Raw genomic sequence first — 115343 nt, forward strand, 5'->3', positions numbered from 1 at the left:
CAGATAACTTCATTGTTAAGCGCCACAGGGGTAGAGGTATTTATAAATGTAAGGACCGATTCCTTTCTGCTTGGTTTACCAAACGCACTGGAAGACGCTTTGACCCGTACTAAACTTTACCAGGGTGCAGGTGTGCATGGTTTGTTTTTTCCGTGCATTACCCAAATAGCAGATATTGAAAAAATAACGGCCTTATCGCGCCTCCCGGTTAGCGTAATGTGTATGCCCGGCCTTCCGGATTTTAAAGCGTTGCAAAATGCGGGCATTAAAAGGATTAGCGCAGGCCCATTTTTGAATATGAGCATCTACCGGTCACTGGAAAATTTGATTGAAAAAATAACAACCGAAAATAGCTTTGCAGCCCTTTTTAACGGGACTGCCAGTTAACAGGCGAATAAAAGTGCTAAATAATTAAAAACCTAATTGCCTTGTTTTACCTTATTATAAGGTAGTTTAATAATCTGCAAAATAAGTTTAGGTTAAAGTCCCGGCAGCGAACGTTAGGGACTTTTGTTGTTATGGAATTTATCTTCAAAAAGTTTCAGCTAATCCAATCAGTAAACAAATTGCTGGAAGCAAGCCTGCACAATTTGAATAACTTAATTCATTTTATTGCAATAATTATACAAAGTCTATAGTTTTAATAGAATATGTATATATTTGCGGCATCAAATAGGTTCTTTGAATATTTTATTATCAAGAAAGACTGAGGGAAAGGCCCTGTGATGTCTTAGCAACCTGTAAGCCCATTGTTATAAAGGTGCTAATTCCTGTCTGCCCAAATAGGGTGGAAAAGATAATGTAATAAGCTATTGCCTTGCATAGTGCAGGCAGTACATACTTTCTTTTCTCTCGTCTGTTTTCTTGCTAATAAATTTCACTGGTTGATATCACAATTTTAATGTGTATAGCAATGAATATTAAATATTTACTTATTACCAGCCTGCTTTCTATAACAACATTGTTTGCCGCTGCGCAAACAACAAATGTTGCTAATCCTAATATTGATCGTGGTTATATCGTAAAAACAGGCGATATCGCCCCTGCAGATTTTGAACTTGTATTAAACGACGGTACTAAAACGTCATTAAAGCAATTACGTGGTAAAGTAGTTGTCCTGCAGTTTACTGCAAGCTGGTGCAGCGTTTGCCGCGAGGAAATGCCGCATCTGGAAAAGGAGATCTGGCAGGCTTACAAAGATAAAGGCCTGGTTTTGATAGGTGTTGACCGTGACGAACCGCTTGAAAAAGTACAAGGCTTTCACCAGGTTATGAACATTAATTATCCGCTGGCACTTGATCCGGGGGCTGATATCTTCGGGCGGTTTGCCAACAAAAAGAGCGGCGTAACGCGTAATGTAGTTATCGACCGTGATGGGAAAATGGTTTACCTCACCCGTTTATATGATAAACAGGAATTTGCATCCATGGTAAAAGCTGTCGACGCTTTGGTTAACAATAAAACAGCATCTATCAATTAATAAAATACTGAAGGCAGCCCTGTTTGCTGTCATCAATAAACAAAGAATCTATCCGCACTTATTTAATACCCGTTTTTATGAAAACAAAAACTACCCTCTTACACAAAAATGCTTTCGTTTCGATACGTCAGCTAACCTGTAAATCTATCTATTCAGGTATGCAAAATATGCGTTGCTGCTGTTAGTTCTTTACAGTACGCATGGTATTTAAATGCGGACTTGCTGCAGCTTGTCTTAGCTTAATAATTACCATCCCCTAATCAAATCTTTACAGTTACGATAGGCTTATGAGCCGGGCAAATTATGCCCGCTAGGGCGATAGCCATGTCTTTTGTACCGGTAAAAGCATCAAAAATTAATCTCAATTATTAATTATCATGTTAAAAATTTACAAGCTATTACTGGCAATTATATTGCCTTTTATTCTCGTCCAGACGGTTGCGGGGCAATCCGTTAAAATTAGCGGAGTGGTAACCGCCAAGTCGGACGGCCTACCGTTGCCGGGCGTTAGCGTATCTGTTAAAGGTAAAACCACGGGCGCACAAACCAATGTTGATGGTAAGTTTATCATCAACGCCAATGTTAATGATGTGATCAGGGTTAGCTACATTGGCTTTACAACCCAGGAAATCGCCGTTACGCAAGGTACAACTACCTTAAACGTAGTTTTGGTTGAAGCACCAAATTCGCTGAATGAGGTAGTGATAACGGCCCTCAATATCTCAAAGGATAAAAAATCGCTGGGTTACGCGGTACAAGGGCTTAAATCGAAAGATATCTCTGAAGCTAAAGAAACCAACTTTGTAAACGCGCTGGCGGGTAAAATTGCCGGTGTGCAGGTTACCAACAGCCAGGGCGATATGGGTTCATCGCGGATCGTTATCCGTGGCGAAACTTCTATCTCGGGCAATAACCAACCTTTATTTGTGGTTGATGGTGTTATAGTTGATAACAGCCAGTTTTTAGGGAATAACGGCTCAAGGGATTTTGCTAATGCTATTTCGGATTTAAATTCTGAAGACATTGAATCGGTAAGTGTATTGAAAGGCCCGAATGCAGCTGCGCTTTATGGTTCACGTGCAGCCGCGGGCGTTATCCTCATCCGCACTAAAACAGGCAAAGGGGCAAAAGGATTAGGTGTTACTATAAACTCCAATACCAGCTTTTCAAACGTACAGGTATTGCCCGAATATCAAAATCAATATGGTCAAGGCTCAAATGGGAAATTCAGCTATGTAGATGGTAAAGGCGGCGGCGTTAACGATGGTGTTGACGAAAGCTGGGGCCCTGCTTTGGATGGTTCACTGATTCCACAGTTTTATTCAAATGGGCAGGCCGTACCTTTCGTGGCACACCCCGACAACATAAAAGATTTTTTTAAAACCGGTGTAACACTCAATAATGGCATTGCTATTGCGAGCAGTAGCGATAAAAGCGATTTCAGGTTATCCTATAATAACCTGCACCAAACCGGTATTGTACCCAATACCTCACAAGGCCGTAACTCTTTTGCTTTAAACTCAAGCTATCGTGTCAACAATAAATTAACCGTTAATACAATTGTTGATTACAGTAAAGATGATGCTGATAACCTGCCTGGTGCATATGGAAAACGTGCAACCAGCACCATGCTGCAGTTTACCTGGTTTGGCCGCCAGGTTGATATCAACAGGCTTAAAAATTACAAGGATGCCAATGGTAATACCTTTAACTGGAATAATAGTTACTATAGCAACCCATACTGGCTGGCTTATGAAAACACAGTAGGCCAACACAAAAATCACCTGATAGGTAGTATCGAGCTGAATTACAAAATCATTGACGGTCTATCAGCAAACTTCCGTACCGGTACCGATTATTATAATGACCGGCGTAAGATTAAAGTAGCCTACGGCACCAATGGAACACCGTTTGGCTCATACGAAGAGGATGCTTACAGCGTAAACGAAAATAACACCGAAGCCAGGTTGCAATACACTAAAAAGCTGAATAACGATTTTTCGCTTGATGTATTTGGTGGTGGTAACATAGCTGTGAGGACAACCGAAAATAATGATCAGTTGGCTCCGAAACTTGCAGTTGCCGGCTTGTACACGCTGAGCAACTCCCGCGATCCATTGGTCTCTACAAATTACTATGGGAAACTTAAAACCTATAGCTATTTTGGTTCGGCACAGCTTGGTTTCAGAAATTACGCGTTCATCAACTTCACAACCCGTAATGATTGGTCGTCAAGTTTACCGGCAGATGCCTTGTCATATTTCTATCCCTCCGTAAATGGCAGTTTAATATTATCTGAAGCATTAGGCATTAAAAGCGATGTACTTAGTTATGCTAAATTAAGAGGTGGATGGTCAAAAGTAGGTAAGGCGACAGATCCATTTCAATTAATTAACGTTTATACATCTTCAAATCTCTTTGGCTCAAATCCGCAACAGAGTATATCCAATATTGATCTGAACGATCATCTTAAGCCTGAAACCACTACATCGGCAGAGGCCGGTTTTGAATTAGGCTTTTTCCATGATCGCGTACATTTAGATGTAAGTGCTTATAACACCAACAGTATTAACCAGATCCTAACCGTACAGGTAAGTTCATCAACCGGTTTCAGCCAAAAAGTAATAAACGGTGGCCGTCTTAATAACAAAGGTATCGAGGTTCAGTTAGGTGTTACGCCAATTAAATCAAATGGATTTACCTGGGACATAACTACAAATTACTCGTTAAACCGTAGTAAGGTAGCTTCGCTTGATGCCGATGGCCGCTTACAGAGTGTGGTATTAGGCACTGATCGTACAGTGCAGGTTTTAGCATCGCTTGGTCAGCCTTATGGTGCTTTGTATGGTACCGCATACACACGTAATGCTTCAGGTCAGATTATTATCGACGCTAATGGTACACCTGTATTTAATACCACCAAACGTTATTTAGGTAAATTCACTCCAAATTGGTTGGGAAGCATCAATAACAGCTTCTCCTACAAAGGGATTAACCTGAGCTTTTTGGTTGATGCACGTTTTGGCGGATCCATTTATTCAAACACCAACCGTACAGGTACTTATACCGGCGTGTTGGCTTCTACCTTACCGGGCCGTGGCGCTGCTAACGGAGGCTTAAGTTACTATTACCCGGGCAACAATACTTCGGCTGCTGCTGTGCAGGTTACCGGTGCCGCCCCTGCGGGTGTAACCGTTTATAATGATGGTATGATATTTAAAGGCGTTAAGGCCGATGGTTCGCCAAATACCACTATTATCCCTGCGCAATCATATTACAAAGGCTTTACCAATATTGACGAAGCATTTGTTTACGATGCCTCATACATCAAGCTTCGCGAAGTAAAACTGGGATACTCTTTACCTGCTAAATGGGTGAATAAGATTGGTTTCCAGGGAGCTACATTTTCGGTAGTTGGCCGTAACTTGTGGATCATCCATAAAAACGCACCGAATATTGATCCGGAAACAGCCTTTAATGCAGGAAACGGACAGGGCCTCGAAGATCTTACCCTGCCTACCGTGCGTAACATCGGTTTCAACGTAAACCTTAAATTTTAAAACATCATGAAACTTAAATATATCAGCATATTATCTGCCGCGGTTTTATTATCGGTAACATCGTGCAAAAAGGATCTGTTAAAGATCAATCAAAACCCTAACGGCTCACAAACAGCACAGCCCGACTATTTATTAACTGCAGCCACCAAAGCAACGGCAGATACCTATTGGGGTGTAGCCAATAACATGGATGCCAGTCTGCTTTTTGCGCAGTATTGGTCTAAAATTCAATACACCGACCCCGACAGGTATATTTACGCCAGTAGTGCGTTTGAGGAGCTGTGGAGCACGGGCTATTCAAAAAGCATTGTAAACCTTAACCAGATCATCAAACTTGCCGATGCCCAGGGTAATACCAATTATAAAGGCGTTGCACTGGTACTTCGTTCATGGGTATTTAGCTTATTAACAGAGGCTTATGGGGGTATTCCTTACAGGCAGGCCACCAATATTGATCAGTACCTTACCCCGGCTTATGACACCCAAAAGGATGTTTATTTTGCTTTGCTGGATGACCTTAAAGCAGCTCAAACGGCGCTTGATCCATCAGGCAAAGCTATAGCAGGAGATGTGATCTATAGCAACAATATTGCTTCATGGAAAAAGTTTGCCAACTCGTTAAGGCTTCGCATCGCCTTGCGCATTGCAGATAGGGAACCTGCAAAAGCTAAGCAAGTATTAGATGATATTAAGACCGAAGGCGGTTCATACATCAGTTCGAATGTCGAAACCGCGCAGTTGGTTTATTTAGATTCGCCTAACCAAAATCCGGTAAGCAACCTGTTTGATACCCGTGACGATTACCGTATCAGCAAAACTATAGTGGATAAGCTGTTTGCACTTAATGATCCCCGCTTATCAATATATGCCGCTAAAACACAAGATGTAACGCCTCAAACCTATGTTGGCTTGCCAAACGGTTTGTTGGTGGGCGATGCCAGCAATTACGGCTTCACCAAAACTTCTAAACCAGGCACTTATTTTCGTGCACCACATGCCCCTGCTGTAATATTAAGCTATGCAGAGAGCTTGTTTGACAGGGCAGAGGCTGCCGCTCGCAGTTTTGCTACCGAAGATGCCGCTTCATTATACAGTCAGGCGGTTGCTGCTGCGTTGGCTCAGTACAGTATTGCTTCGGCTGATATCGCTACTTATATAGCGCAGCCGGCAGTGCAATATGATGCCTCTAATTATAAAAAATCAATTGGCGAGCAAAAGTGGTTAGCGCTGTTTGGCCAGGGATTAGAAGGCTGGACCGAATGGCGCAGGCTTGATTATCCGCAATTACAGCCGGCAGTTGCAGGTACACTTAATGGTAAAATACCGGTAAGGTTTATATATCCGGGAACAGAGCAATCGCTGAACAAAACTAATTACCAGTCGGCAGTAGCAGCACAGGGAGCCGATGCGCTTACTACCAAGCTTTGGTTTGATGTAAACTAAACAAGTGTCACTTCGTAAAATAAAACGGGTTTCTCCAAAAGGAAATCCGTTTTTTTTTGAAAATAAAGCTGAAATTTGCGGTATGGCTTTGGCCCTGTTTTTAGGATTAACAAAAAATAACAAGAAATTCCGGAGATCTGCGTGTCTCATCAGGAAGATTACAACAAATTATAGCGAGTGAAGATAGAAGAAACCGTGATTTTGGTTGATCGCGATGATCAGGAAATTGGCACTATGGAAAAAATGGAGGCGCATCTTCAGGGGAAGCTACACCGTGCGTTTTCAGTTTTTATTTTTAATAAAAAAGGAGAGCTCCTGTTACAGCGACGCGCCGAAGGCAAATATCACTCGGGTGGTAAATGGACAAACACCTGCTGCAGCCATCCAAGGCCCGGCGAACCCACATTTACAGCAGCCCATCGCAGGTTACAGGAGGAGATGGGAATGGCCGCCGAACTTAACTTTGTATTTTCTTTTGTTTACTGTGCAGCTATCCAGGACGATCTGGTTGAAAATGAATACGATCATGTGTTTTTTGGCATCACCGATGCTTTGCCGATCCCTGACCATGGCGAGGTCTCCTCATTTAAATACATAACCATGGCCCGGCTGGCAATCGACCTGAAAGAAAACCCGGGCGATTATACCAGGTGGCTCGCCATATGTTTCGACGAGGTAATGGATCATTATCAGCAATTACAGATCGCCGATATGCAGTAATCGTTGCTGTAAATAATGCTGTCCTTACAATTTTTCTATATGATAGGGGTGAGCCATTACTTCTTATTGTAACGGGTATTTTACATTTTGCAATATTATTGTTTACTTTACAATTAATTAGGTAGCTTTAATCTTCCAATTATTTGTGTAATTCACAGCCTGCAACGTGTTAATGAAAAAGAGATCCTTCTGCTGCATTGTTCTTTGTTTGATCATTTCCTCGGCCTATGCCCAGTCGCCCATCAAAAATAAGATCCTCAATTATTCTTTAAAAAATGGTCTTTCTTTTGGTATTGTAAATAGCATTACACAGGATGATAAGGGTTTTATGTGGTTTGCCACCAATGATGGCCTCAATCGTTTTGACGGTACAACTTTTAAGATTTTTAAGTCGCGCCTGGGCGATTCAACTGCGCTGGCCAGTAACTATGTACAAAAGGTTTTGTGCGATGTTCATGGCAGCATCTGGGTATCGTCAAGAAACGGCCTCAGCAAATTTGATAGCCGTACAGAAAAGTTTATCCATTATAAATTCACCTCTAACAGGGCCGTCAAAAACGATATCAGTAATATCATTCAAAGCCATGATGGTAATTTATGGATCACATCTTATGGGCAGGGCTTTTCTTATTTCAATACCAAATCGGCAAAGGTTGTTAATTACACCCAAGCCAATTTATCCCGGTTGTCAAGTAACAGGGTGCTCTGTTTGTACGAAGATTCAAGGGGCCTGGTATGGGTGGGTACACAGGAAGGCAGCATCAATGTTTTTAGTCATAAGGATGGTGTAATAGCCAACCTTGCGGGCATAGGCCCTCCAATAGCCAACCTGCCGGGTACCCGGATCAATGACATTTTTGAAGATCATTTTCACAACATGTGGATAGCAACCGGAGGCGGGCTCGGCTACTACAACAGGCAATCAAATAAATTTACCTTACTGCAAACCAGTCAGCAGGGTATTAAAAGTAAACGATACATATCAGTTATTGAGGATAGTGATAAGCAATTGCTTGTAGGCCTGCAGGATGGCGGTTTGTTTAAAGTTAACATTGGCACAAGTCCCAACTACAACATTAATAACTTTTTTCTTCAGCCGGTAACCGGCGATGACGGATATTACCTTACACAGCGCTCTGTTCAAACGCTTTATATAGATAAGGATAAAAATGTTTGGGTAGGTACCTATGGCGATGGCATTTATATGGTAAGCAGCATCAAGGAGAAATTTTCAAAGATTGCTAAAAAGCGTTATGGGGCCAGTGGCGAAAGCTTGGTAAGGTTTTATGGCCTATGCCAGGATAGCGACGGCTTTTTATGGCTGGGCACTGATGGCGAGGGGATTTACAAAACCAGCCACAACGGCACCCTGATAAAACAATACAAAGCAGATGGGCAACCCGGCAGTATTACCGATAATGCCATTTTATTCGGCTATACCGATCAAGATGGTAATTTATGGTTTGGTACTTATGCAAAGGGGCTTTTGCAGTATAACAAGAAAACGGATTCGTTTGTCAACTACGTACACAGCCAGGCAAATAACAAAAGCCTGGGGGGTAACGACGTACGGGTTATCTACCAGGACAAGTATAAAAATTTATGGATTGGCACCAATGGCGGTGGCTTGTGCCTGTTTAATGCCGTTACAAAAACTTTCACCAACTATACACCTGCCAATAGCGGCCTTACTTCATACGATGTAAGATCAATTGCCGAAGACGATAAAGGTAATTTATGGGTTGGTACTTATGGCGGGGGACTTGATTTTTATAACGCCGGGCAAAAGAAATTCAGCAGGTATTTTAAACCCGCCGATGAAAAAAGCAATTTACCAGGTCAGGTGATATTTTCACTCCATCCCGACAAACAACACAGGTTATGGATAGGAACTGAAGGCGATGGACTAATTTCATACGATCTTCAAAACCGGGTTTTTAAAAAGTTTAATGAAACTAATGGTCTCGCTAACAATACAGTATCGGCCATTAAGGAATCATCTGATGGTTCATTATGGCTAAGTACCAATAAAGGCTTATCAAATCTTGATGTACGGAATAACAAGATCTTAAATTATGATCAGTCGGACGGGTTACAGGCCGGGCAGTTTAACGCGGGGTCTGTTTTGTTTGATTCTGCTAATGGATTGATGTATTTTGGGGGAACAGAAGGGCTTAACTTTTTTGACCCGGGAAAAGTAAATCAAAGCGACTATAAACCAAAAGTTATTATAACCGGATTACAAATTTTTGGTAAGCAGGTTGAAGTTGGCGGGCTTGACAAGGACCGTACAGTATTGCCCGAAGCCATTAACCAGGCAAGGCAGATCACATTACAGCCCGATCAGTCGGTATTTTCTATCCAGTATGCCTCATTAAATTATACCTATCCGGATAAAGGCGGGTTTGCTTATAAACTGGATGGCCTTGATAAAACCTGGAACTATGTTGGCGATCAGCGGCTTGCAACTTACCGCTACCTTGAACCCGGAGAATATACGTTCAGGGTAAAAGCATCCAACCAGGATGGCTTGTGGTTTGATAATTATGCCACCTTACAGGTTAAGATCCTGCCGCCCTGGTATAAAACATGGTGGGCTTATTTAATTTATATAGCAGCAGCAGGGGTTGTAACTTATTACTATATACTTTACAGAAACCGCCAAACCAGGCTTAAATACGAGGTTAAAGTAGCCCAGCTTTCGGCCGAAAAAGATAAGGAGCTTAACGAGCGTAAACTTTCTTTTTTTACCAATATCTCGCATGAATTCCGTACCCCGTTAACACTCATCATCAACCCGGTAAAGGATATGTTGTTCGGGAAGGGCGAGGTTACTGATGACGCTGGCAATTTGCATATCATTTATCGCAACGCACGGCGTCTTTTGAGTTTGGTTGATCAGCTTTTACTGTTCAGGAAAGCCGAAAGCGACACCGATAAGCTTAAAATAGTAAGGCTCAATATCGTATCCCTTTGTCATGAGGTGTTTTTATGTTTTAGTCACCAGGCACGTACCAAGCATATTCAGTTTGATTTTGTAAGTCAAAGGGATGCGATGGAGATTTATGCCGACAGGGAAAAAATGGAAATAGCTCTGTTTAACCTCATCTCGAATGCGTTGAAGTTTACACCGGAGTATGGCATAGTAACTTGTACAATAGCCGATTTTAACGATAAAATTACCATTGAGATCAAGGATAGCGGCTGTGGAATAGCCGAGGGGACCGGCGATCAGTTATTCGGCAAGTTTTACCAGTTGCAAAATTCGGCGCCAATGGCAGGCGGTTTTGGTATCGGGCTATATTTGGTTAAAGCATTTATTGAAAATCATAAAGGCAGCATCGGTTATAGCAGCCAGCAGGGGCAGGGTACGGCGTTTCATGTATCGCTGTTAAAAGGCCGGGAGCATTTTGGGCAGCAATTTGTGTTTGAAGACATTGCCGAAACTTCGGTGTTCCTGGATGAGCTGATGGAGAATAAAGGTGAATTAGTCGCCGTTGAAGCTGAAAACGCCGTCGCTGCCAAAAGTTCTGAGGCTTTAAGCTCCGACACCAAAACCATGCTGCTGATTGATGATAACCAGCAGATCCGTACTTACCTTAAACAAATTTTTAGCGGTGAGTTTGAGATTTTTGAGGCTGATAATGGTACAGATGGGCTTGACCTCGTTTATCACCTGGTACCCGATATTGTGATAAGCGACGTAATGATGCAGGGGTTAAGCGGTATTGAGGTATGTAGCCGTATTAAGGAAGATCCTGTGCTGAACCATATCCCTGTGATATTGCTTACCGCCAGTTCCTCGCCCGAAATAAAGCTCAAAGGTATTGAAGGAGGGGCGGATGATTATATTAGCAAGCCTTTTGAAAAAGAGATCCTGGTGGCCCGTGTTAACGGGATCCTGAAAAGCAGAAACAACCTGCAGAAGTATTTCTATAATGAAATAACCCTTAACAAATCAAACGATCTGAAGATCTCGCAGGAGTACAAGGAGTTTTTGGAAAAATGCCTCCAGATAGTTGAACAGCACTTAACCGACCCGGATTTCAGCATTAAAACACTGGCTGCCGAAATAGGCATGAGTCACTCTAATTTGTACAAGCGGATCAAATCTATTTCCGGGCAATCGGCAAACAGTTTTATCCGTTTTATCCGCTTGCGTAAGGCTGCCGAAATATTGCTTACAACCGATAGCACCGTGTACGAAACAGCTTATAAGGTGGGCTTGAATGATTTGAAATACTTCAGGGAACAGTTTAATAAGTTGTTCGGGATAAACCCTTCTGATTATATCAAGAAATATCGTAAGCCATTTCACAACAATTACAACGTGAACCGGGATGTGATTAAAGAGAATTAATCTTGTTTATCGGTTGGTTGATTCACCTGGTTCATGCTTCGTCGGACCAACTTCCCTTCGCCTTCATTTTCACAGCAAATAGCTAAGAGTGGTTTTTGTGGCCCTTCTTTACAAAGTAACGAGGTGACGACAAGCGCAGCAATGTTTGGGAGCTAAATACTACAACTTATTTTTGTCCCCCTGCCAGTATTGATTTACCCCCTCTTTAAAAAGTGCCCCAAACGCTGTTTTTAAGCGCTTTTTTATGAAATACCCCCTGTCTTATTCAGAATTTACCCCTCACTCATTTTTGCTTTAAAACGCAATTTAGCCCTACCAATAACCAAGGTTTAAACCAAACTTTTGTACTGTGTATAAATAATAAGGTCAAAATGGGGCGGTAATTTATCTATGCCGAATCCACTTCCTTGTTTTTATGCGCCTCGCTTTGCAAGGTTTAAGCCGATTAAAAAACCAATTTTTTAAAACCATATGAAACCAAATTTACTCGAAAAGGATTCTCCCCATCGGAAAAGATCACCCCGCTTTTTCGTAGTTGCGGCCAGCATGGCCGTTGCTTGTTTCGCTACAGTCCAAATGCCGGTAATGGCTTTTGCGGGTACCATTAATGAGCAGCGCTTACCTGATGCCAGAATTAGCGGTAAAGTAACCGACGAAAAAGGTGAAACATTACCAGGTGTAAGTGTATCCTTAAAAGGGACTTCAACCGGCGTGGTGACCGATATTAAAGGTAACTTTAGCCTTAATGTTCCAAACGCTTCATCGGGCACACTGGTGTTTAGCTACATTGGCTACACATCTCAGGAGGTTGTTCTTAACGGACAAACTACAATCAATGTACAATTAACAGCCGACTCAAAATCATTGAATGAGGTGGTAGTTGTAGGTTACGGTACTCAGAAAAAGGCAACCTTAACAGGCTCCATTTCGCAGGTAAAAGGTTCCGAGCTGGTAAAAAGTCCGCAGCCCAACCTTTCAAATGGTATTGCCGGTCGTTTTTCAGGTGTAATTGTTAACAATCGCAGTGGTGAGCCAGGATATGACGGTTCAGGTATTACCGTGCGTGGTTTGGCCACTACAGGCAATAACGATGTGCTCGTCGTTGTTGACGGGGTGCCGGCCCAGATAGGTGGTTTAGAGCGTCTCGATCCTAACGATATCGAAAACATGTCGGTATTAAAGGATGCGTCTGCTGCTATTTACGGTAACAGGGCCGCAAACGGTGTTATCCTCATTACTACAAAACGTGGCAAATCAGGCAAGCCAACCATCAATTACAGCTTTAATCAGGGCTTTAGTTCGCCAACCCGTTTACCAAAAATGGCTGATGCGGCAACTTATGCCCAAATCATGAACGAGATCAACTATGACTCGAACCCGGCGGGCGGCTTAAATCAATCTTACACAGCCGATCAGATTCAGAAATTTAAAGACGGATCGGATCCGTTAAATTATCCAAACACTGATTGGGAAAAGCAAACGCTTAAAGGTTCAGCATTGCAAAACCAACATAGCCTTTCGGTTTCTGGCGGCGGCGAGGATATAAAATACTTCGTTTCATTGGGTACGCTTTATCAGGATGGTATTTATAAAAACGGAGCAACTAAGTATCACCAATATAATTTCCGCTCAAATATTGATGCTAACGTTACCAAACGCTTAAAAGTAGGTTTATCGTTATCTGGCCGTGAGGAAGACAGGCAGTTCCCTGTAACAGGTGCCGGCGATCTTTTCCGTTCTGTTTACAGAGCCAAACCTATTGTTGCAGCTTATTACCCAAATGGTTTGCCAACTACAGGTATTGAGAATAATAACCCAGCTGTACAGGCAACCGATATTGGCGGTATCAATAATAACCCCAAACAGGTTTTCAATGGTATTTTAAAAGGTAGCTATGCTATCCCTGGCATTGAAGGTTTATCGGTTGACGGTTTTTTCTCGGTTGATAAATCATACAATTTTGATAAAAATTTCAGCAAACCGTACGTTTTATACAGCTATGTTGCGAGCACACAGGTTTATAACAAAGTTACTGTCGGCGGTAATAATAACGCTGCTACTTTATTCGAGTCGCAGGAAAATCAGAGTTTGCTAACTTCCAACATCAAATTGAACTATGCGCACAAATTTGGTTTGCATGATATAAGCGCGTTTGTAGGTTATGAGCAAAGTAAAAACCATAAAGAATATTTTGATGCAACGCGTTACAATTACTTATCTTCACAACTACCAGACCTGTCGCAAGGCGGAAGCGCTGCCACCGATTATCTTAACTCTGGTTTAAGTTCAAATTACAACCGCGCCAGCTACATCAGTCGCTTAACTTACGCCTACGATGAAAAGTATCTGTTTGAAGGGCAGTTACGTGCCGATGGAACTTCTGTGTTCCCGGGGGCTACCCGTTGGGGTTATTTCCCTTCGGCTTCAGTTGGTTGGAGAATCACGAAAGAAGACTGGTTTAAAAACAGCGTGAGCTTTTTTGATGATCTGAAACTAAGGGTTTCTTATGGCTCGTTAGGTAATGATAACATAACACCCTTCCAATATTTTAATAACTACACTTTAGTAAATAATGGCTTTGTGGCCAGTACGCCGGGCAGCGGTTCAAACATTATCCAGCCAAATGTTACCCTTACAAAACTTGCAAATCCTAACATCACCTGGGAAACCGCTAAAAAACTTGACATTGGCATTAATGCCACTTTCCTGCATAACTTTACAGTAGAGGCTATTTATTTCCAGCAAAGGAGAAATAATATCCTTGCTGCAAGGAATGCTTCTGTGCCAGCCTCATCAGGTATCGTAAACCCATTTAATGATGGTTCGGCAAATTATACCCCGTTAGTGCCTTTAGAAAACATTGGCAAAGTTAACAGCGATGGTTTTGAAGCAACATTAGGTTACAATAGCACAGGGCATGCCTTTACATGGGGAGTAAGCGGAAACTTCACTTATGCAAAAAGCAAAATTGTTTTTATTGATGAAGCAAGCACAGTGGCGACTTTGCCCTATCAGCGACAAACAGGACGCCCATTAGGCACATCGTTACTTTACGATGCCATAGGTATATTCCGTACCCAAGCCGAGCTCGACGCTTATCCACATGTTCCGGGTGCTAAAGTTGGCGACTTGAAATACCTTGATTATAACAACGATGGCAAAATTACAGCCGACGACCAAACCCGTACAAAATACGGTAACATCCCTCAAATCACTTACGGATTTAGTTTAAACGCAGCATATAAAGGGTTTGACCTGTCAGTTCTGTTTGCAGGCCAGGCCCAGGTTAGTCAATATGTGTTGCCTGAAGCAGGTAGCGTAGGTAATTTTTACAGTAGCTGGGCCGATAACCGCTTTAGTCCGTCAAATACCAATGGAACTTATCCAAGGGTTTCAGACCGTTCATCAAATGCCATTAGCGGTGGATTATATCCCAATAATTTCTGGCTTAATGACGCATCATTCCTGAGGTTAAAAAACGTACAGTTAGGCTACAATTTCAACGCACCGTTCCTGTCGAAACTTAAAATCGGTGGCTTAAGAGTGTATGCAAGTGCATTCAACTTGTTTACCATTACCAAAGTTAAGGATTACGACCCAGAGGGAACCAGTGGCAGCGGACAGTTTTATCCGCAGCAACGAATTATAAACTTAGGTGCTAACGTGAAATTTTAAATCAAACGATAATGAAACTACAATATAAAGCCCCACTATTTTTGATGATGGGCGGTATGCTGAGTATTACAGCATGTAAAAAGAATTTACTGGATGTAACACCAACCGATAGGATTGCTTCATCGGCGATTGCTTCAGACACAGCTGTATTTGAAGCGTTTGTAACGAATCGTTACATAGGTGCCAGGTTACAGGATAAAGAGGGTGATGGCTCAAACCCTGGTTTTGGCCGTGGTTTTGAATATAGCATGTGGAGCTCACTCACTGACGAGTCTATTTATAATAATGATGATGCTACCTGGCTGATTCAAAGGGGCCAGCTTGCTCCCGAAAATTTAGGTGGTGCAGGTGTGCTTTGGGCACGTAGCTATCGCAGTATCCGTGAATGTAATTCAGCACTTGCTCTTTTACCGACAGTTGCTTTAAGTGCCGCCCATAAAACCCGCATAGAGGGCGAACTTAAATTTATCAGGGCTTTCCGTTATCAGGACTTGATCCGCAATTATGGCGGAGTTGTGTTGATGGGGGATAAAGTAACTAACCTTAATGATAACCTGCAGGACCCGTCACTATCTAAACGTGCTTCTATCAAAGAGTGTATTGATTACGTGAGTGCCCAGCTTGACGACGCCGCATCAAAATTGCCGCTAAACAATGATGGTAGCTGGCTTTTGGGCCGTGCTACTAAAGGCGCGGCGTTGGCTTTAAAATCAAGGCTGAAATTATATGCTGCAAGCCCCTTATATAATGCAGGTACCTGGGCCGATGCTGTTACCGCTGCGCAAGCTGTTATCAGTTTGAATAAATATGGTATCTACACCGGTGGCTATAATAACCTGTTTTTAGTTAACGAAACCAACGAAACCATTTTTGAACGTTTATACACTAAAAACGCTAACCATACGCACCTTGAGATAGCCAACGGCCCCAACGGTTATGGCGGCTGGGCTGGTAACACGCCGCTTCAAAACCTGGTTGATGATTATGAAATGGATAATGGTAAAGCCATTACAGATCCGACATCTGGTTATGACCCAACACATCCGTATGACCACCGTGACCCGAGGTTTGCTGCTACTGTTTTATACAATGGCGCTCTTTACCGTGGTCAAACGGTTGACTCTTATATTCCAGGTGGTAAGGATAGTAAAGATGGACCTGATAACTGGAATACCACTAAAACAGGTTACTATCTTAAAAAATACATGAACGATGCTTACCCTCTGCAAAACCCGTGGGGTAACGCAGGCTTCCAGCCATGGATCTATTTCCGCTATGCCGAAATCCTGTTGAATTTTGCTGAGGCAGCTAATGAGGCTTATGGCCCTGATGTTGTACCTTCAGGTTCAACCTTATCCGCACGTACCGCTATTAACCTGATCCGTTCACGTCCAAGTGTTAATATGCCTCCTTTGGCTGCAGGTATGTCGCAATCACAGATGCGTGATGCCGTACGCTACGAACGCCGCGTTGAGCTGGCATTTGAAGAGCACCGCTTTTATGATGTACGCCGCTGGAAAATTGCCGAGGTTACGGAAAATAAGCCAGCTGGTGGTGTAATCATTACCAAAGATTCCAATGGCAAGTTTGTTTATACGCCAAAAATTGCTTTGGATGGTAGAAAGTTTGAAACCAAACATTACTGGTTGCCAATACCAAGAACTGAAATCCAGGCATCAGGTGGTCAGTTACAACAAAACCCTGGTTACTAATAACCAATATTCCGGGGGAAGAGTTTCTTTCTTCCCCCCTTTTTTCCTTCCAATTATAACCTATAGCAAATTATGAAAAACTTAAGTATTGCATTAATAGCGATGTGTTGTTTGGTGGCCGGGTGTAAAAAGGATATCGTATCAGTAAAAAAATCGTCAACTCCGGATGAAGTAAAAACAGGAGATAAAACAGTAACTACAGATTCAACACCGGCAAGCGCGCTGAAAGGCGTGAACTGGGCGGCTGATGGTGATAATTTTAGCGACGGGATACTGGTATTAAGCGGTTTAACATCTGCTGATAGTTATGCCACGGTATCGGCTAAAGCAGATGCTGTTTTAACAGGCATACAGGCTAATACAGGGGCAAATACGGTAAGGCTGCCTGTAAACTATTCAACCGTATCGCAAACCTGGTGGAATTCATACACCGGCGTTATCGATAAAGCATTGAGCAAGGGAATGAATGTGATACTGGGCTACTGGGAAGCCAAATCATCCGAAGATGGTAAGATAGATAATACCACCGAATTTTGGTCGATGTGGCAAACCATTGTTACCAAATATGGCAGCAATGCCCACGTGTACTTTGAAATATTTAACGAGCCACATGGCTATACTTTAACCGACTGGACAACCATCTGTGCCCAGTGGTTAAGTAACTATCCTTCTGTTCCGCAGGGAAGGATTTTGATCAGCGGTACGTCCTATTCGCAGGATATTACCGGGGTAGGGGCCGATAGCCGTTTTTCGGGCTGTTTATTGTCGATACATGATTATACCTTTTTCAGTAATGGTACACTTACTACTGCTTTGCAATGGGAAAACCGCCTGAAAGGTAATATTGGCGCTTATAGCAGCCGCGCGGTGCTTACCGAGTTTGGTATCCCGATGACGGGTGGTAAAAATTATACCGGCGCCATAGGCGGTGATCAGGAAATTGCGTACCTGCAGGGATTAACCAACCAAGCACGTGCCTACGGCATGGGCGCGGTTTACTGGCCGGGCGTACGTACCGGCGATAGCTATGCCATTCAACAATTAAACGGGACAGGTACCAGTCTTACCGTATCAACAACAAATGCATCGGGCTTAAGCCGCATTAAGTATGCCTGGGGCGTAGGGGCCGGCGGTACCGACACTTTTTACACAGGCGCTTACTACAGGTTTTTAAATGTTAACAGCGGCCAGGCGCTTGATGTTAATGGTGGCTCAACTGCCAATGGAGCAGGTATCATACAATGGCCTCAAAACGGGGGCAATAACCAGCAATGGGTTATTGCTGCCAACGGTGGTGGCTATTACAAAATAACTAACCGCAACAGCACGCAGTCGCTTGATGTCAATATGAGTTCAACTGCCAACGGTGCGGCCATTATACAATGGCCCTGGAACGGCGGCAACAACCAGCAATGGCAGCTTACTGCTACCAGCGATGGTGTTTATAAAGTACTTAACCGTAACAGCGGGCTTGCGCTTGATGTTAACGGCGCATCAACCACAAATGGTGCAGGCATCATTCAGTGGCCTTATGGCGGCGCTACTAACCAGCAATGGCAAATAGTGCAACAATAATATTGCAATAAAACAGCGCTAAACAGTGCTGTTTTATTTGTTGATTTAAACACTATGATAATAAAAACTACTATAAAAAAAATACTGCTGGCTGCGGCCGTTTTGGGGATTAATATTCCTTTTGTAAGCGGCCAGGGCAAAGAAGTAACTATTGATATCAATTTTTCAAAAACGCACCAAATCATTAGCAATTTTGGTGCTTCGGATGCGTGGGCCTGCCAGTTTGTGGGTAACTGGCCTGATGATAAGCGCAATAAAATTGCCGACCTGCTTTTTAGCCGGGACACCTATGCCGATGGATCGCCTAAGGGTATAGGCTTATCATTATGGAGGTTTAACATTGGTGCTGGCAGTACTCAGCAGGGAAACGAAAGTGGCATTAAGGACGAGTGGCGCCGTGCTGAATCGTTTTTAAACGGCGATGGCAGCTATAACTGGCGAAACCAGGCCGGGCAGTTGTGGTTTCTTGAGGCTGCCAAAAAGCGCGGGGTTAAGCAATTTTTAGGTTTTAACAACAGTCCGCCAGTGCAGTTTACTGTTAATGGAAAGGCTTACGCTACCGGTGGCAAAGTTAATATAGCACCCGATAAGTATGATGCTTATGCCGTGTTCCTGGCTAAAGTTGTAAAGGGAGTTGAGCAGGTAAGCAAAGTAAAATTTGATTACATAAGCCCGGTAAACGAACCTCAGTGGGATTGGAGCGATGGCGGTCAGGAAGGTGCCCCCTATAATAATGCCGAGGTAGCAGGATTGATACGGGCCATCAATAAAGAATTTATCAATAATAAGATTAGCTCAAAGATTTTGGTTGGTGAGGCCGGGAGCATCAACTATTTATTTACTAAAGGTGATAAGCCAGGTAAAGGCAGCCTGATAACCGATTTTTTTAAGCCGGGATCGGCCAATTACATAGGCGACCTGCCTTCGGTAGCCAAAACTATCGCGGCGCACAGCTATTTCACTACGTCGCCAATGGCATCGTCAGTAAAAGCTCGCAGGGCATTGGCCGATAGTATTGCGACTATTAATGGTCTTGATTTCTGGCAATCGGAGTATTGCATCTTAGGCGATAATGCGGGTGAGATAGACGGTAACAAGCGTGATCTGGGTATTGATGCCGCGCTATATTTAGCATCGGTGATCCACACTGATCTTACAGCCGCCAACGCGTCGGCCTGGCAATGGTGGACAGCCATTTCGGCCTATGATTATAAGGATGGCCTCATCTACATCGACAAAAATAAAACCGACGGCAATTTTTACGGCAGTAAAATGCTTTGGGCCATGGGTAACTACAGCAGGTTTGTTAAACCCGGAGCTGTGAGGGTTGATGCTGAAGTTTCATCAGTAGCTGAGGGAAAGCCCTTGCTGGTATCGGCATTTAAAAATGGAAAAAACTTAACCGTGGTTATAATTAACCAGGGTGCCAATGAGGTAAGAGCGGCATTTCACATAGATAATGCTAAAGTTCAGTTTACATCATCCTATTTAACATCGCAGGTTGATGAACTTAAAGCCGGTAAAGCAACCGGCGATGAGAATGTTGTTCCGGCACGTTCCATTGTCACGTTTACAGGTGTCATTAAATAGCATTTTATCTCTCTATCATCAAATGAAAAATAAAAAACATCTGCTACTTTTTGTACTTGGCATGTTAATGCTACCTGGCTTACTTAAGGCCCAGGGCATTGGTAAGCCGGTTTTATTTAATGCGGCATGGTCTTTCCACAAGGGCGATATCAGCACGGGGATCAGCGGGATCGCTTCCGAAACGCAATGGAGAACTGTTGATCTGCCGCATGACTGGAGCATTGAAGGCCCTTTTAGCGATGAATGGGCAAGTGCTACCGGTTATTTGCCCGGGGGGATTGGCTGGTACAAAAAGAGTTTCGCCGGTAATGCAGCCTGGAAAGCGAAGCAGGTATATATTTATTTTGATGGGGTATATAAAAACAGCGAGGTATGGATCAACGGGCATTATTTAGGTAAACGTCCAAATGGTTTTATTGCGTTTCAGTATGAGCTGACCAGGTATCTAAATTTAACCGGAAAAAATACGATAGCTGTAAGAGTAGATCACAGCGAGTTCGCTGATTCAAGGTGGTATACCGGCTCGGGTATTTATCGTAATGTATACCTCATCGTTAAAGATCCTGTACACATTGCTCCCTGGGATGTAGCATTTACAACGCCTGATATTTCGTTAGAGAAAGCTACCGTAAAAGCTAAGGTGAGTGTTACCAACAGCAACAAGGTTGATGCTTCTGTATTAGTGAAAGTAAACCTGCTTGATGAGAAAGGAAAAGCGGCTATTGCCCTCCAAAAACAAATAAAAGCAAAACCGGGAGTACACGAGGTTGAGTTTGAGAAAGAATTATCGTCCCCCAAACTATGGGACACCGAAAAGCCCGAGCTCTATAAATTACAGGTTTCACTTAGCCGCAATGGTAAAGCATTTGACGAGGTAACGCAATCTGTAGGGATCCGCGGTATCCGTTTCGATAAGGATAAGGGTTTCTTTTTAAATGGTAAAAGTACCAAACTTAAAGGCGTTTGTATCCATGATGATGCAGGCGCCCTGGGTGTAGCCGTTCCGCAGGAAGTTTGGGTACGCAGGTTGAAATTATTGAAAGATGCAGGAGTAAATTCGCTCAGGTTAAGCCATAACCCTCATGCCGATTATTTATACGATTTGTGCGATAAGATGGGCTTTTTAGTAATGGACGAAGCTTTTGACGAATGGGAGGTAGGAAAAAACAAATGGGTAGCAGGCTGGAATGTTGGTACGCCATCCAAAAACGGATACCACGAATATTTTAAAGAATGGGCAGATCGGGATGTAGCTGATATGGTACTGCGAGCGCGTAACCATCCATCTATCATTATGTGGAGCATTGGTAACGAAATAGATTACCCCAACGACCCATATACCCATGAGGTGTTAAACACAGGCCGCAACCCGCAGATCTATGGTAAGGGCTACCTGCCTGATCATCCCCCGGCAAGCGGTTTAACACCGATAGCCAAACAATTAGTTAAAGCTGTAAAAGCGGTTGATCAAACCCGCCCGGTAACTGCTGCGCTGGCCGGTGTGGTGATGTCGAACGAAGTTGGCTACCCTGATGTATTGGATGTTGTGGGCTATAATTACCAGGAATACCGGTACCCCGAAGATCATAAAAAATATCCCAACCGGATCATTTACGGCAGTGAGAACGGCATGCAAAAACAAGCCTGGAACGCTGTAGACAGTAATGAATATATTTCGGCCCAATACCTGTGGACTGGTATAGATTACCTGGGTGAAGCCGGCAAATGGCCGCAGCGCAGTAACGGAGCAGGACTTATTGATCTGGCCGGCTTTAAAAAGCCTGAATATTTCTTCAGGCAAAGTCTTTGGTCGGACAAGCCCATGGCTTATATAGGTGCACGTCCTATAACCGGGACCGATGACAAAGGGATCTGGAGCCACCGTACTGCCGAGCCTGTTTGGAATTGGCAATCTGGCAGTAAAGTAAAAGTTGATTGCTTTACCAATTGCCAGGAAACAGAATTGTTCCTGAATGGCAAATCTCTTGGTAAACAAATAAGCGGCGCCGCAAGAGGGCAGGTTCCATCATGGCAGGTTGACTATGAGCCTGGCGAGCTGGTTGTTAAAGGTTACAACAACGGTATTGAAGTATGCACTAACAATATCAAAACAGCCGGCGATGCTTATCAACTTAAAACGGTAGCTGATAATATCCTGTTTAACCATAACACAAAAGGCTTGAGCCAGATTGAGATTTACATTACCGATAAAAACGGGAACCCGGTATTTACTGCTACCGATGAGATAATAGTAACAGTTAACGGCGCAGCTAAACTATTGGGTCTTGAAAGCGGCAGCAACAGCAGCCATGAAAGCTACCAATCAAACAAACGTAAAGCATTGCATGGGCGCTTATTGGCCTATGTACAAACTACAGGTAAACCTGGCGTGGTACAGGTGCAGTTTGGTGCCGGTAATCTTAAATCATCAACTATAACATTAACCGTAAAATAGTCAACCCCCTTATACAAATAAAAACTAAAACCCTGCATTTTTTCAATTTATGAAACTTATAAAACTACTGTTCCTCTTTGTTATCCTGTTTGCATCAGCAAAGCTGCAGGCGCAAAATGCCAAACATACTTTTGCTCTTGGCGATACTACATTTCTGCTTGATGGTAAACCGCTGCAGATCATTTCAGGCGAAATGCACTATACCCGCGTTCCGCGTGAGGCCTGGCGCCAGCGTATGAAAATGGCCAAAGCAATGGGTTTGAACACTATTGGTACCTATGTTTTCTGGAATGTTCACGAGCCACAAAAAGGACATTATGATTTTACAGGCAATCATGATATTGCTGAGTTTGTTAAAATAGCAAAGGAGGAAGGCCTTTGGGTGATACTACGCCCAAGCCCATACGTTTGCGCCGAATGGGAGTTTGGCGGTTACCCATACTGGCTTGAAAAAGAGCAGGGCTTAGTGGTGCGCAGCAAGGAGCCTAAATACCTGGAAGCTTATAAAAGATATCTTACCCAGGTAGGTAAGCAATTGTCACCACTGTTGGTGAACCACGGCGGTAATATTTTAATGGTACAGATAGAGAATGAATACGGCTCGTACGGCAGCGATAAAGATTACCTGGCCCTTAACCGCAAAATGTTTATTGATGCTGGTTTTGACGGCCAGCTTTACACCTGCGACCCTGAACCAGCTATAAAGGATGGTCATTTACCGGGCTTGCTGCCTGCTATAAACGGTGTCGATGATGTAGCAAAAGTTAAAAAATTGATCGGCGAAAATTATAATGGCAAGGGCCCTTATTTTATTGCCGAATGGTACCCGGCCTGGTTCGACTGGTGGGGAACCGCGCATCATACTGTACCGGCGGCTAAATTTATACCAAAGCTTGATTCGGTATTGGCAGCAGGTATTTCCATTAACATGTATATGTTTCATGGCGGTACAACACGCAGCTTCATGAACGGTGCAAACTATAATGATCAAAATCCATATGAACCACAAATCAGTAGTTATGATTATGATGCCCCGCTTGATGAGGCAGGTAACGCTACCGATAAGTTCATGAAGTTTAGAGAGGTGATTAGTAAACACCTTCCGGCAGGCGTAACCCTGCCCGAAGTTCCGGCTGCTAAACCTGCTATGGAGCTGCCTGTAATTAAATTTACCAAATCAACCAGTTTATTTAATGTGTTGCCGCTTGCAAAGACCAACAATACTCCGCTTACTTTTGAAGACCTGAACCAGGCTTACGGTTTTGTGTTGTATCGTACAACCATTAACGGCGGCAAATCTGGTCTGCTTAAATTGAAAGACCTGCGCGATTATGGCATGATCTTCGTAAACGGTAAGCGTGTGGGGATCGTCGACAGGCGCAAATACCAGGATAGCTTGATGATCAGCTTACCAAAAGGAAAGGTAACATTGGATATTTTGGTTGAAAACCTTGGCCGCATCAATTTTGGGCCTTATCTGCTTAAAAACAAAAAGGGTATTACCGAAAAGGTACTTTTTGCCGGTACTGAGCTGAAAAACTGGAAAATGTATTCACTGCCTTTTGATGATATCAATAAAGTGAAAACAAATCCGGCAATTAAAAAAGTTGCAGCTAACAACGCACCGCAATTGAAAAAAGCAGTTTTCAAGGTTGATAAATTGGCCGATACCTATCTTGATATGAGTACATGGGGTAAGGGTATTGTTTGGCTCAACGGACACAACTTAGGCCGCTACTGGAATTGCGGTCCTCAGCAAACCTTGTATGTGCCGGTTGAATGGCTCAAAAAAGGTAATAATGAAATTACCGTACTTGAACTGATAAAACCATCAGAAAATACATTAAATGCGATTGATCACCCTGTTTTGGATGTTTTAGGGAAATAGGGTCAGGGTAGCCAATTAAAAGGAGGGCGCTGTTACTTTAAAGAAAAAGTAGCAGCGCCCTCCTTTATTATATTACAAGTTTTGAGCTAATCAGCTTTAGCATGCTTTAACAGGTGTACACCAATAAGGTATGGCATTATGAAAGGGATGGCAGGTATAGCAACAAGGTAACCGGCGGTGCCGAATGGCTCGGGCCAGTAGGATGGTAATACAACCAGCATCATGCCTATTAAACCGAAGATGATATAATACCGGCAGGCAACCGGATTAAAACGCCCGGTGACTTTAAGTGAAACGGCAAAAAATACGGTGCCAAGGTACATCAGTAATACTTCGGCTATACTGATCACATAAAATAAACTTTTTATTGGCCCATGCAGGTCCGGGCGTTTGGAAACACCTGATTGTATAAACACCCCGAATGCATCGGTTAGATAATATCCCCAAAAAGCCATGTTGATGATAAAGAGTGGCAATGCAAGATTAATCGCTGCTGAAGCCATTACCGAATATAGATTTTCGCCTGCCGCCTGTAATTTTACTTTCAACAATGCAGAACCCTGCGCGAATAAAATACCGCCTGTAATGAGTATAGTATACCGGATCTGCTGCTCTGCAGCAGCATTTACCCAACCCTGTAAAGTAGCAGGTGGTGGCCCCATTCCGGCGAAAATGGAAAATAATAGCCAGGGTGCAAATAGTAATAAAGCTGTGATTACCTGCTTCTTTATCTCCTGGTTATTGTTTCGGAGTTGATAGCCACCTAAATGCCAAGTTGCTGCTACCATTAAACAGGCGTTAACAACCCAAATTGGCAAATAAATTTTATAACTCACGTGGCCTATCCCAAATCCTATAGCTACAACTGCTAAAGGTATAAGGCATAAGTAAACCAGGCTCAGTTTTTGTTTAAAAGCAAGCCACTTCATGATAAGTAAGAAGGTATATAAATTAACATCAGAAATAAATTATTTGGTAAAAATGATGGTTGCGCCGGCTAAAACTTTTTATAGTAATCAAGCGGGGGGCCTACACGTTCAAAGCCATGTTCCTTTCTGAATGCGTCAAGCTCGGCTTCGGATTTACCTTTCATCAAACCATCGCTCAGTGCCTGGAAACAAGCTTCCATTTTACCGGCCGGCTGAAAGGTAATCAGCATTTTAGCTGGTGCGCCATCGCCTATTTTAGTAAAAGTATGCGGAACGCCCCGCGGTCCAAATACACTGTCGCCGGGTTTGGTATGAAATAGCTGATCTCCTACTTTTATTTGAAATTCACCTTCTAAAATATACCACCATTCGTCCTGCTCATAATGTACATGTAGGTTAGGCCCGCCTTTTTTAACCCGGGTTGATTCATAAACATACATATCACCATCAGTGTCCCTGGTTGAAACTTTGGTATAGAAAGTATCACCATCAAATAAGTGCATTGGATTTTGCGCGCGATCGGCTCCTGCATCGGTTTTAAAGCCTTTCTTTTCCCTGGTTTTGAAGAGGTTATTGGCAACTCCATCAAATGGAATAGCTAAAAATGTGGCAGCGCCCATCAAAGCGCGTACAAATGTATTCCGTTTCATATCGGGTTGTTTTGATTATGAATGTTTTTTCAGAAGGTTTACAAAGAAAGATCAACGGGAGTGAAAATACTTTTGAGTTTGTTACAAATACTTTCTGGTTCGTTACATTTTAAACCTGTGTGTCGGGCAGTAGGTTGTACTTGCTATGCCTTGTTGTGCTTTAGGCAGTTCGCCGGCGTGGAAAAACCCAAGCGAGTGATTGAAATGGCAGTGGCATCGAAAAAAAATAAAGCGGGTACATGGAAAACCAGCCCCGCTTTATCTAAAAACATTTTTAACAGTGATTAAGCTGCTGCGTTTTTCTTTTCAGTAACTTCTTTACGGATATCCGTAGCTAATACTTTTAACTGTTGCATAGCGTTACGCAACCTTGTACCGGCAGCTTTGTTGCCTTTTTCATAAAAGCTTGCCGCATCAGCTTCAGCTGCTGCGATTACTTCTTTCACTTTTTCGAAATTTATCATTTTTTTATTTTTTAAGGCCGCAAATGTAGGGAATATAAGTTTATAGGTAAAATGGGCTTTTTCATACTTAAAGTATTCCGTTGCGGTGTAATTAAAATAGTAAAGCCTTTCGCATAAACGGAAAGGCTTTACTGTTATTATGGATAACAGGAGGTTATTTAACCGCCCATTCGTGGATCCCGGAAGAATTATCAACCGGTAACTGAATTTCCATCCGTAAGGCTGTAGTAGCAACTGGCTCAAAAGTAACTACGTTAAAGCTATCTTTACTTATGGCGTAGGGTGTAGTATTTTTAACAGGAACCCACTGCCCGTCTTTTTTATACAGGATCTTGTACGATACCGGGATACGGCAGCCACCCCATGGGCCGTCATCGTACCAGTAAACTTTCGATTCGCTTACGGTATGTTCGGCATCAAAATCATATTGCACAAACTCATTGGTGTTTTTGGCGGGCCACCAGTGCAGGTATGGGTAGTTGGTATCTTTGGAATCGGCGGGTTCATACTGGTCTTTTATGGCAGCAAACATCCTTACGTTTTTTAACGACGCGCTTACTTTGCTGGTGCTGGCAATGGTAGGTGCCGGTTTTGGCCGCACTGCCGAAGTTTCATAGGGGATCCAAACGGTCATTTCGCTTGGACCGCGATTGGCCCAGGCATAGTAGGGGATAGCCTTCACCATTTGCTCGGTTTGTAAAATGCTGTCGGTTTTTAGTTGGCGTTTGGCGCTTTTTCCTTCTGCACTGATTACATCAACACCGTTAAGCAGGTCGGCATGATAGTTGGCATCGGCAATGGCGTTTTTATCAATTAATATGTTTTGTACTAGGCTATCCTTGTTATCAGGGCCTTCAAGGCAATAAACAATAGGGCCGCGCTCAAAGGCAAATCTGCCACGGTCGTCTTTAACCTGTTGATTGGCCAATACCTTTTCGGTTTCCATCGGTAATAAAAGTGAAACCTTATCGCCTTTTTTCCAGGTGCGTTTTAATACGGCATAGCCTTTTTCTGTTTCAAATGATTTTGCCTGCCCGTTGATCATCAATGTAAGCGGGAAAGACTTCTTATCCATGAAGGTATACAGATCGCCGGGGACAGGTTGTTGTTTTGCCCAGCCCGGGATACGTACCCTCAATGTAAATTCACCCGCTTTATCCGGGTTAACAGTGATATCCACCCTACCTTTCCATGGGTAATCCGTTTGCTGTACTATGTTCACGTTACCCTCAGTAAGTTTGATATTGCTTGAGTTGCTCATGAACAGGTTAACGTACAGGTCGTTTTTGTTTTTGGCATACACATAACCCGGTAATGAAGGTAAAAAGCGGGTCATGTTGCTGATACAGCAGGCACAACTGATCCAAGCGCTGCGCTGGTGCTGGAACATGGAAGCCAGCGGATTTGGATAGAAAAATCTGTTACCACTCAACGAGACGCCCGATAACAGGCCATTATAAAGCGTACGTTCAAGCACATCAATATATTTCGAATCGCCGTGCAGCAGGAACATCCTGTTGTTCCAGTAAACGTTGCCAATGGCCGCACAGGTTTCTGCATAGGCCGACATATTAGGTAATTGATATGCCTCGCCAAAAGCTTCACCTGCCCCGGTTGCACCGATGCCGCCGGTGATGTATAATTTCTTGGTTACCACATCGCTCCATATATCATCTATGGCTGCCAAATATTTGGTATTACCTGTCAATGCAGCAATATCGGCCATGCCGGTGTACATGTAAGCAGCCCGTACCGCGTGCCCTTCGGCTTCATGCTGGTCAACTACCTTTTTATCGGCCTGGTTGTAAGCATCTCCTTTTGGGCCGCGTACATCTAAAAAGAATTTGGCAAGGTCGAGGTATTGTTTGTTGCCGGTAACCCGGTACATTTTTGATAAGCCGATCTCCACAATCTGGTGGCCTGGATATTCCTCAATTTTGCCCGGCCCGAAAGTTTTAACAAGTAGGTCAGCATTTTTTATGGCAATGTTGAGCAGTGTGCGCTTACCGGTTGCCTGGTAATGTGCTACAGCGGCTTCATAAAGGTGGCCTGCGTTATATAGCTCATGACTTAGATCTTCTTCCTTTTCCCAGCGTTTGGAACCTATCCATTCATGCGGCTTTTTGGCGTTAACAGTCCTGAATGTGTATAGATAGCCATCTGGCTCCTGGGCCGCGCCAATAATGGAGATGAGGCTATCAATGGATTTATCAAGCTGCGGGTTCCTTTTATTCTGCATAGAATAGGATGCACCTTCAATGGCCTTATAAACGTCTGTATCATCAAACGGAAACTCACTTAACTTATCGCCATCCAGTTTTTTTGCCGCACGTAAAAAGTTATCCATACGCCCGTTTGCCTTACATTGCGCCAGTACATACGGAATGGTAACGGTGGCATTTACTTCCATTTTGGGCTGCCAGAAGTTGTCATTTACATGTACGCTGGTGAAGACAACAGGTTGAATAGGGTAATCTTTTTGCTGTGCCAATACCGGACTTGTAAGTGCAGCCAGTGAAAAGGCAAGCGCACCGGCAACTTTTTGTTTATTGATCATGATATTCAAGTTCTTTTACTTTAAAATTAGTTTTTAACCATCCGGCTGCCGTAAACCGGGCCTGCGCTGTTCTCTTTTTGCGGCAACAGTTTTACGGTTACTTTTTGTTTGCCTTTTGTCAGTTCAATAGGCAAGGTGTAGCTGATATCGTAAAAACGGCTCTCTTTATATTGGTTCAAATCTTCAGAAGCCAATTTAACGCCATCAATCAGGATATCAAATTTTCTGCCGCGGTTATCCATGCCCCAGTAGCTGTTAATCAGCGTGTTTTGTGCATTGGCATCAACCTTCATTTCGTATTGCAGAAAGCCTCCGTTTTCTGTCGACCGCCATTTCTTTTGGTGATCTTCGCCTGTAGTGGCGTTTTCACTGCTGAAATTATGATCGCGCTCGGGCTGCATTTCGCCTACACGCAAAATATCCAGGGTGCGGGCTTCCAGTTCCTGTTGTTTTTTCCTTTGTTCATCATACGCTTTTTGCTGCACAACCCAGGCCTGTGGTGTAAATACGTCCCAGTAAACAGAATAGTATTGATTTTGGGTTTGATTAAAAGGGATCAAAGTAACTTCTTCGGGTTTTGAGATATTCACCGTGCGGAAACTTAGCTGTTTTTTATCAACCATTTGCAGCCATTGGTTAGGGTCAGTTTCGCTGGTCACAAAAACCGGAACACCTTTCAACGGATCGGGCTCTGTATTGCCTAAAACACCAGCCAATAATACCGGGCCGTAAAATACCGCGCGCCTGTTGGCATTGTCGGGCATGGCTTCGGTATAAAGTTTTTCGGGTGTTGTAAATTCAATTTTATCGTTGTTGCTCCATTTGCGGTTTAGCACAATATATCCCTGATCATCAGTGGCAGCATTTTGAGTTTTCCCGTTAATGCTGATGGTTGGGTTGGCAGTCCATTTTGGTTTACGGATGCGGATAGCCATGGTAAGCGGCTTTTTGGTGTTCACCGTAAATGTGATATGATCATCATTAGGGAAACTGCTTTGCTGCTTCACCGACAAACCTTTTGATGCCCAGTTAAGTACTGAGGGGATGAACAGGTTTACATATAAGCTGCCGTCGGTACCTTTAAAATAAATACTTTCGTTGTATTTAACATGGTTTTCCATGCCTGAACCAACGCAGCAGGTAAAATCATCAAATGGCGTACTATAATGCTTGGTGCCGCCCATACGCAATGGTACAAAGTAGCACATCATCCCATCAGTGTGGTTTTGCGATGCAAGGATATGGTTATACAGCGCTTTCTCGTAGTAATCCATCAGCATGGCCGAAGGCTCAACCGCAAACAAATGCCGGGTTAATTTCAGCATGTTGTAGGTATTGCAGGTTTCGGTAGTGTTTTCTGTTAGCTTATCGTTCAGTTTGTCTGCATCGCTCAGGTATTCATAATTGCTGTTACCTCCTGTTGCGTAGGAATGGTGGTTAACAATGGTTTCCCAAAAGAAATCGGCTATAGCCTTGTCTTTTTTATCGCCGGTAAGCTCGTATCTGCGTGCACTGGCTATTATCTTAGGGATCTGGGTGTTAGAATGCTTGCCCGGCAATATATCCTGCTTTTGAGATAGCGGATCGAGGATCTTTTTATCATAGAATTTATAGGATAGCTCCAGGTATTTTTTATCCCCATTAATAGCATAAAGGTTAGTTAATGTTTCTGCCATACCTCCATATTCACACAGCAGCATTTTTTGCAGTTTCTCGTCATCAAGGTTTTTGATGGTTTCGCCTGTCCAGTTGGCCATACCTTTGCATACTTTTAAGGCTTCGGCATTATTGCAATATAAATAGGCATCAAGTAACCCGGCCATAATTTTATGCACAGTATACCATGGCGACCAGCCACCGTTCAAATCGAAGCCACGGGAGCGGATCTCGCCTTTGGCAACCTCGGCCCAGATAGTGTCTTCTTTGGGGATTGCACCCACGTAACCTGTTTTGCGGGCTACCTGGCATTCGTCAAGTTCTTTAACTATATAGTTTACGCGTTTCAAAAATTCAGGATCGCGGGTTGATGCGTAGTGCATGGAAATGGCCGACAGGTAATGTCCTAATGTATGCCCTGCTAAACCTGATGACTCCCAGCCTTCGTACATTTTACCTTTAGGTGTAAGGCCCGAATGCGAGCGAAAAGCTGAAAGCAATCTGTCGGGCTCTATAGATAGCAGATATTTAACATCAGCATCCATTGCCGTTTTAAAAGGGCTTTCCAATAATTGAACGTCCTTTAAATTAAAAGAATAGGCTTTAACCGGAACTACCGGTTTTATCTTTACCCGGGTATCGTTCAATTCGGGTACGTAGGATTGTGCCTGGATAGTTTGTGCCCCTGCTAAGCAGGCTACGAGGCATAAGTTCAATTTAAACCACTTTTTTATTAGCATGATATGTTTGTGTAACGGTAAGAATAACTTTCAACTAAATTAGTGTGCTTTGCACAATTATTTTGAATAATATTTTGCAGTTGATAGCAGGATTTTATCCGTTTTTTTAACGTGCAGGTTATTTACAGTGAGTTTATTAACGATACTGCGAATTAACTATCAATATATTAACGTTTTAACGGGTTTTTATATAAATATAATATCAAATTAATGCTATTGTAACAGTAATGTTAAGATACGGGCAGTATTGGCAAATTTCATAAAAAAACAAGGGGCGGCTCGCAGATAGTTTTACGTGTCTGAAATACAGCATGTAATATATAGTTTTTAACCCCAAAATTTAATTTATGAAGTTTAAACAATTACTAAAGAGGTTCATTTTGCCTTTACTAAGTGTGTTTGTGTTTTGTTACAGCACCTACGCGCAAACAGTAACATTAAAAGGAAAGGTAACCGACGAGAAGGGCGAGCCCATAGTTGGCGCTTCCGTTAAAATAAAAAATACAAGCGCCGGCTCTGTTACCAACGGTAGTGGTATGTTTAGCCTTAACTATACCGGACAGGGTACACTTATGGTAACCGCTATTGGTTTTGCAACCCAGGAAATTAAGTTAACAGGACAAGCTCAGGTTAATGTAGCTTTAGCCGAGGATAATAAACAGCTGAACGAAGTTGTTGTTACCGCTCTGGGTATAAAACGCGACAAAAGGATCTTAACTTACAGCTCCCAGGAGGTAAAAGCCGAATCGATTGCGCAGTCAAAAGAGCCCAATCTGGTAAATGCTCTTGCCGGTAAGGTATCAGGCGTGCAGGTTACAAGCTCATCGGGTACGCCGGGTAGCTCCGCAAGGATCGTGATCAGAGGCGCAACTTCATTTTATGGCGAAAATGGCCCCCTAATGGTTATTGACGGGGTTCCTGTTGATAATGCTGAAACAGGTAACCTTAACTCCGGCCCGGGCACAAATAGACTGGCTGATATTGATCCCTCTATTATTGCCAGTATGAACGTGTTGAAAGGTGCTGCAGCAACGGCCCTTTATGGTTCAAAGGGTGCGAATGGTGTTGTTATTATTACCACTAAAAACGGCGCTTTGAATCAAAAGCCGCTTATCACTTTTTCTTCCGACTTTTCTTTTGAAAACCCGTTGTTGCCTCAAATTCAAAATAAGTATTCGCAAGGTACAAACGGTATTTATTATGATGGCGTAAATCAAAAAACAAGTACATCATGGGGTGCGCGCATGGACACCCTGAAAATAAATGGGCAACCCGCAAAAGTTTATAACCAGTCTGATCTGTTTTTTAAAACCGGCCACACGTATAATAATACTGTTAACATCGGCGGTGGCGGTAACAATTCTACTTACCTGGTTTCGTACTCTAATTTTAACCAGCAGGGTACGGTGCCAACAACTAAATTTTTGCGTAATACATTCTTCGCTAAATATAGTGCACAAGTGCTTAAAAACCTGACTACTACATTTCAGCTAAATTACTCCAATTCGCAAAATGACAGGTTGCCGGAAGGTTATGCGCTGGAAAGCCCGGTTTGGACAATTTTTACAGCGCCGGTATCATACAACCTGCAGCCCTATTTAAATGCCGATGGCACCCAGCGTTTGTATCGTTTTTCACGTAATAACCCATATTGGGTTTTAGATAACATCAAAAACCATTCGGGCGTTAACCGGTTTTTGCCAACTTTTACTGCCGATTATAAACCCCTGTCGTGGTTAACTATTACCGAAAGGTTTGGTGCCGATGTTTATGCCGAAATGGACAGGTATCATGAATCAACCCAGTCGGTGTCAAACCCCAATGGCAGGCTGGTTGATCAGAACCTTACTTACCGCCAGTACAATAATGATTTATTAATCAGTGCTAACAAGCAGTTTGGCAATTTCAATGTGGATGTTGTGCTGGGTAATAACCTGATCTCTACCTATGGTGAAAGTACATACGCAAATGGTGTTGGCTTAACTGTACCCGGTTTGTATAATATGGCTTCCGCATCAACAGTTAATTATAGTGAAGGCTCATCATTGCAGCGAAAAGTTGGTTTTTATCTGCAATCAAATATCGAATATAAACGTTTTCTGCTATTGTCATTAACCGGACGGTACGATGGTAACTCTGTACTTTCGATAGACCACAGCTTTTATCCATATGGTTCTGCTGCCGGTAGCTTCATATTCTCGGAGTTTTTTAGCCCCGAATTTTCAAAGGTCATGAATCTGGGCAAGGTAAGGGTTTCATATGGTACCGTTGGTAACGATGGCAGCATTGGTGCCTATAGCTTGTTAACCCCATATAATAAAGCAACTGTCCGGAACCTCTCTTTCCCTTATAACCAGCAGGCTGGTTTTTTAATCAACGATGTACTGGGCAATCCTAATCTTAAAAACGAGCGTATCAACGAGTTTGAAGCAGGGTTTGAGGCGGGTTTCTTTAATAACAGGATCAGTCTTGAGGCTTCATTCTACAATAAAAAAACAAATGGTGGTATCATACCTACTGTGGCGCTTCCGCCCTCAACAGGGTATTCTGCAACAAGTGTAAACTCTGCAGTAATGCGTAACAAGGGTATTGAAGTATTATTAAATGTAAACCCGATAAAAAGCCGCGACTTTAACTGGGACTTTACTTTAAATTTTACACGTAACAGGAATAAGGTATTATCTATTTATAAAGACCTGTCATTGATTAACATTGGCTTTACCAATGTCGTTATTGGGCAGCCTTACGGCGTGATATATGGTACCCGTTATGCTCGTAACGCTGCAGGTAAGTTATTGATTGACGATTCGGGGCTTCCATATGCCGATGATAACCAGGGTATAGTAGGTAATATTAACCCAAACTGGCTTGGTGGTATTAACAACAACTTCAGGTATAAACAATTCAATTTCAGTTTCTTTTTTGATATCAAACGCGGCGGCGATATTCAAAATAATGTTGATGGCTATGGCTATTTCTATGGCACGCCAAAAGTTACTGAAAACCGTGGTTTAAGAGTAGTTGATGGTGTAAATGCAACTACCGGGCAACCAAACACAGTAGCAGTTAACGGTCAGGCGTATTATCAGCGCGCAAACGGTGTGCTGGAGTCTGTTATCCAGGACGGCAGCTATGTTAAACTGCGTAATGTGAGTTTAGGTTACACTTTAAAACCATCATGGTTAAGTAAAAGCCCTTTCAAATCGGCAACATTTAGTGTAACGGGCCGCAACCTTTGGATCCATGCACCGCACTTTACCGGCGGCGACCCGGAAGTTAGCTCATTTGGTTCATCAAATGGTTCACAGGGGATCTATTCATTCTCAACCCCAACCTCAAAATCAGTTGATTTTAGCTTGAAAGTTACCCTATAATTTAAATCACTAATAAGAAATTGTCATGAAAAATAAATATATCACGTTAATAACATGCGCGTTGGTAAGCTTTACGGGCTGTAAAAAATACATTGATGTAAACCACGATCCCAACAGACCTATCGATGTTAAAGAATCACTGATCCTGGCCCCGGTTGAAGCTGCCGTATCACAAAATATCACCGCCGGCGGTAACCTTCCGATAGTAATACAGCAATACCTGCAGGTCATAGCCTTAAACCAGGTACCGCCAAATTTTGGCACTTATCTCATGTATCATCAGGATATGGACGGTGACTGGTATAATTTTTACACGCAAGTGATGAATAACCTTGTACTGTTAAACAAAAAAGCGGAAGCCGATGGTAATGCGAATTACGCAGCCATATCAAAGATTTTGCTGGCTTATACACTTGGCTCGGCTACTGATGTTTGGGGCGATGTTCCCTTTTCAAAAGGTTTTCAGGGTATTGCCAACGTTACACCAACTTATGACAGCCAGGAATCTGTTTATGCGCAGATCCAAACCCTGCTCGATAATGCTATTGCCGATATCGCCAAAAGCAGCGCTACCGTGCCAACTGGCGATGATTTTTACTACGCCGGTGATATGAGCAAATGGAAAAAGGCGGCTTATACGCTAAAGGCACGTTATTACATGCACCTTACTAAAGCACCCGGTCATACTGCAGCAGCACAGGCACAGTTGGCACTCACTGCCCTTCAAAATGGTATGGCAAGTAACGATGATGATATGAAAATGCCTTTCGCTGGCGGGGCCGGAGCCGAAAACCCATGGCAGCAAAACTTTTTACCGGGCTCAACGCTGGTATTGGCCTCAACATTTGTTGATGGTTTTGCAAGCAGAAAAGATCCCAGGGTATCAAAAATGGTAGCGCCTGCAATTGAAACAGGGTTATATACCGGAAGAGTGATCGGCTCGGACGATATTGGCAGTTTGGAGGCCTACTCATTAGGTGGCTCTTTTTATGCAAGTACAAGTTCAAATAACTATATTGTTACTTACTCGGAGGCATTATTTTTAAAAGCTGAAGCTACATTTGTAATATCCGGGGCTACCGCCGCACAACCGGTTTACACGCTGGCTGTTAAATCGCACATGTCAAAACTGGGTATTGCCGATGATGTTGCGGATAGTTACTTAACTTCAAGGGGAACGCTTACCAGTGCCAATGCCATGAAGCTCATTATTGAGGAAAAGGTTGTAGCTAACTTCCTGTCGATGGAGAATTATGTTGACTGGAGGCGTACGGGATTCCCGGCTTTAACCAAGGTGAAAAACGCCTTGTCGGATATCCCACGCAGGGTGTTGTATCCGCAGTCAGAAATGACTTCAAACCCGCAGCCGCAGCAAAACGCTAAGCTTACCGACAGGGTTTGGTGGGATGCGCAATAGGCGTTATTTAGCAGGCAATACGCGCGATTTTGACATTATTGGTTAAAATACGGTTATTGTCTGCTAAATTGTTAAATAAACTTATTTAATACTATTTTTAGTTTTGTGAAAAATAATATACAATGATAACTTTTGATTGGAAAGGTGTACTCCCTGCAGTAACTACAAAATTTACAGATAATGACGAACTTGATTTTGATGCTTTTGATATAAACCTGAACGCCCAGCTTGAGGCCGGCGTTGACGGATTTATATTAGGCGGCTCATTAGGCGAAGCAAGCGTTTTAAGCGATGACGAAAAATTCGCGCTGCTTACACATACTGTTGAGTTTGTAAAAGGAAAAGTACCTGTTATACTGAACATTGCCGAGCAAACTACCAAAGCGGCTGTTGCTTACGCCCAAAAAGCATTTGATAAAGGTGCTGATGGCCTGATGCTGTTGCCGCCGATGCGTTATAATAGTGAGGCCCGCGAAACGGTCGCTTACCTTACTACTATTGCAAAAAGTACCGAATTGCCAATCATGATCTATAACAATCCTGTTGATTACAAAGTTGAGGTTACTTTAGATATGTTTGAAGAGCTTGCTGCTTACGATAATATCCAGGCGGTAAAAGAATCAACCCGTGATATATCAAACGTTACCCGCATGATCAACCGTTTTGGCGAAAGGTTCAAGATTTTTACCGGCGTTGATCCCCTGGCTATGGAAAGCCTTGTGATGGGTGCCGATGGTTGGGTTGCCGGTTTGGTTGATGCCTTCCCTAAAGAAACTGTTGCTATTTACCGTTTGGTTAAAGCAAAACGTTATGATGAGGCTTTGGCGATTTATCGTTGGTTTTTACCTGTGCTTGAGCTGGATATTCACCCTAAATTGGTACAATACATTAAACTGGCCGAAGTTGCAACCGGCATTGGTACCGAAAATGTACGTGCGCCACGTTTACCACTAATTGGTGCAGAGCGCGAAAAGGTTCAGAAAATCATAAATGATGCACTTGCTGCAAGGCCTGAGTTGCCTGTAGGCAGCTGGGGTAAATTAACCGAAGTAGCGTTATAATTGCATATGGCAAGTAAAACTTTTTTTTGTGTTGATGCACATACCTGCGGTAACCCAGTAAGGCTGGTGGCCGGTGGCGGCCCTACCCTTAAAGGTGACAACATGAGCCAGAAACGTCAGCACTTTTTAAAAGAGTATGATTGGATCAGGACGGGCCTGATGTTTGAACCCCGCGGTCATGATATGATGTCGGGCAGTATCCTGTATCCGCCTCATGATCCGGAAAACGATGTTGCTGTTTTGTTTATTGAAACCAGCGGTTGTTTACCAATGTGCGGGCACGGAACTATCGGCACAATCACCATAGCTATTGAGGAAGGGCTGATCCAGCCTAAAAATCAGGGTATTGTGCGCATGGAAGCTCCTGCCGGTCTTGTATTGATTGAGTATAAACAGGAGGGCAAAAAAGTAACCTCTGTAAAGTTAAGGAATGTTGCAGCCTACTTGGCTGCAACTGATTTAGAGGTTGAATGCCCTGACTTAGGTACACTTACTATCGACGTTTCGTATGGTGGTAACTATTACGCCATTGTTGATCCTCAGCCTAACTTTAAAGGTATCGAGCATTATACAGCCGGTCAGCTGATAGCCTGGAGCCAGGTGTTGCGCAAACGTATTAACGAAAAGTACCAGTTTGTACATCCGCAGGATCCTACTATCAATACCTGTACGCACATCCTTTGGGCAGGTGCTACCTTATCTGAAGATGCAACTGCACGTAACGCGGTATTTTACGGTGATAAAGCTATCGACAGGTCGCCTTGCGGAACCGGTACTTCGGCCCGCATGGCGCAATGGTTTGCTAAAGGTAAACTGAAAGTGGGTGAGTCTTTTGTTCACGAAAGCATCATCGGCAGTAAATTTATTGGTAAGGTTGAAGACGTGGTTAAGATCAATGATATTGATGCCATTATACCAAGTGTAGAAGGCTGGGCCAAAGTATATGGCTACAATACCATTAAGATAGATGATGACGATCCGTATGCTCACGGTTTCCAGGTGATATAACAATATCCACGTTCCCTCAGGGTCTCTCGCAGAGGACCCTGAGGTTCAACGCTTTCTAAACATCTAATAAATGCTCAGAACGGCTAATCTGCATGGCGTATACATCAGGGTCCTCTGCGAGAGACCCTGATGGGACGTTTAAAAAAAGAATTATTAACAAGCTTTCGGCTTTCCGCCTTAAGCTTTCAGCTTAAAATAAAAATGGCAAAGGTGCTGATAATAGGAGGTGGAATAGTAGGACTTAGTTCGGCTTATTACTTACAAAAAGCCGGGCACGAGGTTACTGTGCTGGATAAAGGCGATATGACAGATAGCTGCTCATATGGCAACGCTGGTATGATAGTGCCAAGCCATTTTATCCCGCTGGCAACTCCGGGTATGGTTTCGCAGGGTATTAAGTGGATGTTTAACAGCAAAAGCCCGTTCTACGTAAAACCATCCTTAAACCCCGAACTAATTTCATGGGGATTGAAATTCTTAAAGAAAGCCAATGCAGCACACGTTGAAAAATCGGCTGTTCCTTTAACGGAACTTTCTCTGCTTAGCAAAAAGCTTTATGAGGACCTGAGCAAAGAGCCCGGTTTTGATTTTGACCTGGTTGAAAAAGGCATCCTGATGTTTTATAAAACCGAAAAGGCTGGCGAGGAAGAAGCACATATGGCCGAAAAGGGCAGGGAATTGGGCCTGGATATGGCGGTGCTTAGTGTTAATGACTGTAAAAAGCTGCAACCCAAGCTTGAACTTGATGTGTTGGGCGCGGTACATTACCGTTGCGATGCACACCTTTCGCCAAATAAGCTGATGGCGGCTTTGATCAGGCACCTGAAAACCGTTGGTGTACAATTGCTTACCAATAAAGAGGTTACTAAAATTGAAACCAAAGGTGGTAAAGTGAGCAGGGTATTGGCAGACAATGAAGAGTTTACTGCTGATGAATACATTATTGCGGGTGGTTCATGGTCGCCGGCTATTGGCAGATTGTTGGGTTTAAAGATCTTGCTGATGCCGGGTAAAGGTTATTCTTTCAATGTAAAAGATAATAGTGAAACTATGCATATCCCGGCATTGTTAGCCGAAGCGAGGGTTGCTATAACCCCAATGAATGGTGGTTTACGTTATGGTGGTACCATGGAACTTGACAAGATCAACGATCGTATCAACATGAACCGTGTAAAAGGTATTGTAGAATCAGTGCCAAAATACTTCCCGGGTTTAAAACCTGCTGTCCCTGAACAAAAGGATATCTGGTTCGGTTTCCGGCCTTCATCTGCAGATGGATTACCATACATCGGCAGGAGCAAACAATATAACAACCTTACTGTGGCTACCGGGCATGGTATGATGGGCTTGAGCCTTGGCGCGGCAACGGGTTTACTGGCAAACGAAATCATATCTGGCAAACCAACCTCTATTGATATTAAAGAATTTGCCCCTGAAAGATCTTAATTTAAACAATTGATAACCCTTCTGGCATGCCGGAAAACGGAACCGTTCATTTACCCCTGATGAACGGTTTTTTGCGTTAATAAGAGTCTGTTTTATTACTTGTATCATAAAAAACAGATTAAAAAACGGGTTTTCTGCGTAAAATGCATGGTTAGTGTAAAATGTACAATAGTTGTATTCTGTACAATTAAAAATATTTTATTCGGTCAAATGGTGGCTGTTGTGGCTATAATTTCGATTTTAATTGTTTATATAACATTTAATTTACTTTCTATTTGTTGGATAAAAATGGGTTTTTCGGTCAATTTTGGCACCTGTACCAACCATAAATTATCAAATATTGCCCGTATTTTATCCTTTTAAGTTCATTTGTTAGCAAATTAAGTTAAGTAATTGTAAATTCAACAAGTGATAATCAAGTAGCAGATGAAAGTTTTACAATTTACTATCCCGGTTCCGCACGATAAAAGTGTGATAGCAGAAAAGGTTAGCTTACCTTATCATTACCCCTACCTGCACCGTCATAAAGAAATTCAGCTCACGTGGATCCAGCAGGGTGAGGGTACTTTGATTGCAGGAAATAACATGCATGATTACTCTGCAGGCGATTTGTTTTTAATTGGTGCAAACCTGCCGCATGTGTTTAAAAGTAATCCCGAATACTTTGCGCCCAATGCGAACAAGCAAATAGAAGCGCTTACCATATTCTTTAACCCTGAAGGTGCGCTGGCACCGCTGTTTAATTTACCCGAGTTAAAGCCAAGCCTCATATTTATGCAGCAGCACCAGCAGGGCTTCAAATTGCCTCATTCTGTTGTTGACAAAGTATCGCAGATCATGATCGCGCTGCAGAAAGCATCGGGGCCCGATCAGTTGATCCAGTTTTTCCATCTGCTTAAGGGGCTCACCAATATCAAAAGCAAATTGGATCCTTTGTCAACCTATGGCAATTTACCGGGCATAACCGAAAACGAAGGGATCAGGATTGGTAATATCTACAACTACATCATGCAGCACTATAGTGAGCCCATTACACTTGAGGATGTTGCTAAGGTGGCCTACATGACGCCGGAGTCGTTTTGCAGATATTTCAAAAAGCATACTGGTCATACTTTTATTTCATTCCTGAACGAGATCAGGATCAACGAGGCCTGCAAAAAATTGATCGCCCATAAATTTGAAAGTATCAACACGGTGGCCTATAAATGCGGCTTCAAAAGTATCACCAACTTTAACCGGGTGTTCAAATGTGTCATAGGCAACTCGCCGCGAGGCTATCTCGACTCATACAACAACAATCTTATCAGCCTTAACAGGGCTGCAAGCTAATTGCTACTTAATTTTCTTTACCTCAAACCAAATATATCGTGCTTATTAATACTAAAACAACCATAAAAGGTTTAGCCCTTTATGCCCTTACTTTTGGTGTCCTGACTGCAAATGCACAAACTGCTCCATCCAGCAATTTGTATGAGCAAAGCAGCGAAGTAGCCGGTACCATAATCAGGTACGGGCAGGACATGAATGCCATCCACGATTTTTATTCGCCCTATAATGTTAATGACCGTGCTGAAGAACAGTACAAACAAGATGTCATTAATTCACCCGAGCAGCGCAAAAGGCTCATTGAAGTTGATAACGATTATCTGAAACAACTGGAGCAAACAGATTTTAATGCCCTGAGCATATATGGCAAAGTTGATTATATCCTGCTGAAAAAGCGCATTAACTTTGATCTGAAAGATCTGAAAAAGGAAGAAGACCTTTACAGCCAGGCAGCCAAATACATCTCGTTTGCCGATGAGATTTACGCGCTTGAACAAAAACGCCGCCGCGGAACATTTGTTGATGGCGAAAAGGTTGCAGGGGATCTGAACAAGATCTTGAAAGAACTTAAAGCAGATACCACAGCGTATCGTAAACTTCCATCGGTGGATATGCCGGTGGCTAAAGTAACCAAAGCTGCTTTATTGGGTTTGAAAGGCCGTTTAAAGGACTTTTTTGGTTTCTATAATAAATACGATCCTTCGTTTACCTGGTGGGTACCTGAACCTTATAAAGCCGTTGACAATGCGCTGGAAAGGTACAGCGAGTTAGCCATTAGTAAAGGAAAGCTGAACACCAGCCAAAAAAGCGATAGCAGCGGTATAAAAGGCGTACCTATTGGCAGGCAAGAGCTGATTAATCAGTTACAGGCCGAGATGATCCCTTACACGCCCGAAGAGCTTATTAAACTGGCTAACAAGGAGTTTGCCTGGTGCGATAAGGAAATGCTGAAAGCATCGCAGGAAATGGGTTTTGGCAGCGATTGGAAAAAGGCCCTCGAAAAAGTAAAAAACAGTTATGTGCCGGTAGGCCATCAGCCCGAACTAATTGTTAAACTATATAATGATGCACTAAGCTTCATAAAAGAGCGCGATTTGATCACGATACCGCCATTGGCCGAGGAGACCTGGGGCATGGTGATGATGTCGCCGCAAAGGCAGTTGGTTAACCCGTTTTTTACCGGTGGCAAGGAGATTAGTATCTCATACCCAACCAATACCATGCAGTATGACGACAGGCTGATGAGCATGCGGGGCAACAACCCTTACTTTTCAAGGGGGACGGTGCAGCACGAATTGATTCCCGGTCATAACCTGCAGTATTTTATGAACAGCCGGTATAAAGCTTATCGCCAGGATTTCGGTACCCCGTTTGCAATTGAAGGCTGGGCTTTATACTGGGAGCTGTTGTTATACGACAAAGGCTTTGCCAAAACCCCCGAAGAACGTGTAGGCATGCTGTTTTGGCGTATGCACCGTTGTGCAAGGATCATCTTTTCGCTCAACTACCATTTAGGCAACTGGACACCTGAGCAATGCATCGACTTTTTGGTTGACCGTGTTGGTCATGAACGCGCTAATGCCGAAGGCGAGGTAAGGCGCTCGTTTGAAGGCGGCTATAGTCCGCTTTACCAGGTAGCATACCTGTTAGGTGGTTTGCAGTTGACAGAATTGAGAAAAGAACTGGTTGACAGTGGAAAAATGACCTATAAGCAATTCCACGATGCTGCCATTAAGGAAAATCTGATTCCTGTTGAGATGCTTCGGGCAACATTGACCAATCAAGCATTAACTAAAGACTTTACAACAAGCTGGAAGTTCTACGACTTCAGAGGCAAATAGTTAATAAAACAGCATTAATGGTAAGCTTTAAGCTTTATGCTTTCAGCTTTTAGCTAAAAAAATTATGGAGAACAGCACTTCTTTTAAGCCTTCGTTGCGGTTGATGGATGCCACCATGCTGGTGGCGGGCAGTATGATTGGCTCCGGTATTTTTATTGTGAGCGCGGATATTACCCGCAATGTGGGCAGCGCAGGCTGGCTGCTATTTGTGTGGCTTATTACCGGTTTTATGACCCTCACTGCTGCCCTAAGTTACGGCGAATTAAGCGCCATGTTTCCAAGGGCAGGAGGGCAGTATGTTTACCTGAAGGAAGCTTACAGCCCTTTGGTGGGCTTTTTATACGGATGGAGCTTTTTTACGGTGATCCAAACAGCTACTATTGCGGCCGTGGGTGTAGCCTTCGCCAAGTTTACAGCTTACCTCATTCCGCAATTAAGTGAAAGCATCGTTGCTATTGATTTTGGTTTTGTCACCATATCCCCGGCTCAACTGCTTTCCATCCTGGTGATTGTATTTTTAACTTATATCAATACCCGCGGGGTAAACAGCGGTAAAATAGTACAAACCATTTTTACCATGGCTAAGCTGCTGAGTTTGCTGGGCTTAATTGTGTTTGGATTATTCTCATTGAAAGCTTCGGTATGGAACGAGAACTGGAAAAATGCCTGGAGCATGCATAGCCTCAGCGCAAATGGTTCTATCGCTTCGTACACCACCATTGCTGCCCTGGGTGCAATAGCATCGGCTATGGTGGGCTCCATATTCAGCAGCGATTCCTGGAATAACGTAACTTTTATTGCCGGTGAAATTAAAAACCCTAAAAGGAATATCGGTTTAAGTTTGGCGCTGGGTACCCTGATTGTGACAGTGATTTATATATTAACCAATGTGATGTATACCGGCGTGCTTTCCCTGCATGACATTGCCAGCGCCGATAAGGACAGGGTAGGTGTAGTTGCATCACAGCATATTTTTGGCAGTTCGGGTACTGTGATCATTGCGCTGCTCATCATGGTCTCAACCTTTGGCTGTAATAACGGGCTTATCATGTCGGGTGCAAGGGTTTATTACTCTATGGCTAAGGACGGGCTTTTCTTCAAAAAAGTGGGGACGCTTAATAAAAACTCGGTACCGGGTTTTGGTTTGTGGTTGCAATGTGTGTTTGCGTGTCTTTGGAGCCTGAGTGGTAAATATGGCGATCTGCTGGATATGATTTCCTTTGTGGTAGTAGTTTTTTATGTGCTTACCATCATCGGGATCTTTATCCTCCGAAAAAAAATGCCCAATGCCGAGCGGCCTTACAAAGCTTTCGGCTACCCGGTACTGCCGGTTATTTATATCATTATGGGCATTGCTTTTTGCCTGTTATTGATTAAATATAAACCTGCTTATACGTACCCTGGCTTAATCATTACTTTAACGGGCATCCCAGTTTACTACCTGATAGGCGGCAGCAAGCAACGCAAAAGCGCCGAACTCCCGGTTGAAAGTTTGTAGACCGGGACATTCATTATATCAATTCATGAAAAAGATCTTATCGCTGCTATGGCTTTTAACTATCGCCATAGCAGCTTTCGCTCAAAACGGAAATTTTATTAAGCTGGGCACTGCAAAATTCTCTACCGGGAATGATGCTGCCTGGAAAGACGCTGCTTTCAACGATACGCAGTGGAAAAGTATCAAAGTTGGCGATGTATGGCAGGAGCAGGGCTACCCGGATTATCATGGCTTTGCCTGGTACCGCATCCATGTAGTTATCCCATCTTCATTAAAAAAGCAAGCAGTTTGGGGCGATAGTTTGCGGGTGTTTCTTGCGCATGTTAATGATGTTGATGAAACTTATTTTAACGGCAAACTGATTGGTAAAACGGGTGCATTTCCTGAAGATAAAGGCGGTTATATAAGCAAGTGGCCTGCCGTACGCAATTATTGCGTTGCAGCAAATGATCCGGCCATTAAATGGGACGGAGAAAATATCATCGCCATAAAAGTGTATGATGGCGGCGGCTCGGGCGGTATTTTTATGGGAGCTCCTTATATTGATATGCTGGAAAAATTTGATGGCATCGTTTTTACCCAAGCCGATATCAGCTTTCTACCCAACGCGCAGTCTGTCCGGAAATTAACTGTAGGCAATAGCTTTAAAAGTAATATCAGTGGTAAGTTTCATTACAGGATAGTTGACGAAGTGACCGAAAAGACAATCGCCGAAAAAACAATAGCTGCTAACCTTCCATCTCTGGGCAAAGAAACTTATACGCTTACCTTTCCGCACCGCGAAGGCATTAAACTGTTTTACGAGTTTACCGAAGCGGCATCGGGCAAAACCAAAACCTTTGCCGAAATAGCGCCGTATTTGCTTACTCCTAAAGCATCTTTAAAGCCAATGATTAATGGCGCTTCAGTTTTAGGCGTTCATCCCGGCTCACCGGTACTTTATAAAATTGCTGCAAGCGGACAACAGCCCTTGAAATATATGGTTAAGAATTTGCCTCAAGGTTTAGTACTTGATAATAAAACAGGCATTATAACAGGAACTGCACCTGAAGCAGGTGATTACAATGTATCAGTTTCCGTAAGCAATACTTTAGGAAAAAGCGAACGAACGCTAACTATTAAATCGGGTAAGTTATTAGCGCTTACCCCGCCCATGGGCTGGAACAGCTGGAATTGCTGGGGATTAAATGTGAGCGACGAAAAGGTAAGGCTTTCGGCTAAAGCTATGGTTGATAAAGGTCTTACTGATTATGGTTGGAATTTTATTAATGTGGATGATGGCTGGCAGGCACCCGCAAGGCTACAAAACGGAGAAATAGCCGCGAACGAAAAGTTTCCGGATATGAAAGTACTTGGCGCACACCTGCATCAACAGGGATTAAAATTTGGCATTTATTCATCGCCGGGTGCTAAAACCTGTGGTGGTTACCTGGGCTCGTTAGGGTATGAAGGGCAGGATGCTACCACTTACTTTAACTGGGGCGTTGATTATTTAAAATACGACCTGTGCAGCTACTCAGACCAAACGGCAGGTGATACCACATTATTCGCCCAGCAAAAGCCATATATGGTCATGCGCGATGAATTGGCAAAGCAACCACGGGATATTATTTACAGCATTTGCCAGTACGGTATCAAAGATGTTTGGAAGTGGGGCGCAAAAATGAATGGCAACCTATGGCGTACAACCGAGGATATTACCGATACATGGGAAAGCTTGTACGGCATCGGCTTCAGTCAAACCAATAATGCAGCCTATGCCAGACCGGGAGGCTGGAACGACCCGGATATGCTTATTTTGGGCAGGGTAGGCTGGGGCGAAAATCTTCACCAAACTAATCTAACGCCTTATGAGCAATATACCCACATGAGCTTATGGAGCCTTTTATCGGCACCCCTGCTTATTGGCTGTGATATGGATAAGCTTGATGAGTTTACCCTCAACCTGTTAAAAAATCGGGAGGTAATTGCCATTGATCAGGATGTGGCAGGCAAGCAAGCCGTACGCATGATTAACGATAAGCAGATCCAGGTTTGGGTTAAGAAACTGGCAGATGGGAGTAAGGCTGTAGGTATTTTTAATCTTAGAAAAAAATACACGAAGTATACGCTTGATCTTAACAGCATTCATGTAGGCAGGGTTAAAGTAGTGCGGGATATCTGGCAGCAAAAAGATATCGCAAAAAATGTTGCTGCTGTTTCCTGTAATATCCCGCCACACGGGGTAAGGTTTTATAAATTGATGTAAACAAGACTATTACCTGCTTGTTGAATACGGGATGTCTTGACCGTTTTTTAATCTATTTTGAGGATGTGTTGGGTAAATAAGATAAAATCCTGCTATAACTGGTTAGAAATCTTCAGTACATATCATAAAAGGTTAAATATATTTGCTTGCGCAAAATAATGGCGTAAGCCCTCGTTTTTTACTAAAATATCTGCCATGGCTAACAACTTTAAAGAAGAAAGCACCAAAGAAATAAATATCATTATGCAGCAATCGCAAAGCGCGTTTGAGGCTTACCAAAAAACAAGTGCCGAACAAAAGGCCCTGTTTTTAGAAGCTATTGCTGATGAAATAGAAGCAGTAGGCGATGCCCTACTGCAAAAAGCAGCTGAAGAAACTAACCTCCCGTTACCGCGTTTAAGCGGAGAACGTGCCCGTACCACCGGTCAGCTGCGTATGTTTGCAGGGATGCTGCGCGAAGGTAGCTGGGTTGAGGCCAGTATTGATACCGCTTTGCCCGACAGGAAACCGTTACCGCGTCCTGATCTCCGCAAAATGCTTGTCCCGCTGGGACCGGTTGTTGTTTTTGGCGCAAGCAATTTCCCATTTGCGTATTCAACCGCAGGTGGCGATACTGCAAGTGCTTTGGGTGCAGGCTGTTCGGTAGTAGTAAAAGCACACCCTGCCCATGCCGAAACTTCTGAAATGGTTTATCAGGCTATCAAAAAAGCTATTGTAAGCAGCAATATGCCTGAGCATGTTTTTCAACATGTACATGGTACATCCTTTGAAAGCGGTAAAGCATTGGTTCAGGCAGATGATACCGCTGCAGTTGGCTTCACCGGTTCAACTGTTGGCGGTTTAGCCCTGCTGCAATATTCGTCAGAGCGTAAAAAGCCTATCCCTGTATTTTCAGAAATGGGCAGCATAAACCCGGTTATATTTTTGCCGGATACTTTAAATGAAAACGCTGCTGATTTGGCCGTACAATATGCAGGTTCCATTACTTTAGGTGTTGGTCAGTTTTGTACCAATCCGGGCTTAATGCTTGCTATTGAAGGTGAAGGTCTTGATAATTTCTATAAACTTTTGGGTAATGGTATTGAAGCTATTAAACCAGCCAAAATGTTGCATGCCGGCATCCATTCGGCTTATGAGAAAAAGAGCCATGCGGCTTTGGAACAGGAAGGTATAACAAGTGTGGTAAAATCAGCTACCGAAGCTGTTGACATTGAAGCTCAACCAACCATCGCCCTGGTAAATGCCGAAACTTTCCTTGAAAACCACCTGTTACATGAGGAGGTGTTCGGCCCATACTCATTAATGGTAAGCTGTAAAGACGAGCAGGAACTAATCAACGTTTTAAAATCGGTATCGGGACAACTCACTACTACAGTAATGGGTACCGACGAGGATTTTGCGGGCCATTCAAACCTGTTGCAATTATTGCCGACCATAGCAGGCAGGGTATTGTTTAACGGCGTACCAACAGGTGTTGAAGTTTGTGCCAGTATGGTGCATGGCGGCCCGTTCCCGGCCACTACCGATAGTCGTTTTACAGCAGTAGGCATTAATGCCGCTAAAAGGTGGGTGCGCCCGGTTTGTTACCAAAACTGCCCGGATTCATTATTGCCTTTAGCCTTACAACAGGCCAACCCAACCAACATCTGGCGCTTGTTTGATGGCGAATGGAAGAAATAGTGAGCCGTTAATCATCATCAGATAATCAAATTTAAATTATACTTGCACATGCCGGTTCCTCAACAGAGCCGGCATGTTTAATTTTGCATTATGAAACTTCAACTTTTTGATCAGCAGGTTTACGTACAGCGCCGCAATGTTTTAAAACAGAGTATGGGCGCCAACGGTATCATCGTTTTGTTAGGGAACGAGGATAGCAGCATGAACTATAAAGACAATACCTACCTGTTTAGGCAGGATAGCAGTTTTTTATATTATTTCGGACTTGATGTAGCAGGTTTAGCAGCTATCATTGACACCGATACCGGTGAGGAAGTGATATTTGGAAACGACCTTACCATTGATGATATCGTTTGGACAGGCACCTTACCATCTGTAAGTGAGATGGCCGCGCTGGTTGGCGTTTCGCAAACAAGGCCTTATGCCGATGTAAAGCATTATATCCACAAGGCGGTAACCGGTAGCCGCCAGGTTCATATTCTGCCGCCTTATCGCCCCGAAAATAAAATCAAACTGGCCGATTGGTTAAACACCAGTCTGGAAGATGTGGCTGGTCGCGTTTCATTGCAACTGGTAAAAGCGGTTATAGCCCAAAGGGTTATCAAAACTCCGTTGGAGGTTGCCGAGATAGAGAAAGCCGTATCCATCAGCGTTGACATGGAACTGGCGGTAATGAAATATGCCCGTCCGGGTACAAGGGAGTATGAACTGGTTGCCAAAGCACATGAAGTGGCCATAGCCAATGATTCACGCTTGGGTTACCCGGCTATCATCACTAAACACGGTCAAACACTGCACACGCACTATTACGGTAATATCCTGGAAGAGGGTGATATGGTACTGAGCGATATTGGTGCCGAAAATGCCATGCACTACGGCGGCGATTTGACCCGTACCTTCCCGGTAGGCAAACAGTTTACCACCCGCCAAAGGGAGTTGTATGATGTGGTTTTAAATTCAATGGATCATGCCATTAGTATGCTGAAACCCGGTGTACGCTACAAAGATGTGCACCTGCAAGCCTGCCAGAAATTGGCCGAAGGCCTGAAAGCCGTAAACCTGATGAAAGGTGACCCGGCCGAGGCGGTTGCAGCCGGAGCACACGCCATGTTTTTTCAATGCGGCTTAGGCCACATGCTGGGCATGGATACCCATGATATGGAAGATTTAGGTGAGCAATATGTTGGCTATACCGATGCCTTGAAAAAAGAAACTGCTGTCTTCGGTCTAAAATCATTGAGGTTAGGCCGCGAACTGGAAGCTGGTTATGTGCTTACTGTTGAGCCGGGTATCTATATTATTCCGGAACTGATAGACCGCTGGCAGGCCGAAAAGAAATTCGCTGAGTTTATTAATTACGATGTGTTGAATACCTATCGTGATTTCGGCGGGATCCGTATTGAAGATAACTTTTTAATAACCGATACCGGCAGCCAGTTATTAGGTAAATATTTGCCTAAAACCCGGGAGGAGATTGAAGCTTTGAGAGGATAGCGGATAAATAAAAGTGATATGGCGCATAGTTGACTCACCCGGTCTGCGCTATGCTGGACCACCCTCTCTTCGCCTTTGGCGGAAAGAGGGTAAAGGAAAGAAGAGTAAAATCCCCTCTTTACGCTTGGGTAGAGAGGGGTGACGAGCGCAGCGATGTCGGGGTGAGTCGATACGGCGTTTAATTCTTTACTCGTGTCCAATCATGGGTTATTGTTCTAAAGAGATGATTTTTTAAATCCTTTGTTCGTTTAGTTTCTTGAGCTAACAGCATTCAACTTCAACTGAGCTCTGGATTTAGAGGTAACCCTGTCTTTTGTTTAATAGATTGATTATTAGTTGTTTATAGATTGAAAATCGAATTTCTGTTAACCCTGTTAACCCCGTCGACTGCCTTGTCGGCCCAGGCATAGACACTTCCTGATTTTATAATTCAAGCGAAGAACGCTTGGACCTGCGTGAAATTTCATAAGACATTAACCAAACAAAAGGGCCCGCATCCAAAAGGCGCGGGCCCTTTTGCTAAATGCCTGCTATGATGTGTTAATTTATGTAAATATAAACTGGTGGTGTTAGGTAACTTTACGCAACACTATTAACTTATGACAAGGTACCACCAATTTTTACTGTTAACCTTTTTTTTAGCAGCTGCAGGTCAATCAGCCAAGGCTCAGCAAACTAAAGCTACTCCATATTACCCCACCCACGCAGAAGTACTGCAAAACTATAAAGCAGCTGATGCCCTTGATTCTGCCTTAAAAAAGATTCCGCTTGTTACCGGTATCAGGCCTAACTGGCAGGCTGGGGGGAATGAATTCTGGTACGGTAAAAAAACTGCCAATAATCAAACAGCTTATGTTTTGGTTGATCCTGAAAAAGGAACTAAGAAAACCATTTTTGAAAGCAGTCAGTTAAGTACTGAGGTAAGCAAAGCAACAGGCAAACCTGTGAAAGATGGCGGCTTCCGTATTGAAGATATGTTTTTTAGTGCCGATAAAAAGCAGGCAACATTTAAAACAGGCGGTACCTGGCTTATGTGCGATTTGGGCACATTGCAATGCATTAAAACTACAGATACGGTACATCAAAGTTATGATAACGAGAAGCCGCTACAGGAACGCCATTACCGTTGGGAAGGTGTTAGCGCCGATTCTGTATCGCCCGATAAGCAATGGACTGCCTTTGTTAAAGGAGGAAACATCATTGTTAAATCGTTAAAAAACTCAACCGAAATCAAGTTAACTACGGATGGTAATTTAGATAAGCCTTACGGTGAGCTTACATGGTCGCCGGATAGTAAACATATCGTAGGTTATCGCATTGACTCTAAGAAAACAAAAGAAGTTTATTACTTGCTCAGTTCACTACCAGGTACCACAAGAGCGGTGCTGAAATCACATGAATATGATCAGCCGGGTGATGAGTTTACCTCGTATCAGCAGTATATATTCAATATCACCGATAAAAGCGCGATAAAAACCGATGCCGAAAAGATAGATTTTTTTGGTGCGCCTCGATTGCATTGGCGCGATGGCGACAGCCGCTATTTTACCTATGAAAAGGCAGATCGCGGTCACCAGCGTTTCAGGGTTATCGAGGTAGATGTTACCAATGGTAAAACCCGTAACATCATCGATGAAAAAACAAACACTTTTATTTATGAGCAAAGGATCTACACTTATTATGCCTCAAAAACGCATGAGATAGTATGGGTAACCGAAAAAGACGGCTGGCGTCATATTTACCTGGTTGATGAATTGAGCGGCAAAGAAAAATTGGTAACCAAGGGCGATTGGGTAGTACGTGATATTGATAGTGTTGATGTTAAGAAAAGACAGATCTGGTTTAAAGGAAGCGGTAAAAATGTTGGTGAAGACCCTTACTTTATGCACTATTACCGCATTGGTTTTGATGGTAAAAACCTGGTTGACCTTACACCCGAAAAAGGTAATCATAGCCTAAGCTTTTCGCCGGATAGAAAATATTATATTGATACATATTCAGAGGTTAATACTGCTCCCCGTATTGTAATCAAAAGCACTGCCGGCCTGAAAACGGTTACGGAACTTGAACATGCTGATTTGACCGGTCTTTTAGCTACCGGCGTCAAACTGCCTGAGGTGTTTGTTGCCAAGGCAAGGGATGGAAAGACGGATATATGGGGCGTGGTATATCGCCCGGCCAATATGGATCCCAATAAGAGCTACCCGGTAATTGAAAATATTTACGCCGGTCCGCAGGATTCATTTGTGCCTAAAAGTTTTTCCGCTGTGAATGAGATGCAAAGCATAGCCCAACTGGGTTTTATAGTGGTGCAGATGGATGGCATGGGCACAGCCAACCGTTCAAAAGCTTTTCATGATGTATGCTGGCATAACCTTGCAGATGCCGGTTTTGCCGATCGTATTTTATGGATGCAGGCGCTTGCTGCCAAATATCCACAGGTTGATATCAGCAGGATAGGTGTTTACGGTACATCTGCAGGCGGACAAAATTCTGCTGGTGCTTTGTTATTCCACCCTGAATTTTATAAAGCTGCGGTATCTGCCTGCGGCTGTCATGATAATCGTATCGATAAACAATGGTGGAATGAGCAGTGGATGGGCTACCCTGTTGGGCCGCATTATGAGCAGCAATCAAACATTACCAATGCCGGTAAATTGCAGGGCGATTTGATGCTGATAGTAGGTGAGGCCGATAACAATGTTCCGCCTGAGTCAACCTTCCGTTTTGCGGATGCGTTGATCAAAAACAATAAAATGTTCGACCTGCTGGTGGTGCCGGGTATGGGCCATAGCGATGGCGGTCCTTACGGTCGTAAAAAGAAACGCGACTTTTTTGTAAAGCACCTGCTTAACGCAGAGCCGCCTGCAAGAAACACGGATGAGTTGGCACATAATTAAATAAAATCCTCTACAGGTATTTTAATATTTGATAAAGGGTAGTTAGCTTTTGGCGTTGTGCCTTCAGCTTTTAGCTTTACCTATGTAACAAGGTACAATGCATAAACTTCAATTAACGGTTTTTCTTTTCTGGTATATGTGTTTGGCTGTATTAAACAGTTTTGCACAGCAACAATCAGCAACAGTGCCAGGTAATGGTAATCCCATTATTCCCGGCTACTTTGCCGACCCAACTGTACGCAAGTTTGGCGATACCTACTACATTTATGCTACCACCGATGGCAACGGCGGGGGGCATGGCCCATCACAGGTTTGGACATCCAAAGATTTTGTGAACTGGACCATGCATGATATGAACTGGCCAACCTCCAATTACTATTGGGCCCCCGATGTTATCAATGGTAACGATGGTAAGTTTTACATGTACTACTGCCAGCCGGTTGATATCTATGGAGCATCGTCAGCAAGCCCTACCGGGCCGTGGACACCCCTAATGCCCGATGGAAAATCAATGATCCCCAATTATTTTATCCCAGGGGTGATTACGCTGGATGGACAAACCTTTAAAGATGACGACGGCAAGATCTATATGTTTTGGGGTACCTGGGGCATCTATCCTGATCATGGTTGTGGCGTGGGTTTGCTAAATGCAGATATGCACACCTTTGCCAAAACGGCAAAGATTCCGAATACCATTGCCAAAGATTTTTTTGAAGCACCTTTTATGTTTAAACGTAAAGGCATCTACTATTTCACCTACTCGTCTGGTTTTTGCGAAGATTCTACCTACCGGGTACAATACGCCATCAGCAAAACCGGGCCGATGGGGTCGTTTGAGTTCGGCAAAAATAACCCGGTGCTGAGTACCAACAGTGATGGCACTATTCACGGGCCTGGGCATGAGTCGGTAGTGCAGGTTGGGGATGATTTTTATATGGTATATCACCGCCATAATAACCCGCATTCAAACGGAGGTTATCACCGGCAGGTTTGTGCGGATAAGATCGTGTTTGACTCAGATGGCAATATTGAAAAGATTGTTCCTACCCATCTTGGCGTTGGGCTATTAGGAAAAAGCACCATTAATGCTCCCGACGAAGCTTATCAAAAAAAGGTCACTGCCTCATCTTTTTACAACGAAAATTATAAACCCTCATTTGCGGTTGATAATAATAATGGCACCTTATGGAAACCAGCAGATAACAGTCGTAGCCCTGCCTGGATCACCATCGATTTAGGTTCGGTAAAAACGGTACAACAGGTTTTGACCCAATTTGAATATGCAACATGGTACTATCAATACCTGGTAGAATCATCGGTAGATGGTAAAACTTGGAAGTTGTTTGCTGACAGGAGGGAGAACAAACAACATGGTTCGCCGATGGTAGATTCAGGAAATGCCCAGGCCCGCTTTATCCGCTTAACAATTACCGGCACGGAATATCCGGGGCTATATAAAGCGATTTGGAACGTGAAAGTTTATGGCGAACGGGTAGTAACCGGAGATCTTACTTCTGCCGATAAAAAAGAAATATCAAAAGCTGTAGCTCCAGACGAGAAAGAAGGTTTATTGGTAAACCTAAACACCGATAATCTTCAGGCGGGCGAAGCTCTATCTCAATGGACTAACAACGGCGCGTTGGGCGGTAGTTTTACTGCAACTGGTAAACCTCCGGTTATTGATATTATTGCAGGTAAAAAAGCTGTGGTGTTTATTGGTACGCAGTCGCTTGAATCAACGGTGGCGGTGCCCCGGTCGCTTGCAGGTAATAACAGTTATACAGTATGGTACGAGGTTTATGCCGATCTGATCAAAGACGAAAACCCGGTATTAAGCTGGACAAACGGCGAATCGGATCATCGCAGCGCTACTTTTGGTTTCGGAAGCAATAAAACAGCCGGTGCCGTACAACATTTTGGCGTTTCCGACTTTCAATATAAAACAATGCCTGCAGCCGGCAAATGGCACCAGGTGGTTGTTACGTTTGATGGCTCAGTTGAAAAACTATTTGTCGATGGCGAGCAGAACAATGCAGAAAACAAGATGCTGTTTCTACAGCTTGCAGATAAATTTATTATCGGGGCAAAAACAAATCGTTCAGCATATTTTTCAGGCGCTATTTCGTCGCTTAAAGTTTATAACAGGCCAATGGCCGATAGTGTCATAAAACAATGGGCTCTGCATCCTACAAAATCTGATATTGCCCTTTACCTCGATGCCGCAAAACTTAATTATGGCCGGCTTCAAAAATGGACAAATAACGGCGATGCAGGCGGGGCTTTCTTATCTGCTGAAGGGCAGGGAGCAGAAGTAACGGATATAAAAGGAAAAATTGCTGTTAGTTTTAATGGCAACAGCCCGCTTGTATTTAATAATTTTGTTGATATTAATAACAAAAAAGGTTATAGTGTAGTCTTAAGTGTTTACCAAAACGCATCAACGCAAAGCGGCGCGATACTGAAATCACAATCGTTGAAAGGGGCTTTCATCAATGCCGGTAAATATCTGAGTGCGGACCAATGGCACTATGTCATAAAAACTGTTAGTGGCAATGCCGCTAAATTATATGTAGATGGTGCTATAATAGCAACAATATCAAATACAGATAAGCTCACCGGCAAGCTTTTACTGGGCGATGGTTTTAATGGTGCGGTATCTAATCTTGTGGTCTATAAACATAGCTTATCATCAGCAGAAATTAAACAATTGAGCCTGGGTTGGAAACAGAACTATCATCCGCCTATAGCAGGTTCGTTTGCATTTAAAGCTGCTCCGACGGCTGTAACACCCGGCATGGTTGAAATGGAAGCGCCTGCATATGCTTCTGTAAAATCAAACCTCCAATATGATTTTATTAACGAGACAGATAACAGCAAATCAAGCGGCTGGCAGGCTGATCCGCATTATATCAGTTATGGGCTTTCGGCTGATAAAAATTATAGCTACTCTTTTAAAGTTAAAGACAACTATGGTAATGTAAGTTCAAAAACTGCGGCATTGCCGGTGAGTACAGCTTCGATCTTATTTAATGCCGTTGCAGATGGGTTTACAATTAATAGAGACTTTGTGACTAATGGCGTAACCGGCACTATATGGAATGGTTTGATAGGCGGGGACAAGCCGGAGAATAAAGTATCTATCAGTGATAGTTTGCTTACGTTGGAATCAAAAGGTTCAAACTGGGATGGGAATTTGCCTTATGGGCCATTTTTATACAGGAATGTTTCGGGTGATTTTGTGGCCGAAGTAGAAGTAGCCGACGTAAGCGGTTTAAAGGAAAAAAAGGTGGCCGGCAACAGTGATATGGGATTAATGGTACGGAAAGTCAAACAACCCGGTACTGAAGGAAGCGAAAACCTGATCCAGAACAGTATTTTCCCGGCCTGGAACTGTGGCAATATGCTCACCAATTTTAAAACCGGCGACCGCATGCAAACCAATACTCAAACCGGCTGGAATTACAACCGTTACCTGCAGATCCAAAAGTCGGACGATGTGTTTTACATCAGAAGCGGCAACGACGGCATACATTGGACCGATCTGCCCGGAAGCCCGGTTGTTAGGCCTGATTTAATTGGTGCTGATCTGCAAATCGGCCTTTACCATAGTACCTACGGGCCGCACCGCTCGTATGTTAAATTCTCCAATTTTAAACTCATCAGCAGGAAATAAATATGTAATCCGCTGTTTGGGGCTCTGAAACTAAGCAAGTAAGCCATGTTTAATTAAAAACATGGCTTACCAACAGCGCTATAATCTCGATTGTTTAGTGGATAGGCAGGACTCTGACAAATGTACCGGACGCATTAAAAATTAAAGCGTATTTGGTATTGTTTGATGTAATCAATACAACGTAACCTTGCAGGGTTCCGCCGGGGCTTTCAGAAAATGCTTTATCAAATACGTAGCCCGGATAAGTAGCAGTAAGATAAGTGGTAATAGCAGCCGGTAAGTTAGCTTCAGCTACTACGGCATGTTTTAAATCGTGTTTTTCTATCTGAATACGTTTTACAAGTTTGCCTGCTGCGGTTACCGTTGTTGAGTAAAGTACCCCGTTCTGGCTTATCAAAATGTATACGTTATCGGGTGCGATAGAGGCATGCAACAAAGTATCTGTTGGATAGGTTGTTGAAAAATAGTTGCTCACAGCAGAAGGAAGGGCCGAAATGGCAATGGTATCGCGGTGTTTACTGTCACGATTATCAAAGAATCCGCCTAAGTGCCATCCTGGTCCTTTAAGGTCAACACCTTCGCGTTGCTCAAGGATGCTTACAAACGTACCAGCAGCAGTGAATTTGAGGCCAACCAAAGCGCTGTTGTATTTGATAACCACAATGTAGTTGATAACTGTATTAGTACTATCAGTAATGGAGTATGCTTTTTTGAATGTATAACCGCTGTAATTGGCTGTAAGGTAAGTGCCAATAACTGTAGGTAATGTGCTAAAAGCAACGGAGTCTTTGGTATCATGCTTGCCATAGCAGCCAACCATATAAACGCTGTCGGTAGTAGTTCCGGACGATGCAAGGCTAATAGCGATGGCGCCGGTTGATGTGACGGCTGATGACGAAACGCTGCCGGCCGAAGCTGATTTTGAAGCGTTTTCCTTTTTACATGATGCCAGGCCGATTATTGTGCCGACCATCAATAGTGAGGCGTAAAATGATTTCATTTTCATAGAATTAATTTAAATTGATAATTAGCGCTGCCTTTTTTCGGACAGGTTTAATTAAAATTAATTTGTAAAATCGGGTCGTCGGGAAAAGTGTCGACAAACAGCGGATTTAAATCGATGTATGAGGATACAATGTAGAGACGCATTCACATGCGTCTGCTATATGCAAGTTACCTCATGTTAAGCGCTGTGAGGTGTGCTTTATCTCGCGAGAGATGCATCAAATGTGTCTCTACATAAAATGTTTTGGTAGTTTTTTTAGTTACACCTGGCTAAGCCATCAGTACTCGAGGCATCTGCAGGTTTAATGATCAGCGCTTTTTCAAAAAAAGGTTTCGCTTCAGCTTTTTTTCCAGCCATAAGCATCGACCAGGCCAGCATGTGGTTGCCGTCATAATCAAAAGGGTAAAGCGTTACTACTACTCTGAAAAGCTTAATAGCGGGTTCGTATTGTTTGCGGTTATAATAAATTACGCCTCCCCAATAATTAGCCTGCGTGTTTTGCGGGTCTATTTTCAGGATAGCAAGATATTGTTCCAGCACTTTATCCCAGTTTTGCAAAAAAGAGAGCGGCTTTATATAACCAAACTTAGCCTCAATAGCGCCAGGCTTCAGGTTAACTGCTTTTTGATAATAAGTTTGCGAAGCAGTGTAGTTTTTATTGAGGTAATGGAGCCAACCCAGCCTGATGGCTATCTCATAATTATTTTCCGAATAGTAAGGATAAATATCGGCAATGGCAGCAACGTAGTTTTTGTTTAATTCATTGGTATAACTGTTGTGAAAAGCTTTTTGAAGCACCACATTTGTCTGTGCCTGCAATTGTGCTGCAAATACAAATAAAAAAATGGGAATAAACGTCTTCTTTAAAATTTCCATGTTATACCTAACGTAACAGAGTTTTGGTTATAGTTAACAGCCCGGTAAATGTCTGTTTTCTTTTCATAAAAGTAATTTAAATTCAATAAGGCATGGTTACCTAACTGATAAAAAACGCTTTCACCGCATTTAAATTTTGTAGGATCGATAGCGTTATACACATAAAGCCCGTCCGCATCCAGGTAATCATCCTGGTTGCCAAAAGTAGCGACTGTTTCCAGCCACGTTTTATTTAATACTTTAAATCCTACCGACTGACTATAAATGAAATGAATTACTCCGCTTAAATTCAGTACCGATGCCCTGCTTGTGGTGTATAGATTCAAGTTTCCCAGTGGATAAAAATCCACTTTGGCATCATATTGTTTTAGGGTTTTATTAATGAGTTTGCCAAAGTTAATATCGCCCTGCAAATCAATGTAACGGGTATCATATTTTACTCCTAACAGCCCAAGGTTACTTTGGTAAATATTGCTCCGGTAGCTGGTATGTAAATAATGGTACGCGCCAAGTAAACTGATGTTTTTAGTGAAAGAATATTTCGTTTTAGCATAATATTCAAACTGGCGGTCGGTTTTGCCTGTTTGATTAAAGTAATCAATATAGCCCGATCTGAATATATTCTGTTTGAAAAACATAAATGATTGGTCCAACTGCAAACGCCACGATAATCTTAAACCGATACCCGCGCGTTCAAAAAAGCCGTTGTCGCGTTCGTTGCTATTAGGCAATTTTATGCCACTTTCTAAAACCGCATCAGTTAAACCAAAGAGTGATAACTTGATAGCACGCAGGGTTGCTGTGTCTAAATGCGATGCATTGTAAAACGCAGCGTTATTGTTGTTGATGTAGGTGTTGCAGTAGTAAGCATATAAATATGCAGTTACATTTTGCGGTTCTTGAAGTAAAACCTGGTTAAACTGATAAATGGCAGCTTTGTAATTGCTGGTAAGCATATAAGCGTAGCCTGCCTTAAAGCGTAAAGCGGGCGAGTCTACACTATCGGCAACCGATTGATTTACAAACCTGATAAGTTGTTTCCAGTTGCCGGCATTGTACAATTGTTCGGCGGTACTATCGGCCGTGGCAAGTTTATTATCTTGTGCACGGGTTACAAGAGCAGCAAATAGCAAGGCAAAAAGTATGGTTAATTTTCTGTACTCCATTGTGCTTCAATATGCTGTCCGTTTATATTTATGACGAAAGCCTGCAAACTGCCGTGGTCAACCAAAACTGTTGATTCAGTAAGCGGCATTGTTTTACCTGCAATTTCCTGGTATTGTTTGGATACAATATTTAGCCCTGTCTTTTTCAGCTGGATCCCGCTTTTATATTTTATGCTGATGAACCGGTAAAAAGGCGCAATAAAATCCTGCAGCCAAAGCAATGTTTTGTTATGGGTAAGCGGTACCGGAAACTCATCATTAGCCTGGATATATCCTGCATCGTTAAAAATAACTTTATATGCGGCAAGGTAAAAATAATGGAGGAGCGACGTTTTATCGCCATAAAAGCTGGTGAAGTAAAACATAGTGCCGTTATTAATAAAATAAGCAACGGCACCGGTTGTTTTGCTGTAGATGTATGACTGTCCTAATTCATCTTTAAAAACTTCCCATTCTTCGGTTGCGCCGTTTTCGTTAACTAATTTAGATAGGAAGCCCGGTTGCAGATCGAATGCTTTTTTGAGCGGTGCATTGATTTCGGGGTTGCTTATTAATTCGTTTTCATTTGGGATACCGTAGCTTAAAAGGCTGCTTTGACCACCTTTTTTGGTAAAGTAATATGCGAGCGGATAAGACAATGTCTTAGACCCGATATAAGGGGTAGCCTGCAACTGGAAATGCAAATGCGGCTCTGGCGAGCGACCCGAATTACCGCAAAACCCCAGCAGGTCGCCTTGTTTTACAACATCGCCAGGTTTAACTTTTATCGAGTTTTTTTTGAGGTGGGATAGTTTGGAATAAAGCCCCGCGGCATGACGGACCACTACCGTATTGCCCCAGTTTTCTTTCAGGTTTTCTTCGCCAATATCATTATCTTCTACATGGTTTACAACCAGTTCTACAACGCCATCGCCGCAGGCCAGTACCGGCTTATTGAAACAATAAAAATGTTCAGGAAGGGTACCGGGATGCTGAAATGTTTTTTGTTCATCATCCGTAATCACAAAATCAAGCGCCTGGCCCCATTCGCCTTTGTGGGTAATGCTACCATTATAACCCTGCGAAACCGTCCAATAGCCCATAAACGGCAAATTGAGCCTCATGTATTTCAGATCGTTCAGCCTGTTTTGCAGGTTTAAAACATGGTAAAGATTTTTTTCGGGCGAGTAATGCTGTGCTATGGTTAACTGCAATTTGGGGTGATGACCGGTTAACTTTAAAAAATAGAGCAGGCTGATATTAAGCACGCAAAACGGTAACGAAAAAACAGGCAGCGCATGCAAGGCCATGAGTGTGGTAAGGGCATTAATGAGTATGAAACCCAAGGGGATGCAAAGAATTGCCAGTAGGTAAGAGCGTAACGATGGGATAGTGAAAAAACTGCTTATAGCCATTGAGGCCATCATTAAATTAGCACCCAGGTGGTAATAGCTGATGCCCTCGGGGTAGGTATGTGTGATGTTGTTAAACCCGCAGGCCGTTAAAAAACTAATGATAAGCAGGCTGAATGCAATGCGCGAATGTACAAGTATCCCCATAGCAATAAGCATTCCGGCTATGATATTATGCTGAAACAGAATTGCGCTCAATGAACGGAAAAATAAGCTCATCAGTTTTGGCAATGTTGTGGCAAGATAACCTTCGGCGCCGGCCAGGTTACCCGGGCCGGTGTAAATTTCTTCGAGCAGGGAGCTGCTTTTTTGTGATAATCCAGTGTTGAAGATGCTGTTGGATGCCAGCAGTACAAGCCAGAAAACCAGGATAAACGGCAGTGAAAGTATAGGTAAACCCGGTTTACCCATGCGCTTTGACATGATAATGGTAGCAAGCACTACCAGGCAACAGGCAACCGCCAGCCAGGTCACAAACATGAGATTAACCTGGAAAAAAGCACCAAATGCTATCCCTAATAATAAACAGTTAAAGCTGTAAATTCCTACCCGGTAATCTTCGTTATCCTGTTTTAACAATTTTGTTATCAGCAAAGAGAAAATGACACAACTCAACCCTGCAAAGCCGGATACCGGATTGAAAAATGATACCAGCAGCAAAATAATCCCTAATACCCGGTTTTGAGAAAAAAACAAAACCGAATAGGAATTGATGACGGTTTTTATGAATGCTGGAATTTGCTTCACTTGTTGTTATTTAAATGAGCGGGTACTAACTCTGGTTCGGCAGTATATTCCAATGTTTCGTTTTTGCGGATGAGATGCGTACGCAACTTCTCGTCTATCAACACAACAGCAGGCCTTAAAGTGATGAATTGCATCCATTGGGTCATGTTGTAAGCGCCAACCTTGTGCACTACTACCTGGTCGCCGGGATTTAGTAGGGGCAGGTTAATGCTTTCCCTGATCACATCAATGTTCATGCAAAGCGGTCCGTATATCACCATGTTTTCGGTATGTGCAGCAAAATCCTGGGCTGGGCTTACCTGGTGTTCATACCAAAAAGATGTAAACAGGATATTGACCCCAAAATCAACAATGGCGGCGCCTTTGCCATTGGCTAAACGTTTGTTGGCGATAACAGTGCCCAGCAGGTAACCGGCATCATCTATCAAAACACGCCCACTTTCCAATATCAGCAGCGGCAGATCATCATTGGCAAAGCCAAAATTGAGCAAAGCCGAAGTTATGACTTCAGCAAAGTCATCAATCGTCGGCACGGTATCATTTCCCGGCAGGTAAGCACCTTTCAATGTATTGGTTGAGGGGAAGCCGCCTCCCAGATCAAGATATTCTATTTTATGATTAAGCTCGGTCTGGCAGCGAACAGCCAGTTCGGCCAGTTTATTAGCCGCTATACCATAAGCATCGGCAGAGAGCATATAGGTACCGATATGGCAATGCAAGCCCACCAATTGCAGACTTCCCGAGCCTGTGATCTTTGTAACTGCCGACCAGGCTTCTCCATTTTCATAGTTAAAACCAAAGCGGTCCCAAAGTGGGTAAACGCCGGTATCCATATTTATACGAATGGCCACACGCGGTTTATTGACCAGGTTTTTACTTAATGTAAGCAGTAGGTTAAGCTCATCGAAATGATCAATATGGATCAGCGAATCATGTTCGATGGCCAGCTGTAAATCATTGATGGACTTGCCCGGTCCGTTAAAAATGATCTTGTTGCCAGGTACGCCATTACCTAAAGCTTTACGATATTCAAAGCCCGAAACTACCTCGGCCCAACTGCCTTCCTGGTGAAAAATCTGACAAACGGCGTTGAGGTAATTGGTTTTGTAGCTCCATGCAAATTGTACTTTTGGGTAGCGGGTGCTAAAAGCGCGGTATGCAGCCCGGTAGTTTTTGCGGATCTGTTTTTCGGACAATACGAACACCGGCGAACCGTAGTTTTCGATCAGGCTTTTAACCGAAACGCCATCGATACTTTTAAAGGGCTGCAAACCAGTGCGGGAGCCGAATTTGTTAAGGGCACCGGCCTGTAGTTTTTTTATATATGGTTTCTCGTATGGCAGCTTTTCCATCGTTATAAATTATAATTCGCCAAACGCCGAGATCTGCTGAAAATCGGCGATGTCGGCGATATGGTCCCACGAATACCGGACAAACAGTTTGCCGGCCTGGTAATCGGCATAAGGCTCAACGCCTTCACCCATCGCTATTTTAGCTAATGCCACAGGCTGGTTTTGGCCTGCGGCGGCAGTTAAATAAACCCATGCCGGAAACCGGGGGTTAATTTCCAATATGTATAAATGCCCTTCTGCATCGCTCATGACCTCTATTTCGTAGCCCCCTTTCCAGTTGCTTGCGCGGGCAAAGTTGTCGGCCAGTTGGGTAAGCTTGTCATCTTTAATGGTAACACCCGCCCAGGCTTTCCCTTTATCGGTAATATAAAGCTTGCGCATAGCCACCAAACTGATATTGTAGCCATTACCATCCCCAAGGGCTGAGATGTTGATTTCGTTGCCCTTGATGTATTGCTGCGCTATTATCGGTACGCCCCAGGCTGCATACAATTGATGAAAGGCTTTCAATGCCTGATCCATCGTGTACACAACATAAGCATCATAAAACTTACCTTTTATTACCATAGGAAAGTTGAACTCATCAGCCGCTTTTTTAATATCATCGGTTGTGTAAAGCTTATGATCGGCGGGCACATAAAAGCCATTTTTTGTGCCGAAATTTTTTAGGTTCACCTTATCTCTTAACGCCAGTTGCTGGTGTGTTGGGAGATAAGTTGCTATGCCCATTTGCTGCAATTGCGGCGCTATCTTTATAAAATTGAACAGCTCGGAATCAAAGTTGGGGATAATGAGATCAAGCTTTTCCTGTCCGTTTATATATGCCAAACGTTCAACAAGGGCTGCCGTACCTTCGGTTGGATAGGGGAGCTGGTAAGTTTTGTTTACCTGATCCCGCAGGTAAATTCCGGGCTCCAGCGATTCGTACGACAGGCCAATTATTCGCAAACCATCTCTAAAACACTCTTTTAAACAACGGATGACTGCCATCCCCGGCCCTGGATTGTCGTTTGCATTAAGCCCGGTAACAGCAATACATAAATTAGCGTACTTGTTTGCCATCATCCTTAAATTTCGAGCAGGTTTGCTTCTTTTAGCTGCAGCATCCAATTATCCCAATCGCTGTTAAGCTGGCTTTCGCTCACCTCGTATCTGCTCAGAATATCCTGCTTAATATCATCTTCGGTTTTGCCGCTTTTCATAGCCTCAAGCAGTTGTGCCGCCATACCGTTGCCGGAAAATGAATCGCCGGTGGCAGGGTTAAAAATAAACCCGTTTTCGCTGGTGGCTATGTTGCTTTTGAGTTTCATTTTATAAGTACAGGTTTGTTTAATTAATAAAAGCTAAACTTAGCAGGTTTATATGAGTTTACAAAACCGGCTTCAGGATGCCATCAGGTATTCTATCCTTGATGCAAGCACTTCCATATCCAGCGGTTTTACAAACAAGGCATCGCATTTATAGGAGTCGGCCTGTGCTTTTTTTGTTTTAAAAGCGGTTACAATAATGATAGGTACATTGCACAGCTGCTTATCGTCCTTAAAGTCCCGGCAAACCAGTTCACAATCATTATCTAACAACAAATAATCCAAAATGATCAAATCCGGATTAATCATTTTAGCTTTATCATATATAGCATTAGGGTCAAAAGTTAAATGCACATTAAAATCACCATAGTACATAATGTCATCAATTACCGATAACATCCGGCTGTTTTTATCAAGTACTAAGATGGTTTTTTTATCGCCTGCTGTTTTCATGACTTTAGGGATTAGTATCAATTTTAATAATATAAAGTTGAGGCTATTTAAGGGGCTGTAAAATAATGTGTCGTTCAACGCCTTTAATGTGCCGATGAATTGATTATTTGTGCCAGTCTTTGATAAAATCGGTATAGTTTGTACCTACAGGAAGCTCTACGTTGGTTAGTTTTACCTTGCGGTTGTGGATAGACCTAATCTGTTCACGCGCTACCACGAAGCTGCGGTGGATGCGGATAAATTTTGATGCAGGCAGTTTTTCAATTGCACTTTTCAGGGGCATCAGTGTCAGTATGGGTTTGGCTACGCCCAGCATATGGATCTTGATGTAATCCTGCATGCTTTCAATGTATTCAATGTCTTTAATGTTGATCTTGATCAGTCTGTATTCTGAATGCACATACAGAAAATCGCTTTCATTTGGGGTATCGGTATGTTTGTACTGGTAATAGCCAATTGCCTTTTGAACCGCTGTGCCAAAGCGCAGGTTATTGATCGGTTTCAGCAGGTAATCAACCGCTTCCAGTTCGTAACCTTCATACGCATAATTTTTGTAGGCAGTGGTAAAAATAATCATTGGCTTATCAGTCAATGATTTTACCAGGTCGATACCGGTAATATCAGGCATGTTAATATCTATGAACAGCACATCCACCTTGTTCATTTTCAGGTATTCCCCGCCCGATATGGCATCCTCAAAAGTATTAACCAATGTTAGCGCGGGATATTCGGCTACATATTTTTCAATTATTTGGAGGGCCAGCGGCTCATCATCAATGGCTACACATTTTAATTGCATAATAAACAGTTTAAGCGTTAATCTCCAGTTCAACAATGTAATTACCATCGGCCACGCTAATGTCAAGCCGGTGTTTGTTAGGATAAATATGTTGCAGGCGCTGGCGGTTATTGGCAATGCCGATCCCTTTCCGTTCGGTGGCAGGTCGTTTTTCGAAAATGGTATTTTTACAGATGAACAGCATTTGGTTGCCGTTTACCCTTAAGCAAATATCAATAACTGATGGCTGGTGTTTACTTACGCCATATTTAAAAACGTTTTCAATAAAGGTCATCAGTATCAGGGGCGGAATTTTTTGATTGTCAATCTTGCCCGAAACTTCAAAATCGAGCTTTGTTTTTTTGCCGAGGCGCAGGCGTTGCAGATCGATATAATCATTGATACAATCAATTTCATTTTGCAGCAAAACAAAATCCTCCGTTACCTCATCGGTTACATAGCGCATGATGTTAGAGAGTTTCATGATGCTCTCGGAAGTATGCTCGCTATTGGTAACCGATAAGGCATAAATATTATTCAGCGTGTTGAATAAAAAATGAGGATTGATCTGGGCTTTAAGAAAAGAGAGTTCGGCATGGGCTTTTTCGGCCTCGGCACGGGTAACCATCTGCTCGGTAAGCTGCCATTTTTGAACCGTGGCAATGGCAACGCTCAGCCCCATCACAATGATAAAAATAAATAAGCCTACCATATCAATATTACCGGATTGATGAATGAAGATAATTCGGTTGGTGGGTTTAAGGCTGGGGTCCTGCATCCGCAGATCCTCATGCGGCAACGGGCCAAAAGGCATATTTTGCTGATCAGGTGCTGAGCTGTCAATTCCCGTTGGCGTAATTTGTGGTCCTATAGGCTGCGGATTGGGGGCTGTTGTTGCAACTGGTTTATTCCCTTTAATGAGATTGTGAAGAAGCAGGTTATCAAAAGGCTGCAAAAAGTAAACACAGCCTGAAAGTAATAGCACAATAATCCCATACCAGAGATATCTTTTACGGAACACGAACTTTGGCACCAGGTACCAGGCGTTCAGGTAAAACATAAATATATAGGTGAGACAAAACAGCCAGTAGTAAGGCGAAAACAGGACGGCATAGGTGCCGGCGCTGCTTTGCTGTGTGCGGTTCATGAATAATAGCGGGAACCCTAAAAACACAAGCCAGCCTGCAGCATGAATGAAAAAAGTGGTTGCTTTTGAGCGGATCATTTTATTTTAAGATTCTTTTATTCATCAATGCCGGAGCTACTGGCTGGCAAATATTTTAGCATCTAATTTAAAAAAAAGCACCTGTACATTGCACAGGTGCTTCATCTTATACGAAAAAAACTATAATTCAGTGTCCCTGCTTCTGAATTATAAATCAAAGGTGAAGATGAGCGGGAGTTTTAACAACCATGTGTCGGTGAACCGGGAAATTGTATAGACGAACGGGGGGAGTGGCGTGTTTTACCTAAAATAGGGATGCGTAGATTATATAAGAAAGCCCCCTGGCACTCGCTGCTTGGGGGCTGTCACCTAAACCTTATCACTGATCAAATTATTATTTGATGCTGTAAAGGTAGCCCTGAGTTTTTAATCTGAAATTTTGTACCGACGAACGGGGTAATTGAATGGATGGAGGGGGAGTTTTGGATATTTTATGAATTTAATTCAGCGTTTTTATTAACATTGATTATAATCCAACAAATTATGAAACTACTTCTTACGTCTGCCGGAATTAGCAACATGAGTATTCAAAATGCTTTGGTAGAGCTGTTGGGTAAACCGGTTGCCGAAGCGAACGCCCTTTTTATCCCTACCGCGATATACGCCATACCCAATGGCGGCGACATAGTACGAAGGGTTATTTGCGGGTCCTTAGGTGATCCCTTTTGCCAATTGGGTTGGAAGTCGCTGGGCTTATTGGAACTTACCGCCTTACCCAGTATCAAAAAAGAGTTATGGGTTGACATGCTCCGGGAAATAGATGCTTTATTGGTAGGTGGCGGCGACTGCCAGTACCTGACCTATTGGATGCAGCAATCCGGGCTGGCGGATCTGCTGCCCTCGCTTTTACAAAAGATGGTATATGTTGGCTTGAGTGCCGGTAGTATGATCATGACCTGCTTTGGTACTACCTATGGCAACCATATCCTGCCGGCTGATAGCGATAAGTCATTAAGTTTTGTTGACTTTGCTATCCACCCGCATTTGGATCATGAGTGGTTCCCGAATAATTCGCTGGACAATATTGAGAAACTGGTTGCTTCCATACCAGTACCATCATACGCTATTGACGATCAAACCGCAATTAAAGTGACTGACGTAGCCGTTGAGGTTATTTCTGAGGGGCATTGGAAATTATTTACTCCCCGAGATTATGGCAGGCCGCTAAAAAATATTTAATAAATCCCTATTTGAGGCACATACCCCGCACTGAACATGTTCACAATTGACCGGGGAGTTAGTACTGTGATTATATCCACATTGGGCAGCCTTATTCCTTTTAGGTATCCGGCAGGGCTCCATAAATACAACTGGTTATCTTTGAGTAAATGTGATTTGCCATCATAAATTACAAATGTGCCGTTGGGCAGGGCTTTTAGTTTTTCTTGATAGGTAACTTTTGACTTATCAGCTGTAATGCGCTCTGCCTGCAAAATGTCGTCTATTTTGGCTACCGTTGTTTTCATGTCAAAACCGTATTGAGGGTTGCCTTTTAGCCAAAACTCTTTAAACCGATGATGATCCCTATACCTGCATTGAAAACAAGGCCGGTGCCCTGCTGAAAATGCCGTGGCTTCATCAAGGAAGAAGAGTTCAGTCCAGCGGTCGGGCTGCATGATTTCCCGGTGTCGGCCCCTGAACTCCAAAGCGCAGGTTATCCAGGCTTTAATTTTGAAAGCGCGTACAATTTCCTTGTCCTCATTATGGATTACGCCCCGGTTACCAAGCCAGGCACCCCGCGCTGTTGTTTTAATAAGTTGTCCAAATGGATTTACACGGTTCTGCAACATGTTATACGTTGTTTTCAATGGTCAGGATCAAAGTCACATCAATCTGTTTAAGACAGCGCGTCATGAAATATAATGCCCAGGCTATGGCGCTTACCGCTGTGAACCGGGCTTACGCCGTGCTTCATATTTACCCTGTAATAACCTTTACTTCCCTTTACTGGCCTAAAGTTAGTGGTAAATAAAACCATATCACCCATGCCAGGGGTAAGTACATTAACTTTTGATTGCGCCCGCGGAATTTTCTCGGTGATTACAAATTCGCCGCCGGTATAATCTCTGTTGTGTTGATCGAGCATGAAAACCATTTGGATGGGGAAATATACCTCGCCGTAAAGGTCCTGGTGCAGGGTGTTAAATCCGCCTTCTGTGTATTGCAATATCAGGGCTGTGGGTTTGGTTTGCCCGGCTTCATGGCTTAACTGTTTCATTTCTTCATGGGTGCCGGGGAATTGTTTGTCAAAACCAAGTTCATTCATCCATTTATTGGCCACAGGTACGATGTACGGATAAACGCTCTCCCTTAAATCGGTTATAATTGCAGGAAGCGGGTATTTATAGTATTTGTATTCGCCGTATCCAAATCTGTAGCGCTCCATGATGACGGTTTTACGGTAAGCATCTGCGTCATAATAGCTGATCAATGTATCGCAGTAGCGTTCACCTAAAACCTGTTTAACAATTGCAAAACCGTTGTCATGTAATGTTTTATTAATTTGATCCCAATCAAGATTTTTGATGCGATCTTTAAGTGTTTGTTCCGGTGTCATTTTTGTTATTTTGAATAGTATCAAAACTATCGTTAGGAAGATTGGTGGGCAATCCGATTCTTGCGGAATTTATACTGTCGGTTCCATCGAAGAAAAAGTATTAAAATACATTATCATGAAGATTAAACTTAAACGGGTTTATGAACCTTATACCGAGGCAGATGGCGTTAGGGTTTTGGTGGACCGCCTTTGGCCGCGGGGGATAAAAAAGGAAGACCAACGGATTGACAAGTGGTTTAAAGATGTAGCTCCATCTAACGAACTAAGAAAATGGTACAACCATGATCCTGAGAAATTTGAAGCCTTTAACCAAAAATACCGCACTGAAACTGAGGGTGCAAAGGCTTTGGATGAATTGGTAGATTATATCAGGCAGCATAAAATAGTGACGCTGGTGTTTTCTTCAAAGGAGCTGAAATTAAATAATGCGGTAGTTTTAAGCAAGATAATCGAAGAGCATATCGCCTGAAAACTCCGCAAGAATCGGATTGTTGAGCAGAGACGAGGCCGGTACCTTTGTGTTGTAAATACAAAAAACACAATTGAATTTATTTAAAAAAAGGCTTTATGAAAACTCAACAAGAGATAGATTATACCCGCATAGCAGACGCGATTGGCTTTTTCAGGGAGAATTTTAAGGCACAGCCTAAACTGGACGAAGTTGCGGAACATGTTAATTTAAGCCCCTTTCATTTTCAACGGATGTTTAAGGATTGGGCAGGGGTAACCCCAAAACAATTCCTGCAGTATTTGAGTGTGGAGCATGCCAAGGAAATCTTGAAACATGAAGACGCGAATGTTTTTAATACCGCGCTGCAAACAGGTCTTTCGGGAGGTGGCCGGCTGCATGACCTTTTTATTAAGGTAGAAGGTATGACCCCCGGCGAATACCGTAACGGCGGAGCCATGCTGCATATCAACTATTCGTTTGCAGATACACCTTTTGGTAAGGTGATCGTAGCATCCACTGCTAAAGGGATTTGCCACATGGCGTTTGTTGATGAGGGCGAAGAGAAAGCATTGGAGCAACTGAAGATAAGTTTTCCTAACGCGGTATTCAACCAGTTAGTTGACAGGATCCAGCAGAACGCTTTATTTATTTTTACGCAGGATTGGAGCCGTTTGGACGAGATCAAGCTGCATTTAAAAGGGACCGATTTCCAGATCAAAGTGTGGGAGACGTTATTGAAAGTACCTCCCGGCGGATTAACCTCTTATGGCTCACTTGCCAAAAAAGCAGGCAGCGAAAATGCTTACCGAGCAGTCGGCTCAGCGGTGGGTAGTAACCCCGTAGCATTCCTGATCCCCTGCCACCGGGTAATCAAATCAACCGGCGAAATCGGCCAGTATCATTGGGGCAGTACCCGTAAAAACGCAATAATAGGCTGGGAAGCAGCGCTAAAGGAGCGGGTTGAATAAGGTTTGTGAGCAAGGGGGATATGCAATTGCCCTCAAGCGTCCGCGCTTACATAGCAACGCTAAAGTAAGCGTGGACGTAAACATAAAAATGAGTATGTCCTGTTTTACAGATCACTGGAACAACGCCTCAGTGTGGAGTAAAGTGCCGGGCTCATCAAAAACTGTGTCTGCAGTTACCGCATCTCCGAACCTGTTCGCCAGGAGAGCCAGCGGGCGAACAAAATAGAATTGCCTGCGAGGAAAATTTTAAGCCACAACCTGCGTTATTTTAGCTCACCTGTCATGATTAGCTGAATGCGTAACACCATAAAAATCACCTGGTATTTTTATAAGTCGATGTTGTTATGGTGCATGACCATCAACATGATCTGCATCTACTATTTGTTTCGCGGAGAGGTTAATATTGTAGAATCATACATTTTTAAAATAATGAGTTATGGTTTAATTATCGGCTTCCGGTATTATAATTACAACTCAACTAAAACCTTCTTCTACTTCCGTAATGCAGGTTACGGGATCGACAAGTTATACCTGTACGCCCTTACGTGCGATGCCCTGGCCTACGGAATACTGCTATCACTCTTAAAACTGGTAAAATATTGGGTCAGTATATTTTAAAAACCGACAGCGTTCACCTCGAGTTTGATGGACGCAAAATTTTACAGGATATTTATCTCGATTGCCGCCAGGGCGAGGTGGTAGGTTTGCTTGGCCGCAACGGCTGTGGCAAGTCATCGCTGCTGCGGGTTATTTTCGGTAGCCTGAAGCCAACTTACAAGCACGTAAGCATCGACGATGAACACATTTATAAAGGTTATGACGATGGTCGGGTAGCTTATTTGCCCCAGCACAATTATCTGCCGCAAAGTATAAAGATCCAAAGCCTTGCTGGTACCATTATCGACCCTCAATTTACTGATGAATTTACCTCATTGTCAATTTACCAGGATCATCATCACAAAAAGCCCGGCCAGCTATCCGGCGGAGAACTCAGGCAATTGGAAACCCTGATGTGTATTTACAGCCGGGCAGATTTTATATTGCTCGATGAGCCATTTACTCATGTTTCGCCGGTGCAGGCGGAAATGTTTAAGGGTATCATTCGTAAATGCGCTAAGGTAAAAGGTATCATTGTTACCGACCATCAGTATTATAATATCCTTGACGTGGCCGATAGAATAGTACTAATTACCGACGGGAGCACCAAAGCCATCAACAGCCCTGATGATCTGATCAGGCACGGCTATATTAATCACATTATTTAAATGCCGGGAGGTGTAACTTAAAGTGTAAAACGAGGGTCTGATAGGTATATACTTAATACCATGTTCAGGGTTTACTTATTGATCGCTTTTTTAACTTTCTGCTGTTTGGGTGCAGCGGGAAGCGGGAAAACGACCATTAATGGCATCACCTTTAAAAACGTACAATCAGACCCGGATCCTTCACCAACCGGCGATTTTAAAACCTTGGTCATCCCCATAAAACGAGCTGGTAACCTGATTGTTATTGAAGCCCAGATCGATACCCTTGAAGGTAATTTTGTGCTGGATACCGGCGCGCCGTATCTGGTTTTAAATGAAACCTATTTTAGGGATCTGCCACACGTAGCTGAGCAGGAATCTGCAGGAATCAACGGCGTTGCCGGCAGTTCTTTTACTACTTATATCCGTAATTTTAACATCCTTGACCTACATTATCCAAGGCTCAGGGCCGATGTTACCGATCTGTCCTCTATCGAAAACAGTAAAGGGATCAAAATATTGGGATTACTGGGTACCCGGGTATTTTCAGATTTTGCCATTACAGTCGATCTGTTCCGTAATACACTATATATTCAAAAGCTTGACGAAAACGGCAATATCCCTCCGGCTGAGAAAGTATTTTACGACCGGTTTATGGTAAGCCCTTTCCGCATGCTTAATGATGTTATTTTAATGAAGGGCACTGTTAATGATAATTCGCTTTGGTTCGCTTTTGACAGCGCAGCAGAAACCAGTTTGCTCGATTACAGGAGATCAAAAAAGCTAATGCCCGATATGGAGGTAGTTAGCCGCTCAAAAATTATGGGGATTGGCGGTACTTCTATCGAGGTGATCTATACCCGTTTTGATAACCTGGTTGTGGGCGACCGCAAGTATATGAAAAACCGGATCCTGATCACCAATCTCGAAAAAATGGGGAACGCTTATGGTTACACAATAGATGGTGTATTGGGTTACGATTTCTTTGTAAGGGGCATATTCACCATCAACTTTGTTAAAAAAGAATTTGAAATGTACATTTACAATAATCAGTAATGAAAAGAGGGGCCTATATAGTTATTGTTTTTTTTGCGATGGTTTGCATGGCTTTGTCTGCAAGCGCGCAAAAACGCGGTAAGCTGGTTATGGGCGGCGATAACCTAAGGCTGCTTATTGATATGCGGTCGACTAAAACGGAGGTAGATAGCTTGCTCAAAAAAGCCGGGTTAAAAGGTGCAAATGCCGCTGCTATTTTGAAGGGAGATTTTACCGCTCTGAAAAAAGACGGCTGGACAATGGCCGAAAAACAGGGAAATATAATAGAGTTCGACAGGCCGCTTGAGGCCCTTAACCTGAACCCGCAAGTTACTCCTTACCTGATAACTACTAAAATAGATAACAATGATAATGAGTCGCCGGGGTATCCGGCTGATGTTAGCTTCGGCATCAATAACTTTGCTAAAATCACCGTTCATGAACTACCATCTGGATTAACCCGTTTCTTTTTGCCCGGTTATGCCCAAAGTAAAAGGGTACTGTTATCAGGTAACTTTAATAACTGGAGCACCCTTAAAGGTATCATGGCCAAAACCGACAGCGGTTGGATTGCCGACATAAAGCTGAAACCCGGCAAGTATGAATATAAATTTATTGTGGATGGCCATTGGACCAGTGACCGTTATAACAACCTGGTGAGCGATCATGACGATAATTCAATATACTTTCGTTATAACTACACTTTTAAGCTTAACGGATACGCCAATGCCCATAAAATAACACTGGCAGCGAGTTTTAATGATTGGGACGCTAACAATATCGTTCTCGAGAAAAGTCCCAAAGGCTGGCAAAAACAGCTTTACCTGCACGAAGGCACACAGGCGTATCGTTTCCTGGTTGATGGCAAATGGATCACCGATCCAGCTAATCCTAATAAGATCCAGGGCGCTGATGGATATACCAACTCAGTGCTGAACCTTGGCGAAACGGTTGTATTTAAGCTTGATGGTTATACCAATGCAAAGAAAGTGTACGTTGGCGGAAGCTTCAATAATTGGGAACATGGCCTGATCCCGCTTACCAAAACCAAAACGGGCTGGGCATCGTCCTTAATTATTCCGCCGGGCAATTATGGCTATAAGTTTGTTGTGGATGATAACTGGATCACCGACCCCAAAAACCCTCGTAATATGATGGAGGGCGGCGTTGTTAATTCATATATTTCGGTGAAACCAAATTATACGTTTAAGCTAAGCGGTTTCAATAATGCAAAAAAGGTTCATTTAGCGGGCAGTTTTAACAACTTTGATGATTTTGGTTACACACTTGCTTTTAACGGTAAAGAGTGGACGGTAAGTGTTTACCTGAAACCAGGCAAGCAACTGTACAAGTTTATTGTGGATGATAAATGGATGATAGACCCGGGCAATAAACTTTACGAACCTAACCAATATAATTCGGGTAATTCCGTTTTATGGATCGAGTGAGAAAAGAATCGAGAGATAAGAACCAAGAGATCAGGATCAAGAGAAAAGAATTAAGAAGCGGGAAAATATTAATAAAGATCTTGATTCTTGCAGTATTGTATCTTGATTCTCACAGTCTTGCATCATGATTCTGGTATTCTTGAATCTTGATTCTTATATTCTTGCATTTTGACTCTCACCTCGTTATATTAGCTAAAATACAATATTTTTATGACCATCCCCATATACCAGGCCGACGCATTTACCGATAAGCTCTTTGGCGGTAACCCGGCGGCAATTTGTCCGCTTAATGAATGGTTGCCCGATGTTACCATGCAAATGATAGCCATTGAAAATAACCTTGCCGAAACCGCTTTTTTTGTGAAAAACGGGGATGGCTACAAATTGCGCTGGTTTACGCCCGAGTATGAGATAGATCTTTGCGGGCATGCTACCCTGGCATCTGCTCATATCCTATTTTCGGAGCTGGGATATGAGGGAGATGTAATTCATTTTGAAACCGTAAAGGCCGGAACGCTAATTGTAAAGCGCGATGGCGATAAATATACTATGGATTTTCCGTCGAGGCCACCTATCCCAATTGAGGCTCCAAACGGATTGGCCGAAGCGCTTGGTGAAAAGCAGCCGGTAGCATTTTTGCGCTCGCGTGATTATTTCATTGTTTATGAAACCGAGCAGGATATCAGGGAGCTTACGCCCGATTTCTTCGCCATGTCAAAAATGGATACGGTAGGGATCATAGCCACCGCTCCTGGCGATAACTCTGATTTTGTTTCACGCTTTTTTGCCCCCGGCGCAGGCATCCCCGAAGACCCGGTTACCGGATCGGCACATTGTAACCTGATCCCGTATTGGGCAAAACGCCTTGGTAAAGATAGCCTCCATGCCTATCAGCTTTCGGCCCGCCGCGGCGAGCTTTGGTGCGAGCTTAAAGGTGATAGGGTATTGATGAGCGGTAAAGCGGTTACTTATCTGAAGGGGGAGATCAGGGTTTGATTTCTTCCTCATGTTATTGCAGGGAGGAACGACGAAGTAATTGCACAGAAGCATAGCTGCTCTGTAAAGCAAGCGATTGCCGCGCTGCGCTCGAAATGATTAACTACATCAACCTTTCACCTTTAGCCTTTTTCCTTTCACCTCAAATCAAAATATACTTTCAAAACTCAATTATTTATAATTACTTTGGAGGTTTGGACTTTGCAAGGTACTTAATAAATTAAATGCAGCTTACCCGTTTAGAAATCAAAGGCTTCAAGAGTTTCGGCGATAAAATAACCATCAATTTTAATGAGGGTGTTACCGCTATTGTAGGCCCTAACGGTTGCGGTAAGTCAAATGTTGTTGACAGTATCCGTTGGGTTTTGGGTGAGCAAAGCACCCGGATGCTCCGTTCGGAGAAAATGGATAACGTTATTTTTAACGGTACCAAAAGCCGTAAATCGGCTAACCTTGCCGAAGTTTCCCTCACTTTTGATAATACAAAAAACGTACTGCCAACCGATTATTCGCAGGTAACGCTTACTCGTAAGCTTTACCGCACGGGCGAAAGCGAATACCGACTTAACGATGTACAGTGCCGTTTAAAGGATATTACCGATCTTTTTTTGGATACGGGTATCGGCTCCGACTCCTATTCTATCATCGAGCTCCGGATGATCGACGAGATCATCACCAATAAGGAGGGCTCACGCCGTAACCTGTTTGAGGAAGCATCGGGCATCTCTAAATACAAGCTCCGCAAAAAGCAAACTTTCAGTAAGCTGAAAGAGACAGAGGCCGATTTGGCCCGTGTTGATGACCTGCTGTTTGAGATTGAGAAGAACCTGAAATCGCTGGAGAACCAGGCGAAGAAAACTGAACGATACTATCGTCTCAAGGAGCAGTATAAAACATTGAGCATTATGCTGGCTTCGTTCAGGATCGTGGCTTTCAGCGAATCATTAAAAAAGATAGAGGAGCAGGAGCTAAAGCATAAGGCCGAGAAGGGCGATATCGTAGCCCAGATTGATACTTTGGAAGCGACTTTACAGCAACAAAAGCTGGATAGCATCACCAAAGAAAAAAACCTCTCTGTTCAGCAAAAAACAACCAACGAGTTTGTTTCCAAGATCCGCGCTTACGAAAGCGAAAAGAAGATCAAGAATGAACAGTTGAAGTTTCAACAAGATAAGGAATCGCGTCTGACTGAAGAGTTAGAACGGGACAAAAACCAGCTGAACCACGTATTATACAACATTAAACGCCTAAACGAGGAAAAGGCTACTGAAGATGAAACCCTGCAAGCTATTCAAAGCAGGGTAACTGATTTAAAGGAGGCTGTTGACGAATTGCGCGCCCAGCAAACCGAAGCACGTAATGAGCTAAACGAACTTAATAATATCAATACCCGCCTGCAAAACCAGGCTTACAAGGCTGAAAAGGACCTGGATATATTACAAATTCAGCAACAGGCTTTGGAGCAGGAAAGCCAGCGTAATATGGAAGATACCACCAATAAAGAGGTGGAGCTTTCGCACTTTAACCAGGTGGTTGCCGAGCTGCAATACCGCAAGGAAACACTCGACGATGAATTTCAGCAGGCTGTTGAGTTTGAAAATAAATTAAAAGAACAAATTGCCGAAACCGATGTTGAGTTGAACTCGGTTAAGGATACCATTATAAAAGAAAGCCGCAGGCTGGATGCCAAACAAAACGAATACAACCTTACCAAAAGTATGGTTGACAGTTTGGAGGGCTTCCCGGAGTCAATCAGGTTCCTGAAAAAGAATGCCGATTGGGCTAAAAATGCACCTTTGTTTAGCGATGTGCTTTTTTGTAAGGAGGAGTTTCGTGTAGCCATTGAAAACTACCTTGAACCGCTCATGAACTATTACGTGGTTGAAAGCTACGACGATGCTGTAAAGGCTATAAGCCTGTTGAGCAATTCGGCAAAGGGCAGAGCAAATTTCTTTGTGCTGAATAACTACGCTGATGAATCGCCTGCACAAATCAGCTTCGAAAAGGAGGGGGCTATCCCGGCACTGAGTGTTATTGAGGTTGAAAAACGTTACCTGCCGCTTTGTAATTACCTGCTTAAAGGTGTTTACCTGGTTGATGACGATAAAGAAGGCCAGATCAATAGCGAAACTTTACCGCAGGGCGTTGTGTTAATCGGCAAGAGCGGTAAGTTCAATAAATCAAAACATACCATGGCCGGTGGGTCTGTGGGTTTGTTTGAAGGTAAAAGGATCGGGCGTGCTAAAAACCTGGAGAATTTGGCTAAAGAGATCCGGGGAATAGAGAACCAGGTGGGTTCATTTCGTACGAAGTCTGAAGAATTACAGAACAAGCTTGCAGCTTTACGTTCGTCAACCAAGGCAGCTGAGATCAATGAACAGCAACAGATCCTGAACCGTTTAAATAACGAGTTGATCACTGTAAAAACCCGCCAGGAGCAATATCAAACTTTTATTGAAAATAGCCTTAACCGTAAAGAAGATATCGCCCGCAAAATTGCAGGGATCAAAGATGAAATGGCTGCCCTGCAACCGCAATTGGCCGAGCTAAAAACTCAACGCCAGATCCAAAGCGATTTACTGGCCGATAAGCAGATGGCTTTTAACGAGCTTAATGAGTACGTATCGGTACAATCCAACGCTTATAACCAGGAAAATATCCGTTTCCATCAGCAGCAAAACAAGGTGTCGGGATTGATGAAAGACCTTGACTATCGTGATACCCAGCAGGAAAGCCTTGAAACGCGTATAAGGCAAAATAGCAGCGAGCTTGAAAAAGTAAAAGTTGCTATACAGGAAAACCTGAAACTGGCCGATAACTCAGACGACAACCTGCTTGAAATGTATGAGCAGAAGGAAAACCTGGAAAAGGCCACACAACAAGCCGAACAGGAGTACTATCAATGGCGCGGCCTCATCACCGAAAATGAGAGTCAGGTAAGCTCATTGAGGCGCAAAAAAGAAAACAGCGAAGTTATTGAGAATGAGCTGCGCGACGAACGAAATAATTTAAAGATAGACCTGAACGCGCTGAAAGAACGTCTTTCGGTTGAGTTTAATATAGATATTGAAGACCTGCCCGAAAGCGAAGTACCCGAAGGTGAAAATGAGCAGGACCTGCGCGAGAAAGCCGAAAAGCTAAAAAAACAGCTGGATGATTTTGGCGCCATAAATCCGATGGCGGTAGAGGCTTATAACGAAATGAACGAGCGTTATACTTTTATCCAGGCGCAAAAGAAAGACCTGAGTGAAGCCAAAGCATCATTGCTGGCTACCATACAGGAGATTGATGATACCGCGAAAGATAAGTTCATGACCGCGTTTATTATGGTGCGCGAAAACTTTATTAAAGTATTCCGCTCGCTGTTTAATGAAGAGGATTCATGCGATCTGATCCTGACTGATCCTGATCATCCGCTCGAGTCAGATATCGATATCATCGCGAAGCCAAAAGGTAAACGACCATTATCCATCAACCAACTATCGGGAGGGGAAAAAACCCTTACGGCAACCGCTATACTTTTTTCGCTGTACCTGCTTAAGCCTGCACCTTTCTGTATTTTTGATGAGGTTGACGCGCCGCTTGATGATACCAATATTGATAAGTTCAATAACATTATCCGTACCTTCTCCAAAGACTCTCAATTCATCATTGTATCCCACAACAAACGAACTATTGCAAGTACAGATGTTATTTACGGCGTAACCATGGTTGAGCAGGGGATTTCCCGCGTTGTTCCCGTTGATTTAAGAGAGCTGGCTGATTAGAGCTTAAAGCCTAAGGCGGAAAGCTAAAAGCTCGCGCCGTTGCCACCAACAACTTGTTATACCTGTATAATTTTATTAACCACTAAAGCCGATACGCATAGCATAAAGTTGTTGGTGACAACACCAACAACGGCAAGCTTTAGCATAATAAAAAAGGCGAAAAGCTTTTTAGCCCTCCGCCTTAAATGATACGGAAAAATTTTATTTCTTCTTTTTAAACACCGATGGTGTTTTAAGCATCAAACCTTTTACTTTGCTGCGGGTGAATCTCTGTTCCATCGCACGTTTCTGATCGGCCGAAAGTACGTTTTTTGAAGAGGTAGCCAGGCTTTGGGTTGTTACTGAACCGGTTTTATACTTGCCGGTAGAGATATAGCTCAAAGCCTGTGCTAATAAACCTTCGGTAGGGTCGCCGAAATCTTTGGTCAGATCGTCGACAGCGCTAACACCTTTATAAATGCCTTGTCCTGGTGTCATACCGGTATAATAATCGCCATTGTTTGCCGAATTTCTTGTGGAGAACATTGGCATATACAATTGGTATTTATTGATATCAATACCATAAAAACCAACAGGCTTGCCATAGGTGACAGAGCCGATCAATTCAACATCCAGTTCAGGGATCAGGTTATTAATGGTTAACTCACTTGCTGAGGCAGTACCGCTACCAACTATAAAGAATATCCGGCTTAAATTAAGTGACCCTTGTTTTTGGAAATTAACAGTTTGGTTGCTTACCGAAAAAAATCCTTTGGGTATTTCGTAAAGGTTTTTAAACAAGGTATAGTTATCGTTTGTAAGCTTATCATTAAAATAAGCTGTATACATCTTAGTGCCGTTCTTAGCCGATGGTACTAAAAGGTTGTCAAGGTATTCTGCAGTTTCTACGGATCCGCCACCGTTATACCTTAAATCAACGATCAAATCGGAAATACCAGTGAAGCTGTTTAAGGCCTCTAATATTTTAGGACCGGCATTGGTTTTATCAGTAAAAGAATTAAAAACCATGTAGCCTGCTTTTTTGCCCGAGCCGGCGTCCAGTGTTTTATAAGTAATAACAGGGTTTATGGTATAGTTAGCAGTATTAAGCGTTACATCAACGGTAGTATTATCCGGTCTGGCCAATGTCATGCTGATAGTTTTGCTGTATGCATAGGCTTGTATTACAAACTGGGTAGTCGAACCTCCGTCATCGTAAGCAAGGTCGGTACGCCCATTTATTTTGGTGATCTGATACCCGCGTTTAATACCTACTTTATCAGCAGGTGAACCAGGGTATACATATTTGATCCTCAGATCCGAACGCGTAGGGTAGAATACCGAAAAACCGAAGTCGCCGCCATTACCGCTCAATTCGTTCGATACCGAGCCGTCATCAATAAACGAATACTTAGCCGTGCCGGTATTATCGTAATATTCGTACGGTTGAGAGCTTGCCGGATTTACGGCATATTGTGATAAATGGTCAACCTCGCTGCTTAACCCGGTAATAGTATCAGTACTGACATAGTTACGGGGCTGAAAGTTTTTATAGGTTGGAAGCTGGTTGTACCACAAATAGGTTTCCTGTGGATATAAAAAAACAGAATCTCTTATACGATCAAGGGCGGTACCGGTGCTTGGCGGGCCGGTAGTACCATCATCGCCGTTATTAATAGGTTTATTTTTTTTACAGGCAGATATCGATGCAACGGAAATAAGGGCTAAAAAGTAAAATATTTTTCTCATACACTTGAGTTTAAGTATTAAAACGCCTTGTTAGTAAGTATGTTATAGGTAATACTATAAAAAGTCTTCAACACTGATACAGTCAATGCCGCTGGCTTCGGCACAAAGCTTATCTGTTTCCGAATTTTCAATCATCACTATTTCTTTACGCTGGAGGCCATGTTCCTGAATAAGCAGGTTAATTACATCTGGTTCGGGTTTTGGTACGGTTTCTTCGGTAAAATAGCAGCGGAGATATTTTTCCAGCCCGTGCCATTCGGTTTGTTTAATTTTATTTACCTGTTCCTGAACATTGCCGTTAGTTACAATAAACAATTTTTTGCGGTCGACCACAATATCCTGCATTAAGGTAAGTATATTTTGATATAAAAGCAGTTTTAGCGGTAATTTGGCAGTTAAAAGCAGGTTCTCAAATTTATCGCGGTATTGTTCGGCCACCGGGAACTGCTCCGTCAAACGGTTAAATGCGGCATCCTTCCCTTCAGCTATATACGTATCAGTTAATACTTTGGTTGCGGCCTTTGCATCTATCAGCTCAATATATTCAAGCATGTTTGCAAACAGGTAATAAGCCTGAAAGTAATAATCCTTTGCCGGATAAAGCACATTATCTAACTCAAAAATAAAAGCTGTTTTACGTTTATCAATATCCTTATAGTCCATTAAGCAATTACGTGTAGGTTTATATCGTATTCATTAAAAAGGGTTTCGGCCTTTAGCAAGAGTATTGTTTCATCAGGCCTTAATAAATAAACCGAATCGATGCTTTTATCCAGGCAAAGCGTTAGCATTTCATGTGTATAACTTGCCGAAGCTGGATTGGGCAACAATATCATTTTGCCGGTTTTTATCATAAAATCAGGCAGGTCCATATGATCACCCAAAATAATATTTTTTCCTTCCAGTTTGTTTTTGAGCTGGTAGGCTTGCGCCGACGTGGCGGCGGTAATTAAAATGCTCATGTTAATGGGCGTTAACAATTAAACCATCCCTCATTGTAACTGTGCGGTCTGACAGGTTTGCAAGATCTTCATTATGAGTAACAATAACAAAGGTTTGCCTGAAATCATTTTTAAGCTTAATAAATAATTCATGAAGCTCGAGCGCGTTGACCGAATCAAGGTTGCCTGAAGGTTCATCGGCAAAAATAAGTGCTGGATTGTTGATTAACGCACGTGCCACAGCTACCCGTTGTTGCTCGCCGCCAGATAGCTGGTTAGGTTTATGGTGCAACCTGTCTTTCAAACCCAAAAGGTCAAGCAACCCGGCCGCTTTTTTTTCTGCTTCAGATTTTGATTTTCCTGCTATAAAGGCCGGGATGCAAACGTTTTCAAGAGCGCTGAACTCGGCCAGTAGATGATGAAACTGGAATATAAAACCAATCTGCCGGTTCCGGAAATCGCTTAGTTGTTTATTGTTTAGTTTGTTTAGTTCAATATCATTAATGGTTAAAGTGCCCGAATCTGGCCGGTCAAGGGTACCTAATATGTTAAGTAACGAGCTTTTTCCGGCACCTGAAGCACCAACGATGGTTACGATTTCACCCTTTTGTACCTCAAGGTCAACGCCCTTTAATATTTGTAACTGTCCGTATGATTTATGGATAGATCTGGCTTTAAGCATTTGGCAAAGTTAACGGATTAGCTGGATTTATTTTGTTGGGATTACACTGATTGATTTATGATTTCACCGATTTTTACCGTTGATGATTCTTGATTATGTTGACACCCGATTTTTCTGATTTGACGAACATTCTATTAATCTTAAAATCCTGTAAATCCTGATTCTGGCAAAGAGCTGTATGAGATGATTTAAGCAGGCTCTCAACTGAAAACAAATTGTACCATTTTTTCTTTGCGGCGTTGCGCCTTAGTTTGCTTAATATTCAATTCCCTATGTTTCTTGTACTTTGTATCCTTTGTAAATACAATGTTATTTACCCCGATAAGGGCAAATAAACTGAAACAAGGTGTTTACCGTTTCAAACAAAATTGTAGCTTTACCGCAAATTCTTCAAAACATGAATATTCACGAATATCAGGGTAAAGCTATATTAAAAAGCTATGGCGTTAGAGTTCAGGAAGGCATTGTAGCCGATACTGTTGAGCAGGCTGTTGAGGCTGCCCAAAAATTGAAAGAAGACCTGGGCTCAAGCTGGGTAGTGATCAAAGCACAGATCCACGCAGGTGGCCGTGGTAAAGGCGGCGGCGTTAAGCTTGCCAAAAACATCGACCAGGTAAAAGAACATACCGGCAATATTTTAGGTATGCAATTGGTAACTCCGCAAACTGGTCCTGAAGGTAAAAAAGTTAAGAAAGTTTTAGTTGCACAGGATGTTTACTATCCGGGCGAAAGTGAAACCAAAGAGTTTTACATGAGCGTATTGCTTGACCGCGCCCGTGGCCGCAACATTATTATGTACAGCACCGAAGGCGGTATGGATATTGAGGAAGTTGCACACTCAACCCCTGAGCTTATATTTAAAGAAGAGATTGACCCTAAAGTTGGTTTACAGGGCTTCCAGACCCGTAAAATAGCCTTTAACCTTGGCCTTGAAGGCGAAGCATTTAAAGACATGACCAAATTCATTGCTGCTTTATACAAAGCCTATGAAGGTACCGACTCATCGCAATTTGAAATTAACCCGGTTTTAAAAACCTCTGATAATAAAATTTTAGCTGTTGACGCTAAGGTAAACCTTGACGATAACGCGCTTTACCGTCATCCGGATTACGCTGCAATGCGTGATACCGATGAGGAAGATCCAACCGAGGTTGAAGCCAGCAAATCAAACCTTAACTATGTTAAGCTTGATGGTAACGTAGGCTGTATGGTTAATGGCGCCGGCTTAGCTATGGCTACTATGGACATCATTAAAATTGCCGGGGGCGAGCCTGCCAACTTCCTTGACGTAGGCGGTACGGCCAACGCGCAAACTGTAAAAGCTGGTTTCAATATCATCCTTTCAGATCCTAACGTAAAAGCCATTCTGATCAACATCTTCGGTGGTATTGTTCGCTGCGACCGTGTTGCGCAAGGTGTAATTGATGCTTACAAAGAGATCGGTAATATCCCGGTGCCAATTATTGTTCGTTTACAGGGCACAAACGCTGCCGAAGCAAAAGAACTGATCGATAACTCAGGTTTGAAAGTTTACTCGGCAATATTGCTGAAAGAAGCTGCCGATCGTGTTAAAGAAGTTTTGGCGCTTTAATTCTTTTTAGAGATAAGAGGCTGATGATTAGAGATTAATTGCCAGCCTGTAGATAAAAAAGGAGGCTATATCACATTGATACGGCCTCCTTTTTTTATAAGGGTACCATGTCCCCTAAAAGACTATAAGTCACTCAAGAGGTCAAGTTTTTTGGCGTTATATTCTTCCTGCGAAATAAGGCCATTATCAAACAGGGTTTTTAGTTTTTTTAGTTTTTCGGTAAGCTCATCAGGCTTTGGTGATGCAGGCGGAGGTGTTTCCTGTACAACAGGAGCAGGGACAGCAACTAGTGCAGGCGGCGTTGCAGGTGCGGCAGGTGCTGTGTACCCATTTTGTTGAGAAAAGGGTTGCGGAGATGCCGGTGCTACAAAAGCGCGGGCAGGCGAATTTTCCAGCTGGATAGCACCTGATTCGGCACGTTTTTGTTCCAGGTCGCGCTGACGGCGGGCTTCACGCTCAACTTCCTTACGTTCCTGGGCATACTGGTATAATTTACGGCCCTGAACTTTAGGCAGGTAATCAACAGCCATTTCGGCGCCACCGGTGGTTTTTACGCTGAAAATGGAGCCGATAATTTCTTCCTTGGTATATACGTCAACGATATCTTTCCAAACAAAATCAACAAACTTGATAGATAGCCCCAGGTTGGCCGGGGTAAAAAACAATACACGTTTGTTGGTAATAGCTATACAATCAGGAAAAAGGTTTACCAGCGGCTTTTTCTGAACGGCAATGTAGATAACCTCTTCGCCTGAAGAAAGCAGATCCACAAGGCGTGAATAAACCTTTTCAACTGTTTTAGGGTCCTGTTCCTCGTTTAAAAATTTCTCAATCATATTTTTAGCATTTATGATGCGCGCAAAAATAACAATTATACCTGTTAAAGAGTCAAGAATCAAATGTTAAGAATCAAGTTTTCCTGAAACGTTATTCCTGACGTCTTGATTCTCAAATGGTATTAAGCAATCAACAAATTACATCCGCGGATGTCTGACTGGTCAAACCGGCCCAATACTTCAAAAGAGCCATCAGGGTAAATCCTGCCCAAATCCTGCGTAGCAATAAACGCGCAGGAATTGATATTGGCCAGGTCAATAACGCTGATGCCGCCTGTTTTACCAGTTTGTAACGTACTGAGCGGATCGTTAGTATCCCGGATGATGATCTTCATCCATGGCGGGCAATTGAAAATGCCGTCGCCTTTGGAGTAAGCTTGTGACAGCAGCTCCGTCATTCCATATTCCGAGTGGATCTGCTTTACACCAAAGCCTTTGCCTAAAATGGCGTGCAGCTCCTCGCGAATCATTTCCTTACGGCGGCCTTTCATCCCGCCGGTTTCCATTACAACAAGCTCGGGAAAGTTGACCTGGTGGTTTTCAATAAAATCGAGAAGGCCGAAAGTTACGCCAATTAAAAGCGTAGGTTTCGCGGCATCCTGCTGTTTTTTAAGTTGATGAAACAGCTCGTCATGATTGTACAAAAAGAAACCGCTATCCGGATGATTTGATTGTTTAATGAGATCATCAACCATGTAAATGAGGGATGAACCTTCGCGCTCCAGGTAGGACGGGAGCAGAGCCAGTACAGTAAAATCCCTGATATCACCATAAAAAATATTGAAGGCACGCCGAAAGCTTTCCTCATACCAGGTTTTATCGGTAACCCGGTGACTGCTGGTGATCATCCCAGTAGTACCTGAACTCGTAAAGGTTACCTCAACGGGCGCATCGGTACTTAATATAGTATGTGACTTAAAAAACTCAATAGGTAAAAATGGGATCTGGCTGTAAGATGTAATTGATGATGGATCAATTTTCAATCCTTCAATAAACTGGCTGTAAACCGGGTTATGCTGTGCCTGGTAGTTGAAAACCTGCAAGGCAGCGTCGTTAAATTGCTCTTCGGTGCTGATAGAAAATATTTCCTGTTTACCTGGTTTGTCCATTGAGGGCAAAGATAAGGAAATGTGCAGATGTGCGGATTTCAGATGTGCAGATTATCTGAACCGGGATTAACCCGATTTTTGGGATCAACGGATTTGCTTTCAAACTATTTATTGGCATCCGGGTAATCCTTAAATCCTATAAATCCCGGTTCAGAAACTCCGCAAGTTTCGGGTTGAAACGCTTTGTTTATCGCGCGAACTTTGATCTATCTAAAAACAATAATCATGAACACATTTAAAATTGTACCGCTATCAAAATCATTCGCCAAAAAAATAAGGACAACCATGACCGACGATTTTGGAGGCGAAGTGGTTGAACAACTGGCTACCGGGCTTGGGCCATGCCGGGTTTCACTTAAACCCTTTGACCGTAATGTTGATAAACGCCTGTTGCTAAAGCACTCGCCTTTTGAAATCGAAAATGCCTATAACCAGCCGGGACCTATTTTTATTCACGCTGAAGATGTGGAGGAGTACAGCGATATTTATCGTTTCCCGCCGGAGATTAAGGCTAATAAAAAGAGTTTCCCGTTGTCGCTCATAGGTTACAGCAAAGCGCAGCAAATGGTTTTAACCCGGCTTGTTGGTGATGCCGATGTTGATGAACTGATCAGCGAAATATTTGCCGAAAATGACAATGTTGAATATTTGCATGCCAGAAATGCCCAGGCATGTTGTTTTATATGCAAAATTGAGCGTGTTTGACGTTCCTATTACATAAAATTAAAAAACAAGTACGTGTTTTGGGGGTTAGTTAAATATTGAATATATAATTAATAATATTAATCATCTATCCCCATGAAAACATTAAAATTCTTGAGACTCCCGGTTTTGTTAGGTCTCTTTTTTGTAATGATATCGGCAAAACCGGCCGATGACAGCAAGCAGACAGAACGCATCCATAATTCGTCAAATGTGTTGAAAGAGTTTGCCAAGATGAAGGAAAGCATCCCGCATCAGCTATTGGAAGAATACGAAGGCATTGTTATCATTCCCAAACTCATCAATGCCGGATTTGGCATTGGCGGTAAACGTGGTAAAGGCGTAGCCATGGTGAAACTGGATAATGGCAAATGGAGTGATCCGGTATTTGTTACCTTAACAGGCGGTAGCTTTGGCTTACAAATCGGCGTACAATCCGTTGATCTGGTGCTGGTGTTCCGCCATAAAGGTGTATTAACCAAAGTCAAGAATGGCGATTTTACTATCGGTGGCGATATTTCTGCAGCAGCCGGCCCTGTTGGCCGCAGTTCGACTGCAAGTACCGATTATAAGCTGCAGGCCGAGGTTTACTCATACTCACGCAGCCGTGGTTTGTTTGCCGGGATAACCATCAATGGCTCAAACCTGGGCATCGATAAGGATTCAAACGCTGCTTATTATGGAGCCAAAGCCACCTCGCAGGATATTTTTGCGCAGGCAAGCAGCAATACCGAGGCGGTTAAAACATTAAAAGAAACATTGGCCGCGTTTTAAAAACAATGCGCTGATAAACAAAAATACCCGGCTAAATTCCGGGTATTTTTGTTTTAATGCTTTTGAAATGCCCGTTTAAGCAGTAGTCCGGACAGTGCCGACATCCCACCCACTAAGCCTCCTAAAATGCCCGTTACAGCTAATATATAACCCCAGCCAGGCAGATGAAATAAGTGGGCTATCCTTGTAGCCATGATATGATCATTGGGTATGCTTTTAAAGAGAGCCAGTACTATCCATACCATCAAAACCGCTATAAAGGCTTGCCAAAAAGAACTTTTTGCTGTTGTGCCAATAAAAAGGGCCGTTAAAAATGATATGACTGCGACTATCCACCAGGGTAAAAAATATCCGCTGGCAAATGAAAGTATAAGTATGATGAAGAACAACATGGTGTTATTATTTACCGGTTAATGTATAAGTTGATTTAATGCGTGGTGACTGTTCACTTACCGATTGCATGAAGAGCAGTTCTTTTAACTTTCCCTCGTTCCAGGTTTTGAACATATCATTATAGAAAAAACTGCCGGGATTACCTGATTCGCCGCCGGGAAAAATACCGTAACCTTTTACTTTGGGACCCATTTGCACCACCATACGCCATGATGGGCCATGCCCGTCATGAAGGGCATTAACTGTTGATGCTGTGCCACCCGATTCAAAATTACCCGAACCAAAAGCCGGTTGACGTGAAAGGCTCGCTATCTCCATTCTTTTAAATTTACCCCATTGCCAGTTTGCTCCGGGTTTACCACATCTGTCGGTAATTTCCTTTACCGCAGCTGCAAAAGCTTTATTAACGATATCTGCTGCGGTTTCCTTTGCTGGTGTGCGGATGTCATCAAACCATTTGGAAGTTGGCTCATTAAGCAGTAGCTTTTCTGTGCGATCTACAGAAGGGAAATTGTTTTGCAGGGTTTTATCTGCAAAATCATCCCCCCACACAGCATTGTACAATTGCGACCACCAATTGGTAAACACAGTAGCACCTATTGAATTCGGTGCGAAATTTTTGTCCCACATATTGATTTGATCATAAGCGCTAAGTTGTGTAGCATTAAGTTTAGTTGGGTCGATATATTTAAGCATGGTTGGTAAAATGTTCTGTGCCCGGATACTGTATACATCTGTTTGGAGTTTACGCATACTATCAACGGTGGCATTAGTCATAACGGCAAGTCTGTCATTAATGCGTTTACCGCGTTCATAGGGCGCAAATGACCAATTGATATAATAAGGATAAGAAGGATCTGTTGATGATTGATTGGCCGAGCTTACAAACCCACGAGCCGGATTTTTAATGGTGGGGTCCTGCCCAAATGGTACCCAGCCATGCCAGTCGTCAGCCGGGTCGGTTCCATCTAAAATAAATTTCCCCTGGTCTTTGTATTTAAGCGGGTATTTACCGTTTGGGGTTATGGCGATATCGTCTTTACTGGCAAAAACAAAATTTGAAGCAGGGGCGCTGAAAAAGGTAAGCGCCTTGCGGTAATCGTCATAGTTTTTGCCTGTATTAAGCAGGTACATAGCCATCAGTTCATTGGATTGTTCGTGTGCTATCCACCTTAAAGAGTGTCCAACCGGAACAAAATCAGGGCCATCGGCTTTTTGAGCATTGTTTTGATACACAACCGGGCCATGGTGCGTATAAACTACTGTATCATAAACCGGTTTTTGACCAAGTACTTCAATTTTTTCAACACGGCGGGTAGTTTTATTCCATTTGTTGTTGTACCAGTATTCCTCCATTTTGGTATCCCTGAATTTTTCCTGGTACCAGTCCAATACGTCGGCATCAACATTGGTAATACCCCAGCTAATGTTATTGTTAAAACCTAAAATAACACAGGGCGCACCTGGTAGTGATACACCATAAACATTCATACCCGGCGCCGAAAGCTGTACCTGGTACCAGATAGAAGGTAGTGTGAGGTTAAGATGCGGGTCATTAGCTAAAATAGGATACCCGCTTGCTGTTTTACTGCCCGCTACCGCCCAGTTATTGCTGCCGATACCTTCAACACGGGGTTTAGTATTTGTACTATCTGCCATGCCGGCTAAAAAATTAGCGGATGGTTTGGGAATGGGCAATGTTTTAAAATAATCCCATTTTGTGCCTGTAGGTATGATAGGATCTTCGTGCATAGGATAATCGGGAAAAAGATCATTTGTAGAGGCCGGGCCAAATTTGCGCAGAATATTGGTCATTGCAAATTCGTTTGAGCCGCCGGCCAATGTTTCCGACATCAGCTTAAGCAAAAAGGCGCAGTTGATAGGTTTCCAGTCTTCGGGGGCATAGTTAAGCAGTTTAAACTCTATGGGGTAACTCCTCGGGCTTAGCTGATGGATATAACTGTTGATGCCATCGGTATACGCCAGGATCATGTTGCGCTCTACTGGATCGGCCATCATTGCCTTTATTGTTTTTTCGGCGCCGTAAACCATTCCCATGCGGCGGTGATAGCGATCAATATCCAGCACTTTGGGGCCAATAACTTCAGCCAGCCTGCCTGCTGCCTGCCGGGTTTGGATATCCATTTGCCAAAGGCGGTCGGTTGCGGTCATGTATCCCTGGGCAAAGTACAGGTCGTGCTCGTTCTGTGCGAAAATGTGCGGGATATGATTCTCATCAAATTTAATGGTAACCTTATCCTGTAAGCCATTCAGTTTCAGGTTGAGTGCTGGCAAAATGTGCTTGCTTTCGGCATTTTGCCAAAAGCCATCGGCCGGGCTCAGGAATTTTCCTAATGGTGGAACGAGGCTTATTTTAGTTTGCAGTGCCCAAATGAGCAGTAATGTGAAAAAGATAGATATGAATGCTTTGGTAAATTTCATTGCTTGGATGATGATGCCCCTAAAGTTAACCATTTAGGCTGCATATTCAAGTCTTGGCTTACGCTTGCGGTAATGTTTTTTAGGTTTGGGAGTTTGAAGTGAGTCTGTCTTAGGTTGTTTCTTTTCCCGGCGAAAATCCCAGGGTGGGGTAGGGTTGGCATCCTGCCATAAACCAAGTTTATCTTCGCGGGCCTGTTGTTCCAGAGCAGCCAGTTCGGTGTTTTTGGAATAGGCTTTATACTGCCAGGCGTAGCCGTTTTTTACCAGCGCATAATTTACATTAGTGCCATCGATAAGTACCACCTGCGCAACAGTACGGCCATAGCGATCATGCTCGTTGCCAATTAATTTTACCTCTTTACCAAAACACAGATCGGAAGTGAATTTTTTAGCTGCTTGCCCGAACGCCTGCGATTTTTCAGGGCAGTCAATTTCGGCAAGCCTTACGGCAATCTGCTGGTTATCGCCGGTAAGCAAACCCAAAGTATCACCATCTTTTATCTTCACAACTTTATAAACACTGGCATCTGGTTGTTTGGTATTATTGGGATTACAACCGGCAATTATAATTAATGCAAGGACGAGGAGGGCAGAGTACTTTTTAAATATCATATATTAATGTGCGGATTTTGGATGAATTTATAGATGTGCTGATTTCAAATGCGCAAATATGCAGATGAATTTATTGATGTGCAGATTTCAGATGTGCAGATAGATTTGATGAGCTTATCTAACAGATAATCTGCGCATTCAAAATTTGCATATTTGCGCATCTGAAATTATTTCGCATGCAGGCTCAACGCATTTCCGTCGGGATCCTTAACCGTGGCAAAGCGGCCCCATGGGGTTGTGTCAACATTGCCTACTTCAAGGCCTTTGGCTTTAAGGTCTGCTATATCTTTATCCAGGTCGTCGGTTTTAATTACAAGGCCGCGTACACTACCCGCCGGCATTTCCGCGAACCAGTTTACGAGGGTGATGGAAACAGGCGAGCCCGGAAATGCCATCTGGATCCAGGTTTGTTTTTCAAAGTTAGCTTCAACTAATATTTCAAAACCAATTTTTAGGTAGAACGCTTTGGCTGCCTGCTGGTCGGTTACGGGGATGGAGATAATTTCAATTGCTTTCATATATTTAGCTTTGTTTGATGCTAACGGGTTGGCTTAGCCCTGCATTGATTTTCAAATTTATCTTTTAAAATACACAATTGAAACAAATTAACATCGGCACCATGTCGATGTATGTGTATCGAATCCGACGGGGGCACTGTAATAAAGTCCTTTCAATCTTGTAAATCCAATTAAATCCCGGTTCAGCTAAAATTGGAACATTAAAGCATTAACTTTGCTGATTATTAACATAGTCTTAATAATTGCCATTATGAGCAAATTTACCATACCTGATAAAGTGTTGTACGTATGCGTAGGCAGCAAATGCGGAAAACGAGGTGGTAAGGACATGTACAAGATCGCAAAATCGTACATTAAACATCATCACGGGCCCGAAGAGTTGGAGGTAATTGAAACCGAATGTACCGACAGGTGTAAATATGCCCCTGTGTGCAGTATCCAGCCCGGCAACACCTGGTTGAAAGAATATCACCCTAAAGAGGTGTTGAAGTTGATGGATCTGATTGAGTGACGTCTTCCAATGGTGCCGTATCATAAGCCCCGGCTTTGCAGGGTCTGGACAGCGCTATTAAAATTCACTAACTTTGCGCCGAATCAAATTACATTACCGGGCCCATGCAAAATTCAACGATTCCCCGTATGCCATTGGAAACGTTCGCAACGGACAACTACCAGCAGCCATTACTCAATGTAGAGCATTACCCGGTTGATTCGCAATACTTTGTCATTCAAAACCGGGACACTTACCCGATTAAGGATTATATATCGCCGCACCGTCGTAAATTTTACAAGATCTTCCATATGACCCGGGGCACCGGAGTTTTGACCATCGGCCTTCACCGCTACGAAATGGGGCGGAATGAGATCGCTTTTCTCCACCCCGACGAGATCATGTCCTGGCAAACCACTTCAGCAGAGACTGGCGGACATTTCTGCCTGATTCATCCCAACTACTTCGGGCTCGAAGCTGACCATGTGCTTCAGTTGTTCCGGCAGTTCCCGAACTTTGAGACTGATAAGGCGGTGATCCAACTGACCGACGAACAGTCGGCCACGATCAACGGTTATTTCGAAACCATGCATCGGGAAGACCGCGGTAACAGCGACGATAAAAAGCAGGCAATTTTATTACAGTTGCAGATGCTGTTGCTCGAAAGCCGGCGCGCTGGCAAGAACCTGATGCGCACGAAGGCTTCGGAAGGTTATAGCTATATCTACCGTTTCTTATCCTTACTGGAATCATCCTTTCAGATACAGGAACGCGACTCTTACGTTAAGCTTAAAACGGCGGCTGAATTTGCAGACCAACTGCATGTGCACCCCAATTATCTGAATTCCCTTGTTCGCAATCAGACAGGAAAAACCCTGCGGGAACATATACAGGATCGTCTGATCCATGAGGCCAAATCCTTACTCGTGCAAACCGACTGGGGTATCAATGAGATCAGCGACGGGCTGGGCTTCTCCGGCCAGGCTGCCTTTACCTCCTTATTCAAGAAAAAGGCCCTTGTTTCCCCTTCAGAATTCCGCAGAAATGCGGCTGTTTCCACTCATATTTGAAACTCACAAATATTCCTGTGATTCGAATAAGTCCCTTCAGGGCCTCCCTGCGCAATTTTGTACCATACAATTAATGATCAAGAAAATGAAAACACAGAAAGTATGGTTCGTTACAGGAGCCTCAAAAGGATTAGGTTTAAGTTTAGTAAAACGGTTGTTAACTGAAGGCTACAAGGTAGCGGCTACTTCAAGGGATGCAGAAGCCTTACGTACCGAGGTGGGCTACAGGGGCGGTGATTTTCTTCCGCTGCAGGTGAACCTGACCGACAATACCAGCGTAGCTGAAGCAATTACCGCGATAGTTGCCAAATTTGGCACGATCGACGTAGTTGTGAATAACGCCGGTTACGGGCAGCTCGGCACATTGGAGGAACTAACCGACGACGAAGCCCGCAAAAACTTCGACGTTAACGTATTCGGTTCGCTGAATGTAATTCGTAACGTAATGCCGATATTCCGCGCCAGGAAATCAGGTGCGTTCTTTAATATCTCTTCAATAGCCGGTTTCCTGGGCACTTTCCCCGGATGGGGTATATACAACGCCACCAAATTTGCGGTTGCCGGCTTTACCGAAGCGCTTTCGGCTGAAGCAAAATCACTGGGTGTAACTGCCACCATCGTTTATCCCGGCTATTTCAAGACCAATTTTCTGCTGCAAGGCTCATTGCGCACCGCAGCAAAGCCGATCAATGACTATAAAGAAGCCCGCGACCTGGAAGTGATCCACAACGAACAAGTCATCGGCAACCAGCCCGGTGACCCTGAAAATGCGGCTTTAGCCTTCATCGAGGTGGCTGAAATGCAAGAGCGTCCGCTGCACTTATTCCTGGGTTCAGATTCATTCGGGATGGCGCAAAGCAAGATCGAAGCCGTTCAGAAAGACCTGGCTGCTTTCGAGAGTATCAGCAAGTCGACCGATTTCAGAAAATAAGCTTTTTTCTGACTTCCTTTTATAAAAAGCCGGCCAGTAATGGCCGGTTTTTTGGTGTTTGCAGGGTAATGCCGAAGGTATCATATGAAAAGGAAAGAGCCACCAAAACAAAAAAGACCGCATCATTTGATTTACGATACAGCCTCCTTAAAATAAGATGTTAAAACAAATGCCTTTCGTTTATCGAAAGGCATTTCGTGTGGAAACCTATCCCTCTGGGGAGGGCAGGGTGGGGCTTAAGCCTCACTATCATATTTTATCTGACCAACGTGCTTGTCAATCTGCCATCTGCCGGTACCCTCTTCGCCGATAACTTCGAATAGTTCGAGGGCGCGGCGGGCTTTATATTCTTCTTCGCGTTGTTCTTTCAGGAACCAGTTTAGGAACTCCATAGTAACAAAATCCTGTTCTTTCATACAACGCGCATATATGTTTTTGATAGCGTTGGTAACGCTGATTTCCTGGTCGAGGGCGTCTTCAAACACTTCGCGGAATGAATTATATTCCTGTTTAATGCCGGTTACCTCAGGTGATACAGCATTGCCACCCATATCAAGGATATATTTATAAAATTTTAGCTGGTGTTGACGTTCTTCTTCGGCTTGTTTGAAAAAATATTCTGACGAAAAATCATAACCGTTGCGATTGCACCATGATGCCATGGCCAAATATGCTGACGAAGAAAATGCTTCTTTTTTAACTTGCTGATTTAAAATCGCTTCGATATCTGATGATAACAGGCTTTTTATGCGGAGTAGGTCTTTCATGGTCTTGATAAATTAATGTTATATGTCTTATCGCAGGATATTATGTACAATAATAATGCTGTAAAGGCATATTAGTTTAATTTAAAGACAATATGAAATTAATCTAAATTGTGTTGATAATTAGTCTAATTACAGTGAGTTGCTGTAAAGGCGGTCATGGATAATGTGGTTGAGTTCCAGCATTACAAAAGTACCTTCTAAAAGATCTTTCAGGCTGATGATCTGAGCCAGTGAAAGTACATAACAATGATCGCAGGCGCAGATGAAAATAATCTCCACGTCGGGATCAGTAGTGGCGTTCAGCAGTTTTTGCTCAATGTCGATAGAATAAACCGCTTTGCGTAATTTTAAGAAATTGCGATGATCAAACCGGGCAACCTTACCGGCGAAATCGACATACCAGCAACGCTCTGTATCACATTGGTAAACGGCACCAGTCTTGGTGCTGAAAACGTCGGTCCATAAAGTTAGTTCGGTGGTCGCAATCATATAACGGATACAAATATTGGTATTATTTGTAATCAATCCAAATAAAGATAGAAAATTATTTTTCACGCGAATGATTAGCGTGCGGCTCAAAATTTATTCGAATTACACCAATCGGGTAGTAAAAACCAATTCGCGTAATTCGAAACAAATTAGTGTGAATTATTTTTTTTCATACAAGCAATTAATTTTATTATAAATTTGGAACATGGTTACGGGCTTAATCCGAAATCGAACCAATTATCCTTTTATCATTTTTTATATGAGAAAAACCTTACTATCCGCCTTATGCTGCTTGCTGGCTGCTTTGGGTGTAAAGGCACAAACGCCTGCACTTGAGCGTGTTGAGCCCATGTCCTGGTGGGTTGGCATGAGCAATCCCAACCTCCAACTGGTTGTGCATGGCAACAATATTGCCGCCCGTAATGTAGTGCTTACTTACCCCGGTGTAAAGCTTAAAGCAGTTCATAAAGTTGAAAATCCGAATTATTTATTCATTGACCTGAACATTTTTTCATCGGCTATTCCGGGAACGTTCCCGATAAAATTTAAGAAAGCAGGCGAAAAAGACCTTACGTATAGTTATACACTTAACAAACGCGACAGATCTGCAGGCAGGGCGCAGGGCGTTACCAGTAAAGATCTGATCTATCTCATTATGCCTGACAGGTTTAGCAATGGCGATGTTGCCAACGACTCATTTGATAACCTACGTGAGCGAGGCATCCACCGCGATTCGATGTTCAGCCGCCATGGGGGGGACCTTCAGGGGATCATGAACCATTTGGATTACCTGAAAAATTTAGGAGTAACTGCAATCTGGCTTACACCCGAAATCGAGAATGACGAGCCAAGCGCTTCGTATCACGGGTATGCCGTTACCGATTATTATAAGATAGATCCAAGGTACGGCACTAATAACCTTTACAAAAAATTTGTGGAAAAATGCCACAGCATGGGGCTTAAGGTTATTAAAGACCTTGTACATAACCACGCCGGTACCGAAGGTTACCTTATACAGGATATGCCAATGAAAAGCTGGGTACACCAATGGCCAGCGTACACCAAATCAAACTTCAGGGATGCGGCTGTGATGGATCCGCACGCCTCGCCAATGGACCGCAAACTGATGCAGGACGGCTGGTTTGACCACCGCATGGCCGATTTAAACCAAAATAATGTTTACGTACAAAACTACCTTACCCAAAACCACATCTGGTGGGTGGAGTATGCGGGTATCGACGGTTTCAGGCTGGATACTTATCCTTATAATGAACCTGTTTATATGGCCAAATGGGCGAAAGATGTAAAAGCCGAGTTTCCTAAGCTTTCCATATTTGGCGAAACGCTGGTATGGTCTGCCGCTAACCAGGCATTTTTTACGCAGGGCAATACGGTTAACCGGGGTTTTGATACCCAGCTACCGGGCGTAACCGATGCTGTTTTAAAAGATGCCATTTATGAAGCTATTAATGGTAACGATGGCTGGACAGACGGCGTTGGTCGCTTGTATTCGGTAGTAGCTCAGGACTTTCTATACCAGGATGCTACCCGCAATACCATATTTATGGATAACCATGATATGAGCCGTTTATTATCAATGGTAGGGGAGGATATTACCAAATACAAATCGGCTATGGCTATGCTGCTGACCATGAGGGGCGTACCGCAAATGTATTATGGCGATGAGATTCTGATGAAAAACTACTCGAACCCTGATGGTTTGGTACGCGAGGACTTCCCGGGCGGCTGGGTCGGCGATAAGGAAAATAAATTTACTGCCGAAGGCCGCAGTAAAAAAGAAAATGACGCTTTTAATTATGTGAGTAAGCTGGCTAATTACCGCAAAAGCACTACTGCTCTGCAAACAGGTAAAATGATGCAGTTTGTGCCCGAAAAAGGTATTTATGTTTATTTTAGGTATGATGCCCAAAAAACGGTAATGATCATGTTCAACAGCAGCGATAAGGAACAGGAAACTACTACAGCACGGTATTTTGAGCGTATTGGCGATGCCAAAACAGCAAGGAATATACTAACGGATGAAATGATTGGACTGGATAAAGTCACTATACCGGGCAAAACAACTTTAGTGTTAGAATTAATACCCGGTGTTACCCATTAAAATAATATCTTAGGGAACTAATTCCCTGTGTTTTACCAAAAAAATGAATACAATAAAAGCCTGTATTTTTGACCTCGACGGTGTAATAGTCGATACCGCCGTTTACCATTATAAAGCCTGGAAAAGGCTGGCCAATTCGCTTGGCTTTGATTTTACCGAACATCAGAACGAACAGCTGAAGGGCGTAAGCCGTGTACGTTCGCTGCAATTGATCCTGGGCTGGGGCGGCGTTACCAAAACAGAGGCCGAGCAGGAGCAACTGGCTACCCTGAAAAATACCTGGTATATGGAAATGGTAAACCAAATGAAACCCGAAGAGATCCTGCCTGGGGCCAAAGAGTTTTTAACAACCTGCCGTGCGGTAGGTCTTAAAACCGCGCTGGGTTCCGCCAGTAAAAACTCAATGACCATATTGGAGAAAATTGGTATCACCGATATGTTTGATGCGGTGATTGATGGTAACAAAGTGAGTAAAGCCAAACCAGATCCCGAAGTATTTTTGGCGGGTGCACAGGCCCTGGGCGTTTTACCTGAAGAATGCGTGGTTTTTGAAGATGCCATTGCGGGCGTTGAGGCCGCCGTTGCCGGTGATATGAAAGTGGTAGGCATCGGCTCATCCGATGTACTTAAAGGCGCCAACCTGGTTATTAAAGGTTTGGACGAAATGACTTTAGATAAATTGTATAAACTATAGCTCCGGCCAACCCTCCCCTAAAGGGAGAGGGCTTTAAAACGGGCGTTATTAATTAAACTATTAACTATTAAATTCAAGTCTCACCCTTTAGGGAGAGATTTAGAGGGGGCAAATGAAAAACTATATAAAAGCTGATGAGTGGAAGATAATTGAAGAAGGCTTCGATCCTCATTACAATAAAATTTCTGAAAGTATCTTCAGCTTAGGTAATGGCCGCATGGGCCAGCGCGCCAATTTTGAAGAAGCTTACAGCGGTGATACCCTGCTGGGCAACTACGTAGCCGGGGTTTACTATCCCGATAAAACCCGTGTAGGCTGGTGGAAGAATGGTTATCCCGAATATTTTGCTAAAGTGCTTAACGCCGCCAACTGGATTGGTATTGATGTGGTAATTGACGGCGAGCAACTTGACCTTGCTAAATGCGAAGTATTCAGTTTCCGCCGGGAACTAAATATGAAAGAAGGTTACCTGAAGCGCGATTTTCGCGCTAAAACAGCATCGGGTAAAGAAGTAAAAGTGGAGGCTATTCGCTTTTGCAGCATGGCCGATGATGAAACAGGTGCTATTAAATATACCCTTACGCCGTTAAATTTTAGTGGGGCCATCACCTTAACGCCTTCAATTGATGGAGATGTGGTGAACAAAGATTCCAACTATGATGAAAAGTTTTGGGACGAAGTAAGCAAGGCAACACAAACCGACGGCGGTTACATCGTAATGCGCACCAAAAAAACAGGCTTTGAGGTTGCTACAGGTATGAAGTTTAGTATCCTTCAAAATGCTGAAGTTATTGAATTAGCTACCGAAGCCATCAAAAAGGAAAAATATGTAGCTTCTAAAATTGATCTGCAGGCAAAGCAGGGCGAAAGCATCAGCGTGATTAAATATGCCGCTAACCTGTCATCACAAAACTATAAACCCGAAGAGCTGGTTGATCAGTTAAACGCTACTTTAACCCGTATCAGTGCTAAAGGTTTTGATACCATGCTGGCCGAACAAGCTGCCGCCTGGGCCGAAAAATGGAAACATAATGATATCATTATTGATGGCGATGTATCTGCACAACAGGCTATCCGCTTTAATATATATCAACTTAACCAAACCTATACTGGTGAGGATGATCGCTTGAATATCGGCCCCAAAGGCTTTACCGGCGAAAAATACGGGGGCTCAACCTATTGGGATACCGAAGCTTATTGCGTGCCTTTTTACCTTTCTACAGCTCCGCAAAAAGTTACCCGCAATTTGCTGCTTTACCGCTACAAGCAATTAGGCAAAGCTATCGAGAATGCCCAGCTATTAGGTTTTAAAGATGGCGCCGCATTGTACCCTATGGTTACTATGGATGGCACCGAATGCCACAACGAGTGGGAAATCACTTTTGAAGAGATCCATCGTAATGGGGCTGTCGCTTTTGCCATTTACAACTATGTGCGTTATACCGGTGACGAAGCTTATTTAGGCGATTACGGTTTTGAGGTATTGTTAGGTATAGCCAGGTTCTGGTCGCAAAGGGTTAACTGGTCGGATGATAAGCAGCAGTACGTAATGCTGGGTGTAACCGGGCCAAACGAGTATGAGAACAACGTAAACAATAACTGGTATACCAGCACTATTGCAACCTGGTGTATGCAATATACTGTTGATGTTGCTGATAAAATAAAGGTGGCTGATCCGGAAAAATATGCAGCGTTGGTAAGCAAGCTGAACCTGAATGAGGAGACCGAATTTGGCCGTTTCAACGATATCATCCAAAAGATGTATTACCCATACGACGAGAAACGCCAGGTGTTTTTACAACAGGACGGCTACCTGGATAAAGAGCAGATCCTGGTAAAAGATCTGCCCGCGTCAGAGCGTCCTATCAATCAAAAATGGAGCTGGGACAGGATCTTGCGTTCATGCTACATTAAACAGGCTGACGTACTGCAGGGAATTTACTTTTTTGAAGATCAGTACAATATAGATACTATTCGTCGCAACTTTGATTTTTACGAGCCGCGTACTGTACATGAATCATCATTATCACCATGCGTGCACGCTATTTTGGCTGCCAAACTCGGCGATGAAGCCCGTGCTTATGAGTTTTACCTGCGCACGGCTCGCTTAGATCTGGATGATTACAACAACGATACTGATGATGGCTGTCATATCACCTCAATGGCTGGCACCTGGATGGCTGTTGTTGAAGGTTTTGGCGGGATGCGTGTAAGGGATGGCAAGCTGGTATTTCAGCCGTTCATTCCCAAAAAATGGTCGTCATTTTCGTTCCATATAGGTTTCCGCGGTGCCTTGCTGAATATTAAAGTGAGCAAAGAAGGTGTGCAGATCAAAAACGCTTCGGATGTGGAAACAACAGTGCTGGTTTATGGTAAAGAGCAACTGGTGAAAGCCAATGATGAACTACTGGTTGAAGCGTAATGAAAGGCAATAAGATTTTTACCTGTTTTATTGCTGCAACAATGTTGCCCGTTATTACGTTGGCACAGGTAAAACCACATCATACAAAAAAACGCATGGAACAAACTACCAACCATAAGCTCATCATATACCAGTTATTGCCCCGCCTGTTTGGCAATACCAACACACTTAATAAAACCAATGGATCTATTGAGGAAAACGGTGTAGGCAAGCTGAACGATATCAACGATAAGGCCCTGCAGGAGATAAAGAAAATGGGCTTTACCTATGTTTGGTACACGGGCGTAATTGAGCACGCTACCATGACTGATTATTCGCAATATGGTATTAAAGCAGATGATCCGGATATAGTGAAGGGCAGGGCCGGTTCTCCTTATGCAATTAAAGATTATTACGATATCGATCCCGACCTGGCAGTTGATGTTAAAAACCGTATCGGCGAGTACGAAGCGCTTATCAAACGCAGCCACAACAATGGTTTAAAAGTATTGATGGATTTGGTTCCAAACCACGTAGCCCGTACCTATGGTTCGGACGTTAAACCGGCCGGGGTACGTGATTTTGGCGAGGATGATGATAAGAGCAAGGCTTTTAGTCCAACTAACGATTTTTACTATATGCCTGGCCAGCCTTTTGTTGTTCCGTCGGGCTATAATCCCGGAGGTGATGAATTCAAAAGTCTGATGAAGGATGGTCATTTTGATGAAAACCCAGCCAAAGCAACCGGTAACGATGTTTTCAGCGCTGCACCATCAATTAATGATTGGTTCGAGACTATGAAGCTAAACTACGGGGTCGACTATATGGATCATCGCCGTGGTCATTTTGATCCGATTCCGCCGCTTTGGAACAAGGTTTATGATATTCTGCATTACTGGAGCGAAAAAGGTGTGGATGGTTTCCGTTGCGACATGGTTGAGATGGTGCCGATTGAGTTTTGGGGTTGGGTAATCCCTAAGCTTAAAGCTGGGCATCCTGGGATTATTTTCGTTGGCGAAGCTTACGACAAAGGCAAATACAGCGATTATATTAATAAAGGCAAGTTTGATTATCTGTACGATAAGGTAGGCCTGTATGATGCTATCAAACGCCTTACCCGCGATGAGCACAATTCATCAACCTGGGAAATCAACGCTGTTTGGAACCACGATAGCAAAGGCATTGACGAGCACATGCTCCGGTTTATGGAAAACCACGATGAGCAGCGCATCGCTTCAAATGATTTCGCAGGTAACCCATGGTTAGCCGTACCTGGCATGATCGTAACAGCCACTTTAAATACCGGCCCTGTAATGGTTTACTTTGGGCAGGAAGTAGGGGAGCCGGCTATCGGTAATGAAGGGTTTAGTGGTAACGATGGCCGCACTTCCATATTTGATTACTGGGGTGTTCCGCAGCATCAAAAATGGGTTAATAACCATAAGTACGATGGCGCGAAATTATCGGCAGATCAACAAAAGCTTCGTGGCTTTTACCACAACCTGCTTACTGCAGTGCACAATAGTGAAGCTCTTAAATCGGGCGCTTTCTATGAGCTGATGATAGCTAATGAACATCAGCCAGGCTTTGATACCCGTTTGTATATCTACGCCCGCTATACCAACAATCAACGTATATTAGTAATAACCAATTTTAACCGGAGTGAGCGTAAACTAACCGTAAAGCTTCCGGAAGACCTGTTAACAAAATTAAACCAAAGCGGCCATAAACAATTCACCGACCTGCTGAGCGGCGATAAATTCAATACCGATGATATACGTAGTGGTGTTGAAGTAAGCCTGCCCGCCATGGGCGGATTGTTGCTGGAGTTTTGATCAGAATTTACTGAATTTTAAAATTGACAGAATGCTTATCATGTTGTGAAAATACCATGGTGTTCCGTGCAGAGGCCTATCTCCCTGAGCTTGTCGACGGGTCGCGTGCAGAGGCCCTGCCCACCATGCTTCGACAGGCCCAGCATGACACCCTGATATTCTGAAAATCCTAAAATTCTGAGAATTCTGATTCTGACATTATAAAACCAATTATGAGTAAACCAACCATCGCGCAAAAGCCACGGTTAAGCTTTTGGCAGATCTTTAACATGAGCTTCGGCTTTTTAGGCATCCAGTTTGGTTTTGCCTTACAAACGGGTAACGCCAGCCGCATCCTCCAAACCTTTGGTGCCGATGTGGAGCATCTGTCGTGGTTTTGGCTGGCCGCGCCAATAACAGGCATGGTTGTTCAACCTATCATAGGTCATTACAGCGACAGGACCTGGAACCGTCTTGGTCGGCGCCGCCCTTACTTTTTAACAGGTGCTATTTTATCGGGTTTGGCATTGTTTTTTATGCCCAACTCATCTATGTTGGCAGCGCTGATCCCGCCGATAGTAGTAGGCGCTGGCATGCTCATGATTATGGATGCTTCATTCAACGTAGCTATGGAACCTTTCAGAGCTTTGGTGGCTGATAACCTGCCCGATAGCCAGCATACAACCGGTTTTTCCATGCAAACCTGTTTGATAGGTGTAGGCGCTGTAATTGGTTCATGGCTACCTTATGTTTTTGCCGAATGGTTTGGAATAGCCAAAACAGCCGATCAGGGCATTGTGCCTAATAATGTGCTATATTCATTTTACATTGGTGCCGCGGTTTTAATAGGCGCTATTTTGTGGACTGTAGTCCGCACTAAAGAATATCCCCCCGAAGTTTATGCAACCTTTCATGAAAAGGACGAAACGGTATCTGGGCATAAGGGCGGTTTGTTGGAGATCTTCTCCGACCTCGTCAACATGCCTAAAACCATGAAGCAGCTGGGATTGGTACAGTTCTTTTCCTGGTTTGCACTTTTCTCTATGTGGGTATTTACAACCCCGGCAGTTGTTGATCATGTTTACCATATCCCGGCAGGGGATACTTCTTCGGCAGCCTATAATGATGCCGCCAACTGGGTAAATGTATTGTTTGGTGTATATAATTTAGTATCGGCAGTGTATGCTTTGTTATTGCCCCGCATAGTCAAAAAACTGAGCCGAAAAAAAGCGCATGCGTTTTCATTAACTATGGGCGGTTTAGGGTTAATCTCCGTATTTTTTATTCCTGATCCACGTTTGCTGATCTTGTCAATGATTGGTGTCGGTTTGGCTTGGGGTAGTATCCTTGCTATGCCTTATGCTATTCTATCAAGCTCAATACCAGCCAAAAAGATAGGCGTGTACATGGGCATTTTTAATTTCTTTATTACTTTTCCGCAAATAGTTAATGGCATTATTGGTGGTCCGATAGTGAAGTATGCATACAGCGGGCATGCCATTTATGCTTTGGTAATGGCCGGTATTTTTATGTTCCTGGGCGCGATAGCTGTTCTTTTTGTTCAGGATGGTAAGAAAATTCAAATAATTGAAGCCGCAAATTGAATAAAAATTAAGGATTTGGCACGGTTAATGGTTTTTCGTTAATTCAATTATTGTATATTGCGTAGTAAGTACACTTTATACATCTTTGCAGAAGCCACTAATTTGTTTGAATGGAAAGTAATACCCCAAATCCGGAGTTGATAACCAGTAAGTTAATTGAAGCAGAAAACTTACTTGAAGAAGAAGAGGAATTTCACCATCTTAATAACCCTGCCGATGGTATTAAGCCGGTTGTAAAAAAGTATCTCGGTGTACCCAATCATGCTGATCAGGTGGGGAATAAGTTCTACTTTACTGATGGCGATGCTAAAGTTGAAGTAATAGTTGTTACCGACGAGATTATCCGTGTGAGGCTTGCGCCGCATAGCGTTTTTTTAGATGATTTTTCATACGGGGTACCTAAGCTGCCAACCAAGGCGGCAGGTTTTACTTTGCATGAAGATGATAATGAATTTCGGGTATCTACTTATAAAGTGAATTGCCATATCCGCAAAAAGGATTTCTTTATCTCTTTTTCAGATAGCAGCAACCATGTAACCAGCATCGATGCTGTGCCAATGCATTGGGAAGAGAACGTGCAGGCGGGCGGTTATTATGTGTTTTGCACCAAAACCTGCGCACCCGACGAAAGTTTCTTTGGCTTAGGCGATAAACCGACCGAATTTAACCTGCGCGGCAAAAGGCTAAAAAACTGGAACACTGATGCCTACTCGTTTCAGTGGAACCAGGACCCTTTGTACCGCAGTATCCCTTTTTATATCAGCGTAAACGAGGGTATAGCACACGGTATCTTTTTTGATAATACATTTAAAGCGCAATTTGACTTTGGCGCCGAAGACAGGACTAAAACAAGTTTTTGGGCTGATGGCGGCGAACTGCAATATTACTATATCCACGGGCCGCACATGATGGACGTGGTAAAAAGCTATCACACCTTAACCGGTACACACCCTATGCCACCGCTTTGGGCGCTGGGTTACCATCAATGCCGCTGGAGCTATTATCCTGAAGCTAAGGTTAGGAAGATAGCCAAAGGTTTCCGTGAAAACCAGATCCCATGCGATGGTATCTACCTGGATATCGATTATATGGATGGTTACCGCTGCTTTACCTGGAACCGTAAGTACTTCCCCGATCCTAAAAAAATGATCAGCGAGCTTGCTGCTGATGGCTTTAAAACCGTGGTAATTATTGATCCTGGGATTCGTGTGGATGACAACTACGAGGTGTTCAGGGAGGGTAAGGAGAAGCGATATTTCTGCCGTCGAAGCGATGATTACTTTATGGAGGGCCACGTATGGCCAGGCCGTTGCCAGTTTCCTGACTTTACCAATCCTGAAGTACGCGAATGGTGGGGCGGTTTGTTTGACGAACTGGTACAAATGGGCGTTGCCGGTGTTTGGAACGATATGAATGAGCCTGCTGTATTTGGTGCCGGTACCTTCCCTGATGATGTGCGTCACCAGTACGATGGTTACCGTGGATCACACCGCAAGGCGCATAATATTTATGGCATGCAGATGGTACGCTCAACCTACGAGGGTTTGCGCAAGATCATGAAAAACAAACGCCCTTTTACCATTACAAGGGCAGGTTATTCAGGCGTGCAACGCTTTTCATCGGTGTGGACCGGTGATAATGTGGCCTCATGGGAACACCTTAAGCTGGGTAATATCCAGTGTCAGCGTTTGTCGATATCGGGCATACCATTTTGCGGTACCGACATTGGCGGTTTTAGTGGTGAGCCCGATGGCGAACTGTTTACCCGCTGGATCCAGATGGGCACCTTTTCGCCGTTTATGCGTGCGCACTCGGCGGGTGATACCAAAGAGCGTGAACCGTGGAGTTTTGGCGAGCCATTCACGGCAATCAACCGTAAGTTTATCGAACTGCGTTACCGTTTGATCCCCTACCTGTACTCAACTTTTTGGGAGCACCACCGCTATGGCTTCCCTATTTTGAGGCCGATAGTGATGCACGAGCAGGACACACAGCTAAACCATTTCCGCCAGGATGAGTTTACTTATGGGGATAAAATTTTGGTTTGCCCGGTAATGGAGCCAGGGCAGATCAAACGCAATGTATATCTGCCTAAAGGAAAATGGTACAACTTCTGGACTTACGAGGTTGTTGACGGCGGCCAGGAAGTATCAGTAGATACCCCGCTTGAGACTATGCCAGTATTTATAAAAGCCGGTTCGGTGATACCTGAATATCCGGTGATGCAATACGTTGGCCACAAAGAGATTGAAGAAGTAAAGCTGAATATTTACTATACCGATTATGAGGTAAATTCATTCCTGTTTGAAGATTACGGCGAAACATTTGCGTACGAGCAGGATATTTACCTGGAGAAAAAGTTTGTGGTAAATGGCAGTAGCAAAAATTTAACCATTGATCAGAGCCTGGAAGGTTTGTATACCCCACGCTATGACGGCTATCATTTTAACCTGATAGGTTTGCCGTTTACGCCATCAAAAATAAAAGTAGATGGCAAAGAGGTAAAAGAATTTCAACTAAATGATGATAAAACGGTAGAGTTTAAATACAGTAAAAACTTTAAACATATTGAAATAAGCAAATAATATTTATATATAGCCAAACTACCTCTTCGTAACGCCAGTGCGAGGTATGAAGCAATCGCAAACCATACAGGTCTAACCTGTTAAGATAGATGGATTGCTTAGTACTAAAGCATTGACGTTTTTTATTTCAAACTTTATTGTTTATTTCCTCCGCGCACCATCGAAAGATAAGAAGTAAAAGCTAACTTTAAAGGGAGTTTGCATAAGCGTTATGTCAATAAAGCGCTTCGGACGTTATGATGATTTTTCTGTAAGTTGTTCATAAATTAAATAAGTTGTTTTTGAGCATTAGCTAGGTTTTTAATTTTTATTTTGGATCGAATTTTCGAGTCCTTGGATCTGTTCATCCTGCTGAACCTTGCTTTAGTCATACCATACCTGTTTTGGTGCAATTTTAAAATATCAGTTGTTTTTAGCTTACTGTAACAGCTAATTGCCGTCATGAAGATACTAACTTTACATGACACGGTTTTGCCAGTCCGAAAGGCTGGACCTTACTAATACCTTTAAGTTTTGTGATGCGTGTTCTGTTGTTAAGGATATATAATTAACTAATATATAGCCTGATATGATAAACAGAGGGTGCTAAATACCCTTTAATAACATATCGTTGTAGTGCTAATCTTTATTTTCTGTCATATAAATCTATAATCTAAATGTCTTGATTAAAAGTATATTACGATTTTTTATAGAAATAAGTCTATTATTTATTATTACTAAGTATTACCTTTGATAAAAATATTAAACTTATACCTTATTGTTTTATGAAAAAAAATCTATTCATTATCTCTTTGATGATGATGCTGTGGTCTTGCAGCAAAAATGCACAATTAGTTCCCGATCAAACAAAAACGTCTTCTGGAAAGTTGACGGCACATGCTGCTGGAGACCAGGCATGGGATGTTTTAGGTTTTGGCTATGATGTAACAGGTGAATATGGGAATTCGGTTTCCACAACATTTCCAGTTATTGACGTTGCGAAGCTTTATGCAGCAGATCCTATCAGGGTAGTTAAGAATGTAAGTACAAGTAGGAATTCGACATTTTCATATGGGGATAACGTACAGCATTACTCAAGCGACCTGTCTGCACATTTAAATGCAACTGTTGGCTTTTCTTTATTCAAAGCAAGTATCACTTCTGCTTATTCTGATGTATCCTCTTTTAATTCAAAGTATATTTATGGCAGCTATAATCTTTTATTACAACAGCGTGAGCTAAAGTTTAATGCGCCGACTGTTATACTCCAACAATACTTAACATCAAATTTTAAAACCGATATAGGTATTCTTACTCCAGAACAATTAGTTCGTCAATATGGTGCCTTCTTTTTGACGGATATTATGTTGGGGGCTAAACTACAGATAACCTACCGTTCGCAAACATCAAGTTCTGATAGAAAGACAGCCGCATCCGCAGGTTTAGATCAAAGTTTAGGCAGTTTGTTTTCAATCAATGCTGGCATTAACTCACAGCATTCACAAAGTAGCAGTAACTTTAATCAATATGTGCACTATGTAACTCATGGTGGAGACCCCACTGTTGGAATAACTCCAAATACTATCGTATTTGATCAAAATACCCCACCTATTGATTTTGGAGCCTGGCAAAGTACTACCAATGCGCAAAACGCAGTGCTTATTGATATCCCGAGTTCTGGTTTAATTGGTATTTACGATTTAATTGCCGATCCGGTAAAATCAAAAGCAGTTAAGGATTATATTAATAATGTATTCTTGCCAGGTAATCAAGTACAGGCTGTATTTGATAAAGCACCTCTTTACCGGTGCTTTAGTACTGCCAATCAAGATTACATGATTTTAACAAATCCAAGCGAAGTATCTAATTTACCAAGCTGGAAGATTGAAGGCGTTTTAGGGAATGTTTATACCGATAATACTAAGGGAGGTTTAGTGCCTGTTTTAAGATGGTATCAATACCAGGCAGGATATCACTTTTTTACTTGTAACGTGAATGAGATCCCTTCTCAGGCTAACCAAGAAGGTACGCAGGGATATATCAATCCTACTCAAGTACCGGGGTCAAAACCCTTGTATCGTTATCGCAATAGTAGAGGAGCACACTGTTATTCTGTAGATGTAAATGAACTTGGGCCTAAAAATGGATGGACATTGGACGGTATTATGGGATATCTTGAATAATACATAAAATATTTTTAAAGGCGTGGTCATTTGACCCGCCTTTTTGTATTTTATCCAAATGCATTTTCAATTTTATCCTTTCTGAAATTTACCCTAAGCCAACAAATACCAGATTGTTTTTAATAGTGAAAAATTATATGGCTTTCGAAATCGGTCATCACTTTTTGGTATTTTAAAGAATCCAGTCCGATAACTGATCCCAAAACAGATATGATATAGTTAACTGATTGCTCCGGTGGTGCTGATAGTGTCTCCATCTTCCCTCTAAAAATAAATCTCCAAAACCCTGCATAATATATTAATCCTGTTATATTTGATTACATATAAACCAAACTCATTCCTGTGATTTGGGTTATCTACTAACACTCTAACAGGTTATCTATATCATGGCCAAAAAAACAACTAAAACCGAGAACCCCTTACCGGATACAAAGCCTGTAAAGGAAAAAAAAGCCGTCACTAAGGTCAAAGCCGATAAAGTAACGCCTGAAACAGGAGCCCCGGAACCTAAAAAAACAGTTAAAACAAAAACAGTGGCTGCCGAAAAGCCTGCCGTTGCAGAGAAAGCTGTACCGGTTAAAACAAAATCGACTGCTGATGAGAAGCCTTCAGTCGTTAAAAAAGCAGCATCGGCTAAATCGAAAGCGGTGAATGCCAATAACCTGACAGAAATTACCCCGCAACCTGTAACGCTTAAAGCCGTTGAACCATACAGCCGTTTTACGGATTTTGATATCAGTTTATTTAAGTCGGGCAAACATTATAAGCTGTATGAAAAACTGGGCTCGCATGTAGTGGAATATCTGGGTGTCATTGGGACTTATTTTGCCGTTTGGGCTCCAAATGCACAATACGTAGCGGTAATAGGCAACTTTAACGGCTGGGACCGCGGTTCGCATAGCTTGAATGCCCGCTGGGATTCATCGGGTATTTGGGAAGGTTTTATTCCAAATGTTGGCAATGGCGAAACGTATAAATACTATATCAAATCATCAACCGGCGAAGACCTGGAAAAAAGCGATCCTTTCGCCCTACGCTGGGAATTGCCTCCACGTACAGCCTCTATAGTTGCCGATACTTTTTATGAGTGGAAGGATCAGGACTGGATGCAGAACCGTCATGAACATAACGCGCTCGACAGGCCATATTCGGTTTACGAAGTGCATTTGGGTTCATGGGCGCGTAATCCCGAAAGTCCGGACGAGTTTTTAACTTACACTCAGCTTGCCGAAAAAATGGTGCCTTATGTAAAGGAAATGGGCTTCACCCATGTGGAGTTCATGCCCATTATGGAACACCCGTATTATCCGAGCTGGGGTTACCAGGTAAGTGGTTATTTTGCAGCGGCATCACGCTACGGTACACCACAACAACTGATGTACCTGATTGAAGAATTTCACAAAGCCGGTATTGGCGTAATCCTGGATTGGGTGCCTTCGCACTTTCCGGGAGATATCCATGCACTGTATAAATTTGACGGTACACACCTTTATGAGCATGCCGATGCCCGCAAAGGTTTTCACCCCGACTGGAAATCATATATTTTTAACTACGGCCGAAACGAGGTAAGGGCTTTTCTGATCAGCAACGCTTTGTTTTGGCTGGAAAGGTATCATGCCGATGGTTTACGCGTTGACGCGGTGGCCTCAATGCTGTACCTTGATTATTCGCGCAAGCATGGCGAATGGGAAGCTAACAGGTATGGTGGTAACGAAAACCTCGAAGCTATATCATTTCTGAAAGAATTTAACGAAGCTGTTTACAGCCATTTTCCATCGGTACAAACCATAGCTGAAGAATCTACGTCATTTACAGGCGTTAGTCGCCCGGTTTATTTAGGCGGCCTGGGCTTTGGGATGAAATGGATGATGGGCTGGATGCATGACACTATCGATTATTTTCATGAGGATCCTATCCATCGTAAATATCATCATAACGAGATAACTTTTAGTACTATATATGCCTTTACCGAAAACTTTATGCTGCCTTTCTCGCATGACGAGGTTGTTTATGGCAAAGGCAGTATGCTACGCAAAATGCCCGGCGATGAGTGGAGGCAGTTTGCTAACCTGAGACTGATGTACGGATACATGTTCACACACCCCGGCTCAAAACTACTCTTTATGGGCGGCGAATTTGGGCAGGGCGATGAATGGGATTTCGGCAAATCGTTACAGTGGCATGTGTTGCAGTATCCAAATCATCAGGGTATTAGCGAAACAGTTAAGGCGTTGAACCATTTATATCGTACAGAGCCTGCGCTGTATGAAAAAGCCTTTTCGCACCAGGGCTTTGAATGGGTTGACGGCGGCAATGCCAACGATTCCATACTGGTTTACCGTCGGATGGGGCATGACACTAAAAACGATCTGATGGTCATCCTGAACATGACCCCTGTTGTACGCCGTGATTATCGCATAGGCGTACCTGCTGCTGGTAAGTGGAAAGAGATCTTTAATTCGGATAATGAAAAATACTGGGGCAGCGGCATCATCAATTATGAGCCTGTAAATAGCGACCAGGTAAGTTGGCATGGCAAAAGCCAGTCGATCAAAATTACTATACCGCCGCTTGCGGCTGCGGTATTTAAACTGGTACCTGATGTGCCTGCTAAATATGAATTGAAACGGTAAGCAGCTTTGAAAGACTTACGAAGTTCCAAATACTTCGTAAGCCTTTCAAAACCAAGTAAACAAGTTAAGGATGCTCCTGTTGTTAGTATGTAAATAGCCTATGAACCCAAAATTCAAATATCTTTATCTTATAGGTGGTATAGTTGCCACGATATTGTTTATTGTGCAAATTGTGGCTACCTATCCAAAGCCTAATACAGTTGGGGTAATTCTTGGCGCTTTGCCAGCTTTGGCCTTGTTTTACTTATCGTACAAGGCTTATCATGTTAAAAAGGATAATGAGTTGATGTGAGATAGACTTAGATATTGGAAGGCGTTTCTATCCTCCTGCAATTACCACGCTTTGCCCATAATAATCTCTCTTTTGTTTATTTTGCCCAATAACCTGTGAGGTGGACCAGGTACCTGGTTGATAATTAATTTACTTAACGATTTTTGCCTGAATATAAAAATCAGGGTCAATAACTAATGAGTCGACAGCAGGAAGATATTCTAATTTCAGTGACTGCCAGTTCGTTGAGGGGGCAATCCAACGTTGATCAATCAATTTGATTTTAACGGGCATGGTAAAACCGGCTATACAATTTGTAAATCTGTATTCGAAGCTTTTTTCATCAATTTTATATTCCAATACAGGGATCTGTGTGGTTCTTAAATATTGGTCAAATATCTTGCTGAGATCTTTTTTGCTGACCTTACTGATATAGTTTTCGATCTGTGCCGAATTTACTGATTGGTGATAAAAGCTTCTGTTAAGTCCTCGTAACACTTCCCTGAATTTATCGTCATTATTGATAATAGCCTGTAACATGTGGATTAAAACCCAACCCTTCAGATAGGCGTCTTCACCTCCGTCTTTAAAAATATTGTCGGGAGAAATTACCGGAGCCTTGTTGCCTATCCGATTGGTAGTCCTGCTCAAAAAGAAATCGTGGGACGCCTTTGGCCCGTAAAGATCGGCAATAACCAATTCCTCCGCATAGCCGGCAAAGCCTTCCTGTAACCAACCGTAGGCAGGATCACTTGCCGTTATATTGTTGCCAAACCATTCGTGCGCTGTTTCATGAACCACCATCCGGTCGGTTTTTTGATCCCAATAAGTTAGCCGTTTGGGATTAAGACCAAAGCGACCCAATCTAAACTTGTTTCCATAGCCGATAGCGCTTTGATGTTCCATTCCTATATACGATGCTTCAACCATCTTAAAGCCGTCGCTGTAAAATGGGTATGGGCCAAACCAGTGCTCAAATGATGTTAAAGTTTTTCGAACTTTGGCAACCAGGTAATCTTTTACCTTTTCCTGGTTATAATCCAGTACCCAAAAATCCAGATCAAGGTTACCGCGTTCGCCGTTAAATTTTTCACTTACATGTTCATATTTCCCTATATAAAAGGTAAGCCCATAATTATTTATAGGACTGTCCACTGCCCAGGTGTAGCTTGAGGTGCCATCTGTATTTTTAAGTTGCCGCCGAAGCCTTCCATTTGATACCGCGACTAATGTATCTGGTGTAATTATTGTAACCGAAGCTCCTTTATCTGGTTTATCGCCAATATAAACCTTACATGGAAACCATGCACTCGCGCCCGGCAATTGACAGGCTACAGCCATCCATGGTCTGCCTATAGAGTCCTTTTGCCATACCAAGCCACCATCCCATGGAGGGTTAACTGATTGTTTTGGTTTGCCCGAATAGTAAATCGTAATGTTTTGAATATTATTTTTTGACCGCTGTAGGGGCTTTACAAACCAAGCGTCGCCGTTTTGTATAAAAGATAACTTTGCGCTCCCCGTTCTGATACTATCTATTTTAAGAGGCGATTGGAGGTCTATTTGCATGAGCGCGGTGTGTTTATTTTTAACAATCTTATATTGAATAATATTGCTACCGCAGATCGTTTGATTAATATAATCTGGTTTTATGGTCAGATCATAGCGCAGAACATCCCACCAAGCCCTTTCCGGCGTTATCGACCCTTTTAAAGTATCCTGGTGCGTTGGCTTGATTTGCCTATCGTTTTGTTGTGCAATTATTTTGCAGGTTAATAAGCTTAGGATTATAAACATAAATGTTTTTTTAGTCATAGATAAGTATCTTGTAGGGCGTGATGTATCGTTGGTTATTGCCAACCTTGAGCCACTAAAATAGTGAAATTTCACTTGCAGGAGCTATTATTAAACGTCCCAACGACTTATAAACCCCCACCTTTAATTTTCAACCGCGAATTTCCAAACCACTCCGCAACCGCACAATCACTGTTCGAAAACGAACAGTTTCGTAGATTGTGCTTTTCTTTAATTGATTGATATTCAGTAAATTAAAAACAGGGCATATAATTAGCTGAAATTCAGGTATAAACCATTACAATTATGCTTAAAAATTACCTGCTGGTTGCTTTTAGAAACCTTTCAAAAAACAAAGCTTTCTCTGCCATTAATATAATAGGGCTGGCTATCGGCATGGCGGCATGTCTGCTCATTTTGCAATATGTTAGCTTTGAGCTTAGTTTTGATGATTTCCACGCTAAAAAAGACCGCGTTTTCCGGATTAATCAGGACAGGTATAACAATGGCAAGTTAAGTACTCAATGGGCCGGCGGGGCTTTTGCACCCGGCACAGCATTTAAAAATGCGCTGCCCGATATTGAAGAGTACGTAAAGATTGTAGGAGCAGGGCAAACCATAGCCAACTACAAGGATCAGAAAATGGTAATCCGGAATGTTTACTATGTAAGCGACGCTTTTTTTAAAACCTTTTCTTTCCCGCTGATAAACGGCGACGGAAATACTGCACTTAAAGAACCCAACACCTCGGTAATTACCCGGCAAATTGCTGACAGGCTTTTTCATGGCGTAAATCCCGTTGGGCAAACCTTGTATATTAATACAGATAAGCCGCTTAAAATTACCGGCGTAATGGAAAATATGCCTGCCAATACGCATATGAATTTCGATATCATGCAATCCTACGCTACGCTGCTTAAAGAAAATCCGCCTAATAAAGATTTTAATCTCGATAATGCCTGGCTAAATGACGGCTGCACAACTTACCTCCTGCTTAAACCTGGAGTTGATCCGCGTGCTTTGGAAGCTAAGTTTATCCCTGTAGTGAAAAAAGCTTATGATAAATATCCTGGTACGGGCGAAGGCGGCATTTATACACTTCAGCCGGTAAAGGATATCCATCTGTATTCCAACAGGATGCTGGAGTTTCAGCCCAATGGAGATGGTAAATCGGTGTACCTGCTTTTGGGGATTGCCATCTTTGTGATCATCATAGCATGGATCAACTATATCAACCTGGCTACTGCCCGTGGTATTGGCCGGGCTAAGGAAGTTGGGGTACGTAAAACTTTGGGCTCGGCAAAAGCACAGTTGATTACCCAGTTTATGTTAGAGGCCATGATGCTTAACGCCATGGCTATAGGCCTTGCATTGCTTATCATTATGGCTTGCTTGCCTGCATTCGCCAATGTTTCCGGCATGCAGATGGGCTTTACCTTATTTGCTAAAGTAACTTTTTGGCTGGCTGTTTTGGGAATCTTTGTATTGGGCTCATTCTTCAGCGGCTTTTATCCGGCCATTGTATTATCGGCGTTCAGGCCGGTTGAGGTGATGAAAGGCAAGATCTTAGCATCGCCAGGGGGAGTGATATTACGTAAGGCAATGGTGGTATTCCAGTTTGCTGCCTCGATATTTTTACTGATAGGATCGCTTACAGTGTTCAAGCAACTTAAATACATGCAAAGCCAAAAGTTAGGAGTAAAAATAGATCAAACACTGGTCATTAAAGCTCCGTTGGTTAAGGTAGATTCGTTTTACCGTAGCATGAGCTCATTTAAACACGAATGCCTGGCACAATCTGCCGTTAAAAGCGTAACAGTATCAACCTCAATCCCCGGCGAACCTGTGCAATGGAATGCTGGCGGTATTAAGTTGGTTGGCTCAGATCAAAGTACAAGCAAACAATACCGCATTATCGGTGCCGATTACGATTACCTTAACGCCTACGATATCAAACTGATAGCCGGTCGTAAGTTTTCGAAAGAGTTTGGCGATGAACCA

The 115343-nt window shown here is 43.1% G+C and carries 80 protein-coding genes and 1 riboswitch (2 of these 81 cut by a window edge); of the genes, 51 read left to right on the top strand and 29 right to left on the bottom strand.

Annotated elements, in window-relative coordinates; translation table 11 throughout:
• From BLS28_RS03765 to BLS28_RS03820, 12 genes are all read left to right on the top strand, one after another.
• On the top strand, positions 1–387 hold the end of the coding sequence (locus tag BLS28_RS03765; protein ID WP_091162978.1) for an isocitrate lyase/PEP mutase family protein. It extends 402 nt beyond the left edge of the window; only the last 387 of its 789 coding nucleotides appear in the window; its start codon lies off the left edge, out of view; it ends in the stop codon at positions 385–387.
• A 303-nt stretch (positions 388–690) separates the two neighbouring features.
• Positions 691–803: riboswitch (SAM riboswitch) on the top strand.
• Positions 804–913: 110 nt separating this feature from the next.
• Positions 914–1480 (top strand): TlpA family protein disulfide reductase, encoded by a 567-nt coding sequence (locus BLS28_RS03770; protein ID WP_091162979.1) that lies wholly within the window; start codon positions 914–916, stop codon positions 1478–1480.
• 377 nt (positions 1481–1857) lie between these two features.
• Positions 1858–5040 (top strand): SusC/RagA family TonB-linked outer membrane protein, encoded by a 3183-nt coding sequence (locus tag BLS28_RS03775; protein ID WP_091162980.1) that lies wholly within the window; start codon positions 1858–1860, stop codon positions 5038–5040.
• 6 nt (positions 5041–5046) lie between these two features.
• Positions 5047–6483 carry a SusD/RagB family nutrient-binding outer membrane lipoprotein gene (locus BLS28_RS03780; RefSeq protein ID WP_091162981.1) on the top strand — a complete coding sequence of 479 codons (1437 nt, stop codon included), beginning with the start codon at positions 5047–5049 and terminating at the stop codon, positions 6481–6483.
• A gap of 177 nt (positions 6484–6660) precedes the next feature.
• Positions 6661–7203 carry an isopentenyl-diphosphate Delta-isomerase gene (gene idi, locus BLS28_RS03785; RefSeq protein ID WP_256337339.1) on the top strand — a complete coding sequence of 181 codons (543 nt, stop codon included), beginning with the start codon at positions 6661–6663 and terminating at the stop codon, positions 7201–7203.
• A gap of 172 nt (positions 7204–7375) precedes the next feature.
• On the top strand, positions 7376–11563 hold the full coding sequence (locus tag BLS28_RS03790; RefSeq protein ID WP_091162982.1) for a hybrid sensor histidine kinase/response regulator transcription factor: 4188 nt from the start codon (positions 7376–7378) through the stop codon (positions 11561–11563).
• 471 nt (positions 11564–12034) lie between these two features.
• Positions 12035–15238: a SusC/RagA family TonB-linked outer membrane protein gene (locus BLS28_RS03795; RefSeq protein WP_218134347.1), complete on the top strand. Its 3204-nt coding sequence runs from the start codon at positions 12035–12037 to the stop codon at positions 15236–15238.
• 11 nt (positions 15239–15249) lie between these two features.
• Positions 15250–16950 carry a RagB/SusD family nutrient uptake outer membrane protein gene (locus BLS28_RS03800; RefSeq protein ID WP_091162983.1) on the top strand — a complete coding sequence of 567 codons (1701 nt, stop codon included), beginning with the start codon at positions 15250–15252 and terminating at the stop codon, positions 16948–16950.
• 72 nt (positions 16951–17022) lie between these two features.
• Positions 17023–18525: an RICIN domain-containing protein gene (locus BLS28_RS03805; protein WP_091162984.1), complete on the top strand. Its 1503-nt coding sequence runs from the start codon at positions 17023–17025 to the stop codon at positions 18523–18525.
• Between the two features lie 54 nt (positions 18526–18579).
• A complete protein-coding gene (locus BLS28_RS03810) occupies positions 18580–20115 on the top strand; it encodes a glycoside hydrolase (protein WP_091162985.1) in 1536 nt (511 codons plus the stop codon).
• Positions 20116–20137: 22 nt separating this feature from the next.
• Positions 20138–22570, top strand: a complete 2433-nt coding sequence (locus tag BLS28_RS03815; RefSeq protein WP_091162986.1) for a glycoside hydrolase family 2 TIM barrel-domain containing protein — start codon at positions 20138–20140, stop codon at positions 22568–22570.
• 49 nt (positions 22571–22619) lie between these two features.
• Positions 22620–24458: a glycoside hydrolase family 35 protein gene (locus BLS28_RS03820; RefSeq protein ID WP_091162987.1), complete on the top strand. Its 1839-nt coding sequence runs from the start codon at positions 22620–22622 to the stop codon at positions 24456–24458.
• A gap of 86 nt (positions 24459–24544) precedes the next feature.
• Here the strand turns inward: BLS28_RS03820 and BLS28_RS03825 are convergent, their stop codons facing one another.
• From BLS28_RS03825 to BLS28_RS03850, 5 genes are all read right to left on the bottom strand, one after another.
• Positions 24545–25387, bottom strand: a complete 843-nt coding sequence (locus BLS28_RS03825; RefSeq protein ID WP_091162988.1) for a hypothetical protein — start codon at positions 25385–25387, stop codon at positions 24545–24547.
• A 68-nt stretch (positions 25388–25455) separates the two neighbouring features.
• Positions 25456–26037 carry a cupin domain-containing protein gene (locus BLS28_RS03830; protein ID WP_091162989.1) on the bottom strand — a complete coding sequence of 194 codons (582 nt, stop codon included), beginning with the start codon at positions 26035–26037 and terminating at the stop codon, positions 25456–25458.
• 284 nt (positions 26038–26321) lie between these two features.
• Positions 26322–26501, bottom strand: a complete 180-nt coding sequence (locus BLS28_RS03840) for a BF3379 family histone-like protein (protein WP_090532015.1) — start codon at positions 26499–26501, stop codon at positions 26322–26324.
• 154 nt (positions 26502–26655) lie between these two features.
• Positions 26656–29058 carry a glycoside hydrolase family 127 protein gene (locus tag BLS28_RS03845; RefSeq protein WP_176844363.1) on the bottom strand — a complete coding sequence of 801 codons (2403 nt, stop codon included), beginning with the start codon at positions 29056–29058 and terminating at the stop codon, positions 26656–26658.
• Between the two features lie 26 nt (positions 29059–29084).
• Positions 29085–31454 carry a glycoside hydrolase family 127 protein gene (locus tag BLS28_RS03850; protein ID WP_176844364.1) on the bottom strand — a complete coding sequence of 790 codons (2370 nt, stop codon included), beginning with the start codon at positions 31452–31454 and terminating at the stop codon, positions 29085–29087.
• A 347-nt stretch (positions 31455–31801) separates the two neighbouring features.
• Between BLS28_RS03850 and BLS28_RS03855 the strand changes: the two genes are divergently transcribed.
• The 13 genes from BLS28_RS03855 (at position 31802) to BLS28_RS03920 (ending at position 56420) form a co-directional block, all read left to right on the top strand.
• The gene (locus BLS28_RS03855; RefSeq protein ID WP_091162991.1) at positions 31802–34828 is read left to right on the top strand and encodes a SusC/RagA family TonB-linked outer membrane protein; all 3027 of its coding nucleotides are present in this window, start codon (positions 31802–31804) and stop codon (positions 34826–34828) included.
• Positions 34829–34853: 25 nt separating this feature from the next.
• Positions 34854–36245 carry a SusD/RagB family nutrient-binding outer membrane lipoprotein gene (locus BLS28_RS03860; protein WP_091162992.1) on the top strand — a complete coding sequence of 464 codons (1392 nt, stop codon included), beginning with the start codon at positions 34854–34856 and terminating at the stop codon, positions 36243–36245.
• A 122-nt stretch (positions 36246–36367) separates the two neighbouring features.
• Positions 36368–37306, top strand: coding sequence for a dihydrodipicolinate synthase family protein (locus tag BLS28_RS03865; protein WP_091162993.1), 939 nt, complete (start codon positions 36368–36370; stop codon positions 37304–37306).
• Between the two features lie 6 nt (positions 37307–37312).
• Entirely contained in the window at positions 37313–38314 is a 1002-nt protein-coding gene (locus tag BLS28_RS03870) for a 4-hydroxyproline epimerase (protein ID WP_091162994.1), read from the top strand.
• Positions 38315–38515: 201 nt separating this feature from the next.
• Positions 38516–39760, top strand: coding sequence for an NAD(P)/FAD-dependent oxidoreductase (locus BLS28_RS03875; RefSeq protein WP_091163476.1), 1245 nt, complete (start codon positions 38516–38518; stop codon positions 39758–39760).
• A 426-nt stretch (positions 39761–40186) separates the two neighbouring features.
• The gene (locus tag BLS28_RS03885; RefSeq protein WP_091162996.1) at positions 40187–41089 is read left to right on the top strand and encodes an AraC family transcriptional regulator; all 903 of its coding nucleotides are present in this window, start codon (positions 40187–40189) and stop codon (positions 41087–41089) included.
• Between the two features lie 38 nt (positions 41090–41127).
• Positions 41128–42927 (top strand): DUF885 family protein, encoded by a 1800-nt coding sequence (locus tag BLS28_RS03890; protein ID WP_256337340.1) that lies wholly within the window; start codon positions 41128–41130, stop codon positions 42925–42927.
• Positions 42928–42991: 64 nt separating this feature from the next.
• Positions 42992–44425: an APC family permease gene (locus BLS28_RS03895; protein WP_091162997.1), complete on the top strand. Its 1434-nt coding sequence runs from the start codon at positions 42992–42994 to the stop codon at positions 44423–44425.
• Between the two features lie 25 nt (positions 44426–44450).
• Positions 44451–46673 (top strand): putative Ig domain-containing protein, encoded by a 2223-nt coding sequence (locus BLS28_RS03900; protein WP_091162998.1) that lies wholly within the window; start codon positions 44451–44453, stop codon positions 46671–46673.
• Positions 46674–46868: 195 nt separating this feature from the next.
• On the top strand, positions 46869–48353 hold the full coding sequence (locus tag BLS28_RS03905; RefSeq protein ID WP_091162999.1) for an aldehyde dehydrogenase (NADP(+)): 1485 nt from the start codon (positions 46869–46871) through the stop codon (positions 48351–48353).
• A 90-nt stretch (positions 48354–48443) separates the two neighbouring features.
• Positions 48444–49847, top strand: a complete 1404-nt coding sequence (locus BLS28_RS03910) for an aminopeptidase P family protein (RefSeq protein WP_091163000.1) — start codon at positions 48444–48446, stop codon at positions 49845–49847.
• A gap of 599 nt (positions 49848–50446) precedes the next feature.
• Positions 50447–52747 carry a S9 family peptidase gene (locus BLS28_RS03915; RefSeq protein WP_091163001.1) on the top strand — a complete coding sequence of 767 codons (2301 nt, stop codon included), beginning with the start codon at positions 50447–50449 and terminating at the stop codon, positions 52745–52747.
• A gap of 97 nt (positions 52748–52844) precedes the next feature.
• The gene (locus BLS28_RS03920; protein WP_091163002.1) at positions 52845–56420 is read left to right on the top strand and encodes a family 43 glycosylhydrolase; all 3576 of its coding nucleotides are present in this window, start codon (positions 52845–52847) and stop codon (positions 56418–56420) included.
• A gap of 94 nt (positions 56421–56514) precedes the next feature.
• Here the strand turns inward: BLS28_RS03920 and BLS28_RS03925 are convergent, their stop codons facing one another.
• The 10 genes from BLS28_RS03925 to BLS28_RS03970 form a co-directional block, all read right to left on the bottom strand.
• On the bottom strand, positions 56515–57420 hold the full coding sequence (locus BLS28_RS03925; protein WP_176844365.1) for a PepSY-like domain-containing protein: 906 nt from the start codon (positions 57418–57420) through the stop codon (positions 56515–56517).
• Positions 57421–57681: 261 nt separating this feature from the next.
• Positions 57682–58302, bottom strand: coding sequence for a tetratricopeptide repeat protein (locus BLS28_RS03930; RefSeq protein WP_091163004.1), 621 nt, complete (start codon positions 58300–58302; stop codon positions 57682–57684).
• Entirely contained in the window at positions 58290–59468 is a 1179-nt protein-coding gene (locus tag BLS28_RS03935; RefSeq protein WP_091163005.1) for a tetratricopeptide repeat protein, read from the bottom strand. Before BLS28_RS03935 ends, BLS28_RS03930 begins: the two co-directional genes overlap by 13 nt.
• Positions 59450–61606 (bottom strand): urea transporter, encoded by a 2157-nt coding sequence (locus BLS28_RS03940; RefSeq protein WP_091163006.1) that lies wholly within the window; start codon positions 61604–61606, stop codon positions 59450–59452. Before BLS28_RS03940 ends, BLS28_RS03935 begins: the two co-directional genes overlap by 19 nt.
• Positions 61603–62958, bottom strand: coding sequence for a type III PLP-dependent enzyme domain-containing protein (locus BLS28_RS03945; protein WP_091163007.1), 1356 nt, complete (start codon positions 62956–62958; stop codon positions 61603–61605). The genes BLS28_RS03940 and BLS28_RS03945 overlap by 4 nt, the downstream gene beginning before the upstream one ends.
• Before the next feature lie 9 nt (positions 62959–62967).
• The gene (locus BLS28_RS03950) at positions 62968–64023 is read right to left on the bottom strand and encodes an ATP-grasp domain-containing protein (RefSeq protein ID WP_091163008.1); all 1056 of its coding nucleotides are present in this window, start codon (positions 64021–64023) and stop codon (positions 62968–62970) included.
• Positions 64024–64025: 2 nt separating this feature from the next.
• Complete coding sequence (locus tag BLS28_RS03955; protein ID WP_091163009.1) at positions 64026–64268, bottom strand: PqqD family protein; 243 nt, start codon at positions 64266–64268, stop codon at positions 64026–64028.
• A gap of 72 nt (positions 64269–64340) precedes the next feature.
• Entirely contained in the window at positions 64341–64718 is a 378-nt protein-coding gene (locus BLS28_RS03960) for a response regulator (protein WP_091163010.1), read from the bottom strand.
• A gap of 103 nt (positions 64719–64821) precedes the next feature.
• Positions 64822–65517, bottom strand: a complete 696-nt coding sequence (locus BLS28_RS03965) for a LytR/AlgR family response regulator transcription factor (protein ID WP_091163480.1) — start codon at positions 65515–65517, stop codon at positions 64822–64824.
• 10 nt (positions 65518–65527) lie between these two features.
• Complete coding sequence (locus tag BLS28_RS03970) at positions 65528–66721, bottom strand: sensor histidine kinase (protein WP_091163011.1); 1194 nt, start codon at positions 66719–66721, stop codon at positions 65528–65530.
• 483 nt (positions 66722–67204) lie between these two features.
• Between BLS28_RS03970 and BLS28_RS03975 the strand changes: the two genes are divergently transcribed.
• Entirely contained in the window at positions 67205–67900 is a 696-nt protein-coding gene (locus BLS28_RS03975; protein WP_091163482.1) for a Type 1 glutamine amidotransferase-like domain-containing protein, read from the top strand.
• Here BLS28_RS03975 and BLS28_RS03980 read toward each other — a convergent pair.
• Together BLS28_RS03980 and BLS28_RS03985 are read right to left on the bottom strand one after the other, a co-directional pair.
• Positions 67897–68511: a hypothetical protein gene (locus BLS28_RS03980; protein WP_091163012.1), complete on the bottom strand. Its 615-nt coding sequence runs from the start codon at positions 68509–68511 to the stop codon at positions 67897–67899. The genes BLS28_RS03975 and BLS28_RS03980 overlap by 4 nt on opposite strands.
• A gap of 47 nt (positions 68512–68558) precedes the next feature.
• Positions 68559–69278 carry a 2OG-Fe(II) oxygenase gene (locus BLS28_RS03985; RefSeq protein WP_091163013.1) on the bottom strand — a complete coding sequence of 240 codons (720 nt, stop codon included), beginning with the start codon at positions 69276–69278 and terminating at the stop codon, positions 68559–68561.
• Between the two features lie 115 nt (positions 69279–69393).
• On the opposite strand from BLS28_RS03985, the gene BLS28_RS03990 reads away from it, so the two are divergent.
• The 8 genes from BLS28_RS03990 to smc all read left to right on the top strand — a co-directional run bounded on the left by BLS28_RS03990 (position 69394) and on the right by smc (position 79187).
• Positions 69394–69747, top strand: a complete 354-nt coding sequence (locus BLS28_RS03990) for a DUF488 domain-containing protein (RefSeq protein WP_218134348.1) — start codon at positions 69394–69396, stop codon at positions 69745–69747.
• A gap of 98 nt (positions 69748–69845) precedes the next feature.
• Entirely contained in the window at positions 69846–70697 is an 852-nt protein-coding gene (locus tag BLS28_RS03995; protein WP_091163014.1) for a methylated-DNA--[protein]-cysteine S-methyltransferase, read from the top strand.
• 294 nt (positions 70698–70991) lie between these two features.
• Entirely contained in the window at positions 70992–71315 is a 324-nt protein-coding gene (locus tag BLS28_RS30475; protein ID WP_129569333.1) for a hypothetical protein, read from the top strand.
• The gene (locus tag BLS28_RS04000) at positions 71297–71962 is read left to right on the top strand and encodes an ATP-binding cassette domain-containing protein (RefSeq protein WP_176844366.1); all 666 of its coding nucleotides are present in this window, start codon (positions 71297–71299) and stop codon (positions 71960–71962) included. The genes BLS28_RS30475 and BLS28_RS04000 overlap by 19 nt, the downstream gene beginning before the upstream one ends.
• 60 nt (positions 71963–72022) lie before the next feature.
• Positions 72023–72997, top strand: a complete 975-nt coding sequence (locus tag BLS28_RS04005) for an aspartyl protease family protein (protein WP_091163016.1) — start codon at positions 72023–72025, stop codon at positions 72995–72997.
• The gene (locus tag BLS28_RS04010; RefSeq protein ID WP_091163017.1) at positions 72997–74424 is read left to right on the top strand and encodes an early set domain-containing protein; all 1428 of its coding nucleotides are present in this window, start codon (positions 72997–72999) and stop codon (positions 74422–74424) included. The genes BLS28_RS04005 and BLS28_RS04010 overlap by 1 nt, the downstream gene beginning before the upstream one ends.
• Positions 74425–74634: 210 nt before the next feature.
• Entirely contained in the window at positions 74635–75420 is a 786-nt protein-coding gene (locus BLS28_RS04015; RefSeq protein ID WP_091163018.1) for a PhzF family phenazine biosynthesis protein, read from the top strand.
• Between the two features lie 224 nt (positions 75421–75644).
• Positions 75645–79187, top strand: coding sequence for a chromosome segregation protein SMC (gene smc / locus BLS28_RS04020; protein ID WP_091163019.1), 3543 nt, complete (start codon positions 75645–75647; stop codon positions 79185–79187).
• A 201-nt stretch (positions 79188–79388) separates the two neighbouring features.
• On the opposite strand, the gene BLS28_RS04025 is transcribed toward smc, so the two are convergent.
• The 4 genes from BLS28_RS04025 to BLS28_RS04040 are packed head-to-tail and all read right to left on the bottom strand — an operon-like array spanning position 79389 to position 82538.
• Entirely contained in the window at positions 79389–80915 is a 1527-nt protein-coding gene (locus BLS28_RS04025; protein ID WP_091163020.1) for a S41 family peptidase, read from the bottom strand.
• Between the two features lie 54 nt (positions 80916–80969).
• On the bottom strand, positions 80970–81578 hold the full coding sequence (locus tag BLS28_RS04030; protein WP_091163021.1) for an HAD family hydrolase: 609 nt from the start codon (positions 81576–81578) through the stop codon (positions 80970–80972).
• Positions 81578–81877 carry a hypothetical protein gene (locus tag BLS28_RS04035; protein ID WP_091163022.1) on the bottom strand — a complete coding sequence of 100 codons (300 nt, stop codon included), beginning with the start codon at positions 81875–81877 and terminating at the stop codon, positions 81578–81580. Before BLS28_RS04035 ends, BLS28_RS04030 begins: the two co-directional genes overlap by 1 nt.
• Before the next feature lies 1 nt (position 81878).
• Positions 81879–82538, bottom strand: coding sequence for an ABC transporter ATP-binding protein (locus BLS28_RS04040; RefSeq protein ID WP_091163023.1), 660 nt, complete (start codon positions 82536–82538; stop codon positions 81879–81881).
• Positions 82539–82935: 397 nt separating this feature from the next.
• Between BLS28_RS04040 and sucC the strand changes: the two genes are divergently transcribed.
• Positions 82936–84129 carry an ADP-forming succinate--CoA ligase subunit beta gene (sucC, locus tag BLS28_RS04045; protein WP_090532025.1) on the top strand — a complete coding sequence of 398 codons (1194 nt, stop codon included), beginning with the start codon at positions 82936–82938 and terminating at the stop codon, positions 84127–84129.
• Positions 84130–84251: 122 nt separating this feature from the next.
• Here the strand turns inward: sucC and BLS28_RS04050 are convergent, their stop codons facing one another.
• Positions 84252–84965 (bottom strand): PH domain-containing protein, encoded by a 714-nt coding sequence (locus tag BLS28_RS04050; protein WP_091163024.1) that lies wholly within the window; start codon positions 84963–84965, stop codon positions 84252–84254.
• Positions 84966–85087: 122 nt separating this feature from the next.
• Positions 85088–86074 (bottom strand): LuxE/PaaK family acyltransferase, encoded by a 987-nt coding sequence (locus BLS28_RS04055; RefSeq protein ID WP_091163025.1) that lies wholly within the window; start codon positions 86072–86074, stop codon positions 85088–85090.
• 225 nt (positions 86075–86299) lie between these two features.
• Between BLS28_RS04055 and BLS28_RS04060 the strand changes: the two genes are divergently transcribed.
• The 3 genes from BLS28_RS04060 to BLS28_RS04070 all read left to right on the top strand — a co-directional run bounded on the left by BLS28_RS04060 (position 86300) and on the right by BLS28_RS04070 (position 87964).
• Positions 86300–86779, top strand: coding sequence for a DUF1203 domain-containing protein (locus BLS28_RS04060; RefSeq protein WP_091163026.1), 480 nt, complete (start codon positions 86300–86302; stop codon positions 86777–86779).
• A gap of 93 nt (positions 86780–86872) precedes the next feature.
• A complete protein-coding gene (locus BLS28_RS04065; protein ID WP_176844367.1) occupies positions 86873–87550 on the top strand; it encodes a lipid-binding SYLF domain-containing protein in 678 nt (225 codons plus the stop codon).
• A 210-nt stretch (positions 87551–87760) separates the two neighbouring features.
• Positions 87761–87964: a hypothetical protein gene (locus tag BLS28_RS04070; RefSeq protein ID WP_091163028.1), complete on the top strand. Its 204-nt coding sequence runs from the start codon at positions 87761–87763 to the stop codon at positions 87962–87964.
• On the opposite strand, the gene BLS28_RS04075 is transcribed toward BLS28_RS04070, so the two are convergent.
• From BLS28_RS04075 to BLS28_RS04085, 3 genes are all read right to left on the bottom strand, one after another.
• Complete coding sequence (locus tag BLS28_RS04075; protein ID WP_091163488.1) at positions 87950–90385, bottom strand: penicillin acylase family protein; 2436 nt, start codon at positions 90383–90385, stop codon at positions 87950–87952. The two genes, BLS28_RS04070 and BLS28_RS04075, sit on opposite strands and share 15 nt — an antisense overlap.
• A gap of 33 nt (positions 90386–90418) precedes the next feature.
• Complete coding sequence (locus tag BLS28_RS04080; RefSeq protein ID WP_091163029.1) at positions 90419–90997, bottom strand: thermonuclease family protein; 579 nt, start codon at positions 90995–90997, stop codon at positions 90419–90421.
• A gap of 167 nt (positions 90998–91164) precedes the next feature.
• Positions 91165–91515, bottom strand: a complete 351-nt coding sequence (locus BLS28_RS04085) for a VOC family protein (RefSeq protein WP_091163030.1) — start codon at positions 91513–91515, stop codon at positions 91165–91167.
• 250 nt (positions 91516–91765) lie between these two features.
• Here BLS28_RS04085 and BLS28_RS04090 point away from each other — a divergent pair, with 250 nt between their 5' ends.
• From BLS28_RS04090 to BLS28_RS04100, 3 genes are all read left to right on the top strand, one after another.
• Entirely contained in the window at positions 91766–92026 is a 261-nt protein-coding gene (locus BLS28_RS04090) for a (2Fe-2S) ferredoxin domain-containing protein (RefSeq protein WP_091163031.1), read from the top strand.
• Positions 92027–92130: 104 nt separating this feature from the next.
• Positions 92131–93075, top strand: coding sequence for a helix-turn-helix domain-containing protein (locus BLS28_RS04095; protein WP_091163032.1), 945 nt, complete (start codon positions 92131–92133; stop codon positions 93073–93075).
• Between the two features lie 85 nt (positions 93076–93160).
• A complete protein-coding gene (locus BLS28_RS04100) occupies positions 93161–94006 on the top strand; it encodes an SDR family NAD(P)-dependent oxidoreductase (protein WP_091163491.1) in 846 nt (281 codons plus the stop codon).
• A 236-nt stretch (positions 94007–94242) separates the two neighbouring features.
• Here BLS28_RS04100 and BLS28_RS04105 read toward each other — a convergent pair whose 3' ends face one another.
• Positions 94243–94773: a ferritin gene (locus tag BLS28_RS04105; protein ID WP_091163033.1), complete on the bottom strand. Its 531-nt coding sequence runs from the start codon at positions 94771–94773 to the stop codon at positions 94243–94245.
• 129 nt (positions 94774–94902) lie between these two features.
• A complete protein-coding gene (locus tag BLS28_RS04110) occupies positions 94903–95262 on the bottom strand; it encodes a hypothetical protein (protein WP_091163034.1) in 360 nt (119 codons plus the stop codon).
• A 259-nt stretch (positions 95263–95521) separates the two neighbouring features.
• Between BLS28_RS04110 and BLS28_RS04115 the strand changes: the two genes are divergently transcribed.
• The 9 genes from BLS28_RS04115 to BLS28_RS04155 all read left to right on the top strand — a co-directional run bounded on the left by BLS28_RS04115 (position 95522) and on the right by BLS28_RS04155 (position 111569).
• A complete protein-coding gene (locus BLS28_RS04115) occupies positions 95522–97384 on the top strand; it encodes a glycoside hydrolase family 13 protein (protein ID WP_091163494.1) in 1863 nt (620 codons plus the stop codon).
• Between the two features lie 43 nt (positions 97385–97427).
• Positions 97428–98078: a beta-phosphoglucomutase gene (gene pgmB, locus BLS28_RS04120; protein ID WP_091163035.1), complete on the top strand. Its 651-nt coding sequence runs from the start codon at positions 97428–97430 to the stop codon at positions 98076–98078.
• Between the two features lie 112 nt (positions 98079–98190).
• A complete protein-coding gene (locus BLS28_RS04125) occupies positions 98191–100500 on the top strand; it encodes a glycoside hydrolase family 65 protein (RefSeq protein ID WP_091163036.1) in 2310 nt (769 codons plus the stop codon).
• A 95-nt stretch (positions 100501–100595) separates the two neighbouring features.
• Positions 100596–102314, top strand: coding sequence for an alpha-amylase family glycosyl hydrolase (locus BLS28_RS04130; RefSeq protein ID WP_091163497.1), 1719 nt, complete (start codon positions 100596–100598; stop codon positions 102312–102314).
• 212 nt (positions 102315–102526) lie between these two features.
• Positions 102527–103897: an MFS transporter gene (locus BLS28_RS04135; protein WP_091163037.1), complete on the top strand. Its 1371-nt coding sequence runs from the start codon at positions 102527–102529 to the stop codon at positions 103895–103897.
• Between the two features lie 110 nt (positions 103898–104007).
• A complete protein-coding gene (locus BLS28_RS04140) occupies positions 104008–106482 on the top strand; it encodes a TIM-barrel domain-containing protein (RefSeq protein ID WP_091163038.1) in 2475 nt (824 codons plus the stop codon).
• Between the two features lie 764 nt (positions 106483–107246).
• Entirely contained in the window at positions 107247–108644 is a 1398-nt protein-coding gene (locus BLS28_RS04145) for an MAC/perforin domain-containing protein (RefSeq protein ID WP_091163039.1), read from the top strand.
• Between the two features lie 386 nt (positions 108645–109030).
• A complete protein-coding gene (gene glgB / locus BLS28_RS04150) occupies positions 109031–111277 on the top strand; it encodes a 1,4-alpha-glucan branching protein GlgB (protein ID WP_091163040.1) in 2247 nt (748 codons plus the stop codon).
• A 100-nt stretch (positions 111278–111377) separates the two neighbouring features.
• Positions 111378–111569 (top strand): hypothetical protein, encoded by a 192-nt coding sequence (locus BLS28_RS04155; protein WP_091163041.1) that lies wholly within the window; start codon positions 111378–111380, stop codon positions 111567–111569.
• 129 nt (positions 111570–111698) lie between these two features.
• On the opposite strand, the gene BLS28_RS04160 is transcribed toward BLS28_RS04155, so the two are convergent.
• Positions 111699–113345: a M1 family metallopeptidase gene (locus tag BLS28_RS04160; RefSeq protein ID WP_218134349.1), complete on the bottom strand. Its 1647-nt coding sequence runs from the start codon at positions 113343–113345 to the stop codon at positions 111699–111701.
• 303 nt (positions 113346–113648) lie between these two features.
• Between BLS28_RS04160 and BLS28_RS04165 the strand changes: the two genes are divergently transcribed.
• Positions 113649–115343, top strand: the 5' portion of a protein-coding gene (locus tag BLS28_RS04165; RefSeq protein ID WP_091163043.1) for an ABC transporter permease. Its footprint extends 723 nt past the window's final position; only the first 1695 of its 2418 coding nucleotides appear in the window; the start codon lies at positions 113649–113651; the stop codon falls past the right edge of the window.

Origin of the sequence: Mucilaginibacter gossypii (assembly GCF_900100945.1) — a bacterium.
Lineage (GTDB): Bacteria > Bacteroidota > Bacteroidia > Sphingobacteriales > Sphingobacteriaceae > Mucilaginibacter > Mucilaginibacter gossypii.

What these genes read in the sequence shown, in the direction of transcription:
- BLS28_RS03770 (WP_091162979.1), top strand. Translation starts at nt 914, where the DNA reads ATGAATATTAAATATTTACTTATTACCAGCCTGCTTTCTATAACAACA.
- BLS28_RS03775 (WP_091162980.1), top strand. Translation starts at nt 1,858, where the DNA reads ATGTTAAAAATTTACAAGCTATTACTGGCAATTATATTGCCTTTTATT.
- BLS28_RS03780 (WP_091162981.1), top strand. Translation starts at nt 5,047, where the DNA reads ATGAAACTTAAATATATCAGCATATTATCTGCCGCGGTTTTATTATCG.
- BLS28_RS03790 (WP_091162982.1), top strand. Translation starts at nt 7,376, where the DNA reads ATGAAAAAGAGATCCTTCTGCTGCATTGTTCTTTGTTTGATCATTTCC.
- BLS28_RS03795 (WP_218134347.1), top strand. Translation starts at nt 12,035, where the DNA reads ATGAAACCAAATTTACTCGAAAAGGATTCTCCCCATCGGAAAAGATCA.
- BLS28_RS03800 (WP_091162983.1), top strand. Translation starts at nt 15,250, where the DNA reads ATGAAACTACAATATAAAGCCCCACTATTTTTGATGATGGGCGGTATG.
- BLS28_RS03805 (WP_091162984.1), top strand. Translation starts at nt 17,023, where the DNA reads ATGAAAAACTTAAGTATTGCATTAATAGCGATGTGTTGTTTGGTGGCC.
- BLS28_RS03810 (WP_091162985.1), top strand. Translation starts at nt 18,580, where the DNA reads ATGATAATAAAAACTACTATAAAAAAAATACTGCTGGCTGCGGCCGTT.
- BLS28_RS03815 (WP_091162986.1), top strand. Translation starts at nt 20,138, where the DNA reads ATGAAAAATAAAAAACATCTGCTACTTTTTGTACTTGGCATGTTAATG.
- BLS28_RS03820 (WP_091162987.1), top strand. Translation starts at nt 22,620, where the DNA reads ATGAAACTTATAAAACTACTGTTCCTCTTTGTTATCCTGTTTGCATCA.
- BLS28_RS03825 (WP_091162988.1), bottom strand. Translation starts at nt 25,387, where the DNA reads ATGAAGTGGCTTGCTTTTAAACAAAAACTGAGCCTGGTTTACTTATGC.
- BLS28_RS03830 (WP_091162989.1), bottom strand. Translation starts at nt 26,037, where the DNA reads ATGAAACGGAATACATTTGTACGCGCTTTGATGGGCGCTGCCACATTT.
- BLS28_RS03840 (WP_090532015.1), bottom strand. Translation starts at nt 26,501, where the DNA reads ATGATAAATTTCGAAAAAGTGAAAGAAGTAATCGCAGCAGCTGAAGCT.
- BLS28_RS03845 (WP_176844363.1), bottom strand. Translation starts at nt 29,058, where the DNA reads ATGATCAATAAACAAAAAGTTGCCGGTGCGCTTGCCTTTTCACTGGCT.
- BLS28_RS03850 (WP_176844364.1), bottom strand. Translation starts at nt 31,454, where the DNA reads ATGCTAATAAAAAAGTGGTTTAAATTGAACTTATGCCTCGTAGCCTGC.
- BLS28_RS03855 (WP_091162991.1), top strand. Translation starts at nt 31,802, where the DNA reads ATGAAGTTTAAACAATTACTAAAGAGGTTCATTTTGCCTTTACTAAGT.
- BLS28_RS03860 (WP_091162992.1), top strand. Translation starts at nt 34,854, where the DNA reads ATGAAAAATAAATATATCACGTTAATAACATGCGCGTTGGTAAGCTTT.
- BLS28_RS03865 (WP_091162993.1), top strand. Translation starts at nt 36,368, where the DNA reads ATGATAACTTTTGATTGGAAAGGTGTACTCCCTGCAGTAACTACAAAA.
- BLS28_RS03870 (WP_091162994.1), top strand. Translation starts at nt 37,313, where the DNA reads ATGGCAAGTAAAACTTTTTTTTGTGTTGATGCACATACCTGCGGTAAC.
- BLS28_RS03875 (WP_091163476.1), top strand. Translation starts at nt 38,516, where the DNA reads ATGGCAAAGGTGCTGATAATAGGAGGTGGAATAGTAGGACTTAGTTCG.
- BLS28_RS03885 (WP_091162996.1), top strand. Translation starts at nt 40,187, where the DNA reads ATGAAAGTTTTACAATTTACTATCCCGGTTCCGCACGATAAAAGTGTG.
- BLS28_RS03895 (WP_091162997.1), top strand. Translation starts at nt 42,992, where the DNA reads ATGGAGAACAGCACTTCTTTTAAGCCTTCGTTGCGGTTGATGGATGCC.
- BLS28_RS03900 (WP_091162998.1), top strand. Translation starts at nt 44,451, where the DNA reads ATGAAAAAGATCTTATCGCTGCTATGGCTTTTAACTATCGCCATAGCA.
- BLS28_RS03905 (WP_091162999.1), top strand. Translation starts at nt 46,869, where the DNA reads ATGGCTAACAACTTTAAAGAAGAAAGCACCAAAGAAATAAATATCATT.
- BLS28_RS03910 (WP_091163000.1), top strand. Translation starts at nt 48,444, where the DNA reads ATGAAACTTCAACTTTTTGATCAGCAGGTTTACGTACAGCGCCGCAAT.
- BLS28_RS03915 (WP_091163001.1), top strand. Translation starts at nt 50,447, where the DNA reads ATGACAAGGTACCACCAATTTTTACTGTTAACCTTTTTTTTAGCAGCT.
- BLS28_RS03920 (WP_091163002.1), top strand. Translation starts at nt 52,845, where the DNA reads ATGCATAAACTTCAATTAACGGTTTTTCTTTTCTGGTATATGTGTTTG.
- BLS28_RS03925 (WP_176844365.1), bottom strand. Translation starts at nt 57,420, where the DNA reads ATGAAATCATTTTACGCCTCACTATTGATGGTCGGCACAATAATCGGC.
- BLS28_RS03930 (WP_091163004.1), bottom strand. Translation starts at nt 58,302, where the DNA reads ATGGAAATTTTAAAGAAGACGTTTATTCCCATTTTTTTATTTGTATTT.
- BLS28_RS03935 (WP_091163005.1), bottom strand. Translation starts at nt 59,468, where the DNA reads ATGGAGTACAGAAAATTAACCATACTTTTTGCCTTGCTATTTGCTGCT.
- BLS28_RS03945 (WP_091163007.1), bottom strand. Translation starts at nt 62,958, where the DNA reads ATGGAAAAGCTGCCATACGAGAAACCATATATAAAAAAACTACAGGCC.
- BLS28_RS03950 (WP_091163008.1), bottom strand. Translation starts at nt 64,023, where the DNA reads ATGATGGCAAACAAGTACGCTAATTTATGTATTGCTGTTACCGGGCTT.
- BLS28_RS03955 (WP_091163009.1), bottom strand. Translation starts at nt 64,268, where the DNA reads ATGAAACTCAAAAGCAACATAGCCACCAGCGAAAACGGGTTTATTTTT.
- BLS28_RS03960 (WP_091163010.1), bottom strand. Translation starts at nt 64,718, where the DNA reads ATGAAAACAGCAGGCGATAAAAAAACCATCTTAGTACTTGATAAAAAC.
- BLS28_RS03965 (WP_091163480.1), bottom strand. Translation starts at nt 65,517, where the DNA reads ATGCAATTAAAATGTGTAGCCATTGATGATGAGCCGCTGGCCCTCCAA.
- BLS28_RS03970 (WP_091163011.1), bottom strand. Translation starts at nt 66,721, where the DNA reads ATGATCCGCTCAAAAGCAACCACTTTTTTCATTCATGCTGCAGGCTGG.
- BLS28_RS03975 (WP_091163482.1), top strand. Translation starts at nt 67,205, where the DNA reads ATGAAACTACTTCTTACGTCTGCCGGAATTAGCAACATGAGTATTCAA.
- BLS28_RS03980 (WP_091163012.1), bottom strand. Translation starts at nt 68,511, where the DNA reads ATGTTGCAGAACCGTGTAAATCCATTTGGACAACTTATTAAAACAACA.
- BLS28_RS03985 (WP_091163013.1), bottom strand. Translation starts at nt 69,278, where the DNA reads ATGACACCGGAACAAACACTTAAAGATCGCATCAAAAATCTTGATTGG.
- BLS28_RS03990 (WP_218134348.1), top strand. Translation starts at nt 69,394, where the DNA reads ATGAAGATTAAACTTAAACGGGTTTATGAACCTTATACCGAGGCAGAT.
- BLS28_RS03995 (WP_091163014.1), top strand. Translation starts at nt 69,846, where the DNA reads ATGAAAACTCAACAAGAGATAGATTATACCCGCATAGCAGACGCGATT.
- BLS28_RS30475 (WP_129569333.1), top strand. Translation starts at nt 70,992, where the DNA reads ATGCGTAACACCATAAAAATCACCTGGTATTTTTATAAGTCGATGTTG.
- BLS28_RS04005 (WP_091163016.1), top strand. Translation starts at nt 72,023, where the DNA reads ATGTTCAGGGTTTACTTATTGATCGCTTTTTTAACTTTCTGCTGTTTG.
- BLS28_RS04010 (WP_091163017.1), top strand. Translation starts at nt 72,997, where the DNA reads ATGAAAAGAGGGGCCTATATAGTTATTGTTTTTTTTGCGATGGTTTGC.
- BLS28_RS04015 (WP_091163018.1), top strand. Translation starts at nt 74,635, where the DNA reads ATGACCATCCCCATATACCAGGCCGACGCATTTACCGATAAGCTCTTT.
- smc (WP_091163019.1), top strand. Translation starts at nt 75,645, where the DNA reads ATGCAGCTTACCCGTTTAGAAATCAAAGGCTTCAAGAGTTTCGGCGAT.
- BLS28_RS04025 (WP_091163020.1), bottom strand. Translation starts at nt 80,915, where the DNA reads ATGAGAAAAATATTTTACTTTTTAGCCCTTATTTCCGTTGCATCGATA.
- BLS28_RS04030 (WP_091163021.1), bottom strand. Translation starts at nt 81,578, where the DNA reads ATGGACTATAAGGATATTGATAAACGTAAAACAGCTTTTATTTTTGAG.
- BLS28_RS04035 (WP_091163022.1), bottom strand. Translation starts at nt 81,877, where the DNA reads ATGAGCATTTTAATTACCGCCGCCACGTCGGCGCAAGCCTACCAGCTC.
- BLS28_RS04040 (WP_091163023.1), bottom strand. Translation starts at nt 82,538, where the DNA reads ATGCTTAAAGCCAGATCTATCCATAAATCATACGGACAGTTACAAATA.
- sucC (WP_090532025.1), top strand. Translation starts at nt 82,936, where the DNA reads ATGAATATTCACGAATATCAGGGTAAAGCTATATTAAAAAGCTATGGC.
- BLS28_RS04050 (WP_091163024.1), bottom strand. Translation starts at nt 84,965, where the DNA reads ATGATTGAGAAATTTTTAAACGAGGAACAGGACCCTAAAACAGTTGAA.
- BLS28_RS04055 (WP_091163025.1), bottom strand. Translation starts at nt 86,074, where the DNA reads ATGGACAAACCAGGTAAACAGGAAATATTTTCTATCAGCACCGAAGAG.
- BLS28_RS04060 (WP_091163026.1), top strand. Translation starts at nt 86,300, where the DNA reads ATGAACACATTTAAAATTGTACCGCTATCAAAATCATTCGCCAAAAAA.
- BLS28_RS04065 (WP_176844367.1), top strand. Translation starts at nt 86,873, where the DNA reads ATGAAAACATTAAAATTCTTGAGACTCCCGGTTTTGTTAGGTCTCTTT.
- BLS28_RS04070 (WP_091163028.1), top strand. Translation starts at nt 87,761, where the DNA reads ATGCTTTTAAAGAGAGCCAGTACTATCCATACCATCAAAACCGCTATA.
- BLS28_RS04075 (WP_091163488.1), bottom strand. Translation starts at nt 90,385, where the DNA reads ATGAAATTTACCAAAGCATTCATATCTATCTTTTTCACATTACTGCTC.
- BLS28_RS04080 (WP_091163029.1), bottom strand. Translation starts at nt 90,997, where the DNA reads ATGATATTTAAAAAGTACTCTGCCCTCCTCGTCCTTGCATTAATTATA.
- BLS28_RS04085 (WP_091163030.1), bottom strand. Translation starts at nt 91,515, where the DNA reads ATGAAAGCAATTGAAATTATCTCCATCCCCGTAACCGACCAGCAGGCA.
- BLS28_RS04090 (WP_091163031.1), top strand. Translation starts at nt 91,766, where the DNA reads ATGAGCAAATTTACCATACCTGATAAAGTGTTGTACGTATGCGTAGGC.
- BLS28_RS04095 (WP_091163032.1), top strand. Translation starts at nt 92,131, where the DNA reads ATGCAAAATTCAACGATTCCCCGTATGCCATTGGAAACGTTCGCAACG.
- BLS28_RS04100 (WP_091163491.1), top strand. Translation starts at nt 93,161, where the DNA reads ATGAAAACACAGAAAGTATGGTTCGTTACAGGAGCCTCAAAAGGATTA.
- BLS28_RS04105 (WP_091163033.1), bottom strand. Translation starts at nt 94,773, where the DNA reads ATGAAAGACCTACTCCGCATAAAAAGCCTGTTATCATCAGATATCGAA.
- BLS28_RS04110 (WP_091163034.1), bottom strand. Translation starts at nt 95,262, where the DNA reads ATGATTGCGACCACCGAACTAACTTTATGGACCGACGTTTTCAGCACC.
- BLS28_RS04115 (WP_091163494.1), top strand. Translation starts at nt 95,522, where the DNA reads ATGAGAAAAACCTTACTATCCGCCTTATGCTGCTTGCTGGCTGCTTTG.
- pgmB (WP_091163035.1), top strand. Translation starts at nt 97,428, where the DNA reads ATGAATACAATAAAAGCCTGTATTTTTGACCTCGACGGTGTAATAGTC.
- BLS28_RS04125 (WP_091163036.1), top strand. Translation starts at nt 98,191, where the DNA reads ATGAAAAACTATATAAAAGCTGATGAGTGGAAGATAATTGAAGAAGGC.
- BLS28_RS04130 (WP_091163497.1), top strand. Translation starts at nt 100,596, where the DNA reads ATGGAACAAACTACCAACCATAAGCTCATCATATACCAGTTATTGCCC.
- BLS28_RS04135 (WP_091163037.1), top strand. Translation starts at nt 102,527, where the DNA reads ATGAGTAAACCAACCATCGCGCAAAAGCCACGGTTAAGCTTTTGGCAG.
- BLS28_RS04140 (WP_091163038.1), top strand. Translation starts at nt 104,008, where the DNA reads ATGGAAAGTAATACCCCAAATCCGGAGTTGATAACCAGTAAGTTAATT.
- BLS28_RS04145 (WP_091163039.1), top strand. Translation starts at nt 107,247, where the DNA reads ATGAAAAAAAATCTATTCATTATCTCTTTGATGATGATGCTGTGGTCT.
- glgB (WP_091163040.1), top strand. Translation starts at nt 109,031, where the DNA reads ATGGCCAAAAAAACAACTAAAACCGAGAACCCCTTACCGGATACAAAG.
- BLS28_RS04155 (WP_091163041.1), top strand. Translation starts at nt 111,378, where the DNA reads ATGAACCCAAAATTCAAATATCTTTATCTTATAGGTGGTATAGTTGCC.
- BLS28_RS04160 (WP_218134349.1), bottom strand. Translation starts at nt 113,345, where the DNA reads ATGTTTATAATCCTAAGCTTATTAACCTGCAAAATAATTGCACAACAA.